The sequence below is a fragment of the Arthrobacter sp. PsM3 genome, from assembly GCF_030433895.1.
Lineage (GTDB): Bacteria > Actinomycetota > Actinomycetes > Actinomycetales > Micrococcaceae > Arthrobacter.
The window spans coordinates 1-114,260 of the sequence record NZ_JARUXE010000007.1; the positions used below are offsets into that span (position 1 = coordinate 1).

At 65.6% G+C, this 114,260-nt stretch carries 107 protein-coding genes, 1 tRNA gene, 2 pseudogenes and 1 riboswitch (1 of these 111 running past the window's edge); of the genes and pseudogenes, 51 read left to right on the forward strand and 59 right to left on the reverse strand.

All coding sequences use genetic code 11. The features are described from left to right. Positions 1-705, reverse strand: a 705-nt coding sequence (locus QCD75_RS04760; RefSeq protein WP_301226217.1) for a hypothetical protein, incomplete at its 3' end; no start/stop codon positions are given. Between the two features lie 314 nt (positions 706-1,019). On the opposite strand from QCD75_RS04760, the gene def reads away from it, so the two are divergent. The 12 genes from def to hisF all read left to right on the forward strand — a co-directional run bounded on the left by def (position 1,020) and on the right by hisF (position 11,505). After that, positions 1,020-1,616 (forward strand): peptide deformylase, encoded by a 597-nt coding sequence (gene def, locus QCD75_RS04765; protein WP_301226219.1) that lies wholly within the window; start codon positions 1,020-1,022, stop codon positions 1,614-1,616. Next, positions 1,613-2,533, forward strand: coding sequence for a methionyl-tRNA formyltransferase (fmt, locus tag QCD75_RS04770; RefSeq protein WP_301226222.1), 921 nt, complete (start codon positions 1,613-1,615; stop codon positions 2,531-2,533). Before def ends, fmt begins: the two co-directional genes overlap by 4 nt. Next, positions 2,530-4,143, forward strand: coding sequence for an RsmB/NOP family class I SAM-dependent RNA methyltransferase (locus QCD75_RS04775; protein ID WP_301226224.1), 1,614 nt, complete (start codon positions 2,530-2,532; stop codon positions 4,141-4,143). Before fmt ends, QCD75_RS04775 begins: the two co-directional genes overlap by 4 nt. 75 nt (positions 4,144-4,218) lie before the next feature. After that, entirely contained in the window at positions 4,219-4,875 is a 657-nt protein-coding gene (gene rpe / locus QCD75_RS04780; RefSeq protein WP_301226226.1) for a ribulose-phosphate 3-epimerase, read from the forward strand. Between the two features lie 109 nt (positions 4,876-4,984). Then, positions 4,985-5,135: riboswitch (FMN riboswitch) on the forward strand. A gap of 241 nt (positions 5,136-5,376) precedes the next feature. Then, positions 5,377-6,525: a bifunctional diaminohydroxyphosphoribosylaminopyrimidine deaminase/5-amino-6-(5-phosphoribosylamino)uracil reductase RibD gene (ribD, locus tag QCD75_RS04785; protein ID WP_301226484.1), complete on the forward strand. Its 1,149-nt coding sequence runs from the start codon at positions 5,377-5,379 to the stop codon at positions 6,523-6,525. After that, positions 6,525-7,181 (forward strand): riboflavin synthase, encoded by a 657-nt coding sequence (locus QCD75_RS04790; RefSeq protein ID WP_301226228.1) that lies wholly within the window; start codon positions 6,525-6,527, stop codon positions 7,179-7,181. Before ribD ends, QCD75_RS04790 begins: the two co-directional genes overlap by 1 nt. An 83-nt stretch (positions 7,182-7,264) precedes the next feature. After that, complete coding sequence (gene ribB, locus QCD75_RS04795; RefSeq protein WP_301226486.1) at positions 7,265-7,912, forward strand: 3,4-dihydroxy-2-butanone-4-phosphate synthase; 648 nt, start codon at positions 7,265-7,267, stop codon at positions 7,910-7,912. A 13-nt stretch (positions 7,913-7,925) separates the two neighbouring features. Beyond that, entirely contained in the window at positions 7,926-8,624 is a 699-nt protein-coding gene (gene ribA, locus QCD75_RS04800; RefSeq protein WP_301226230.1) for a GTP cyclohydrolase II, read from the forward strand. A gap of 169 nt (positions 8,625-8,793) precedes the next feature. Beyond that, entirely contained in the window at positions 8,794-9,279 is a 486-nt protein-coding gene (gene ribH / locus QCD75_RS04805; protein ID WP_301226232.1) for a 6,7-dimethyl-8-ribityllumazine synthase, read from the forward strand. 157 nt (positions 9,280-9,436) lie between these two features. After that, complete coding sequence (locus QCD75_RS04810) at positions 9,437-9,700, forward strand: phosphoribosyl-ATP diphosphatase (RefSeq protein WP_123254457.1); 264 nt, start codon at positions 9,437-9,439, stop codon at positions 9,698-9,700. Between the two features lie 141 nt (positions 9,701-9,841). Beyond that, positions 9,842-10,684 carry an ATP phosphoribosyltransferase gene (gene hisG / locus QCD75_RS04815; RefSeq protein WP_226760087.1) on the forward strand — a complete coding sequence of 281 codons (843 nt, stop codon included), beginning with the start codon at positions 9,842-9,844 and terminating at the stop codon, positions 10,682-10,684. 44 nt (positions 10,685-10,728) lie between these two features. After that, positions 10,729-11,505 (forward strand): imidazole glycerol phosphate synthase subunit HisF, encoded by a 777-nt coding sequence (hisF, locus tag QCD75_RS04820; RefSeq protein ID WP_301226239.1) that lies wholly within the window; start codon positions 10,729-10,731, stop codon positions 11,503-11,505. Positions 11,506-11,601: 96 nt separating this feature from the next. Here hisF and QCD75_RS04825 read toward each other — a convergent pair whose 3' ends face one another. Next, positions 11,602-12,246 (reverse strand): TIGR03085 family metal-binding protein, encoded by a 645-nt coding sequence (locus QCD75_RS04825; RefSeq protein WP_301226241.1) that lies wholly within the window; start codon positions 12,244-12,246, stop codon positions 11,602-11,604. 154 nt (positions 12,247-12,400) lie between these two features. Between QCD75_RS04825 and hisI the strand changes: the two genes are divergently transcribed. From hisI to pyk, 11 genes are all read left to right on the forward strand, one after another. Beyond that, positions 12,401-12,883, forward strand: coding sequence for a phosphoribosyl-AMP cyclohydrolase (hisI, locus tag QCD75_RS04830; RefSeq protein WP_301226243.1), 483 nt, complete (start codon positions 12,401-12,403; stop codon positions 12,881-12,883). Positions 12,884-12,988: 105 nt separating this feature from the next. Continuing rightward, a complete protein-coding gene (locus QCD75_RS04835; RefSeq protein WP_301226245.1) occupies positions 12,989-14,554 on the forward strand; it encodes an anthranilate synthase component I in 1,566 nt (521 codons plus the stop codon). Next, complete coding sequence (locus QCD75_RS04840; protein WP_301226247.1) at positions 14,551-15,186, forward strand: Trp biosynthesis-associated membrane protein; 636 nt, start codon at positions 14,551-14,553, stop codon at positions 15,184-15,186. The genes QCD75_RS04835 and QCD75_RS04840 overlap by 4 nt, the downstream gene beginning before the upstream one ends. A gap of 116 nt (positions 15,187-15,302) precedes the next feature. Next, the gene (locus QCD75_RS04845) at positions 15,303-15,593 is read left to right on the forward strand and encodes an HGxxPAAW family protein (protein ID WP_226758994.1); all 291 of its coding nucleotides are present in this window, start codon (positions 15,303-15,305) and stop codon (positions 15,591-15,593) included. A gap of 2 nt (positions 15,594-15,595) precedes the next feature. Continuing rightward, positions 15,596-16,414 (forward strand): indole-3-glycerol phosphate synthase TrpC, encoded by an 819-nt coding sequence (gene trpC / locus QCD75_RS04850; protein ID WP_301226250.1) that lies wholly within the window; start codon positions 15,596-15,598, stop codon positions 16,412-16,414. Positions 16,415-16,509: 95 nt separating this feature from the next. Then, positions 16,510-17,859 (forward strand): tryptophan synthase subunit beta, encoded by a 1,350-nt coding sequence (gene trpB, locus QCD75_RS04855; RefSeq protein WP_301226252.1) that lies wholly within the window; start codon positions 16,510-16,512, stop codon positions 17,857-17,859. Beyond that, positions 17,856-18,683 (forward strand): tryptophan synthase subunit alpha, encoded by an 828-nt coding sequence (gene trpA, locus QCD75_RS04860; protein ID WP_301226254.1) that lies wholly within the window; start codon positions 17,856-17,858, stop codon positions 18,681-18,683. Before trpB ends, trpA begins: the two co-directional genes overlap by 4 nt. A 5-nt stretch (positions 18,684-18,688) precedes the next feature. Next, positions 18,689-19,984, forward strand: coding sequence for a prolipoprotein diacylglyceryl transferase (lgt, locus tag QCD75_RS04865; protein ID WP_301226256.1), 1,296 nt, complete (start codon positions 18,689-18,691; stop codon positions 19,982-19,984). A 263-nt stretch (positions 19,985-20,247) separates the two neighbouring features. Beyond that, positions 20,248-24,858 carry a glutamate synthase large subunit gene (gene gltB / locus QCD75_RS04870; protein WP_301226258.1) on the forward strand — a complete coding sequence of 1,537 codons (4,611 nt, stop codon included), beginning with the start codon at positions 20,248-20,250 and terminating at the stop codon, positions 24,856-24,858. Beyond that, positions 24,851-26,308: a glutamate synthase subunit beta gene (locus QCD75_RS04875; RefSeq protein ID WP_301226260.1), complete on the forward strand. Its 1,458-nt coding sequence runs from the start codon at positions 24,851-24,853 to the stop codon at positions 26,306-26,308. Before gltB ends, QCD75_RS04875 begins: the two co-directional genes overlap by 8 nt. Before the next feature lie 83 nt (positions 26,309-26,391). Further along, complete coding sequence (gene pyk / locus QCD75_RS04880; protein ID WP_301226262.1) at positions 26,392-27,891, forward strand: pyruvate kinase; 1,500 nt, start codon at positions 26,392-26,394, stop codon at positions 27,889-27,891. 96 nt (positions 27,892-27,987) lie between these two features. Here the strand turns inward: pyk and QCD75_RS04885 are convergent, their stop codons facing one another. After that, on the reverse strand, positions 27,988-28,593 hold the full coding sequence (locus QCD75_RS04885) for an ANTAR domain-containing response regulator (protein ID WP_301226264.1): 606 nt from the start codon (positions 28,591-28,593) through the stop codon (positions 27,988-27,990). 205 nt (positions 28,594-28,798) lie between these two features. Here QCD75_RS04885 and QCD75_RS04890 point away from each other — a divergent pair. Then, positions 28,799-28,879 (forward strand) — tRNA-Leu (locus QCD75_RS04890). A 317-nt stretch (positions 28,880-29,196) separates the two neighbouring features. On the opposite strand, the gene QCD75_RS04895 is transcribed toward QCD75_RS04890, so the two are convergent. Beyond that, positions 29,197-29,559 carry a hypothetical protein gene (locus QCD75_RS04895; RefSeq protein WP_301226266.1) on the reverse strand — a complete coding sequence of 121 codons (363 nt, stop codon included), beginning with the start codon at positions 29,557-29,559 and terminating at the stop codon, positions 29,197-29,199. A 380-nt stretch (positions 29,560-29,939) separates the two neighbouring features. Then, on the reverse strand, positions 29,940-30,485 hold the full coding sequence (locus tag QCD75_RS04900) for an aldehyde dehydrogenase family protein (protein WP_301226488.1): 546 nt from the start codon (positions 30,483-30,485) through the stop codon (positions 29,940-29,942). Between the two features lie 84 nt (positions 30,486-30,569). Between QCD75_RS04900 and QCD75_RS04905 the strand changes: the two genes are divergently transcribed. Continuing rightward, a complete protein-coding gene (locus QCD75_RS04905) occupies positions 30,570-30,998 on the forward strand; it encodes a hypothetical protein (protein ID WP_301226268.1) in 429 nt (142 codons plus the stop codon). Between the two features lie 356 nt (positions 30,999-31,354). On the opposite strand, the pseudogene QCD75_RS04910 reads toward QCD75_RS04905, so the two are convergent. Both QCD75_RS04910 and QCD75_RS04915 read right to left on the reverse strand, forming a co-directional pair. Beyond that, positions 31,355-35,267, reverse strand: a pseudogene (locus QCD75_RS04910) (Pls/PosA family non-ribosomal peptide synthetase). Between the two features lie 492 nt (positions 35,268-35,759). Further along, a complete protein-coding gene (locus QCD75_RS04915; protein ID WP_301226270.1) occupies positions 35,760-36,242 on the reverse strand; it encodes an SRPBCC family protein in 483 nt (160 codons plus the stop codon). 1,307 nt (positions 36,243-37,549) lie between these two features. On the opposite strand from QCD75_RS04915, the gene QCD75_RS04920 reads away from it, so the two are divergent. Beyond that, positions 37,550-39,067, forward strand: a complete 1,518-nt coding sequence (locus QCD75_RS04920; RefSeq protein ID WP_301226272.1) for a CYTH and CHAD domain-containing protein — start codon at positions 37,550-37,552, stop codon at positions 39,065-39,067. 145 nt (positions 39,068-39,212) lie between these two features. Beyond that, positions 39,213-41,045, forward strand: a complete 1,833-nt coding sequence (locus QCD75_RS04925; RefSeq protein ID WP_301226274.1) for a pyruvate kinase — start codon at positions 39,213-39,215, stop codon at positions 41,043-41,045. A 43-nt stretch (positions 41,046-41,088) separates the two neighbouring features. Here the strand turns inward: QCD75_RS04925 and QCD75_RS04930 are convergent, their stop codons facing one another. After that, on the reverse strand, positions 41,089-41,313 hold the full coding sequence (locus QCD75_RS04930) for a three-helix bundle dimerization domain-containing protein (RefSeq protein WP_301226276.1): 225 nt from the start codon (positions 41,311-41,313) through the stop codon (positions 41,089-41,091). 172 nt (positions 41,314-41,485) lie between these two features. Between QCD75_RS04930 and glgX the strand changes: the two genes are divergently transcribed. Together glgX and QCD75_RS04940 are read left to right on the forward strand one after the other, a co-directional pair. Beyond that, positions 41,486-43,618: a glycogen debranching protein GlgX gene (glgX, locus tag QCD75_RS04935; RefSeq protein WP_301226278.1), complete on the forward strand. Its 2,133-nt coding sequence runs from the start codon at positions 41,486-41,488 to the stop codon at positions 43,616-43,618. A 148-nt stretch (positions 43,619-43,766) separates the two neighbouring features. Beyond that, a complete protein-coding gene (locus QCD75_RS04940; protein ID WP_301226280.1) occupies positions 43,767-44,039 on the forward strand; it encodes a hypothetical protein in 273 nt (90 codons plus the stop codon). 89 nt (positions 44,040-44,128) lie between these two features. Here the strand turns inward: QCD75_RS04940 and QCD75_RS04945 are convergent, their stop codons facing one another. After that, complete coding sequence (locus QCD75_RS04945; RefSeq protein WP_301226282.1) at positions 44,129-44,548, reverse strand: MarR family transcriptional regulator; 420 nt, start codon at positions 44,546-44,548, stop codon at positions 44,129-44,131. Positions 44,549-44,656: 108 nt separating this feature from the next. After that, complete coding sequence (locus QCD75_RS04950) at positions 44,657-45,535, reverse strand: amino acid-binding protein (protein WP_301226284.1); 879 nt, start codon at positions 45,533-45,535, stop codon at positions 44,657-44,659. Between the two features lie 483 nt (positions 45,536-46,018). On the opposite strand from QCD75_RS04950, the gene QCD75_RS04955 reads away from it, so the two are divergent. Next, entirely contained in the window at positions 46,019-46,486 is a 468-nt protein-coding gene (locus tag QCD75_RS04955) for a universal stress protein (RefSeq protein ID WP_301226286.1), read from the forward strand. A gap of 428 nt (positions 46,487-46,914) precedes the next feature. On the opposite strand, the gene QCD75_RS04960 is transcribed toward QCD75_RS04955, so the two are convergent. The 3 genes from QCD75_RS04960 to QCD75_RS04970 form a co-directional block, all read right to left on the reverse strand. Continuing rightward, entirely contained in the window at positions 46,915-47,148 is a 234-nt protein-coding gene (locus QCD75_RS04960; protein WP_301226288.1) for a hypothetical protein, read from the reverse strand. A gap of 10 nt (positions 47,149-47,158) precedes the next feature. Next, a complete protein-coding gene (locus tag QCD75_RS04965; RefSeq protein WP_301226290.1) occupies positions 47,159-48,997 on the reverse strand; it encodes a putative bifunctional diguanylate cyclase/phosphodiesterase in 1,839 nt (612 codons plus the stop codon). Between the two features lie 272 nt (positions 48,998-49,269). Then, positions 49,270-49,677, reverse strand: a complete 408-nt coding sequence (locus tag QCD75_RS04970) for an SRPBCC family protein (RefSeq protein ID WP_301226292.1) — start codon at positions 49,675-49,677, stop codon at positions 49,270-49,272. A 107-nt stretch (positions 49,678-49,784) separates the two neighbouring features. On the opposite strand from QCD75_RS04970, the gene QCD75_RS04975 reads away from it, so the two are divergent. Beyond that, positions 49,785-50,276 (forward strand): Chromate resistance protein ChrB, encoded by a 492-nt coding sequence (locus tag QCD75_RS04975; RefSeq protein WP_301226294.1) that lies wholly within the window; start codon positions 49,785-49,787, stop codon positions 50,274-50,276. Between the two features lie 206 nt (positions 50,277-50,482). Here QCD75_RS04975 and QCD75_RS04980 read toward each other — a convergent pair whose 3' ends face one another. From QCD75_RS04980 to QCD75_RS04990, 3 genes are all read right to left on the reverse strand, one after another. Continuing rightward, the gene (locus QCD75_RS04980) at positions 50,483-51,667 is read right to left on the reverse strand and encodes an alkaline phosphatase family protein (RefSeq protein WP_301226296.1); all 1,185 of its coding nucleotides are present in this window, start codon (positions 51,665-51,667) and stop codon (positions 50,483-50,485) included. Further along, positions 51,664-52,992 carry an alkaline phosphatase family protein gene (locus tag QCD75_RS04985; RefSeq protein WP_301226298.1) on the reverse strand — a complete coding sequence of 443 codons (1,329 nt, stop codon included), beginning with the start codon at positions 52,990-52,992 and terminating at the stop codon, positions 51,664-51,666. Before QCD75_RS04985 ends, QCD75_RS04980 begins: the two co-directional genes overlap by 4 nt. 449 nt (positions 52,993-53,441) lie before the next feature. Continuing rightward, entirely contained in the window at positions 53,442-54,356 is a 915-nt protein-coding gene (locus QCD75_RS04990; protein ID WP_301226300.1) for a polysaccharide deacetylase family protein, read from the reverse strand. Positions 54,357-54,761: 405 nt separating this feature from the next. Between QCD75_RS04990 and QCD75_RS04995 the strand changes: the two genes are divergently transcribed. Continuing rightward, complete coding sequence (locus tag QCD75_RS04995; protein WP_301226302.1) at positions 54,762-55,130, forward strand: hypothetical protein; 369 nt, start codon at positions 54,762-54,764, stop codon at positions 55,128-55,130. 28 nt (positions 55,131-55,158) lie between these two features. On the opposite strand, the gene QCD75_RS05000 is transcribed toward QCD75_RS04995, so the two are convergent. Further along, positions 55,159-55,350, reverse strand: a complete 192-nt coding sequence (locus QCD75_RS05000; protein WP_301226304.1) for a three-helix bundle dimerization domain-containing protein — start codon at positions 55,348-55,350, stop codon at positions 55,159-55,161. A 346-nt stretch (positions 55,351-55,696) separates the two neighbouring features. Here QCD75_RS05000 and QCD75_RS05005 point away from each other — a divergent pair, with 346 nt between their 5' ends. Together QCD75_RS05005 and QCD75_RS05010 are read left to right on the forward strand one after the other, a co-directional pair. Further along, positions 55,697-56,248, forward strand: coding sequence for a hypothetical protein (locus QCD75_RS05005; protein WP_301226306.1), 552 nt, complete (start codon positions 55,697-55,699; stop codon positions 56,246-56,248). Between the two features lie 182 nt (positions 56,249-56,430). Then, on the forward strand, positions 56,431-56,982 hold the full coding sequence (locus tag QCD75_RS05010) for a hypothetical protein (RefSeq protein ID WP_301226490.1): 552 nt from the start codon (positions 56,431-56,433) through the stop codon (positions 56,980-56,982). 714 nt (positions 56,983-57,696) lie between these two features. Here the strand turns inward: QCD75_RS05010 and QCD75_RS05015 are convergent. Next, on the reverse strand, positions 57,697-58,014 hold the full coding sequence (locus QCD75_RS05015; RefSeq protein WP_367400632.1) for an alpha/beta fold hydrolase: 318 nt from the start codon (positions 58,012-58,014) through the stop codon (positions 57,697-57,699). A 170-nt stretch (positions 58,015-58,184) separates the two neighbouring features. Between QCD75_RS05015 and QCD75_RS05020 the strand changes: the two genes are divergently transcribed. Further along, positions 58,185-58,796: a recombinase family protein gene (locus QCD75_RS05020; protein WP_301226308.1), complete on the forward strand. Its 612-nt coding sequence runs from the start codon at positions 58,185-58,187 to the stop codon at positions 58,794-58,796. 110 nt (positions 58,797-58,906) lie between these two features. On the opposite strand, the gene QCD75_RS05025 is transcribed toward QCD75_RS05020, so the two are convergent. The 11 genes and pseudogenes from QCD75_RS05025 to QCD75_RS05075 form a co-directional block, all read right to left on the reverse strand. Further along, entirely contained in the window at positions 58,907-59,479 is a 573-nt protein-coding gene (locus tag QCD75_RS05025) for a sulfocyanin-like copper-binding protein (protein WP_301226310.1), read from the reverse strand. Then, positions 59,476-59,733, reverse strand: coding sequence for an SHOCT domain-containing protein (locus tag QCD75_RS05030; RefSeq protein ID WP_301226312.1), 258 nt, complete (start codon positions 59,731-59,733; stop codon positions 59,476-59,478). The genes QCD75_RS05025 and QCD75_RS05030 overlap by 4 nt, the downstream gene beginning before the upstream one ends. Before the next feature lie 191 nt (positions 59,734-59,924). After that, on the reverse strand, positions 59,925-60,335 hold the full coding sequence (locus QCD75_RS05035) for a DUF302 domain-containing protein (protein ID WP_301226314.1): 411 nt from the start codon (positions 60,333-60,335) through the stop codon (positions 59,925-59,927). 211 nt (positions 60,336-60,546) lie between these two features. Beyond that, positions 60,547-60,816 (reverse strand): SHOCT domain-containing protein, encoded by a 270-nt coding sequence (locus QCD75_RS05040; protein ID WP_301226316.1) that lies wholly within the window; start codon positions 60,814-60,816, stop codon positions 60,547-60,549. Positions 60,817-60,995: 179 nt separating this feature from the next. Beyond that, positions 60,996-61,460 (reverse strand): hypothetical protein, encoded by a 465-nt coding sequence (locus QCD75_RS05045; RefSeq protein WP_301226318.1) that lies wholly within the window; start codon positions 61,458-61,460, stop codon positions 60,996-60,998. Positions 61,461-61,467: 7 nt separating this feature from the next. Further along, positions 61,468-62,346, reverse strand: coding sequence for a F510_1955 family glycosylhydrolase (locus QCD75_RS05050; protein WP_301226320.1), 879 nt, complete (start codon positions 62,344-62,346; stop codon positions 61,468-61,470). A 79-nt stretch (positions 62,347-62,425) separates the two neighbouring features. Next, positions 62,426-63,037, reverse strand: coding sequence for a DUF305 domain-containing protein (locus QCD75_RS05055; protein WP_301226322.1), 612 nt, complete (start codon positions 63,035-63,037; stop codon positions 62,426-62,428). A 139-nt stretch (positions 63,038-63,176) separates the two neighbouring features. Then, complete coding sequence (locus QCD75_RS05060) at positions 63,177-63,644, reverse strand: hypothetical protein (RefSeq protein WP_301226324.1); 468 nt, start codon at positions 63,642-63,644, stop codon at positions 63,177-63,179. Positions 63,645-63,706: 62 nt separating this feature from the next. Continuing rightward, positions 63,707-63,970 (reverse strand): annotated as a pseudogene (locus tag QCD75_RS05065) (heavy metal translocating P-type ATPase); the annotation flags it as partial. A gap of 155 nt (positions 63,971-64,125) precedes the next feature. Continuing rightward, on the reverse strand, positions 64,126-64,479 hold the full coding sequence (locus tag QCD75_RS05070; protein ID WP_301226326.1) for an ArsR/SmtB family transcription factor: 354 nt from the start codon (positions 64,477-64,479) through the stop codon (positions 64,126-64,128). A gap of 7 nt (positions 64,480-64,486) precedes the next feature. Continuing rightward, on the reverse strand, positions 64,487-65,767 hold the full coding sequence (locus QCD75_RS05075; RefSeq protein WP_301226328.1) for an MFS transporter: 1,281 nt from the start codon (positions 65,765-65,767) through the stop codon (positions 64,487-64,489). A gap of 149 nt (positions 65,768-65,916) precedes the next feature. Here QCD75_RS05075 and QCD75_RS05080 point away from each other — a divergent pair, with 149 nt between their 5' ends. The 3 genes from QCD75_RS05080 to QCD75_RS05090 all read left to right on the forward strand — a co-directional run bounded on the left by QCD75_RS05080 (position 65,917) and on the right by QCD75_RS05090 (position 68,728). Continuing rightward, a complete protein-coding gene (locus QCD75_RS05080) occupies positions 65,917-66,312 on the forward strand; it encodes an ArsR/SmtB family transcription factor (protein ID WP_301226330.1) in 396 nt (131 codons plus the stop codon). Next, entirely contained in the window at positions 66,309-68,225 is a 1,917-nt protein-coding gene (locus QCD75_RS05085; RefSeq protein WP_301226332.1) for a heavy metal translocating P-type ATPase, read from the forward strand. The genes QCD75_RS05080 and QCD75_RS05085 overlap by 4 nt, the downstream gene beginning before the upstream one ends. 68 nt (positions 68,226-68,293) lie before the next feature. Then, on the forward strand, positions 68,294-68,728 hold the full coding sequence (locus QCD75_RS05090) for a peptidase (protein ID WP_301226334.1): 435 nt from the start codon (positions 68,294-68,296) through the stop codon (positions 68,726-68,728). A gap of 255 nt (positions 68,729-68,983) precedes the next feature. Here QCD75_RS05090 and QCD75_RS05095 read toward each other — a convergent pair whose 3' ends face one another. The 4 genes from QCD75_RS05095 to QCD75_RS05110 all read right to left on the reverse strand — a co-directional run bounded on the left by QCD75_RS05095 (position 68,984) and on the right by QCD75_RS05110 (position 73,149). Further along, entirely contained in the window at positions 68,984-69,673 is a 690-nt protein-coding gene (locus tag QCD75_RS05095) for a DsbA family protein (RefSeq protein ID WP_301226337.1), read from the reverse strand. Next, the gene (locus QCD75_RS05100; RefSeq protein WP_301226339.1) at positions 69,673-70,590 is read right to left on the reverse strand and encodes a cation diffusion facilitator family transporter; all 918 of its coding nucleotides are present in this window, start codon (positions 70,588-70,590) and stop codon (positions 69,673-69,675) included. The genes QCD75_RS05095 and QCD75_RS05100 overlap by 1 nt, the downstream gene beginning before the upstream one ends. Continuing rightward, entirely contained in the window at positions 70,587-70,964 is a 378-nt protein-coding gene (locus QCD75_RS05105) for an ArsR/SmtB family transcription factor (RefSeq protein WP_301226341.1), read from the reverse strand. Before QCD75_RS05105 ends, QCD75_RS05100 begins: the two co-directional genes overlap by 4 nt. Before the next feature lie 91 nt (positions 70,965-71,055). After that, entirely contained in the window at positions 71,056-73,149 is a 2,094-nt protein-coding gene (locus tag QCD75_RS05110) for a cytochrome c oxidase assembly protein (protein ID WP_301226343.1), read from the reverse strand. Between the two features lie 180 nt (positions 73,150-73,329). On the opposite strand from QCD75_RS05110, the gene QCD75_RS05115 reads away from it, so the two are divergent. Further along, positions 73,330-73,749, forward strand: a complete 420-nt coding sequence (locus QCD75_RS05115) for an ArsR/SmtB family transcription factor (RefSeq protein WP_301226345.1) — start codon at positions 73,330-73,332, stop codon at positions 73,747-73,749. A gap of 31 nt (positions 73,750-73,780) precedes the next feature. Next, complete coding sequence (locus QCD75_RS05120; RefSeq protein WP_301226494.1) at positions 73,781-74,749, forward strand: cytochrome c oxidase assembly protein; 969 nt, start codon at positions 73,781-73,783, stop codon at positions 74,747-74,749. 147 nt (positions 74,750-74,896) lie between these two features. On the opposite strand, the gene QCD75_RS05125 is transcribed toward QCD75_RS05120, so the two are convergent. The 4 genes from QCD75_RS05125 to QCD75_RS05140 form a co-directional block, all read right to left on the reverse strand. Beyond that, positions 74,897-77,452 (reverse strand): heavy metal translocating P-type ATPase, encoded by a 2,556-nt coding sequence (locus tag QCD75_RS05125; RefSeq protein ID WP_301226347.1) that lies wholly within the window; start codon positions 77,450-77,452, stop codon positions 74,897-74,899. A gap of 65 nt (positions 77,453-77,517) precedes the next feature. Next, positions 77,518-77,832 (reverse strand): zf-TFIIB domain-containing protein, encoded by a 315-nt coding sequence (locus QCD75_RS05130; protein ID WP_301226349.1) that lies wholly within the window; start codon positions 77,830-77,832, stop codon positions 77,518-77,520. Next, positions 77,829-78,284: an ArsR/SmtB family transcription factor gene (locus QCD75_RS05135; RefSeq protein ID WP_367400630.1), complete on the reverse strand. Its 456-nt coding sequence runs from the start codon at positions 78,282-78,284 to the stop codon at positions 77,829-77,831. Before QCD75_RS05135 ends, QCD75_RS05130 begins: the two co-directional genes overlap by 4 nt. A gap of 139 nt (positions 78,285-78,423) precedes the next feature. Continuing rightward, positions 78,424-79,158: a ZIP family metal transporter gene (locus QCD75_RS05140; RefSeq protein ID WP_301226353.1), complete on the reverse strand. Its 735-nt coding sequence runs from the start codon at positions 79,156-79,158 to the stop codon at positions 78,424-78,426. Positions 79,159-80,256: 1,098 nt separating this feature from the next. Here QCD75_RS05140 and QCD75_RS05145 point away from each other — a divergent pair. From QCD75_RS05145 to QCD75_RS05155, 3 genes are read left to right on the forward strand one after another with little or no spacing between them, the layout of a single operon-like run. After that, positions 80,257-81,021, forward strand: a complete 765-nt coding sequence (locus QCD75_RS05145; protein ID WP_301226355.1) for a M23 family metallopeptidase — start codon at positions 80,257-80,259, stop codon at positions 81,019-81,021. After that, on the forward strand, positions 81,018-81,707 hold the full coding sequence (locus QCD75_RS05150) for a DUF305 domain-containing protein (RefSeq protein ID WP_301226357.1): 690 nt from the start codon (positions 81,018-81,020) through the stop codon (positions 81,705-81,707). Before QCD75_RS05145 ends, QCD75_RS05150 begins: the two co-directional genes overlap by 4 nt. 31 nt (positions 81,708-81,738) lie before the next feature. Then, complete coding sequence (locus QCD75_RS05155; RefSeq protein WP_301226359.1) at positions 81,739-82,374, forward strand: DUF3105 domain-containing protein; 636 nt, start codon at positions 81,739-81,741, stop codon at positions 82,372-82,374. A 184-nt stretch (positions 82,375-82,558) separates the two neighbouring features. Here QCD75_RS05155 and QCD75_RS05160 read toward each other — a convergent pair whose 3' ends face one another. The 11 genes from QCD75_RS05160 to QCD75_RS05210 are packed head-to-tail and all read right to left on the reverse strand — an operon-like array spanning position 82,559 to position 93,969. Beyond that, the gene (locus tag QCD75_RS05160; protein WP_301226361.1) at positions 82,559-82,999 is read right to left on the reverse strand and encodes a DUF4913 domain-containing protein; all 441 of its coding nucleotides are present in this window, start codon (positions 82,997-82,999) and stop codon (positions 82,559-82,561) included. A 14-nt stretch (positions 83,000-83,013) separates the two neighbouring features. Then, positions 83,014-84,786 (reverse strand): type IV secretory system conjugative DNA transfer family protein, encoded by a 1,773-nt coding sequence (locus QCD75_RS05165; protein ID WP_301226363.1) that lies wholly within the window; start codon positions 84,784-84,786, stop codon positions 83,014-83,016. Then, positions 84,783-86,381, reverse strand: coding sequence for an ATP/GTP-binding protein (locus tag QCD75_RS05170; protein ID WP_301226365.1), 1,599 nt, complete (start codon positions 86,379-86,381; stop codon positions 84,783-84,785). Before QCD75_RS05170 ends, QCD75_RS05165 begins: the two co-directional genes overlap by 4 nt. Then, positions 86,381-87,889 (reverse strand): SCO6880 family protein, encoded by a 1,509-nt coding sequence (locus QCD75_RS05175; RefSeq protein WP_301226367.1) that lies wholly within the window; start codon positions 87,887-87,889, stop codon positions 86,381-86,383. The genes QCD75_RS05170 and QCD75_RS05175 overlap by 1 nt, the downstream gene beginning before the upstream one ends. Continuing rightward, positions 87,876-89,153, reverse strand: coding sequence for a hypothetical protein (locus QCD75_RS05180; RefSeq protein WP_441005438.1), 1,278 nt, complete (start codon positions 89,151-89,153; stop codon positions 87,876-87,878). The genes QCD75_RS05175 and QCD75_RS05180 overlap by 14 nt, the downstream gene beginning before the upstream one ends. Before the next feature lies 1 nt (position 89,154). After that, positions 89,155-89,913: a hypothetical protein gene (locus QCD75_RS05185; protein WP_301226371.1), complete on the reverse strand. Its 759-nt coding sequence runs from the start codon at positions 89,911-89,913 to the stop codon at positions 89,155-89,157. A 29-nt stretch (positions 89,914-89,942) separates the two neighbouring features. Further along, complete coding sequence (locus tag QCD75_RS05190; protein WP_123256201.1) at positions 89,943-90,212, reverse strand: hypothetical protein; 270 nt, start codon at positions 90,210-90,212, stop codon at positions 89,943-89,945. 11 nt (positions 90,213-90,223) lie between these two features. Further along, complete coding sequence (locus QCD75_RS05195; RefSeq protein WP_301226374.1) at positions 90,224-90,838, reverse strand: DUF6668 family protein; 615 nt, start codon at positions 90,836-90,838, stop codon at positions 90,224-90,226. A gap of 40 nt (positions 90,839-90,878) precedes the next feature. Continuing rightward, positions 90,879-92,336 (reverse strand): chromosome partitioning protein ParA, encoded by a 1,458-nt coding sequence (locus tag QCD75_RS05200; RefSeq protein ID WP_301226376.1) that lies wholly within the window; start codon positions 92,334-92,336, stop codon positions 90,879-90,881. Between the two features lie 41 nt (positions 92,337-92,377). After that, entirely contained in the window at positions 92,378-92,893 is a 516-nt protein-coding gene (locus tag QCD75_RS05205; RefSeq protein ID WP_301226378.1) for a hypothetical protein, read from the reverse strand. Next, complete coding sequence (locus QCD75_RS05210; protein WP_301226380.1) at positions 92,890-93,969, reverse strand: CHAP domain-containing protein; 1,080 nt, start codon at positions 93,967-93,969, stop codon at positions 92,890-92,892. The genes QCD75_RS05205 and QCD75_RS05210 overlap by 4 nt, the downstream gene beginning before the upstream one ends. A 390-nt stretch (positions 93,970-94,359) precedes the next feature. Between QCD75_RS05210 and QCD75_RS05215 the strand changes: the two genes are divergently transcribed. Both QCD75_RS05215 and QCD75_RS05220 read left to right on the forward strand, forming a co-directional pair. After that, on the forward strand, positions 94,360-94,695 hold the full coding sequence (locus QCD75_RS05215; RefSeq protein ID WP_301226382.1) for a winged helix-turn-helix domain-containing protein: 336 nt from the start codon (positions 94,360-94,362) through the stop codon (positions 94,693-94,695). A 191-nt stretch (positions 94,696-94,886) separates the two neighbouring features. Further along, the gene (locus tag QCD75_RS05220; protein ID WP_301226384.1) at positions 94,887-96,038 is read left to right on the forward strand and encodes an alpha/beta hydrolase family protein; all 1,152 of its coding nucleotides are present in this window, start codon (positions 94,887-94,889) and stop codon (positions 96,036-96,038) included. Here the strand turns inward: QCD75_RS05220 and QCD75_RS05225 are convergent. Genes QCD75_RS05225 through QCD75_RS05235 form a run of 3 tightly spaced genes read right to left on the reverse strand, consistent with a single transcriptional unit; the run spans position 96,035 to position 97,863 of the window. Then, complete coding sequence (locus QCD75_RS05225; protein WP_301226386.1) at positions 96,035-96,943, reverse strand: hypothetical protein; 909 nt, start codon at positions 96,941-96,943, stop codon at positions 96,035-96,037. The two genes, QCD75_RS05220 and QCD75_RS05225, sit on opposite strands and share 4 nt — an antisense overlap. 6 nt (positions 96,944-96,949) lie before the next feature. Then, the gene (locus tag QCD75_RS05230; RefSeq protein ID WP_301226388.1) at positions 96,950-97,396 is read right to left on the reverse strand and encodes a hypothetical protein; all 447 of its coding nucleotides are present in this window, start codon (positions 97,394-97,396) and stop codon (positions 96,950-96,952) included. Further along, complete coding sequence (locus QCD75_RS05235) at positions 97,393-97,863, reverse strand: hypothetical protein (RefSeq protein WP_301226389.1); 471 nt, start codon at positions 97,861-97,863, stop codon at positions 97,393-97,395. The genes QCD75_RS05230 and QCD75_RS05235 overlap by 4 nt, the downstream gene beginning before the upstream one ends. A gap of 480 nt (positions 97,864-98,343) precedes the next feature. Between QCD75_RS05235 and QCD75_RS05240 the strand changes: the two genes are divergently transcribed. The 3 genes from QCD75_RS05240 to QCD75_RS05250 all read left to right on the forward strand — a co-directional run bounded on the left by QCD75_RS05240 (position 98,344) and on the right by QCD75_RS05250 (position 101,081). After that, positions 98,344-98,547 carry a hypothetical protein gene (locus tag QCD75_RS05240; protein ID WP_301226390.1) on the forward strand — a complete coding sequence of 68 codons (204 nt, stop codon included), beginning with the start codon at positions 98,344-98,346 and terminating at the stop codon, positions 98,545-98,547. A gap of 250 nt (positions 98,548-98,797) precedes the next feature. Beyond that, entirely contained in the window at positions 98,798-99,034 is a 237-nt protein-coding gene (locus QCD75_RS05245; protein WP_223987982.1) for a hypothetical protein, read from the forward strand. 223 nt (positions 99,035-99,257) lie between these two features. Continuing rightward, positions 99,258-101,081 carry a MarR family transcriptional regulator gene (locus QCD75_RS05250; protein ID WP_441005439.1) on the forward strand — a complete coding sequence of 608 codons (1,824 nt, stop codon included), beginning with the start codon at positions 99,258-99,260 and terminating at the stop codon, positions 101,079-101,081. Between the two features lie 128 nt (positions 101,082-101,209). On the opposite strand, the gene QCD75_RS05255 is transcribed toward QCD75_RS05250, so the two are convergent. Next, positions 101,210-101,941, reverse strand: coding sequence for a hypothetical protein (locus tag QCD75_RS05255; protein WP_301226396.1), 732 nt, complete (start codon positions 101,939-101,941; stop codon positions 101,210-101,212). Next, positions 101,938-102,879 carry a ParA family protein gene (locus tag QCD75_RS05260; protein ID WP_301226398.1) on the reverse strand — a complete coding sequence of 314 codons (942 nt, stop codon included), beginning with the start codon at positions 102,877-102,879 and terminating at the stop codon, positions 101,938-101,940. The genes QCD75_RS05255 and QCD75_RS05260 overlap by 4 nt, the downstream gene beginning before the upstream one ends. 1,891 nt (positions 102,880-104,770) lie before the next feature. Here QCD75_RS05260 and istA (QCD75_RS05265) point away from each other — a divergent pair. Both istA (QCD75_RS05265) and istB read left to right on the forward strand, forming a co-directional pair. Next, positions 104,771-106,462, forward strand: coding sequence for an IS21 family transposase (istA, locus tag QCD75_RS05265; protein ID WP_301226496.1), 1,692 nt, complete (start codon positions 104,771-104,773; stop codon positions 106,460-106,462). Beyond that, positions 106,459-107,274 carry an IS21-like element helper ATPase IstB gene (gene istB, locus QCD75_RS05270; RefSeq protein ID WP_301226400.1) on the forward strand — a complete coding sequence of 272 codons (816 nt, stop codon included), beginning with the start codon at positions 106,459-106,461 and terminating at the stop codon, positions 107,272-107,274. Before istA (QCD75_RS05265) ends, istB begins: the two co-directional genes overlap by 4 nt. 212 nt (positions 107,275-107,486) lie before the next feature. Here istB and QCD75_RS05275 read toward each other — a convergent pair whose 3' ends face one another. From QCD75_RS05275 to QCD75_RS05290, 5 genes are all read right to left on the reverse strand, one after another. After that, on the reverse strand, positions 107,487-108,020 hold the full coding sequence (locus QCD75_RS05275; RefSeq protein ID WP_301226402.1) for an RNA polymerase sigma factor: 534 nt from the start codon (positions 108,018-108,020) through the stop codon (positions 107,487-107,489). A gap of 703 nt (positions 108,021-108,723) precedes the next feature. Continuing rightward, positions 108,724-109,491: a hypothetical protein gene (locus QCD75_RS05280; RefSeq protein ID WP_301226404.1), complete on the reverse strand. Its 768-nt coding sequence runs from the start codon at positions 109,489-109,491 to the stop codon at positions 108,724-108,726. Positions 109,492-109,845: 354 nt separating this feature from the next. Continuing rightward, positions 109,846-110,442 carry a thioredoxin family protein gene (locus QCD75_RS05285; RefSeq protein WP_301226406.1) on the reverse strand — a complete coding sequence of 199 codons (597 nt, stop codon included), beginning with the start codon at positions 110,440-110,442 and terminating at the stop codon, positions 109,846-109,848. Further along, positions 110,439-111,002 (reverse strand): MauE/DoxX family redox-associated membrane protein, encoded by a 564-nt coding sequence (locus QCD75_RS22175; RefSeq protein ID WP_367400631.1) that lies wholly within the window; start codon positions 111,000-111,002, stop codon positions 110,439-110,441. The genes QCD75_RS05285 and QCD75_RS22175 overlap by 4 nt, the downstream gene beginning before the upstream one ends. Next, positions 110,999-111,466 (reverse strand): hypothetical protein, encoded by a 468-nt coding sequence (locus tag QCD75_RS05290; RefSeq protein WP_301226408.1) that lies wholly within the window; start codon positions 111,464-111,466, stop codon positions 110,999-111,001. Before QCD75_RS05290 ends, QCD75_RS22175 begins: the two co-directional genes overlap by 4 nt. A 549-nt stretch (positions 111,467-112,015) precedes the next feature. On the opposite strand from QCD75_RS05290, the gene QCD75_RS05295 reads away from it, so the two are divergent. Further along, complete coding sequence (locus tag QCD75_RS05295) at positions 112,016-112,372, forward strand: DUF6221 family protein (RefSeq protein WP_301226410.1); 357 nt, start codon at positions 112,016-112,018, stop codon at positions 112,370-112,372. A gap of 338 nt (positions 112,373-112,710) precedes the next feature. On the opposite strand, the gene istA (QCD75_RS05300) is transcribed toward QCD75_RS05295, so the two are convergent. After that, a protein-coding gene (gene istA / locus QCD75_RS05300) for an IS21 family transposase (RefSeq protein WP_301226412.1) crosses the window boundary here: on the reverse strand, positions 112,711-114,260 show its 3' portion. 157 nt of this gene lie beyond the right edge of the window; the window shows 1,550 of its 1,707 coding nt (coding positions 158-1,707); its start codon lies off the right edge, out of view; its stop codon occupies positions 112,711-112,713.

The window sequence follows — 114,260 nt, forward strand, 5'->3', positions numbered from 1 at the left end:
GCCTGAGGCACACATCGCGTCGTCCACCGCTGTCGAACTGACATCCTGCAGCCCGTCCCGGGCCTCATCCACCCCGGACGCCCCGCATACTCCGGATTCCCGGGGCTGTCCGGGCCGGGCGGTACCGCAGCCCGTGCCGCGTTCCACGCCGCGGTCCGTGTCCTGCAAATCCATGAAATCCCTGACGGCTTCCATGGAACCACTCTGCCAGAGGCCTCCGACAGGATTAGCCGGGCCGGACACCGGCCGCAGGGTCGCGGCCGGTGCTCCGCCTGAGGCACACACCGCGTCGTCCACCGCTGTCGAACTGTCATCCTGCAGCCCGTCGCGGGCCTCATCCGCCGCGGACGCCCCGGGCACCCTGGGCTGCGCAGGCCGGGCGGCGCCGCGTTCCGTGCCGCGTCCCGTGCCGCGGTCCGTGCCCTGCAAATCCATGAAATCCCTGACGGCTTCCATGGAATCACTCTGCCAGAGGGCTCCGACATTATTGGCCAGGCCGGACACCGGCCGCAGGGCGGCGGCCGGTGCTCCGCCTGAGGCACACACCGCGTCGTCCACTGCTGTCGATCTGACATCCTGCAGCACGTACAGGGCTTCATCCACCGCGGCCACCCCGGACACCCCGGGTTGCGCACCCCGCTCCGTGCCGCGGTCCGTGCCGCGTTCCGGGCCCGGCAAATCAATGAAATCCCTGACGGCTTCCATGGAATCACTCTGCCCGGGGGCTCGGACATTATTAGCCGGGCCGGACACCGGCCGCAGGGCCGAGATTGTCGGCCAATATTCTTTCTGAGGCACTCGCTGCATTGTTTCTGGGTCCGCGCCGCGCCTGCTCCAGGCCGGTGCTGAGGCCTACTCCACGCTCGCGCCGCACCCGCGGTCCAGCCAGGCCGCACGGCACCCGGGCAGCCGCGCACCCCCGCTCAAGCCGAATGATCGGAACTGTCCGGGACTAGGTCCGGAGTGCAACTAAACTGGACTGAATCCCGTCGTCGCCCACTGATAAGGACAGATTGCACATGGCCATTTTGAATATCCGCATCATCGGGGATCCTGTGCTGCGCACAGTCGCCGATCCCGTGACGGAATTCGGGCCTGAGCTGGCGAAGCTTGTTGCGGACATGACCGAAACCATGGAGGACGTGGACGGGGCAGGCCTGGCCGCACCCCAGATCGGCGTCAGCCAACGGGTTTTCACCTATCGCATCCGCGGCGTCGAGGGACACATCATCAACCCTGTGCTGGAAAACAGTGAGGACTTCCAGCCCGACGAAGTCGAGGGTTGCCTCTCCATCCCCGGCCTCAGCTTCCCGGTCCGCCGGCACCGGCACACCCGCGTCACCGGCGTCGACCTGCACGGCAACCCCGTCATGGTGGAGGGCGAAGGCATGCTGGCGCGGGCTTTCCAGCACGAGACCGACCACCTTAACGGCATCCTCTTCACCGACCGGCTGGAAGGCGAAGACCGGAAGGTCGCGCTGCGCGCCATCCGGAACGCCAACTACGATTCCATTACCGAGCAGACGACGGCGAAGCGCGCCAGGACCGTCGGCTCCAGCTTCGGTTCCGGCACCGCGGGTTCCGGAAGCTTCGGCGCCTTCGGCAATTCCCAGTGAGGGTTCTCTTCGCGGGGACTCCGGCGGTGGCCGTGCCTTCCCTGGACGCGCTCGTCGGGGCAGGATTCGACGTCGTTGCCGTCCTCACCCGCCCGGACGCGCCGCTCGGACGCAAACGCGTGCTGACGCCGTCGCCCGTTGCCGCCCGCGCCGCCGCACTGGGCATCCAGATCATCCACGCCGCCAAGGTGGACAGCGCGGTGACCGCGCGGATCGCTGCTGCAGCCCCCGACGTCGCCGCCATCGTGGCCTACGGCGGGCTCATCCCGCGGGCCGCCCTGGACGTTCCCCGGCATGGCTGGATCAACCTGCACTTCTCCCTGCTGCCGGCCTGGCGCGGCGCGGCCCCCGTGCAGCGGTCCCTGATCGCCGGCGACGACGTCACAGGCGCTGTCACCTTCCTGCTGGAGGAAGGGCTGGACACCGGCCCGGTGTTCGGCACTCTGACAGAATCGGTCCGGCCTGACGACACCGCCGGGACCCTGCTCGAGCGGCTGTCCCACAGCGGCGCCATCCTGCTGACCCAAACGCTCTCAGCGGTCGACGGCGGCCAGGCCGCCGCGGTGCCGCAGCAGGGTGACGTCAGCCTGGCACCCAAACTCGCCCTTGAGGACGGCCGGCTCGACTGGCACCAGCCCGCCCTGGCGATCGGACGGCGGGCCCGCGGGGTCACCCCTGAGCCCGGCGCCTGGACCACCCTTGACGGCCAGCGGATCAAACTGGAACCGGTAAGAATGCGGCCTGAGGCTCCTGCCCTGAAACCGGGACAGCTGGCGCTGGAGGGCAAGGGTGTGCTGGTGGGCACCGGCTCGCACCCGGTGGAACTCACCCGGGTCCAGCCGTCGGGCAAGAAAATGATGACCGCCGCTGATTGGGCGCGCGGACAGGCAACACTTGAAAGCGTGGTATTCGAATGAGCGAGTCCGGGACGAGCGGCAGCGGCCGAGGCCCCCAGCGCGGCGGATCAGGCGGCCAGCGCGGCGCTGGCCAGGGTGCCGGGTCCAGTGGCGGCCAGGGTGGCCGCGGCCGTGACGGCAGCCAGCGGAACGCGCAGGGCCGGGAACGCAACCGCGGTCCGCAGCGCGGCTTCACCGAGAACGCGCCTTCCCAGCGCACGCGCCGGGCGGACCCGGCCCGGCTCGTTGCCTTCGAGGTCCTGCGCGCCGTCGCCGCCGAGGACGCCTACGCCAACCTCGTCCTGCCCGCCCGAATCCGGCACCATAACCTGGACAAGCGCGACGCCGGTTTCGCCACGGAGCTGAGCTACGGTGCGCTGCGCGGCCAGGGCACCTACGACGCGATCCTGGCCCGCTGTGTGGACCGGCCGCTGGACCAGCTCGACCCGGCCATCCTCGACGCCCTCCGGATCGGCGCCCACCAGCTGCTGGCCATGCGCGTTCCCGCCCACGCCGCCCTGGACCAGACCGTGGGCCTGGCCCGCGCCGTCATTGGCGCCGGGCCGTCGGCGCTTATTAACGCCGTGCTGCGCAAGGTCTCCGCCCACACCCTTGAGGAGTGGCTGGATCTCCTGCTCAGCGATGAGACGGACGAAACCAAGAAGGCCGCCATCCGGTACGCCCACCCGGAGTGGATTGTCCGGGCCCTCCGGCAGTCCCTTGTGGCCCACGGGCGGCCGGTCAGCGAAATCAGTGACCTCCTGGAGGCGGATAACGCCGCGCCGGTGGTCAACCTCGTGGCCCTGCCCGGGCTCGGCAGCCTGGACGAGGCCCTCGAAAGCGGCGCCACGCCCGGCGAACTCGTCGAAGGCTCTGCCCTCTCCAGCGGTGGTGACCTCGGCCGGCTAGCCTCGGTCCGCGAAGGCACCACACGTGTCCAGGACGTCGGATCGCAGCTGGTGGCCCGCGCCATGGCCGCCGTCGACCTTGGCGATCGCACCGCCGGCGGCAGCCCCGGCGCGGAGAAGGCCGCTGAACGGTGGCTGGACATGTGCGCCGGCCCGGGAGGCAAAGCCGCCCTGCTCGGCGCCCTGGCCCGGGAACAAGGTGCCACGCTGCTGGCCAACGAGCCCGCCCCGCACCGCGCCAAACTGGTCCGGCAGGCCCTCGCGGCGGTTCCCCATGAGGTCTGGCATGTGCGGACCGGCGACGGCCGCGACGTCGGCACGGAGATGCCGGAGAGCTTTGACCGCGTGCTCGTGGACGCGCCGTGCACAGGGCTCGGCGCCCTGCGCCGCCGCCCGGAATCCCGCTGGCGCCGGACCCCCAAGGACCTGACGGACCTTGGCCCGCTGCAGCGCGAGCTGCTCAGGTCCGCGCTGGCGGCCGTCAAGCCCGGCGGCGTGGTGGCCTACGTGACGTGCTCGCCGCACCCGGCGGAGACGACCGCCGTCGTGAGCGATGTGCTGCGCAAGCGCGACGACCTCGAACTGCTCGACGCCGGAGCGGCGCTGGACAGTGTCAGCCTCACGGGCCACCTCGACGCCGGACACGAGCTCACCGCCCAGCTGTGGCCGCATGTGCACCGCACGGACGCCATGTTCCTGGCCCTCATCCACAAAAAGGCCTGATCAGCAGGGAATACTGGGACACCAGAAGCCCACGCCTTCAACAGGACCTCTCAGCAGAACGACAAGGAATTCCACATGGCCAAGTGCTGTATCAACCCGAGCATTCTCTCCGCCGACTTTGCCAACCTCGAAACGGAACTGCGCAAAATCAGAAATGCCGATGCGGTGCACGTCGATGTCATGGACAACCACTTCGTCCCCAACCTCTCGCTGGGGTTGCCGGTCGTTGCACGCCTGCAGGAGATCAGCCCGGTGCCGCTGGATGCCCATCTGATGATCGAGCACGCGGATCGCTGGGCCCCGGCCTACGCCGACGCGGGTGTCGCCTCGGTGACGTTCCACGCCGAGGCGTCGATTGCGCCGATCAAGCTCGCCCGCGAGCTCCGGGCCCGCGGGGCCAAGGCAGGCCTGGCGCTCCGGCCGGGCAGCGGCATTGAGCCCTTCCTGGACCTGCTCGGTGAGATCGACGTGCTGCTGATCATGACGGTGGAGCCCGGCTTTGGCGGCCAGGAATTCCTTGACCTGACGCTCCCCAAGATCCGCCGGGCCCGCGCGGCGATCGACGCGTCCGGGCTGGATGTGGCGCTGCAGGTCGACGGCGGCATCACCGAGGACACCATTTGGCGTGCCGCGGACGCCGGCGCGAACGTCTTCGTGGCCGGCTCCGCCGTCTACGGTGCCGAGGATCCGGCCGAGGCCATCGAACGGCTCCGCGCCGCCGGCCAACGCTAGGAGACCTGGCCGTCCGGCGGGGAGCGGGCTGAAAATGACGTACGCCGTAACATCCAGCCGGCGGGAATAGCCAAAGCTACCCGGCGGTTGTGCCAGAATAGCAACACACATACGTGCTCCGGGGTCGGTGTAAGTCCGAACCGGCGGTTATAGTCCGCGACCCGCGAGCCGGCGCTTCCCCTGGGAAGAATGCCGGCAGACGGTTGAACCGGTGGAACTCCGGTACCGACAGTTAAAGTCTGGATGAGAGAAGCACGTACAGCTGTTACTGCGGAGCCCTGTGGCGCCGCGGAAGTTCGCTGTCGTATACCCCCGGAGCCATCGCGGCTTTTGAGGGAAGGAACGACACACTATGTACTCTTCGCGATGGCTCTTCACCCACACTGCGGTTTTCGAAGGCCCGGTGGCAGGTTGATGAGCGTCAAACACTCCACACACGAGGCGGCCGGCGTCGCCGCTGCCCTGGCCGTTCCCGGGTTCAGCACAGCCGAGGTCGCCGCCATGGATGCCGCCCTCGCGGCAGCCCTGCAGGGGCCGCGCGGCGCGAACCCGCTGGTCGGCGCCGTCGTGATCGCCGCTGACGGAACCCGGCTGGCTACGGGGTATCACTGCGGCGCCGGCACTGCCCACGCGGAGGCCGATGCGATTGACCAGGCGAAGGCCGCCGGCCTCGGACTCAGCGGCACCACCATGGTGGTCACGCTGGAGCCGTGCAATCATTGCGGACGCACGGGGCCCTGCGCCCAGGCGATCATCGAGGCCGGGATTTCGGACGTCGTCTACGCGATCGATGATCCGCACGACCCCGCTGCCGGCGGCGCGGCCACACTGCGCGCCGCGGGAGTCCGCGTCCGCTCCGGACTTGGCGCGCAGGCCGCGCTGGAGCTGAACCGGCGCTGGTTCGACGCCGTTGCGGCCCAGCGGCCCTTCGTCACCCTGCACATCGCGCAGACCCTCGACAGCCGCATCGCCGCCAGCGACGGAACCAGCCAGTGGATCTCCAGCCCGGAATCCCTCGCCGACAACCACGCCCTGCGGGGCAGGATCGACGCGATCCTGGTCGGAACCCAGACGGTCCTGGTGGACAACCCGCGTCTCACCGCCCGCGGCGCCGACGGGGAACCGGCCGGCCGGCAGCCACTGCGCGTCGTGATGGGCTTTCGGGGGATCCCCGAGGGCGCCGCGATCAACGGCGACGACGGGAAGGTCCTCCACCTGCCCACCCGTGATCCGCGGGAGGCGCTGGACGAGCTGTTCACCGCCGGAGTCCGGCATCTCATGGTGGAGGGCGGGTCCCGGATCCTCAGCGCCTTCCTCGCGGCCGGGCTTGTGGACGAACTCATCGTCTACCTTGCCCCGACGCTCCTTGGCTCCGGAACCCCGGCACTCGAGGACCTCGGCATCACCACCCTGGCCGATGCCCAGCAGTGGGAATGGGACCCCGCGTCCGGCGGCGCGGTCCGGCTGCTCGGCCGCGACCTGCGGCTGCACTTGCGGCCCGTCCAAACCGAACCCGCCCCGACGGAGCATGTCCAGACACGGCCTGCCCCGACAGACGGCTCTCCGACACCACCGGCCTCCGCGGCCAACACCTCATCCGATTCAACCCCGCTCCGCACCGTTGCGGACCCCGCCTCAGGAGGCAATTGATGTTCACCGGAATAATCGCCGAGCAGGGGAAGGTGTTGTCCGTTGAGCGCAACGGCGACATCAGCGCCACCGTCCGGCTCCACGCGCCCGGAAGCACCGAAGGCCTGGCCCTTGGCGGCTCCATCGCCGTCAACGGCGTCTGCCTCACGGCGACGGAGATCGACGGCAAGGACTTCAGCGTCGACGTGATGGGCGAGACCCTCACCCGCAGCACCATCGGCGAACTCGCCGCCGGAGACGCGGTCAACCTGGAGCGCTGCGTACCGGCTGGCGGCCGGCTCGACGGCCACGTCGTCCAGGGCCACGTCGACGGCGTCGGGCAGCTGCTCGAGCGCGAGGCGCTGGGCAACTGGGACCGGCTCCGCTTCGGCGTCCCCGCCGGTCTCGCGCGCTATATTGCCGAAAAGGGCTCCATCGCCGTCGACGGCATTTCGCTGACCGTGACCGCGGTGAGCCCCGCTGCTGAACCTGCGCCGTGGTTCGAAGTGGGGCTGATCCCCACCACACTCGCTGACACCGGACTGGGCGCGAAAGCCATCGGCAGCCACGTCAACCTCGAAGTGGACGTCCTGGCGAAGTACACTGAGCGCCTGCTCGCATTTTCAGGCACAGCAGCCGGAGGAGCAGCAGCACGCGCGGAGGGGGCAACAGCGTGAACAACGTCAAGGACATCCCTGCCCAGCAGCCCCTTCTCGCTGACCCCGCCCAGGCCGCGCTTCCCGCCGAGCTTGCGCCGGTCATCCCGCCGGCGGGCCTCGACCTGATCGAGGACGCTGTCCGCGCCATCGCCGCCGGACGTCCCGTCCTGGTGGTCGACAACGAGGACCGCGAAAACGAAGGCGACATCATCTTCGCGGCGCAGCACGCAACCCCGGCCCTGATGGGCTGGACCATCCGGTACAGCTCCGGCGTGATCTGCGTACCGCTCGACGGCGGCCGGGCCGACGCCCTCGCGCTGCCGCCGATGGTCGAAATCAACGAGGACGCCAAGGGCACTGCCTACACGGTGTCCTGTGACGCCGCGCTGGGTATCAGCACCGGAATTTCGGCCACGGACCGGGCCCTGACAGCCCGGATCCTGGCCGATCCCGGCAGCGAGCCGGCCGGGCTGACCCGCCCCGGGCATGTTTTTCCGCTCCGGGCCGTTAAGGGGGGAGTGCGGGAACGTCCCGGCCACACCGAAGCAGCCGTGGAGCTGTGCCAGTTGGCCGGACTCGAGCCCGTGGGTGTGATCGCAGAAGTGGTTTACGACAACGGAGAAATGATGCGGCTGGACGGACTCCGCGGCTTCGCGCTCGAGCACGGCTGCCCGCTGATCTCGATTGCGGATCTGGTGGCTTACCTTGAGGCCGGGCAGCCTGCCGGCCCCGCAACTGACCCCGTGTGATGGAGGAGAAACGATGACGACGTCGGAAGCACAAGAACAGCGGGCGGCCGGACGCCAGCCCCACCCGGTCAGCGCCGGCCCGATCGTCCAGCTGCCCACCGCCTTCGGTGATTTCGTGGCGCAGGCCTGGACGGATCTGGCCACCGGTGCCGAGCACCTGGCCGTCAGCTCCCCGCTGCCGCCGGTCGATGGCACAGCGCCGCTGGTCCGCCTGCATTCGGAATGCCTCACCGGAGACGTCTTCGGCTCCTACCGCTGTGACTGCGGTGAGCAGCTGGCCTACGCCCTGGAGATGATCAACGAGTTCGGCGGGACGCTGCTGTACCTGCGCGGCCAGGAGGGCCGGGGGATCGGCCTGGCGAACAAGATGAAGGCCTACGCCCTGCAGGAAGCGGGCTTCGACACGGTGGAGGCCAACGAACAGCTGGGCCTCCCCGTGGATGCCCGCTGCTACAAGGCAGCGGCCCAGATCCTCGCGGACATGGGCCTGCACGAGGTCCGCCTGCTGAGCAACAACCCGGACAAGCAGGACCGGCTGGCCCAGGCCGGCGTCCGCGTCGTGGAGATGGTGCCCACCGAGGTCCCCTCCCGCGAACAGAACATCCGGTACCTGCAGACCAAAAAGGACCGGATGGACCACCGGCTGGTCCTGGACATGGAGCCGGCAGCGCCGGCTGCCGGTCCGCGCGGGTTCGAGCACGGACAGGACTGACCCGAACAAAGAATTCCAGCCGGCCCCGCGCGGGGCCGGCCCGGCGTTTCGGCACACACGCGCTTCGACGCACACCACGCGTTTCGGCACGCACCCCTACGACACGCACCCTTTCGACACGCACCCTTTCGACACGCACCCTACGACTGAGCAGGACAAGGATTCCCAGATGAGCGGACACGGCGCACCACAGATTGACCTCAGCACCTTCAAGCCGGAGGAAACCTCCCAGCTGAAACTGGCCATTGTGGCCGCCAGCTGGCACACCCAGATCATGGACGGGCTGCTGGACGGCGCCCTGCGCGCGGCGAAGGACGCTGGCATCTGCGAACCGACCGTGCTGCGCGTCCCCGGCACCTTTGAACTCCCTGTTGCCGCCGCCCGGCTGGCGCCGCACTTCGACGCCGTCGTGGCGCTCGGCGTCGTCATCCGCGGCGGCACCCCGCACTTCGAGTACGTCTGCGAGGCGGCCACCCTGGGCCTGACCGAGGTCTCGGTGCGCACCGGGGTCCCGGTCGGCTTCGGCGTGCTCACCTGCGACACGGAACAGCAGGGCATCGACCGGGCCGGGCTGCCGGGCTCCACCGAGGACAAGGGCCACGAGGCCGTCACCGCCGCCCTCGCCACCGCCGTGACGCTCAAGCAGTACAGCTAAACAGCTCGCGCAGGGTGCTAGAGAGCTGGCGCCGCGTCCGGCCGAACCCCGGACGGGGCACGGCCGGACCCTGCGGACTGTGTAATCGCTCACATCCCCGTCGTCATTGAAGCGCCCGGCGGGCGTCCTCCGCCCGCGAGCAAGTAGGCTGGAGGGTGTGAAGAATTTCGAATCGCTGTTCGCAGAACTGAGTGAGAAGGCAGCCGCCCGCCCGGAAGGCTCCCGCACCGTCGCCGAACTGGATTCCGGAGTCCACGGCATCGGCAAGAAAGTCGTGGAGGAAGCAGCCGAGGTCTGGATGGCTGCCGAGTATGAATCCGATGAAGCCGCCGCCGAAGAAATCTCGCAGCTGCTCTACCACCTGCAGGTTCTGATGCTCGCCAAAGGACTCAGCCTGGAAGACGTCTACAAGCATCTCTAGCCACGTCCGCGCCGGACCCTGCCAGGCCGTGGCCCTGGCCTGATGACCCGGTGCATCGCGTGGCCCGCTGTGCCTGAACCGACTGATCTTGGACGGACTGTTCCTCAACGGACTTCGTCCCGACCCAGAAAGACCTCCCCAATGCTGAGAGTTGCCGTCCCGAACAAGGGATCCCTGTCCGAAGCCGCCTCCGCCATGCTCGCCGAGGCCGGCTACCGCCAGCGCCGCGACACCCGCGAGCTGGTCATGGTGGACCCGGACAACGACATCGAATTCTTCTTCCTCCGGCCCCGCGACATCGCCGTCTACGTCGGCCAGGGCACGCTCGACGTCGGCATCACCGGCCGCGACCTGCTCCTGGACGCCGAGGTTGAAGCCGAGGAACTCCTCCCGCTGGGCTTCGCCGCCTCCACCTTCCGCTTCGCCGGCCCGGTCGGCGACTTCAGCACCGTCGAGCAGCTCGACGGCAAGCGCCTCGCCACCAGCTACGACGGCCTGCTCCGCGGCTACCTCGCCGAGCGCGGCATCAAGGCCAAGGTTGTCCGCCTCGACGGCGCCGTCGAATCCTCCGTGCGCCTCGGCGTGGCCGACGCGATCGCCGACGTCGTCGAAACCGGCAACACCCTCAAGGCTGCCGGCATGGAGATCTTCGGCCAGCCCATCCTGCACTCCGAAGCCGTCCTGATCGGCCGCAAGGGTGAGCAGAACCCGGCCGCCGAGGTGCTGATCCGCCGCCTGCAGGGCGTCCTCGTGGCGCACCAGTACGTGATGATGGACTACGACATCCGCAAGGAACTCGTGGAGGAAGCCGCCGCACTCACCCCCGGACTGGAATCGCCCACGGTCTCGCCGCTGCGCGACTCGGACTGGGTCGCAGTCCGTTCGATGGTGCCGAAGAAGCAGACCAACCGGATCATGGACGAGCTGTACGACCTGGGCGCCCGCGCCATCCTGGTCAGCACGATCCACGCCTGCCGCATCTGACCCGGCGTGCCTGTTCCTTCCGTAAATGAATACCAGGAGAAGTCATGGCAGTAGCCGTCCGCGTTATCCCGTGCCTGGACGTTGATGCCGGCCGCGTGGTCAAGGGCATCAACTTCGAAGGACTCCGCGACGCCGGAGACCCCGTCGAACTGGCGCACCGCTACGACAACGGCGGCGCCGACGAACTGACCTTCCTCGACGTCACGGCGTCCTCGGGCAACCGGGAAACCACCTTCGACGTCGTCCGGCGCACCGCCGAGGAAGTCTTCATCCCGCTGACCGTCGGCGGCGGCGTCCGCGGCGTGGCCGAGGTGGACAAGCTCCTGCGTTTCGGGGCGGACAAGGCCGCGATCAACACCGCCGCCGTCGCCCGTCCCGACGTGATCGATGAGATCACCCGGCACTTCGGGTCCCAGGTCCTCGTGCTGTCCCTCGACGCGCGCCGCACCCGTCCCGGATCACAGCCCACCCCCTCCGGCTTCGAGGTCACCACCCACGGCGGACGCCAGGGGACCGGGATCGACGCAATCGCCTGGGCCCGGGAAGCGGCCGACCGCGGTGTGGGTGAAATCCTGCTCAACTCGATCGACGCCGACGGCACCAAGGACGGCTTCGACCTGGAACTGATCCGGTTCGCGCGGGCCGCCGTCAAGGTCCCCCTCATCGCATCCGGCGGTGCCGGCAAGCCGGAGCACTTCCCGCCGGCCGTCGCGGCCGGAGCCGACGCGGTCCTCGCCGCGTCCGTCTTCCACTTCGGCCCGCTGGACATGATCGCCCAGGTCAAGGCCGCCATCCGGGCAGCAGGCTTCGAAGTCCGCTAACCACCCACCGCTTAAACCAACGCGGGGTCACATCGCGCCCGTCCCGGAGGGGATTATGGGCGCTAAGTGACCCCGCGTTGCTGTGTGGGGTGGGGGTTAGAGTCCGACTTCGGCGGACTGCAGGAGCGCGACGGCGTCCGGCTGGCCTTCGAAGGTCACGAGGGCGTGGCGGGTCCGGCCGTGGGCGTGCATGAGGAGTTCGCCCGGTTCGCCGACGATCGCCACCGAGACCGGGGCGCGCTTGGCGACGTGCCGGGGGCCGGAGGGACGCACCAGCACGATGCCGAGGTCCACGCCACGGTAGAGAATCGCCGCGCGCTTCACCAGCTCATCCCAGAGGGCGTCGGAGTACGCCTCGTCGAGGGCGCGGGGCGCCCAGCGGTCCACGGCCCGGCGGATGTCCTCGGTGTGGACGAAGTATTCGATCAGGTTGGCGCTTTCGTCCAGGGCCTTGATCTTCATCGGGGAAAACGCGGACGGCCCGGCGCGGAAGGAGTTGACTAACTTGTTGTAGTCCTCCGGCGTCGTGAGCTTGGCGGCCAGCGCGGCTGTGGCTTGGTCCGACGCTTTGGACAGACGCTTGATCAACAGTCCCAGGCCGACGGCGGCTTTGCGCTCTCGCAGGTACAGGTGGGCAGCAAGGTCCCTGGTCAGCCAGCCCTTACAGAGCGTGGGGGAGTCAGGACCGGCCGCCAGTAAGGTTTCGGCCAGAACTTCTCGGGACGGATCGACGAAATGCATCACTTGTGAAACTAGCACGAGAGTGCCCCGGGTGGGCACGTGAACCGCCGTCGTTTTGGCCACTGGGAGCCGACTCACATCCGCGTGACGCCGATGTTAAGGGGGTGCCGGGCGGCTGGGCGGCACCGTGCACGGAGGCACTAGACTGGATCTGATGTCTGAGCAGCCCGCCCCCGCCCCCGTCAGTGGAAGAACTGTCAACGGAATCACCGACAGCGTACGTTCCGTCAGCGGAAGTCCAGTCGCGGAAAACACCGGTCCCGGATCGGCTGCGCCCGCGGACACCCTCCCTGCCGGCCTTGCTGCAGCCCTGAAGCGGGACAGCGCCGGCCTGGTCGCCGCGATCGTGCAGCAGTTCGACACCAACGAGGTGCTGATGCTCGGCTGGATGGATGACGAGGCCCTGCGCCGCACCATGACCAGCGGGCGGGTGACGTTCTACTCGCGCTCCCGCCAGGAATACTGGCGCAAGGGGGACACCTCCGGCCACGTGCAGTGGGTCAAGTCGCTCGCCATGGACTGCGACGGCGACGCGCTGCTGGTCCGTGTGGACCAGGTCGGCGCGGCCTGCCACACCGGAACCCGGACGTGCTTCGACGGCCGCGGACTCGACGTCGTCACCGGCCACGCCGACTGACCCGGCGGTTGACTGCGGCCCAGCCGCAGCAAGCAACCCCGGCGGGGCCAGGCCCCGCACACTCAACCTTCAGGACCACTGAAAGAACAGGCGGAAACCACAGCCATGCAGGACCTTGGAATCATCAGCCCAAGCCTGGAGGAGTTCCGTGAACTCGCAGGCCACAGCCGTGTTATCCCCGTCCGGCTGAAGGTGCTGGCTGACGCCGAAACGCCGATCGGGCTGTACCGCAGACTTGCCCAGGGCCAGCCCGGCACGTTCCTGATGGAATCCGCCGCCGTCGGAGGCTCCTGGTCGCGCTACTCCTTCATCGGCGCGCGGTCCAGGGCGACCCTGACCACCAAGGACGGCCAGGCATACTGGCTCGGCGAGCCGCCCGTCGGGGTGCCGCTGGGCGGCAGCCCGGTGGACGCGATCCGCGACACCATCGAGGCCCTCCGCACCGACCGCTTCGACGGCCTGCCGCCCTTCACCTCCGGCCTGGTGGGCTTCCTCGGCTGGGAAACCGTCCGCCACTGGGAGAAACTGACCAGCCCGCCGGAGGATGACCTGCAACTGCCCGAGATGGCACTCAACCTCGTCACGGACATGGCGGTGCACGACAACATGGACGGCACCGTGCTGCTGATCGCCAATGCGATCAACTTCGACAACAGCTCCGACCGGGTCGACGAAGCCTGGCACGACGCCGTCGCCCGGGTCAAGGCGCTGCTGGCCCAGGTCAGCACTCCCGTGAAGCAGCCGGTTTCCGTGCTCGACCCCGCCGCCCTGGACTTCGCCTCCAGCGTGCAGGAACGCTGGAATGAGGCGGACTACCTCGCCGCCCTGGACCGCAGCAAAGAGGCGATCGTCGACGGCGAGGTCTTCCAGGTGGTCATCTCGCGCCGCTTCGAAATGGAATGCGGCGCGGACCCGCTGGACGTCTACCGGGTACTCCGGAACACCAACCCCAGCCCCTACATGTACATCTTCAGCCTCGAGGACGCCGACGGCCGGCAATATTCGATCGTCGGGTCCTCCCCGGAGGCGCTGGTGACCGTGACGGGCGAGGAAGTCATCACCCACCCCATCGCCGGCTCCCGGCCGCGCGGCAAGACCGTGGAGGCGGACAAGGCCCTGGCCGAGGAGCTCCTCGCAGACGAGAAGGAACGCGCCGAACACCTGATGCTGGTGGACCTGTCCCGCAACGACCTCTCCAAGGTCTGCGTCGCCGGCTCCGTCGACGTCACCCAGTTCATGGAAGTCGAACGCTTCAGCCACATCATGCACCTGGTCTCCACCGTCGTCGGCAAACTGGCGCCCACCGCGAAGGCCTACGACGTGCTGAAGGCGACGTTCCCGGCCGGGACGCTGTCCGGCGCCCCCAAGCCCCGCGCGCTCCGCCTGCTCGATGAGCTGGAACCGCACCGCCGCGGAATCTACGGGGGAGTGGTCGGCTATCTCGACTTCGCCGGCGACATGGACATGGCCATCGCCATCCGCTCTGCGCTGCTCCGGGAAGGACGCGCCTACGTGCAGGCAGGCGGCGGCATCGTGGCCGACTCGGTGAACGCCACCGAGGCCCTCGAAACCGTCAACAAAGCCGCCGCCCCGATGCGGGCCGTCCACACGGCCCGGTCGCTGCGCAATATCACCGCCGAGTCCATTTCCGACGCCGGGACGCAGTCATGAGCGGCACCACCGTCAAGAGCACCAGCCCTGTGATTCCCCGTTGGGCGCGGAAATCCACCCTGGTGCTTGCCATCGTCGCCCTGGCATTGGCCGTCTTCGGCACCACGACGCAGACCTGGCTCACCGTCCACCTCGATCCCGCCCAGCTCGGCCAGGCCGTCAGCAGCCAGGACGGCCTGCACGTGCAGGGCAGCAAAGCCGCGACGACCGTGACGGCCCTTGCGCTGGTGGCCCTCGCCGGCGGACTGGCGGCGTCGATCGCCGGCCGGATCGCCCGCTGGATCATCACGGCGCTCATCCTGCTGGCCGCCGCAGGCATCGTCAGCGCCGCCGCAATCGTGATTACGGACCCGCTGGCCGCCGCCCAGGGCTCCATCGCCGCCGCCACCGGGATCACCGGCAGCGACGTATCGGTGGACGTCACGGCGTTCCCGGCCCTCGCCGTCGTGGCCGGCGCCCTGCTGGGGCTCAGCGCGCTGCTGATCATCCCTGCGGGCCGCTTCTGGAAGTCGCGCACCAAATACGACACCGCAGCCACGGGGGCCGCCGCCGGCGGATCCGCGGCGCCGGCCGGACCGCCGGACGACATCGACAGCTGGGACCGTTTGTCACGAGGTGACGATCCCACCTGAGCCGGTGCCGCGTGTGCGCCCGGTAACGCGCCCCAGTGAGGCGGCCCGGTAACGCGGCGAACAACACTGCCAAAAAATGGCAGAATGTAAGCAGTATTCACCCTGAGGAGATTCCCATGAGCAAAGCCCCTGTTTCCGCCCCCAAGCCCGCTGCCGGAACCGGCTACTCCTACGACGACATCGATCACCAAGAACCGACCGGCCACGGCAACAGCCCGGCAGCCTGGACCACCGTTTTTGTTATGCTCGTCGGTGCCCTCATCATGTCCATCGCCTTTGTCATCGCCAACACCACGATCTTCATCGCGGGCGGCGTCGTCATGGCCGTCGGCCTGGTCGTCGGCTTTGCCATGCGCAAGGCCGGCTACGGTGTGGGCGGCAGCAAGCTGAAGAACTCCGGCCACTAAGGGTGAGCGTTCTCGATGACATCAACGCCGGTGTCAGGGAGGATATGGAGGCCCGTCAGCGGCTCACCACGCTCGCCGAGCTGAAGGAGCGCGCCGCCGCGGCCGCACCGGCGCGCGACGCGTGGACCGCCCTGGGCGGCGCCTCGGCAACGCGCGACCAGCTGAAGGTCATTGCCGAAATCAAGCGCCGCAGCCCCTCCAAGGGCGATCTCGCCAGCATTGCGGACCCCGCCTCGCTCGCCGTGCAGTACGCCGGAGGCGGCGCCGCCGCGATCAGCGTCCTGACCGAACAGCGCCGTTTCAACGGCTCGCTCGCTGACTTCGACGCCGTCCGGGCAGCCGTGGACATTCCGCTGCTGCGCAAGGACTTCATGATCGACGAGTACCAGATCTGGGAGGCCCGGGTACACGGGGCCGACCTGATCCTGCTGATCGTGGCGTCCCTGTCCGACGCGCAGCTGCGCGAGTTCAGCGCCCTCAGCCGCGAACTCGGCATGAATGTGCTCGTCGAGACGCACACCGCCGGGGAAATCGAGCGGGCGGTCGCCGCAGGGGCGCGAATCATCGGCGTCAACGTGCGCAACCTCAAGACGCTCGACGTCGACCGTTCCGTCTTCGCCGGACTCGCCGGAGGCATTCCCGCCGGCGCGCTCGTCATCGCGGAATCGGGCGTGCGCGGTGTCAACGATGTCCGGCACTACGCCGCGAACGGCGCCAACGCGGTGCTCGTGGGCGAAGCCCTGGTCAGTGACGCGACCCCGCGGGAGCGGATCGCGGAGTTTATGGCCGCCGGAGCCGAAGAAATCGCCGCACGTTCCTGAACGGCGCTCCGGCCGGGCAATGCCTGGCCGGACGGCGGCAGCGCAGCCGTGCGGACCCCAGATCTAATTAGCAGTGGAACAGGATGGTGAGACTGATGGTCGATGCGCCAGCAGCCGGCTCAGACGAAAGCGCCGTGGACGCGTTCCTGCAGGGTGGAGAATCCCTGCGGCACGCCCCCGGCCCGTACTTCGGCTCCTACGGCGGCCGATGGATGCCCGAGTCACTCATCGCAGCCCTGGATGAGCTTGAGGACACCTTCGAGAAGGCCAAGGCCGATCCGGAGTTCACCGCGCAGATCGCGGAGCTGAACAAGAACTACTCGGGCCGGCCCTCGCTGCTGACCGAGGCCAAGCGCTTCGCCGAACACGCCGGGGGAGTCCGGATCTTCCTCAAGCGCGAGGACCTCAACCACACCGGTTCCCACAAGATCAACAACGTGCTGGGCCAGGCGCTCCTGGCCAAGCGCATGGGCAAGACCCGTGTCATCGCCGAGACCGGCGCCGGACAGCACGGCGTCGCCAGCGCCACCGCCGCAGCCCTGATGGGCCTGGAATGCGTCGTGTACATGGGTGCCGAGGACTGCCGCCGGCAGTCCCTGAACGTGGCCCGGATGGAGCTCCTCGGAGCCACCGTCATCCCGGTGACCAACGGTTCCCAGACCCTGAAGGACGCCATCAACGAGGCGCTCCGCGACTGGGTCGCCAACGTGGACAACACCCACTACCTGCTGGGCACCGCCGCCGGGGCGCACCCGTTCCCGGCCATGGTCCGCTACTTCCACGAGGTCATCGGCGAGGAAGCCCGGGCCCAGATCCTGGAGCAGGCCGGCCGCCTGCCCGACGCCGTCTGCGCCTGCATCGGTGGCGGCTCGAACGCCATCGGCATCTTCCACGGCTTCCTGGACGATCCCTCGGTCAAGATCTACGGCTTCGAGGCCGGCGGCGAGGGCGTCGAAACCGGCCGCCACGCCGCCACCATCACCCTCGGAAAGCCCGGCGTGCTGCACGGCGCCCGCTCCTACCTGATGCAGGACGACGACGGCCAGACCATCGAATCGCACTCCATTTCGGCGGGCCTGGACTACCCCGGCGTCGGCCCCGAGCATTCGTACCTCGCGGACATCGGGCGCGTCAGCTACGAGCCCATCACCGACAGCGAGGCGATGGACGCGTTCCGGCTGCTCTGCCGCACCGAGGGCATCATCCCAGCCATCGAGTCCGCGCACGCCCTAGCCGGTGCGATGAAGGTCGGCCAGCGGATCGCCGCCGAATGTGCCGCCGACGAAGCCGCCGGCAAATCAACCGTCAAAGCGTCGGAAAAGATCGTGATCGTGAACCTGTCCGGCCGCGGCGACAAGGACGTGGCCACCGCCGCCGAATGGTTCGACCTGCTGGAGAAGGATTCACCCGAGCACGAGATCGCCAAAGAGGGGGAGCAGCTGTGAGCACCGTCCAGGAACCGGGCGCCGCCCGGACCGCCAGCAAGTCCGCCGCCGCCATTGACTGCGCCAAAGCCCAGGGCCGCGCCGCCCTCATCGGCTACCTGCCCGCCGGGTACCCCAGCGTCGAGGACACCATCGCGGCCGGCATCGCCCTCGCGGAAAACGGCGCCGACCTGATCGAAATCGGGATCCCGTACTCGGACCCGGTCATGGACGGCCTGGTCATCCAGGCAGCCACCACCGAGGCCCTCAACAAGGGCTTCCACGTCAGGCAGGTCTTCGACGTCGTCCGCGGCATCACCAGCAAGACCGACGCCGCCGTGCTGGTCATGACCTACTGGAACCCGGTGGTCCGGATGGGCGTGGAGGAATTTTCCCGACAGCTGGCCGACGCCGGGGGAGCCGGGCTCATCACCCCGGACCTGATCCCCGACGAAGCCTCCGAATGGATGGCCGCCTCGGACAAGTACGGTCTGGACCGGGTGTTCCTGGTGGCGCCGTCGTCGTCGCCGGAGCGCATGAAGCGCACCGTCGACGCGAGCCGGGGCTTCGTTTACGCTGTTTCGATCATGGGCGTCACCGGTGCCCGCACCTCGGTCAGCTCCGCGGCCAGGGACGTTGTGGCCGCGGCGCGCGCTGCCGGCGCAGAACGCGTCTGTGTCGGGCTGGGCGTGTCCAACGCGGACCAGGTCCGTGAGATCGCAGCCTACGCGGATGGCGTGATCGTTGGCACCGCGCTCGTCGTGGCCATCGGCGACGGCGGCGTGGATGCGGTAGCGTCCTTGACGAAAGACCTCAGCACCGGCCTCACCAGGGAAGAAGCTTAAAGCACATGCAGTCAGTTCTCCACGCGGCAGCGATGATCCCCGCGAGCATTCCGAGCCCGGACTGGTCCGGCTTCGACATCCCGCTGCCGTGGGGGACGCTGCGCATCCACGCCTACGCCCTGTGCATCCTGCTCGGCATCGTTGCCGGCCTGTGGCTCACCTCGGTGCGCTGGGCCAAGCGCGGCGCCCCGGAGGGCAGCGTCTGGGACATCGCCATCTGGGCCATCCCCTTCGGCATCATCGGCGGCAGGCTCTACCACGTGGTGTCCTCACCGGATGCGTACTTCGGCCCCGGCTTTAACGGCACCGGTGACCTGTCCCTGATCCCGCAGCTCCAGCGCGGCGGACTGGGGATCTGGGGTGCGGTACTGCTGGGCTCCCTGGGTGCGTGGATCGGCTGCCGCAGGGCCGGGGTCAAGCTGAGCGCATTCCTCGACGCCGCCGCGCCCGGACTGCTGCTGGCCCAGGCAATCGGCCGCTGGGGCAACTACTTCAACCAGGAACTCTTCGGCGGCCCCACCACGCTCCCGTGGGGGCTGCAGATCGACGCCAACAACCCCAACTTCCCGCCCGGCATGGCCGCCGGCACCCTCTTCCACCCGACGTTCCTCTACGAATCCCTCTGGAACCTCGCCGGCGTCGGCATCCTGTTGCTGCTGGACCGGAAGTTCCGCTTCCGCCGCGGCCGGCTGTTTTGCCTCTACGCGGTCTACTACACGCTGGGCCGGGTCTGGATCGAAGCGATGCGGATCGACGACGCCGAGCAGATCAACCTCTTTGGCATCACTACCCGGCTGAACGTGTGGACCAGCATCTTCGTCCTGCTGGGCGCGCTGGCCGCATTCATCCTCCTGGGCCTGCGCAAGCGCACGGAGCCCGACACGGTCTACCTGCCGGGCCGCGAACCGGCCGGTACGGCCGCGGATGCCGACACCGACCATGACGCGGCCAACGACCCGGATGCCGACACCGACCATGACGCGGCCAACGACCCGGATGACGACACCGGAACGGCCGGCGCCGAAGCCCGAAACGACGCGGCAATCAAGGAGCCGGCCACCGTTCCGGCCGCTGTTCCTGCCCACAGCGGGGATGTCCACCATTCGGATTCTGCTGTCTCAAATAGTGGTTTGCGTGGTAATCTCCCTGATAACCAGAGCGGTCCAGGCCACGCTTCCGCCCCAGCTGAAGCGTCAAAGGAATCCACGGGCGGCACCAAGCCCGCCACGGGAGCGCCGGCGGCCGGAGCATCCGGCCACCAGGCCAGCGGAACCGCGCCGGAAGCTGAGGCCACCACGTAGCTCAGCCCCGGCAAACCGGGCCGCGGAGCTACCCCTCGCAGGGCCCGTTTCCACAACGGCGTGGCAGCAAGGAAAGCAGCGGACAGCAGAGACTTGTTGTTCGCGCAATTCCGGGCAGGCGGTTGCGTAACTGTTAGTGCAGGACGCGGCGCTGACCTACAATTCGAATAAGAAAAAACTTTGTTGTGCCCATCACACCGGCGCACCGATGCGGGCCAATGTTGTCCCTCCCATACGCACGATCAGGAGGAAGGACGTCTCCCATGACCCAAACCCTGCACAGCCCCAGTTGGTCCGAGCCTCAGCAGGCCGCGATGTCACCTTTCAAGCGCTTCGCGGCGCTTCCCGAAGCGGCCGGGCTCTACAACCCCGAGCAGGAGAAGGACGCCTGCGGACTCGCCATCATCGCCACGCTGCGGGGGGAGCCGGGTTACGACATCGTTGACGCCGCCCTGACGGCCCTGCGCAACCTCGAGCACCGCGGTGCGGTGGGCGCCGACGAGGGCACCGGAGACGGCGCCGGACTGCTGATGCAGGTCCCGGACGAATTCTTCCGCGCAGTGACCGACTTCGAACTTCCGGCACCCGGACAGTTCGCGGTGGGCACGGCGTTCCTCCCGGCCGAGAAGCGCGAATCCGACGCCGCGAAGGCCGGAATCGAAGGCCTCGCCGCCGACGAGGGCCTCACCGTCCTCGGCTGGCGCGAAGTGCCGATCGTGGCCGACCTCGTCGGGGCGATGGCCCGGGCGTGCATGCCCTACTTCTCCCAGCCGTTCTTTGCCTCCAGCGCCGGGGAAGTGCTGGAGCGCAACGAGCTCGACTCGCGTGCCTGGCGCATCCGGAAGCGGGCGCAGAACAAATTCGGCGTGTACTTCCCGTCGCTGTCCTGCCGGACCATCGTCTACAAGGGCATGCTCACCACGGCCCAGCTTGAGCCGTTCTACCCGGACCTCTCGGACAAGCGCTTCAAGACCAAGCTTGCGATCGTCCACTCGCGCTTCTCCACCAACACCTTCCCGTCCTGGCCGCTGGCCCAGCCGTTCCGGACCATCGCCCACAACGGCGAAATCAACACGGTCAAGGGAAACCGCAACTGGATGCGTGCCCGCCAGTCGCAGCTGGCCAACCCGCTGCTGGGGGATTCACCGGAGGAGCTGTACCCGATCTGCACCCCGGGCGCTTCCGACTCGGCCTCCTTCGACGAGGTCGCGGAACTGCTCTGGCTCTCCGGCCGGCCGATCACGCACTCGATCATGATGATGATCCCGGAGGCCTGGGAAAACCACGCCACGATGGATCCGGCCCGCCGCGCCTTCTACGAGTACCACTCCATGCTTATGGAACCGTGGGACGGCCCCGCCGCGGTGTCCTTCACCGACGGCAACCTCGTCGGCGCCACCCTGGACCGCAACGGGCTGCGCCCCGGCCGGTTCTGGATCACCGAGGACGGCCTGATCATCTTCGCCTCCGAGGTTGGCGTGATCGACGTCGAACCATCCAAGGTGGTCAAGAAGGGCCGCGTCTCACCCGGCAAGATGTTCCTCGTGGACACCGACGCCGGCCGGATCATCAGCGACGCCGAGGTCAAAGCCGAGGTGGCCGCAGCCAACCCCTGGGCCGACTGGGTCAAGGAAAACCTGATCGACCTGAAGGACCTGCCCGAGCGCGAGCACGTGGTGCACACCGCGGCCTCGGTCAACATCCGCCAGCGCACCTTCGGCTACACCACCGAGGAACTGAAGATCCTGCTCGGCCCGATGTCCCGCACCGGTGCCGAGCCGCTCGGAGCCATGGGCTCGGACACCCCCGTGGCCGTGCTGTCCAAGCGGCCCCGGCTGCTCTTCGACTACTTCGTGCAGTCCTTCGCGCAGGTCACCAACCCGCCGCTGGACGCCATCCGCGAGGAACTCGTCACCTCGCTGACGTGCGCGATCGGCCCCAACGGCAACCTGCTGGACACCAAGCAGGTCCGCCAGCCGCAGGTTGCGCTGCCGTTCCCGGTGATCAACAATGACCAGCTCGCCAAGATCGCGAACATCGAGAACGCCGACGGCGACAAGGTCGCCATGAAGGTCCGCGGCCTCTACCGCCCCGAAGGCGGCGAAAATGCGCTGCGCGCCCGGCTGACCGAAATCTGCGAGCAGGTCTCCGGCGCCATCAACCGCGGTGTGCAGTACGTCGTGCTCTCGGACCGTGACTCCAATGCCCAGTGGGCACCCATTCCGTCCCTGCTGCTGGTCAGCGCCGTGCACCACCACCTGCTGCGCAGCGCCAACCGCACCAAGACCGCCCTCGTGGTGGAGGCCGGCGACGTCCGCGAGACCCACCACGTGGCCGTGCTGATCGGCTACGGAGCCTCCGCCGTGAACCCGTACCTGGCGATGGAATCGGTGGAGCAGCTGATCACCACCGGGGACGTCGTCGGGGTCACCGCGCAGGACGGCGTCTACAACCTGATCAAGGGCCTCGGCAAGGGCGTCCTGAAGATCATGTCCAAGATGGGCATCTCCACCGTGGCCTCCTACACCGGGGCCCAGACCTTCGAGGCCCTGGGCCTCGGCCAGGACCTGGTGGACGAGTACTTCTCCGGCACGCACTCCCAGCTCGGCGGCGTCGGCCTCGACGTCATCGCGGCCGAGGTCGCGGCACGCCACCGGATGGCGTACCCCGAGAACGGCATCGAGCAGCCCCACCAGGCGCTGCTTGGCGGCGGGGAGTACCAGTGGCGCCGCGACGGTGAGCCCCACCTGTTCAACCCGGAGACCGTGTTCCGGCTGCAGCACGCCACGCGTGAGCGCCGCTACGACATCTTCAAGGCTTACACCCGCGGCGTGGACGACCAGTCCGAGAACCTGATGACCCTGCGCGGGCTCCTGAAGTTCAAGGCCGGGCTGCGCCCCGCGGTCCCGCTCGAGGAAGTGGAGTCCGTCTCCAGCATCGTCAAGCGGTTCTCCACCGGCGCGATGAGCTACGGCTCCATCTCCCAGGAGGCCCACGAAACCCTCGCGATCGCCATGAACCGGCTGGGCGGCAAGTCCAACACCGGCGAAGGCGGCGAGGACGTCGACCGGCTGCTGGACCCGACGCGCCGCTCCGCGGTCAAGCAGATCGCCTCCGGCCGCTTCGGCGTGACCAGCCTCTACCTGACCAACGCCGACGACATCCAGATCAAGATGGCCCAGGGCGCCAAGCCCGGCGAAGGCGGCCAGCTGATGGCGCAGAAGGTCTACCCCTGGGTGGCCCGGACACGGCACTCGACGCCCGGCGTCGGGCTTATCTCCCCGCCCCCGCACCACGACATTTATTCGATCGAGGACCTCGCCCAGCTGATCTACGACGCGAAGCGGGCCAACCCTTCGGCCCGGGTACACGTCAAGTTGGTCTCGGAGGTCGGGATCGGCACGGTCGCCGCCGGCGTCACGAAGGCCAAGGCCGACGTCGTACTGGTTTCCGGGCACGACGGCGGTACCGGCGCCTCGCCGCTGAACTCGCTCAAGCATGCCGGGGTGCCGTGGGAACTCGGTCTCGCCGAGACCCAGCAGACACTGATGCTCAACGGCCTGCGCGACCGCGTGGTGGTGCAGGTGGACGGCCAGCTCAAGACCGGCCGCGACGTCGTGATCGCCGCGCTGCTCGGCGGCGAGGAGTTCGGTTTCGCCACCGCACCGCTGGTGGTTTCCGGCTGCATCATGATGCGCGTCTGCCACCTGGACACCTGCCCGGTGGGCGTCGCGACACAGAACCCGGAGCTTCGCTCCCGCTTCACCGGCAAGCCGGAATTCGTGGTCAACTTCTTCGAATTCCTCGCCGAGGAAGTCCGCGAGATCCTGGCCGAGCTGGGCTTCCGGAGCATCCAGGAAGCGATCGGCCACGCCGAAATGCTCGACACCCGTGAGGCGATCAACCACTGGAAAGCCGAAGGGCTGGACCTGGACCCGATCCTGCACGGACTCGAATTCGACGACGACGCACCCCTGCGGAACCTCACCGGCCAGAACCACGAGCTGGACAAGCACTTCGACCAGCGCCTGATCGTGATGGCCGCTGAGGCCCTGAGCGACCGCACCCCGGTCAAGATCGCCGTCGACGTGATCAACACGGACCGCTCCGTCGGCACGATGCTGGGCCACGTGGTGACCAAGACCTTCAGCACGGACGTGCTGGCCACCGACACTATCGACATCACGCTGACCGGCACTGCCGGCCAGTCGCTAGGTGCGTTCCTGCCGGCCGGCATCACGCTGCGGATGTTTGGTGACTCGAACGACTACGTTGGCAAGGGGCTTTCCGGCGGGCGCATCATCGTCCGGCCGGACCGCACCAATGTGTTCCCGGCCGAACGCAACGTGATTGCCGGAAACGTGATCGGCTACGGCGCCACGAGCGGCGAGATGTACCTCCGCGGCCAGGTCGGCGAACGCTTTATGGTCCGCAACTCCGGCGCCACCGCGGTGGTCGAGGGAATCGGCGACCACGGCTGCGAGTACATGACTGGCGGTCAGACGCTGATCATCGGCCGCACCGGCCGCAACTTCGGTGCCGGCATGTCCGGCGGCACGGCCTACGTGCTGGACCTGCAGGCCGAACGCGTGAACAAGCAGGCCCTGGAGTCAGGCGAGCTGCAGCTTCGCGAGCTCGACGCCGAGGACCGCGAGATTGTCCATGGACTGCTCCGGAAGCACTTCGAGGAGACCGAGTCGCTGCTCGCGGCCCGGCTGCTGGAGAACTTCGACGACACCGCAGCCCGCACAACCAAGGTGCTGCCGCGCGACTATGCGGCCGTACTGCAAACCCGTCTTGACGCCATCGAAGAGGGCCTTGACCCCGATGGCGAAGAAGTTTGGTCTCGAATCCTGGAGGTGACCGGTGGCTGATCCACGCGGATTTCTGAAAGTACGTCAGCGCGAAACCCAGCCCCGCCGTCCCGTTCCGGTCCGCATCATGGACTGGAAGGAAGTCTATGAGGCGCAGGAGAAGGGCGTCCTGAAGGCCCAGGCCGGCCGCTGCATGGACTGCGGCGTGCCGTTCTGCCATCAGGGCTGCCCGCTGGGGAACCTCATTCCGGAGTGGAATGACCTCATCTGGCGGGACAAGGGCGAGGAAGCGATGGAGCGGCTGCACGCCACCAATAACTTCCCCGAATTCACCGGGCGGCTCTGCCCGGCCCCCTGCGAGGCGTCCTGCGTGCTGGGCATCAACCAGCCCGCTGTGACCATCAAGCAGGTCGAGGTCTCCATCGTGGACCAGGCCTTCGAGAACGGCTGGGTCAACCCGCTGCCGCCGGCCCGCCTCAGCGGCAAGACTGTCGCCGTCGTCGGCTCCGGCCCGGCCGGGCTGGCCGTCGCGCAGCAGCTGACCCGCGTGGGCCACACCGTCGCCGTCTACGAGCGCGACGACAAAATCGGTGGCCTGCTGCGGTACGGCATTCCGGACTTCAAGATGGAAAAAGAGCACGTCGACCGCCGTCTGGAGCAGATGAAGGCCGAAGGCACCCGCTTCCGGACCGGCGTCGCCGTCGGCACCGACGTGACCTGGGAGCAGCTGCGCCGCCGGTACGACGCCGTCGTTATCGCCACGGGCGCCACCGTCCCGCGTGACCTGCCGATCCCTGGCCGCGAGCTCGAGGGCGTGCACTTCGCGATGGACTACCTTGTCCCTGCCAACCGTGTGGTGGCGGGGGAGACGGTGGAGGACCAGATCAGCGCCGCCGGTAAGCACGTGGTCATCCTCGGCGGCGGCGACACCGGCGCGGACTGCCTCGGCACCGCGCACCGGCACCAGGCCGCGTCCGTCACCACCCTGGCGATCGGCAAGCAGCCGCCGGCGGAGCGCGCCGGCCACCAGCCGTGGCCGACGTTCCCCACCCTGTTCGAGGTCGCCAGCGCCCACGAGGAAGGCGGCGAACGCACCTACCTCGCCTCCACCGTGGAGTTCGTCGGCGAGAACGGCAAACTCACCGGTGTGAAGGTGGCCGAGACCGAATTCGTCGACGGCAGGCGCCTCCCGAAGGCCGGCACCGAGCGGATCATCCCGGCCGATCTGGTGTTCCTCTCGCTGGGGTTCACCGGCCCGGAGCCGGCAGGGATCAACGAGCAGGTCAGCGCCGAGTTCGACGGCCGCGGCAACGTGGCCCGCGACGGGTACTACATGACCAACACGGAAGGCATCTTCGTCGCCGGAGACGCCGGACGCGGCCAGTCCCTCATCGTCTGGGCCATCGCGGAGGGGCGCGCCTGCGCCGCCGCGGTGGACAGGTTCCTGATGGGCAGCACCATCCTTCCGGCTCCCGTGGCCCCGACCGACCGGGCCATGGCCGTCCTCTAGGCCGCAGTTGCTCCACCGGCGGCTGGCTACGGTCACATTCCGCCAACAACTTCATCCATGCAATCGACTACTAGGGTAGGTATATGAGACGCGCTAAAATAGTGGCCACGTTCGGACCGGCAATCGCGAGTTTTGAGAACACTCTCGCCGTGCTGGAAGCCGGCGTCGACGTGGCCCGCATGAACATGAGCCACGGCGACTACGCCGTCCACGACACCACGTATGAGAACGTCCGCAAGGCAGCCGGGCAGCTCCACAAGGCCGTTGCCATCATGGCCGACCTCCAGGGGCCGAAGATCCGCCTCGGCCGGTTCGTGGACGGGCCGCACCTGCTGGCCGTCGGTGACACGTTCACCATCACCACCGAGGACGTCCCGGGCACCAAGGACATCTGCTCCACGACGCTCAAGAGCCTCACCGAGGACGTCAACCCCGGCGACGCCCTGCTGATCGATGACGGCAAGGTCGCGCTCCGCGCGATCGACGTCGACGCGGTCAAGGTCGTTGCCCAGGTCATTGTCGGAGGGTGGGTCTCGAACAACAAGGGCATCAACCTGCCCGGCGTTGCCGTCAACGTTCCCGCGCTGAGCGAAAAGGACGAGGACGATCTGCGCTGGGCCATGCGCCGCGGTGTGGACATGGTGGCACTGTCCTTCGTCCGCGACGCCTCGGACATCAAGCGCGTCCACGAGATCATGGACGAAGAAGGCCGCCGCGTGCCGGTGATCGCCAAGATCGAGAAGCCGCAGGCCGTCGAGCAGCTGCCCGAGATCATCGACGCGTTCGATGCCATCATGGTGGCCCGTGGCGACCTCGGCGTGGAACTTCCCCTCGAGGAAGTGCCGATCGTGCAGAAGCGCGCCGTCGAACTGGCACGCCGCTGGGCCAAGCCCGTCATTGTGGCAACCCAGGTACTTGAGTCCATGATCGACAACCCGCGTCCGACCCGCGCCGAGGCCTCCGACTGCGCCAACGCCGTGCTCGACGGCGCCGATGCGGTCATGCTCTCCGGCGAGACCAGCGTGGGCAAGTTCCCGATCGAAACCGTCAAGACCATGGCCCGGATCATCGAATCCACCGAGGTCCACGGCCTGGAGCGCGTCCCCCCGCTGGGCACCAAGCCCAAGACCCGGGGCGGCGCCATCACCCGTGCCGCCGTCGAAATCGCCGACCAGCTGGATGCCAAGTACATTTGTGCCTTTACCCAGTCCGGCGACTCCGCACGGCGCCTGTCGCGGCTGCGTCCGACCCGGCCGGTCTTCGCCTTCACCCCCGTGGAGCATGTCTGGAACCAGCTCGCGCTGACCTGGGGCATCCAGCCGGTCCTGGTCCCGATGGTGGGCCACACCGACGCGATGACCGCGCAGGTTGACCGCAGCCTGCTGAACATGGACCTCGTCGAGGACGGCGACATGGTGGTCATCGCCGCCGGTTCGCCTCCCGGAAAAGCCGGTTCCACGAACATGCTGAAGGTCCACCGCGTGGGCGACCTTGCCGACGCCGGCAGCCACGGCGAAGTCGAAGTCACCAAGGACAAGCTCGGCCCGTGGCCGGAAAAGAAGAAGCGGAACGGCAAAGTCTAGTCCCGCAGCTTCACCCAAAACGGCGGTGCCCCGCCAATTGGGGGGGACCCTCCCTTTTGGTCTGTGTTGCTGGGTTGCCGTGTTACCGGAGCCCGGCTAGTTGACCTGGTTGATGATGGTCTCGGCAACCTCGCGCATGCTCAGGCGGCGGTCCATGGAGGTCTTCTGGATCCAGCGGAACGCCTCCGGCTCGGTCAGCCCCATCTTGGTGGTCAGCAGGCTCTTGGCGCGCTCCACGAGCTTGCGGGTGGCGAACTGCTCCTGCAGGTCGGTCACTTCGCTTTCGAGGGCCTTGATTTCCTCATGGCGGGACAGGGCGATCTCCAGGGCGGGGATCAGGTCCGCCGGGGTGAAGGGCTTGACCACGTAGGCCATGGCGCCGGCGTCGCGGGCGCGTTCTACGAGTTCCTTCTGGCTGAATGCGGTCAGCAGGACCACGGGGGCTATCCGGGCCTTGACGATCTTTTCGGCGGCGGTGATGCCGTCCATGACGGGCATTTTGACGTCCATCAGGACGAGGTCCGGCTTCAGTTCTTCGGCGAGCTGCACGGCCTTCTCGCCGTTGTCTGCTTCGCCGACGACGTCGTAGCCTTCGCCCCGGAGGATCTCGATGATGTCGAGCCGGATGAGGGTCTCATCCTCGGCCACGACCACGCGGCGCGCCGGCTTGGACGTGGGGTTTGACTCCGTCTGTTCTGACACGGGAACTCCTTGGAAAGGTACGGCGGGACTACACCATCTTAGGTTGTCACCGCTGGTGTACTGGGACCGGGTTGGGTTCGATGCGGCGTCACTGGCGCGATTCTGGAATTCAGCCTATCTGCATGTAGAGTAATTTCGCGCACTGGAAGCGATCGCGTTGCTCACAGCACTGTGGCCGGGCGATTGTGACACCGGTGTACTCCGCGCCCGAGTGGCGGAATGGCAGACGCGCCGCACTCAAAATGCGGTATCGAAAGGTGTGTGGGTTCGAGTCCCACCTCGGGCACAGTGTTTCCGCAGGTCAGGGGCCTTTTTCGGTGTTTTTCGTGTGCACATTGTGCACACTCTTACCTCTGATCTGATTGCTCCGGGTGTTTGGGGTCCCGGAAAGACTATTTGGTTGTCTGGGGGAGCGGCTGCCTACGGCGGACCGGGTACCGCCCCGCGGGGTCTCTGCTGGGAGTTCATCCTCGTTCGTCCTTTCGTTGGGTTTTGCGTTCAGTACTTCATGGTGGCTAGGGCCGCCTGCAACATGATTTGCTGACTATTTCTTTGATCGACCTTGGGTTGTGGCTGGTCCGGAATTTCTGCTCTGATACCTGTTCATGCAGGAATGCGGAGGGAACGGCATGACATGGCGACCGATCCGGAGCCGATCATGAGCTCGCTGAGCCGGGCCAGTTCGTCATCGCCACGGAATAGGGCGTTGATCATGCTTACTAGACGCTTGGTTCCGTTCCCGGCGCGGTAGAGCGCCGCGGAAGGCTGACCCAAACGGTCGCTCACGGCCCAGGAGAAAGCATTGCTCATCTGTCTTTCGGCGTTCTTCACAACTGGCATACTCTTCCAGGCCTCGCCGAAGACGGCACCATCGATAGCTCTCACCGGAATGCATGGGTGCGAGGCGCCCAGCTCGCCTTCTCCGACGCCAAGCGCGCTGCGATCGGCGATGAGCAGATCGGCCAAATCCTCGCGTCAAGTCCCATCGGCACCGCCGGCGTTTGGCCCGCTTAATCGGTCTGAGAGTTCATCGAGAACATTGAGTCGCCCCCACCGCCCCCGCACTTCCGCATGATTCAGCGCGGACGACTTCGGAAACTGACAGTCGGGCCCGCCATGCAGGCTATGGCTGCAAGGGTCAGGATCTGGAGCGGTGTCGAAGCGCGTAGGGTCCCACTCGGTGTTCTGGTTACGGGACAGAAGCACCGAGAGGGTGGCGAAGCCATCTTGGCCCTGCCACCCTTCTGGGCGTGTCCACGTCGCAATCAAACTCAGGCTGTTTTGCAGGGTGCTACCGGCAGTGGGCGCGAGTACCGCCATCTGCCCTTGAGTTGGTGCTCTGCTTGTTAGTAGCTTCCTCCAGCGGTAAGGGATACGGCCCCGACAGGGTGCCAGATGGTCTTGATTTCCATGAACGCGCGGATTCGGGCAGTTCCCGGCGCCGCCCGGAGGTTGGGTTCGCCCCGTGGGGAGTAGACCCTCTTGACGGTTCCCGAAGCGGCTTCTGTCAGAGAAATGCGGAGTTCCTGGCTGGCCGCGGATAGGTCGAGGGCGTTGACGTCGGCGTGCGAGGCCAAGTACGGCATGATTTCCGCGGCTTGTCCTGTGAGAATGTTGACCACGCCGTTTGGCAGGTCGCTGGTTGCCAGGGTTTCGGCGAAGAGAATGGCGATGTTGGGCGTGTCTTTGTCGGCGACCAGAACGACCGAGTTACCGCTGCAGATGATGGGGGCGATGGCTGCCACGAGTCCGAGCAGAGGGGAGTCAGCGGGCGCGATAGCGGCTACTACCCCTGTTGGCTCGGGGGCTGAGTATGAAAAGTAGGGGCCCGATACTGGGTTTGCGCCGCCGAATACCGCCGCGAGCTTGTCAGTCCATCCCGAGTAGTGAATTTCTTTCGCTCAACCCTGAAACAGGCCTTGGCAAACCCGTCACGGGTGTCCCATTGACCGTCGCGTCCGCGGGGGAGTAAAACCATGATGGACCGGGAGGATGTGGCGCCGATGGGGTCGCAGAACAACGCCGGACGGGAGCGTTGGGAGCGCCGGCTTTCGGACGCAGAAGCTCAGAGACGCAGGGACTCCGAACTGGCCCGCTACCTTGAGAAGACAAGTCTGCTCGTGCCGGGGGCACTCAGAAAATGGTGCGACCAGATGGGCATCCTGGAGCTCCCCGAGGTCACGGTCAGGAATCTGGAGTGCACCCTGGAAGGCTTCACCCGGCGGGCCAAATACCAGATCGACTTCACGGTGAACGGGCTGCAGTTCAGAGGCAAGGTCGTGTACACCGATGACAGATGCCAGTACAAGGTGCGTCTGGTCTGGCCGAACGGCGCCCAGGGACCGACGATCACCAGCGTCGAGGCGCTGACGGCTGCACTTGCCGGTGCCGATGCCCCGGGCTAATCACCAATCAACGCTCCGTCTCCGGGACTGGACCGGGTGGGACGATCCGGCCCGAAAATTCCGGCCGTTGGTGGAGGCTGACGGCGCGGATCCTTCCTGACCACAGTCCGCGGGTACCCACCATGTGCGGAGGTTTCAGCGGATATTGGCACTCAGCTCCACGCACCTGCCTTCTCGGACCCCCAAAATCGTCTTCATCTTCCAATAGAAACTCAGAACGTCGTAAGAGACGGTGAGTCCGTGGGGCCGGGTCAAGCCGCCACACCGGTCCCGGACCAAACGGCCATATTCAAGAATGGCCAGCTTTGAGCCTGATCGCCCAAGCTGGACCGCCCCGATCTGGTCAGCATTCACCCTCACACAAGTTCGGGCTGGGCTCCGCGGGGGTCGGTCCAGGGGCTGACGGGGTTACCGATCCAGTAACTGCCCGCGGGGACGGTCTCCCCGCGCATGACCAGGGACGCAGGCCCGACGGTGCCGCCGGCCCCGATCCGGGCAGCTGGGAGGATGACGCCATGCGGACCCATGGTCGCCCCGGCATCGAGGGTGACAGTGTCGATGCTCATTACCCGGTCATGGAAGAGATGAGTCTGGACCACGCAGCCGCGGTTGACGGTTGAATTCGGGCCTAAAGTGACGAGGTCCGCTTCCGGGAGCCAGTAGCTTTCGCACCAGGTCCCGGCGCCGATGTGGGCGCCGAGTGCCCGCAGCCACCACACCAGGGCCGGGGTACCGGCCGCGGCTCGGGCGAACCAGGGAGCTGTGACCATTTCGATGAAGGTGTCCACGACCTCGTTGCGCCAGATGAATGAACTCCACAGCGGGTGTTCCCCGGCGCGGATCCGTCCCACCAGCAACCATTTTGCCGCAACGGAGCTTCCGGCGGCCACGGCCCCGGCGCCCAGGACCACTACGGTTCCCAGCAGTGCCGCGACGAGGTAGCCGGCGCGCGTGGCCAGGAGATCCAGGACGGCCAGCACGCCCGCGGCGATGGCGGCCGTGAGGATGACCGGAATGCCCCGGCCGAGCTCCCAGCAGGACCTGTACACCTTCAGCCGCAGCGGCGGGTCGAATGTCAGGCTCTGGTCCATGTCCATTCGTGCCCGGCGCAGCCGGACCGGGGGGCTGCCCAGCCAGGATGTCCCGGACTTGGCCTTCGCCGGTGTCGCGGACAGGACCGCGACGAGCGAGTTTTTCGGGACGCTGCGCCCGGCCCCGGTCATGCCGGAATTGCCTAGGAACGCCCGTTTTCCGATCTTGGCCGGCCCGATCTTCATCCAGCCGCCGCCGAGTTCGTACGAGGCGATCATGGTGTCATCGGCAAGAAACGCCCCGTCTCCGACAGTTGTCATCGACGGCAGCAATAGTACGGTGGACGCTTCCACGTTGTTGCCCACGGTGGCGCCAAGGAGCCGCAGCCAGACCGGGGTGAAGAGGCTGGCGTAAAGCGGAAAGAGAAGGTCCCGGGCGATGTCCAGCACGCGTTCGGTGGCCCAGACCCGCCAGCCGATGAGGCTGCGGACCCGGTAGTGGCCCGGGCTCAGGCCAAGGCCCAGCAGCCTGACGATGGCGGCGATCAGGATCATGTTGGAGAGGAACCAGGTGACCGCCGCTGCCGGGACCGCCCAGAGCAGCACTGGCCACGAGGATGAGAGTGAGTCCTGACCGCGGATGGCCCAGACCACCACCAGGGCTCCTGCAGCCGCCGATACATAGGGGATGGTGGCCAGCAGCGCGGAGGCCAGGGCATAGCCGGGAAACCACATCCACGCGCCGGGTTTCGCCGGCGGCGCGGCGGGCCAGTCCTGCTTTGCTTTGCCGAGTCGTTGTGCCGGCGAGCCGGCGAACCGCTGGTTGGCTTTGACTTTCCCCAGGACCGCCGAGCCCGGGGCGATTTCGGCTCCTGCGCCGATCCTCGTGCCGGGCATCAGGGTGCTGCGTGAACCCACGGTGGCGCCGGGTCCGACCCGGATGTGTCCGATGTGTACCAGATCGCCGTCGATCCACCATCCGGACAGGTCCACTTCGGGTTCGATGGAGCATCCGGGGCCCAGGCTCAGCATTCCTGTGACGGGCGGGACGGAATGCAGGTCCACGTCCTTGCCGATCCTCGCCCCAAGGGCACGCGCGTAGTAGGGGATCCAGGGCGCCCCGGCCAGGCTGACGGCGCCCGAGAGGTCGGAGATCTGTTCGGCGAGCCACAGACGCAGGTGCACCTTCCCGGAGCGCGGGTAGCTGCCCGGGGTGACGCCGCGCAGCAGCAGCCGGGCCGCTGCCGCGGAGACAGCCATCCTTCCCCACGGGCTAACGAACACAGCCCAGGAGGCCAGTACCCACCACCAGGACACGGTCGGGGCTCCGCGGAGAACGCCTGCGGTGGCAACGATGTTGTTCAAGGCCATCAGGTAGGTTAGCCACCGCATGGACACCAGCAGCTGCAACGGGATCCCTGCCAGGAGCTGGAAGGTTTGGGACTTCAGGGCGGTCGGCTTCACCGCGCGTTCTGTCGCGGCGGCTGCCTCGCTGCCGCCGTCCGGGGCGGACAGGCGCGCCAGTTCCACGAGTGCCCCGAGCCGCGGGCGGGCGTAGACGTCCGCGACGGTGATCGTCGGGTAGCACGCGCAGGGCGGAGACCAGACGGGCGGCGGCCAGGCTGCCGCCGCCGTGGGCGAAGAAGTCCGCGTCCAGGCCTTCCGGGGCAGCCCCCAGGACAGCGGCCCATTGCTCCACGATCCACCTGGACCTGTCGTCCAGGTCCATTTCGAGGCCCGGGCCAGGCACCCCGGTCGGTACGGCGGCAATTGGCCAGGGCAGGGCATTCCGGTCGACCTTGCCGCTGGTCTTGACCGGCAGGGAATCAACGGTGGTCAGCATAAGGACCAGGGCCGCGGGCAGCCGGGCGGACAGCAGGCCGCGGGCGGCGGATAGGTCCGGTGCCGTATTGGGTGCGGGCACGAGGTAGCCGACGAGGATTTGGTTGCCTGCGGCCGTGGTTTGGACGGCAGCGGCCGCTCCGTGGATGCCCGGCAGGGACTGGAGGGCGGCGTCGATTTCGCCCAGTTCGATGCGGCGGCCGCCGAGTTTGACCTGTTCATCAGCGCGACCGACAAAGATCAGGCCTTCGCTTTCGAAGCGGACCAGGTCGCCGCTGCGATAGGCCCGTTCCCAGCCGAGCGTGTCCATGGGCGCGTACTTCTCCGCGTCCTTTGAGGGGTCCAGGTATTTTGCCAGGCCCACACCACCGATAATGAGTTCGCCGATCACGCCCTCCGCCACGGGGATCCCCGCCGGGTCAACGACGGCCAGGTCCCAGCCATCCAGGGGCAGGCCGATCCGCACGGGGCCCTTGCCGTCCATGCGTGCAGCGCAGGCCACTACGGTGGCCTCTGTAGGCCCATAGGTATTCCAGAGCTCACGGTCATCCACGGCGAGCCGAGCGGCGAGTTCCGCCGGGCAGGCCTCGCCGCCGAAGATCAGCAACCGGACGGCTTCAAGGGACTCGGCCGGCCAGAGCCCCGCGAGTGTGGGGACGGTGGAGACCACAGTGATGCCATTGGTGATCAGCCACGGACCCAAATCCATTCCGGTCCGGACCAGAGACCGCGGCGCCGGGACCAGGCAGGCTCCGTTGCGCCAGGCCAGCCACATTTCCTCACACGAAGCATCGAACGCCACGGACAGCCCTGCCAGGACCCGGTCCGAGGTATTCAACGGCTCTGCCGACAGGAACATGCGCGCTTCGGCGTCCACGAACGCTGCAGCGGAGCGATGCGTGACTGCCACACCTTTCGGGGTGCCGGTGGATCCAGAGGTGAATATCACCCACGCGTCATCGGCCGGTGTCGCCTCACGCGGAGCTTGGAAGGGCCGCATCCGGTCCGGGGAGGTGATGATTTCATCGGCACGCAGGATCCCGGCGACCCCGGCCTCAGCAAAGACCAAGCGTGCCCGCTCGTCAGGGTCATCGGCGTCGACCGGAACATAAGCGGCGCCCACATGCAGGATGGCCAGGATCGCAACGTAGAGCTCGTTTGTACCGGAGGGGATCCGCACGCCGACCTTGTCGCCCGCGCCGATCCCGGCCTGATGGAGGTCCCGGCCATAGGCCTTCACTTCAAGGAGAAGCTCGGCATAACTGAGAGAGGTCCGCCCGTCATCGAGCGCCGACGCGTCAGGAAACCGGTGGGCTGTTTCCTGGAGAATTTGAATCAAGGTGCGCGGCGGGGCGGCGGCAGCAGCGCGGGCCAGTTGCGGGCGGTGAGTTGTCACAAGACCAGTGTGGCCAAGAATCGGGTTTATCGGGTGGCTGTCCAGTGAAGCGCCCGCCAAAGTTACGGAACCGCCACAGGACCTGAGGGGCCGGTCCTGGCCGGAAACCCCCGACGCAGACTGTCCGGGAGGCGCTCCCAACTTTTGGAGCTTCAGCAGCTCGATCTGCAGCAGACGCTGTTCCAGCTCGTACTGCTCGCGGGTCATTCATATCTCATAGGCGTAGCCTCCGCCAGGTGTCGACTGGCGTCCCGTGGGGGCGATAGCAGAGGGTCGTCGTAATCGTCGTCCAGAACGGTGAAACCGTGTCGGACCAAGGCATAATATTTCATCGGCTGGACTTACTGTGCTGCCATGAACATTCAACAAACACGCTGAGTGCGACGCAAGGGGGAAGACCCCGGCAGATGCCGCTGGGTGGGACTACCCGCTGTGCTGACGGTTCCGAGTTGGCCAGACCGGGGTCCAGGCGAATTTGGGGGCCTCAGGTCCTCAGGTCCCGTCACTCGGAGGGGCGGCCTTCGGCGGGCCGGGAAGGACTCCGCCTTCGAAGTGAAAACTGAGCAGTTCGGCCCGGAATTTGACCGCGTCCAGAAACTCGGTCAGGGCAACGTGGTTACCGGGCATAGTTTTTCCGACCAGGCCACTGAGCGGGCCGCTGGCCGTATCGGAAACCCTCAGAAGGGTCATCCCGGTGTAGTCCGTAAGCGTGAAGGTGCGCACGACCTTGAGCAGTCCCGCCGGCAGGCCGCCTGACAAACTCATGCATTTGCCGGGAACCAGAGAGATCCGCAGATGGAATGTGCGCTTGCCGCCGGCCCGCATCCGAACCTTTACCCGTTCGCCGTGGCTCAACTCGCCCTTGATTTCGGTGATCCCGGAAGCCCAGACAGCGTAGTTTCCCGCGTCAGTGATTATGCCCCACACCGTGCCGGCCCCCGCAAGAATCAGGGTCTCCACCTCGAACGATTTCATGTACCAAGGCTATCGGCCAGCTTCATTCGCGGCGGTCGCCTGCAAAGAAGGTGACCTCCGTGACATGAAGGGCGCTGGCACCAGGATTCCGAGGAAGGAGATGCTGGTACCCCCGCACTCATGAGCGGCTCGTAAACGGAACCGTCACGATTTGCTCCGCAGGGACCAAACCCGGCAAGCCGATGACCCCCTTCCCAGTTGGCTCGGTGGCAGAATCTGTTGCCGGGGGAACATCCCAAATTCGTCGCCCACGACGTGCGGCGGCAGCTGCACAGGGCGGAGGCCTCACCGCACGGCGCTTCACCCAGCCCCGCCACAGCCTTTGCGCCACTTTTCCCTAGGATGATTGAGCGTCTGCGCTGATTCCCTTCGGGCTCACACCCGGGTTTGCTTGAGTTCCCCCAACGTTCTCATTGCGTTCAGCTCTATTGGCTACGCTGGCCGCATGCCAGCGTTCACACTCGACGGCGGGTTATACCAGTACCTCAGGTCGGCGGCAGAACTGTGGACGTGCACGCTCTGGAGGCGCCGTGGAACTCAAATCCGTTCTACGTCTTCGTGGCTTGGACCGATGCTGACATGAGTGCACTGGGTACGGATCCTGACCGGAAGCTTGGAGCGCCTCAACGCGCCTGATTGGGATGTGGAACATGAGGAGCCGTGCCCGGAGGACCGGCTGACGCCGGAGCGGTATGTGATACATCTTGCGGATTTGCGCAAATCTCCGAATGGTCTGTCGAGTCAAGAAAATGGAAGCGAACAAACATGGGGTCCAGGGTTTTTTCATGTTTTATCTCGGACTGCATTGCCGCAGACGTCGAGGGGGACCGCGGGCTGACGGAAGATGCGATGTATGGGGTATATGTCAGTTGGTGCGTCCTTCACTATCTGCGTCCCAAGCCCTCCGAGGAATTCTGGGCGGCGATGTCCGCTTTGGGTCTTGACGAACGGCGTTGCATCGACTGTCGCTACGTTCGGCCCGGACTGCGGATGACCGGGCGTGCGGCGGTGGACTTCATCCTTTCGAGCCGTCCGAGTCTCGCCTGACCGGGTAGCGACCGGACCGTCCAGAATGGTTAGAGGGAAAAGCGTGGAAGACCCCGGCCGGTCATCTGAGAACCTCGTATGGTGGGGACTCCACCACGAGTTGCCCGGTTCGGGGTCTGGCCGCTTCGATGGGGTACGGGCATACTCGATGGTGCTGAGTGTGCGGACACAGGATGCCCCGCGGGCGGCTTCGATCGTGTTTGACGGGACTTTAGGCACGGACCGAGGGAACCTGCCCGCCCTAGGATTAAGGCATGGCCGTGACTGAGAAGTTGGAAGTGGAACGAAAATTCGACGTCGGCGAATCGGACGAGTTGCCGGCTTTCACTTCCATCGTCGGGGTGGACAGCGTCGGGACGACTGTGGATCAAAAACTTGATGCCGTGTACTTCGACACGTCGGCGTTGGCGCTGGCGTCCCGGCGGGTCACGTTGCGCCGGCGCACCGGGGGTAAGGACGCCGGGTGGCATCTGAAGCTGCCTGGGGCCGAGGGCGAACGGCGCGAAATCACGGAGCCGTTGAACGAGGACCCGGACACTGTGCCGCCCCGGCTGAAGGCGTTGGTGCTGGTTCATGTCAGGGACCAGGAGCTGATGCCGGTCGCGCACCTGAAAACCCGTCGCACAGCGATTCCCCTGATCGCAGCCGACGGAACTGTTCTGGCGGAATTCAGTGATGACCGGGTGGAGTCCCGGATGCTGCTGGAACCGGCCGAAAGTGCTGCCTGGCGGGAGTGGGAGGTCGAACTGGTCGACGGTCACCGGGAGGTCCTGGATGCCGCCGAAACCGTGTTTGCCTTGTTGGGTCACCGGCCGGCGGTGCTTCCGTCCAAGCTGGCCCGCGCCCTTGGCACCAGGTATCCGGCTGCCACGCCCCCAATGCCTCGCCCGCGGCGTAAGGGGCCGGCCTCAGCGGTGTTTCTTTCCTATCTTCACGAGCAGGTCGAGGCCCTGAAAATCCATGACCCCGGGGTCCGGGAGGGAGCCCCGGATGCGGTCCACCAGCTCCGGGTAGCCGCACGCCGGATGCGGTCCGTGCTGGCAAGCTTCCGCCCATTGACCGACAAGGGGACCGCCCAGCTCCTGCGGGAAGAACTTCAATGGCTCGCAGGGACAGTCGGTACGGCCCGGGACCTTGAGGTCATGCGGACCCAGCTGAATGAGCTGATTGGCGCCGAACCCCCGGAGCTGGTCATGGGGCCGGTGAAAGAGCGCGTCGAGGACCAGCTCGGGGCCGCCTATGAGGCTGCCCTCGCCGACGGATTGGCTGCCATGGGAAGCGAGCGGTATTTCCGGCTTCTGGATGAACTCGATGGCTTCGTGGCGGCCCCTCCGCTGGCCGGACCGGCCCACAAGAAGGCCGAGGGGACGGTGGGCCGGCTGGTCAATGCCGAACGGAAGCGCCTGAAGGGGGCGGTGAGGAACCTCGAGGGCGTCTCCGATGATGATTCTGCCAATGCCACGCTGCACGAGATCCGGAAGAGCGCAAAACGTCTTCGGTACGCGGCTGAGGCGGCCGTCCCGATTTTTGGAAAGCAGGCCGCCAGGCTGGCGCGCACCGCGGAAGAAGTTCAGACCATTCTGGGCGATCATCAGGACAGTGTCGTGATCAGGGAAAAATTGCGGTCGCTCGCCACAGGGCCCGGGGAGGGCGGTGGGGGAACCGGATTCACCTTCGGGCGGCTCCACGCACTGGAGCAGCACCGCGGAGCCGAGGCCCGCGCCCGGTTCGTGACCCTATGGCAGGAATCACCGCCCAGGCCGCTCCGGCGGAAATAGTCACCGGGTGCTTGTCCCGGATTCACCAGAGGGACATTCGGGCCAGGTATCGTCGCCGGGGCGGGATCGTGCCCGGCGGCGGGCCGTGCCACCAGGGTTTGTTCCGCTCTTACTGTGCCCGAAACCGGGGCTGGAGAGGACCATCGTGACGGAAGCTGAGATCCAGGAGCTGCGTGCCCTGCTGGAGGACGTGAACCGGCTCCGGCGCGCGCTCCGGTACGCCGAAACACGGCACGGTGCCAGGATCGAGGCCGTGCTGCCCCGCCACCGGGACAGCGCCCGGAACCTCATCCACTACACGGAGCTGCGCCGCCACGACATCCGTGAGCTCCAGTCCGGACTGGCGAAGCACGGGCTCTCCTCGCTCGGCCGCACCGAATCGAGGGTACTGCCCAGTGTTGACACCGTGGCCCGGACGTTGGCACGGCTGGTCTCGGCGGACGGGCCGCAGGACCCGGCGGCGGACCCTGTCGACGGTGAAGAACTGCTCGCCCGGAACGCAGTGAACCTGCTCGGTCCCGAGCCGGAGGAACGCAGCACGAGGATCATGGTCACGCTGCCCGGCGAAGCCGCCACGGACCCCGGCATTGTCCGCGGCATGATCGAAAAAGGCATGGACCTTGCCCGCATCAACTGCGCGCACGATACCCCTGGGACCTGGCGGCAGATGATCGGCAACATCCGCGCCGCAGAAGATTCCACCGGCAGGCGCTGCCTGGTCTCCATGGATCTGGGCGGGCCCAAGCTGCGCACGGGCCCCATCCGCCCGGGCCCCCGCGTCCTGAAGGTCAGGCCGGTCCGGAACGAAACCGGCACAGTGACCGCCCCGGCCCGCGTGTGGCTGGGAAACCCGCCCGAGACGGGCCCTGCCCTTCCTGTGATTCCCGTCCAGGACGAGAACTGGGCGGCAGCCCTGCGGGAGGGCCAGAGTGTCAGCTTCGAAGACGCCCGCGGAGCCCGCCGCACCCTCGCCGTCGAGCATGCAGGCCCGGACGGGTGCCTGGCGGTTCTTCACGACACCAGTTACGTGATCCCGGGAACGAGGCTGACGGCCGCCCCTGCAGCCCCGCCCGGAAAGAAACCCCACCGCCACACAGGGCCATTCACCCTTGTGGGCGAGCTTCCTGCTCTGGAACAGAGCCTGATGATCCGGCGCGGGGACACCATCATCCTCAGCAGTGACCTCGCTCCCGCAGACAGCCATACCGTGGGCACCCACCGGATCGGCTGCACCCTCCCCGGCGTCTTCACGGACGTGAAGCCCGGGGAAAGGATCTGGTTCGACGACGGCAAGATCGGCGGGGTCATCACCGGGGTCGGGGCCGGAGAACTGAGCGCTGAGATTGTCTCCGCCGCCCCCAACGGCTCACGGCTGAGGTCCGAAAAAGGCATCAACCTCCCCGACACCCGGCTCAGGGTCCCGGCACTGACGGATCAGGACCTCGCCGACCTCGAACACGTCAAGGTCCTGGCCGACATCGTCAGCATGTCCTTTGTCCGCAGCGAGTCCGACGTCCGCGACCTCCTGGCCCACCTGGACGCCGAGCAGGACCGGAACCTTGACATCATGCTCAAGATCGAGACCGTGGCCGCGTTTGAAGCGCTGCCCGAAATCCTCCTGGAACTGATGAAGTGGGCCGACGTGGGCGTCATGATCGCCCGCGGTGACCTCGCCGTGGAGGCCGGCTTCGAACGGCTGGCGGAAGTCCAGGAGGAAATTCTCTGGCTCTGCGAAGCCGCGCACGTCCCGGTCATCTGGGCCACCCAGGTCCTGGACACCCTGGCGCGGACCGGTTTCCCGTCCCGGGCGGAGGTGACCGACGCCGCGATGGCCCAGCGCGCCGAATGCGTCATGCTCAACAAGGGCCCGTTCATCAATGAAGCCATCAGCATGCTCGCGGACATTCTGGGCCGGATGAAGGACCACACGCAGAAGAAGCGCAGCCTGCTGCGCCGTCTCAGGGCCTGGGACCGCTGAACCCCGGTCTTCAGCCCCTGCCGGGCCGAGGCGGGCCCGCGGCCTAGGAGTGGCTGTTGGAGGGCTCGAAGGTGTATTCGCGTTGGAGCCGGGACCTCGCTTCGTGCTCAACCAGGGTGGGTATGAAGCTCCTGATGCGTCCGTCAGCCAGGGAGTCGTATTCTTCGCCGACGATACCGGCGATGTGCGGTTGGGGGGCCTCCGGAAAACGGGCTGACAGCCGGTCGACTACGGCGCGGACAGTGGTTTCTTTTTCAGCTTCGCTCACCGTTCCAGTGTCGCCCGGTCGTGAACCGGCGTCAACAAATTCCGCGGACACAGGGTCATAACCGGGACACTCTGCTGCCCTTGGCGACAGGGGATTTGATGTTAGCCCCATACGCCCCCAAGCCCGGGCTGTAGCACCCCTGTCGTTTACCTTCGATGAGTATCATGGCGCCGTGGAAGCCCTCCCGGATATTCAACGCCCCACCGCTGCCCTGGGCGCGACATTGACGGTAGAGGGCGCGGACTTCGCACTGTTCTCCACCTCGGCGGCCTCGGTGGACTTGTGCCTGGTGGATGACTTCGGTGTCGAGACCCGCCACCCGATGTCCGTACAGGACGGGCTTTGGACTGCGTATATGCCGGGGGTCGTTGCGGGCCAGCGTTACGGCTACCGCGTCGAGGGGACCTGGGACCCGGCCCGGGGACTGCGCCACAATCCGCAGAAGTTCCTGTTGGACCCTTACGCCAGGGCCATCGACGGCCGGCTCTGCTGGGGTCCCGAGCTGTATGCCTTCGACCCCAATGACCCGTCCCAGCCGGACCGGGCGGACAACCGGGACCATACCTTCGTGTCCGTTGTTGTCGACCCCGCCTACGACTGGGGGACGGACACCCGGCCCGCTACTGCCCTGAACCGGACGGTCATCTACGAGGCCCACGTCAAGGGCATGACCAGGCTGCACCCGGACGTTCCCGCCGCCGAGCGCGGAACCTATGCCGGGTTGGCGCATCCGTCCGTCATCGCGCACCTCAAACGGATCGGCGTGACCGCGGTGGAACTCCTTCCGGTCCAACAGTTCATCACCGAGGAACCCCGCGAAGGCCGGTCCAACTACTGGGGCTACAACCCCATCGGATACTTTGCACCCCACAACGCCTACTCTGCGGCATCCGGGAAGGATGGGACGGTCCGTGGTGCAGGGTCCAAGCTGATGCCCGGCGGGCAGGTTACCGAGTTCAAAGACATGGTCAAGGCCCTCCATCAGGCCGGCATCGAGGTGATCCTCGACGTCGTCTACAACCACTCCGGCGAAGGCGGAGCCGACGGACCCAACCTGTGCTTCCGCGGAATCGACAACGCCGCCTACTACCACCTGGTCCCCGGCGACGAGGCCCACTACCAGGACTACACGGGCACCGGCAACACCCTGAACGTAGGATCGCCCACGGTCCTGCGCCTGGTGATGGATTCGCTGCACTATTGGGTGGAGGAGATGCACGTCGACGGTTTCCGCTTCGATCTCGCCCCTGCGCTGGCCCGTGCCTCGGACCGGGTTGACATGCTCTCCGCGTTCTTCGGGATGATTGACTCCGACCCGGTGCTTGACGGGGTGAAGCTCATCGCCGAACCGTGGGACCTCGGCCCCGAAGGCTACCAGCTCGGCAACTTCCCCCCGCGGTGGGCGGAGTGGAACGGCAAATTCCGGGACGTCGTCCGCGACTTCTGGCGCGGCCAACCGGGCCTCACGGCCGAGCTGGCAAAGCGGCTCACCGGCTCCGCCGACCTTTACCAGGACGACGGCCGCCAACCGAGCGCGTCCGTGAACTTTGTGACCGTCCACGACGGCTTCACGCTGCGGGACCTCGTCTCCTACGACCACAAGCACAACACGGCCAACGGCGAGAACGACCGCGACGGCGAGTCCAACAACCGTTCCTGGAACTGCGGCATCGAGGGGCCCACCACGGACCCGGACGTCACTGCCCTCCGCGCACGCCAGATGCGCAACCTCATGATCACCTGCATCCTCGCCCAGGGGGTCCCGATGCTGCGCCACGGCGACGAACTGGGCCACACCCAGGCAGGGAACAACAACGCCTACTGCCAGGACAACGAGATCTCGTGGATCGACTGGGCTTCCGCCGACGAGGACATGATTGCCTTCACCTCCAAGGTCGCCGGGCTGCGCCGGGACTACCCCGTGTTCCGGCGCCGCACCTACTTCGACGGCAGGCCGGTGGCCCCGGCAGAGGGCCTCCCGCTGCCTGACATTTTGTGGCTCAACGCCGACGGAACACCCCGGACGGGACAGCAGTGGGACCAGTCCTGGGGAAAGTCCCTCGCCTGCTACCTGAACGGCAAGGGCGCGCGGACCCGCCGGAATGAACCAGAAAACGACTTCCTCATCGTCTTGAACGCCTCCTCCCATGACGTAGTGCACCAAACGCCGAGGGAGCATTTTCCCGCGGAGTGGGAGGTCGCCCTGACAAGCTGGGACGGTCCCGCGCCGGCAACAATTCTGGCGGGCGCCGTCTACAACGTACCTGGGCGCAGCACCTGGGTTCTCCGCTCCGTCGAGCAATAGCGCAGCGCCCCGCCCCGGGTCGCGGGCGGTGGGGCAGCGAACCGGCGATCCCTCAGGGACGGTGCCTTTCAGCCATCAGGTATCCGTCCTGCTGGCTGAGCGCCAGGGAAACGCTGGTCACCGGAGGTTTACCGGGAGCACCTATCCTGTGGAGGATCTGTTCCGTTTATGGGAAGGCGCCGCCATGAACTTCGAAGGTAAGTCTGGCAGGAATGTTCACGGGAGTGACCTGAAGCGTGGGCAGGCGGTCCGTGTTCGGGATGGTGACGAGGACCTGGGCATCGGCGTCGTTGATGAATTGGCCACCGATGGGGCCAACGCCGTTTGGATCTTCTTCTCAGGTAACGCGCCGCGCAGGCTCCCCACCGACAAGGATTCGATCGAATTTACCGTGCTGGAGTCCGAAGCCCGGTGCGCATAGGTGCTCTGTATTTCCGGGAGTGAGCCTTCCGGGTATCAAAACCGAGAGCGTTCCGACCGGGCTGCCGGGGCATAGGCCCGGTATCCTGCTTAGCCGGCGGTAAGCCGGTCTGCATTGTTATTCATGCGCTCGAGGACGCTGAGAGCGATCGCGTACTCATCCGCACCGATTCCCGCCGTCAGCTCACGTCGGCTGGCTTCCATCAGCAGTGCGGCCTCGGCGTGCAGGGCGGATCCAGCCCCGGTCAGCGCGAGGCGGCCATCGAGCAGGAACACGAGCCTTCTGCGAACGAGCGCGGCCATGTCCCGTTCCCGGGTGTTGCCGCCGTCCGCTGAGGTGTACGGGCGCAAGACATCTCCTACTTCAGTCGGCGTGAGGGGGGCCGGGCGAAGCGCATTAAGCAGCTGCCACTGCCTTCTGGTCAGGGACAGTTGGGAGAGCGTGGAGTCGAGTAGGGTCTCCAGTGACGCATCCAGCCGTTTGACCCAGTATCCGATGGGCTTGTTCACGATGCCATCGTTGCAGTACTGGCTGCCTGGAACCAGCAGCCGTTAGTGCGCACAACGAAGTATCCCAGGTTACTCAACAACGCCGCGCGACTCTCGACCGTTCTGGTTCTACTGCAGGGCACGGATGGTGTGTTTGCGTGAAAGTTCGGTGAGTTCGGCGAGTTCTGCCAGCCGGTGCGCGCGGGCGGATTCGGCCGGCGTGAACGGTGCATGGGGGCGTGAAAATCGCAAGGGTTCGTGCAAGGGTGACGGGATCTTCAGCAGGGTCCCGTCACAGTCCGGTCCGCCGTCATGGGCTCTGGTGCAGTCCTCGACGGGGTTGATGGGACGATCGGGATTCGCGACCGGTTCAGCGTCCAGCAGTTCGGCGACCGCTAGTTGAAGTTCGTCCGGGTCTTCCGCGACCCTCAGGGCCAGGGCCAGAGCCTTCGTCTGGCCGTCGGCCACGGCCAGGGCTGTTGCCGGCCACGCGCGAACATCACGGCCCCCGCCCTCCCCAGCCGCGGCGAGCAGGTCGGTGTCGGTGACATCGTCCGGCGCGGCTACTACCAGTTCGTCCAGAACCCCTCCGGGGACGTGGTGGCGCCGGCGTACGAGGATGTCGGCTCCGACGCCGGAGACGCCCCGGGCAAGCTTTTCCTGCCCTTCCGGATCGTCATCAATCAGGGTGCGGACGCGCCACAGGGCTCCGGACTCGTGCAGCCGGCGCCGGTGGCGCAGGGCTGGTGCGTGCAGCCAACCCCGCAAAGCGTGACGGACCGAGGGCTCGGCCACCCAGATCACCAGAGTGGTGGCCGTCAAAGTCAGGACCAGTACCTTCAGCAGGTAAGGCATCTCCGTGTCGACCACGGCGGCGTGCACTACAAGTTCTATCGGCAGCATGGCTGCGACGTTGGCAAGGGTGAGCCGCGCCTTTGCCGGGTGGGGTAACTGACCGCACGAGTCGCAGGCCAACGCGTGGGCGGTGTCTCTGTTCTGCGTTGTCATGGTTCCACTTTGCTGGCCTCGGCGTCGGGCCTCAACGACCGGCGCATGAACAATCGGCGAAGGCGCATGGCCGCGGACATCACCGCAGGCAGGCGCCCTTGCGTGATCACCCCAGCCGGGTTCGTCAAGATGCCCGGCTGCGAACAAACCCCTCTGTTAGGGCGCTCATCGCGTTGCCGGCGGGCAGCCGGAGCCCAGCGGTCCCTGGGAACAGATCCCGACCGACCTACAACTGTCGGAGCCATCCACCCCCGTAAAGACTGACCGGGCGGCCGGTGGACGATGCGGATTCTTGCCAGGCGGCCCCGCCGCGGGGAATCCAGTGGCTATCCTGACGGTTATGGACGTCTTCCCGCCTGCCCCGCCGCCACCGCACGGATCGGCACATGACATGAAGCCGCCAACCCCCCGCCGGTTCGAACGGACGGTGACCCGCACGCCGCTCGTCCGATTCCCTGCCTATCGGCCCGAGGGAGGCTGAAAATGTGGGCCGGAGGTCCGGTGGTGCTGGGCGTCCCCTGGCAGCCGACTGACCTGCTGATCCGGGCCGGTGAAGACCTGGCCGCGATCCTGGGCGTGCACCTTATCTGCGCATTTGTGGATCCGGCGAGCTACCTGACCGAGTGGGAGCCAACCACCTCACGGGTGGGAGCCTCGCTCGATCCGGCGCCTAACCGGGAAACGGAGTTCCCGGCCTCGGAAATCCTGGACAGACTCCGGAACATTCTGGGCCCTCCCGGACAGGAATGGACTTTCAGGGTGCTCAACGGAGAAGTCTCCCAAGCGCTGACCCGGCTGGCTGAAAGCACGGACGCTTCGATGCTGATCGTCGGCGGCCAGCGGCCCGGTAACCTGGCCGGAATGACGCGGTTGCTGGAAGGTTCTGTCAGTATCTCCCTCACACGCTCGCAGCCCAGACCCGTCATGGTCATCCCGCACCTGGGCCCATAACGGGCGTCCAAGCAGGGATCTCCTAGCGATGGCTTCGAAGTTGCCAGCAGCAGGGGAGTGCCCTGAACCGGGGATGCCGGCCGAGCAGTCCGGCACGTCTTTGAATGCGCTCACAAGATTGTCAAGGTCCTCGGAACTGTGCTGAAGGGGCAACGGATGATGCCACCGAGCGGGCCCCGGGTGCCGGGTGGTCGAAGGTCAGTGACCATGATGCCGGCCCTGGCGTACCGGATGCCCTCACCGGTGCGGGGCAGGAGTGCGTGCGCTGCCTCAGGTTGCTGGACGCTGATTCCTTGGATGTTGTTCCGCTGGATGCGGCGTCCGGTCTGCCATCAGCGCCGCCGAGGGCGGGAGGGGCGGCCCTGGGCGCTGAAGTGTGCACGGTCCGGGTCGGCACCTACCGGGCAGGTGGCCCGGTGGCGGCCTGGCTAGTGGGCGGGCCGGATGTCCACCGGGTCGGTGTGCAGGAGCATCCGGCGCGGGGCGATTCCGGGCAGGCGTACCCAGAGGATCGACGCGTCGGAGGTTACACCGTCGATGGTGCCGGTGCAGGCCGCCTGCCCATGTTCGGCCACCGTCACCGTCTGACCGGAACGCAGGCGGGTCCAGTCCGATACGGGAGCGGCGGGGAGGGAGTCGACGCTTTCCAGGAAATCCTTCATGCCGCTGAGCCTACGGACTGGCTGTGAACGGTGTATGAACAGGGTCGGGGCGGGTTTGGGGCGCCCGGGGGATGGTCCACCCGGGTGGACCATAGCCGGCAGCCGCTGTTCGGGTGTTCTGGGTCAGGTCGATTTCCTGTGCGGGGAGCGGGACGGAGATGAGGTAGCCCTGGGCGTTGTCGCAGCCCAGTTGACGCAGCACGGCGAGCTGGGCGTCTCTTTCCACGCCTTCGGCTGTCATGGTGAGGCTCATGGCCTTGGCCGTGGTGATGATGCCGGCGACGAGGATGGCGGAGGTGGGGTCGGTGTCGATCAAGTCGATAAAGGACTTGTCGAGCTTCAGTCCGGTCAGGGGCAGGTCGCGCAGCATGGCTAGGGAGGAATAGGCCGTGCCGTAGTCATCGAGGGCGACGCCGATGCCGGCGTCGATGAGTGCCTGTAGCTGTGCCGCGGCGGACGGGAGATCCGTAATGGCGGCGGTCTCGGTGATCTCGATGTTCACCAGGGACGCCGGTACTCCGTGCCGGCGCAGGGCGGCCTGGAGATCGTGGACCAGGTTTCCGGCGGCGAGCTGGACCGGGGAAATGTTCACGGAAATCGCACGGGGGCTACCGGCGTCGGCCCAGCGCCGGGCCTGGGCGCAGGCGGTATCAATGACCCACCGGCCGATGGCGTGGATGTCCCCGGTGTGTTCGGCGACGTGGATGAACTCAACGGGGGAGACTTTGCCGAGCTCCTGGTCCTCCCAGCGCAGCAGTGCCTCCACGGCAGTGCAGGAGCCGGTGGAGATGTTCATGAAGGGCTGGTAGTGGAGGCTGAAGCCTGCGTTGGCCAGGGCGTGGGGCAGCCGGCGGCGGATTAGCGCCTGGCGGGCGAAGCGGGCGGCGGGCCGGCAGGGGTCGATGCGGCCCAGCCGGCGTTTGCCGTCGTGTTTTGCCTGAAGCATGGCGGTGTCGGCGAGGCGGAGGAGGTCCTCCAGGCGTGCGGCCGGGGTCCCGTCGTCGATGTCGGTGGACATGGCCAGGCCCAGGGTGGCGGTGAGCCTGAGGTCGTGCCCGTCATGGGTCAGGGGTTCAGCAAGCGATGCCAGGATCCGTTGCGCGATGGAGCGTGCTGTGGCCTCATCCACGTCCACGAGCAGCACGGCGAATTCGTCCCCGCCCAGCCGGGTCACCAGATCCGCTGGCCTCGTGCACGCCCGGAGCCGTGCGGAAAACTCGGCCAGCACGGCATCGCCGGTCCGGTGTCCGAAGGTGTCGTTGGTGATCTTGAAATCATCCAGATCCACATACAGGATTGCCGTCGGGGACGAATCGGAGTCGGTGGCGCCCACCAGCGGCGGACCTTGCTCTTCAAGGTGCCTTCTGTTGGCCAGGCCGGTCAGAGGGTCGTGCAGCGCTGCCTGCCGGAACAGGACCGAGAGACCTTCGAAGATTTCGGACACCGGAACGATGCGCGGTCCATCCGCCGCGAGCACTAGCAAATCTTCATACCGGTGCTGTTCCTGCCTGGCCAGGACCACAGCGGCAGCGGCCCGAAGGTCCAGGGACGGCGGGAGTAAGGTGCCGGGGGGCGGGAGGAGATCCGTTGCCTCGACCCTGGCGTTGAGTGCCCGCCCGTAGCCCAGACGCCCCGTCATCCGGTGGTCCAGTTGGGCCCGCGTCAACAGGGACGGTATTCCGGCATCGTTGATGACCACAGCCCGAAGCGCACGGTCGGCCCGGAACAGTGCCTCGATCTCACCGGAGGGTGTATCACCGGGGAGGACCAGGGCCCCGCAGCCGAGGTCGCCAATCACGGGTTCCGCCGGGCGCGGGGCCCGGACGTGCATATCGGGCTCATTAGTCACTGACCCTTATTACCCGATGAAAGCGAACAGAAAACATACACCATGCCAATAATCCGGATTTAACCCATTGCAGCAGATCGCACGGCGAACCCGGCCGGGCCGCGGTCCAACAATGCGCCGGCCGTCAGCATCTCCCGCAGGGCCCTGCGCCGCCTTCGGACATTCCCCAGGGTCCGGAAGCCGTTGGTCCGGCGACACGTCAGGACATTCGTCGTGGTCCCTCAATCGGCCGGACCAGGCCTGGCAAACAGTGGGGCCGGGGCGGCCCGGGTTCAATTGAGGATTTCCGCGCGTTGTTTGGCTGCCGCGGTGAAGCCGGTCAGAATTTCCGTCGTGACGGCCCAGGGTGAGCCGACGAGTCGGCCCAGGGGTCCAAGTTCGTCTTTGACCGTCAGGCGGGTCATTCCGGCTTCCGGCGTCAGGATGAAGGTGCGAACAAACGAGTACCACGGCGGTGCTCCGCTGGTCCAGGTCATCACTTTTCCGGGAACTTGTTCAACCCGCAGGCGGGTCCGGCCCCGCGCACGGGTGCGGATCTTGATGGTGCCACCATTTCGTACTTCCCCGCTGATGGCGATGATCCCGGAATCCCAGACCGGGAAGTTTCCGCTGTCGGTGAGGATCTCCCAGACGGCGGAGTTCCCGGCATCGATGAGTGTGTGTGCCTCAAGGCAGTCCATATCGGACAGGGTATCCCGGCCGGGAGGCGGAGGCGGTCCGCTAACGGTTTGGCATAGGCGCGTGACGGCACGCAGAATCCTGGGGTGTTGGCGGATACGGTCGTGGCATGACGTGGCTGATTCTGATCGTACGGCTGGGCCGGGCCGCACCCCGGCATCGGCGCCGCGTCTACGCAGAGCTCAGTGATGGCGGTGCCGTGCGTGTTTCCGACGGGGTGTGGGGCATTCCTGACACCGGATTCCACCGTGCAGCGGTAAATAAGGCCGAACGCAGCGCGGCAGCAGCCGGCGGAGACCTCCTCATCCTGGCGACCACCCCGGAAAATGCGTCCAGCCACGCGGTCCTCGAAGCGAAACTGGCCGAACGCCTCAAGGCTGAGGCCGCCGCAATACATCAACGGTGCGACGCGTTCGCCGTGGGGCGGCCCGGGGCCCCGGCAATGCTTGAGCACGAGGACCGGGCGCAGGCATTTATGAAGCTTCAGCACGATGCGCACCGGCTCTCGGACCTGGACGTGATCGGGCTGGAAGCCGTCGTGTCCGCCACAACGCGGGTGGCGCAAACCGTCAGGCTCCGGGGGACCGCCGAGGCTGCCTGACACCACAGGAACCGGTGCCCCGGGGACATCGTCAGCACGGCCGTAATGCCTCGTTTGAATCTCATCACCGGCCGCGGGCATCCGGGAGGCCGTGATCCTGGGGATCGGGGATACCGCTGAATCCTGCCTGCCGGGGGCGGCAGGCAGGATTCAGCGTCAACACGGTGTTCCTCGAACCGGTCCTTTACGCCGGTCGTGTTCCGGCGTTAGACCTTGGCGTTATAGACGTCGAGTCCGAAGCGGTTCAGCCCCGGCGTCCCGGCATACCCAAGGTAGGGCAGGCCGAAGGTCTCTTCGATGCTGGCGAGCAGGCTGTAGTGGTTGTACGGGGTGGTGGACCAGGTGCCGCCTTTGGTGAACGGGGAGAGGACCAGCGCACCGACCCGGCCCCCGCCCATTCCGGTAATGCCCGGAAGCGGTGAGTTCGGCCCGGGGCCTTCCCCGCAGCAGGCGGCAGCATCGGACTGCGGGCCGTCGGATTCGTCGAACGTAATCACCAGGATGCCGTCCTGCTTGAATGCCGGGGACGAGGTGATGGCCGGGACCCACTGCTTGAGCCACTGGTCGGCGCTGGCCAGACCGCCCGGTTGCCCGTCGACACAGGGGGAGTCGTGCCCGTCGTGGCAGAGGTTCGGCGTGATCATCGACAGGTTCGGGGTGGTGGCAGCGGAGGTGAGGTCCGTCTTGAGGGCGGCGAGGTCGACGTCGTTCTTCGCGCACTCCGGTGAGCCGGTGATCCCGGCGAAGTAGACGAACGGATTGTGGCGCGCCGCGTACTGGTCCCCGACCTTGGCCTTCTGCGTGTCATCCACAGCGCCCAGTGCGGGGTGCCGGCAGGAAGTTCCCATGTCCTCCATATAGCCCTTCCACGTTTTGCCGGCTCCGGTCAGCTGGCCGGCCACGGTGGGGACGCCGACCGGGAAGACACAGCCGTCGCCGACGGCCTGGCCGGGACTGGCCGTGCCGGTGCCGACGAACGGTGTGTAGCTCTGGCAGTCGGCCTGCATCTGCGGGTTCGGCCCCTGTCCGGAGATCTGTGCCACGTAGTTGGGCTGGGAGTTGTGCGCGGTGCCGAAGTACTGGTTCAGCAGCACCCCCTGGGCCCGGAGGGTCTGGGAGAGGTATGGGGCGGCCGACGCCGGACTCCAGGTCTCGTCGTAGCCCTTGTTCTCGAGGTTGATGACGAAGACGTGCTTGGCTCCGGGCAGATAGCTCTGGGCCTGCGTGGCCGTCGGAGCGCTTGCTGTGGCAGGCGGCTGGGCAGGTCCGGAGGCAATTGCCGCTGCGGCGAGCAGGACGGCGGCCGCGGCGGAGGCGCGCAGGGTCAGCCGGCGGCTGCGCTGGCGGGATCCTGCAGTCGGCGTCGTCGGGTGCTTTGTTTTGGGGCTCACGGGAGTGTCCATCCGTCGGCGAGTGCTTTCTCTTTCAGGCCGGACCATTCCTCGGCTGGCGGCGGCCCGACGGGGGTGCAGGCAGGTCCCGTCACGAACGGCGGGACAAGGTACCTGGGGGCGGCAAGGTTAGGGGCTGCACTGAAATCCAGCACCTCTGCAATGTTCCGGGCGGCTTTGTCCCGCGGCGTCAGCGGCGGCAGGCTCCACCGCCACTCGATGGCCTTCAGAACCGAGGTGTGGTCGTAGACGTCGTGGGCGACGTACCGTCGTCGGGCGCGCGGTGAGATCACTACGGAGGGCACCCGGAAGCCGCGCAGCGCCGTGTCCGGACTCGTGTCCGGGGCGCTGGCCGGCGGGACGTGGTCGTAGAAGCCGCCCCACTCGTCATAGTTGATCACCAGCATCGTGCTGGCCCAACCCGGGCCGGTGGTGACGGCGTTGTAAACCTCTGCCAGGAAGAGTTCGCCGGCGCGGATGTCCGCGTGCGGGTGGTCATCCCCCGAGGTGCCGGAGCCCTCATCGGTGAAGCGTGGGTCCACGAAAGACACTGCCGGGAGGCTGCCGGCGGCACAGTCCGTGAGGAATTCGGAGTAGTGGTGCGAGATTCCGAGGTACTTCGGACCCCAAAGAGCGGTGAAGGGGATATCGCCGTAGTAGTACTTGCCGGACACTCCGGGGGTGGACAGCCGGTCCCAGATGGTCGGGAGCGTGGACGTCACGGTGGAGTTATGAAGCCTGTCCGTTGCGGCAGCGTGCTGGTAGAACCTGTTCGGGTAGGTTTCGGCCATCGTGGCGGCAAAGTACCGGTCGCAGACCGTCCAGTCCGGTCCCGCCTGGCGCCAGAAATCCAGGTCGGCGCCCTCGTAGTAGCCGACGGCGAACTCGTCGTTCTCCCCTGCCCGGAGCCAGCCGTCGTTCTTGCCGTCGTTGTACTGGATCCGGCCGCCCTCGTAGGAGTGGTCCGGGTCCGGGTGGCCGCAACCCTGGAAATCCGCCAAGTGGTGGGTGGTGTGCGGGATGCCGTAGCGGTCCGTGTAACTCAGCCCGGCCTGTTTGCCGTCCGCACCGGGCATCCAGCCGAGGAAGTGGTCAAAGGAACGGTTCTCCATCATCACCACAATGATGTGGTCGATCCCGGAAGCCGCCGCGGCCGGCAGGGCAGGCGTGGCGGCCGTGGCCGCCCGCAGCGTGCTGCCGGTGGCTAAGGCGGTGGCGGCGGCAGTACCGGCCACACCCAGGAAATTACGTCTCGAAAAGTTCACGTCTGATTCCTTCATTGTCAGGTCCGGCTTCAGCGCCACCAGGGTGTCTGGGTTAGCCACACGGGTAATCGATCCCGGGGCCGGAAAGGTTACGCCTCGCCGTTCCGGCGGCCGCGGCAGTGGCGGCCATTTCCCGGTTGTTGCCCGGACTGCGGCTGCGCAGAGGACGGCGGCACCTGCCCTGCCGGCCGGCTGGCCGGTTGAAAGCAGGGCAAGGAAGTTACTGATGGGTAGAGTTCACGCCCCAAAGTAGATCACGGAACGGTTACAGTCCGGGCCGATAGCGGGTCCGTTCATACAGTGTTCACCGCACGTTCCCCCGAAATGCCGCGGTATTCAACCAACGGCAAGCCGCCGCTCGGACACGGGTATCCACGGCCCGTTGGGGCCCGGCGGGCAGATGCTGGCATTCGTGCGTTCGTGAATCCGGACGGGGTTTCACTTCCAGGCCGGGATGGCCGGATAGATGTCTAGGATGCTTGGGGCGTAGGACCGAACCGCCAGAGTGTTCAGATGCTGCTGGTTTGGGGGAGCGGGAGGAAGGTTTCGCCGCGGTCCTTCATGAGCGCCAGGGCACGCGCGAGCCCGGGGGCCGTGCCGCCGGCGGGGTGGTTGCCGTGGGCGATGACGATGTCAGTTGCCCGTGCCCGGGTGATCTCGCGGGTAACCGTCGCGGCGGGGAACGTGGCGCCGGCGTCGCCGTTGATGGTGAATCCGACCGGGATCAGGCCCAGGGAACGGACGATGTCGGCGGAGACTTCATCCATGTACGCGGTACCTGCTCTGAAGTAGCGGGGCCGGACTCCGGTGAGGTCGGTGAGGCGTTCGTTGTTGGTCATGATCTCGTCGTAGACCTCGCCGGGGTTCCCGGTGCCGGGGATTCCGTAGGCGCACTTGCCGGTGACGGAGAGGGGGTGGTGGGAGGTTCCATGGTTGCCGAGTTCGAAGAGCGGGTCACCGGCAAGGTCTTTGGCTAGGGCCTGGTTTGCAGTGATCCATCGGGAATTCAGGAACAAGGTGGCCGGGATGTGCTGCTGCCGCAGCAGGGCTAGGAGCGCCAGGTCGGCGCCGTTGCCGCTGGTCCCGCCGCAAAAATCAAAAGTGAGTGCCACCCCCGCATTCGTGGAGGGCAGCCGGGTCAGCACCCCGGGTGCCTCCAGTCCCCAGTACGTCGCAGCGTGTCCGGCAAAGGTCCTGGTCACCTCGTCCCGGGTCAGCACTCTCACTGGCTCACCGACGACGTCCGAGGACAGAGGGGCCGCTGCCGGTGCCGGAGAGGGGGCCGCGATTCCGGCCGCCGCATTAATTGCGGAAGCATCTTGCCCGGTTCCGGCAGTCCCGGTTTCCGGGCGGTAGGGAGCGCAGCCGGCCAGTGCCATGGTGGCCGCCAGAAGAAATGACCTGCGGTCCGGGGTCCATGCCACGGCGGATGTTCCGATCTCTTCAGAGTGAATTACAGGAGGAGCAACCCGGTCCCTGGTGGTGGGCCGGGGCTGCAGTCCCCGATGGCTGGGCGCCAGGGCAGAGCAGTGGTGACGTTGCTGGTGCGAAGCCCACGCGGGCCCAGTGGACCCCCGTCTGTCGCCCTGCCAATCTTAGGCTGAGGCGGGACCCCGGCCGCCCACCGTGGCGCTGCGGAACCCCACGTCAGGGCCTGGAATTCTGAACTTTCATTCCCACGTAACGCTTTGTTCGTGCGGCGTTCTTTTGGCTCACAGGCTTTCGCCGGATGATGCGATAGTCCGGTCAGCAGTGCCGGCCGCCCGGTGGCAGGAAGCCATGGCGGACAGCAGCCTCACTGTGGGGTTCCGGAGACCTATTCGGGGGCCTTGATGATTGAAGACCGTGAACGGGCAATCGCCTACATCACCGGACGAATCTGCACGCACTCCAACGCCCGGCTCATCAGGGATGTGGAAACCGGACAACTCATCATGATGAGCGGGGAAGTGACCGAGGACCGCGTCCACGTCTATGACCTCCAGACCCGCGGCTACGTCGCGGGAAGCCGGACAGCGGGCAGGTGGAACCTGTTCCACACCAGCGACAACGCCACGATCGTGCTCATCCAGACCGAACCCGGGCGGTTCGCGGGCCTGGACCAGTCTTCCGGACAATGGTTCACCGTCATGGTGACCGGCCGGATCTCCCTGGTGAGGGACTTCGTCCCCGGACGGTCCCGGCGCTACTCACTCTGAACGGACCACCCTGCCGCCCGGGGCAGGCTCACCGGGACAGACGCGCCCTGGCTGCATGCTCCACCAGGACCGGCACATAGTCCCGGACCCGGCCACCCTCCAACGCCCTATGTTCCTCCCGCACCGCCTCTTCAATGCTGGAGCGGGAAATGTCCGGAAAACGTTCCGCGAGCCGGTCTACCACATTCCCAACGGCCCGCAATTCCTCGTCTGTGTTCACTCCCCAAGTCTCGCGCCCGCCGCCCGGACAGGTCAAGGAAAACCCGGCTGCCGCGCGCCAACCACCGGGCCGTCCCTGCCGGCGGCCGCCAGGCCCTAACTGCGTGGCGGCCATGTCCAGGGACGCAGACACTCCAGAGGCCCGGGAGCCGGCCCCTGCAGAGGAAGCTGATGCTGCCTCCGGAGATCGGCATCCCCGGAGGCAGGAGGTGAACAGGAACTGAAAGAACGACCGAAGGAGCTGCGCAGGGGTGATTCCGGGGAGGGACTGTGCCCGGGTTAGTTCCGGGCGTCCAGGATCTGAGGGACCCGGTGAGGCGGCCGCACCCCGGTCCGAGAAGAATCCCATGAGCAATCACGACGAGAATTCCGGGGTCTCCATGCCTATTCTGACAACCCTTGCCACGAGCAAATTCCTGATCACATCGATCACAGCAGGCGCCATCGCCCTTGGCGGCGGCGCCGCAGCATTTGCCACCACCACCACCCTTCCCGGCAGCCGCGACACCCCGGCCGTCACGGCCAGCCCTGCGGCGCCGGGCCCGGCAGACACATCCGCGCTCAGCCCGTCCGCCCCGGCAACGCCGGCCCCGGAGGCACCCGCACCCTCCACGCCTGCCACCGCGCAGACGCCGGCATCCGAGCCCCCTGCCGCAAGCGGAACACCCGTCGAGGACGCGGCCGGTCCACCGGAAACGCCGGTACAGGAAGAGACTGCTGTGCCGGCAGAGAAGACCCGGTTCCATTCGCCCCGGCGACCGAGGAACCCAAAGCGACTCCCGTACCGTCACTTCAGGCCACGGGCACCACAGACCGTGAAGCCCCGGAAGCCGGCACCGCCCCGCACCGCGAAGGCGACGGCGTTTGCCTCCGGTGATGATGGGCATGAGGGCCGATGAGTTCGCGGGCGTCGATGAGGGTGCCCCCCGTTCAGGGAGCGGGCAGGCTCTTCCCATCATTGTTTCGCCTCTTTGGCCCCGGCTGTGGTGGATGGTCATCGTCGGGGGGCGGAGGGCACCGCCGGCGAGACAGGTTCCGGCCGCCTGACGATTTGGGTTGAGTGTGGAATCCTTGGCTTGTGATGGCTTTGAGTTGGCAACTGATGACGCCGGGTGTTTTCGAAAACGGCGGCAGGTCGGCCGGCCCTGCGGCAGAGCTCTGGCAGATAGACCCGCGCACCCTTCGCGAGGTTGTTGTAGATCGGGCGGCGATGAAAGCCCGGCTGGGGGAGTACCCCAGCGTGGAGCGCGTCTGGGCGCTGTCCCTGCTGGGCCGCAGCGACCAGGCTGCCGTCGAGGGCCAGGAACTGCTGGACGGAGCGAGGGACAGGTTCCGGCCCCTCCTAGTGCTCGCCCATGCCCGCTGGTATCAGTACCAGTGGCACGAGGCGGCCCTCCTCCAGGAGGAAGCCCTACAGCTCGCGCGGACCCCGACCATGGAGGCGCTGGTCCGGTACGAGATCGGCCGGCGTTTTCTGGACGAAGGCAGGTACCGGGACGCGGCCGTGGAGCTGGACTGGGCGTACGATCTGTACCGCACAGCCGGACAAGAACGCCTGGCACGGGTCTGCCGGCAAGGACTGGAACGCACCCGAAGAGTCCTCGCTGCTTCAGGAATTACCGAAACGGGCTGACGGGCCCAGGTGCCGCGATGGCCGTGGCCGATGATGACATTCCGGCCTTCCGTGGCGCCGTCAGTGAAGTTCTTCGGGGCATGCCAGCGCGGCCCCGACTGCGAACCGGGCCCGGACCGGTGCCGCTAACTTGGCCGCAAGAGCGATCCAAATTCCGATCCGACCTTTTTTGGCCGTGCTCAGATGGGATCCATTGGCTCTGTGGCTTGTCCTGTTTTCCGTTGGCCCTTCATTCGATGCCCGTCTACCTGTGATCGTTTGCGAAGCGGCTGAAGTCTCTGGAGAGGTACAGGGTCAGCGCTGCCGAATTTGTTTGACCCTCGGGTCCGGAGGTTACAAGGGACCCGGCATTGACGGCATGGCCAGGGCCCTTGACGACGGTTGCGCCGGTCCAGCCGAGATTGCCACTGCTTGCCGCGCGGCTGTACCGGGTAAGCGTGCAGATGCACAGAAGAGAAGCAATCCCTGCCAGCGGGCTACGGCTCTGCGAACCGGAATCCTCAACTGGCTCTACGACCGGTACCTCGCGGGTGAGGAGGCTAAAGACTTTGCATCCTTCAAGGACTGAGTCGTACGGCCTTTGAGCTGGCCCGAATTCCGCAACTTTCCGCGATTTCCCAGTGCTCAACAGATTTCTCCCCGCTCATCCCGCTAACCCAGGCACCAGAACTTTCGCCGGGCCTGTGACCAGGAGGCCGGAAAGATCGTACGAGCTCAGTTTGCGGGTGTTCGCGCAAAAAATTCGATCACGGCCGGGGTGACCTGCTGTGCGAACTCCTCAAAGAATCCATGCCTGCCCCCGGGATGGACCTGCAGGCCCGCGCCGGGAATCCGGTCAGCGAGCAGACGGGCGTTCTGCACCGGCGTCATCAGATCATCCTCCCCGTGGAGGATGAGCGTCGGGGCAGTGATCGAGGGCAAGAGGTCCCAGGCGTCGTGATGCCTGCTGGCCTTGCGGTGCGCTGCCAGCTCCTGCGGAGTGGGAGGCTGCGCGGATGCCGCAGCGAAGAATCTGTTCGCCGGCTCCGGGATACCTTTGCAGGGCTTCGGATGACCCTCGGCTTCCTGTCACAAACAAAAGATCAGCCACCCTTTGCATGACTTAGAATAAATAACGGATTAAGTGACATCTACTGATTCCAGCCTGGTTTGGAATCTGGCTGTCACTTAAACGAACGTATAAATGACAGAGGAGAACTGCTGTGCTGGTCGGATATATGCGCGTCTCCAAGGCCGACGGATCCCAGACCACGGACCTTCAGCGCGATGCGCTCTTGGCCGCCGGCATCGCCCCCGACTCCCTCTACGAGGACAGGGCCTCCGGAAAGAAGGAAGACCGCCCAGAGCTGGCCGCCTGTCTCAAAGCCCTGCGCCACGGCGACACCCTGGTCGTCTGGAAGCTCGACCGGCTGGGCCGGGACCTGCGGCACCTGGTCAACATCGTCCACGACCTCACCGAACGCGGCATCGGGCTCAAAGTCCTCACCGGGCAGGGCGCCGCAATCGACACCACCACCGCCTCAGGCAAGCTCGTCTTCGGGATCTTCGCCGCCCTCGCCGAATTCGAACGCGAACTCATCTCCGAACGCACCCTCGCCGGACTCGCCTCCGCCCGGGCCCGCGGCCGCAACGGCGGCCGACCCTACAAGATGACGCCCGCCAAGGTCCGGCTCGCCATGGCATCCATGGGCAAACCCGGAACCAAAGTCAGCGACCTCTGCACCGAACTCGGCATCACCCGCCAGACCCTTTACCGGCACGTCTCACCGACCGGGGAACTGCGCCCCGACGGTGAAAAGCTCATCTCCCCATAAGGGTCGGTGAAGTTACCGGGCCACCACCGATGTCGGTGACAGAACCATCTGTCACCACTGCTGACTGTTTGCGGGCGTCAATGTCGCGAGGCGGAGACTTCCCGAAGGGACTAGGTGACCGTGAGTTGGGTGTACATGCCGGCGGCGTAGTGGCCGGGGAGGTTGCAGACCAGTTCGTAGCGCCCTGGCGGCAACGTGACGGTGACCCAGCCTGACGCGCCGGGAAGGATTCCTTGCCCGGTGCCTTCGGCGCAGGTGTTGGACGCTTCCCCGAGACTGCCCGCCTCATCGATTTTGGCGTCCGTGCCGATCGGGCGGGTGCCGGTTATTTGGCTCTCGGGAAGGGGAAGGATGACGATTTCGTGGCTGATGGTGCCCGCGTTGGTGACCAGGAAGGACACCGGGCCGTGCGCCACAGTGTTTCGGTCTGCCGTCATGCGCATGGCGCCGCCCATCATACCGTTGGGCCGGCTCATCATGGGTCCGCCCATGTTGGTCAGTGAAACGGAGACGACCGGTCCAGGAAGATTTGGTGCCACGCAGCGGGTCCGGGACAGAAAGCCGGTTCCCCCGGGGTTCACAAGACTGCCCACGACGCCGACAGCTACGAGGGAGAGTGCGGTCAGAAGAATCACGGCCGCTGTCCCGATAATGATCTGGCCGCGGCGGCTCAACGAGTTCAATCCTGGCGCCTGAGCGCCGTGCGCCGGGCAGTGAACTCCTGCTCGTCGATTTCCCCACGGGCGAAGCGCTCAGTAAGAATACGCTCAGCGTCGTGGTGCGGCGGCCGCTGTGCGGCCGGTCCCTCACCCGGATGGGGACGCCGGAGCAGGAGCACAACGACAGTGACGACTCCGCCCCAGAAAATCAGCATCAACAGGGCCATGGCTAGCCACGCGCCGATACCCCAGCCATTCCCGTCCCAGCCATACATCATGATCAGACCTCCTCTTGTGAAACTACGTTGGGCCCGCTTCCCGGAACAGTGCCCAAAGGCCCGGCGGGTGTATGGCGGGTGTATACAGTCTGCTTCAGGGCCGGCGGCGGCCGGCCTTGCTCCGGTGCGCGCGGGGACACAATGGTCTCTTTTTCGCGTCCCATGAGCCTCCGGTCCGGAGGCCAGGGGTCTCAGGCGGTTTGGAGCTCTTTCAATGCGGCCCGGAGCCGGTCGTCGGCTTCGCCGGCGACCAGGGCGACGGCCGGGGCGCCACTGAGCTTGACCATTGTCTGCGGGTCGATCGTCTGTATGACGGTCGCGTCGGCGTCGCTGCCGCGCCGGATGACGACGTTGCAGGGAAGGAGCAGTCCCATGTCCGGTTCCGCGGTGAGAGCGCGCTGGGCCAGGGCGGGGTTGCAGACGCCCAGGATGAGGTAGTCGCCCAGGGACTGTCCGCTCTCCTCCCCGAGCTTGGCCTCGAAGGTTGAGCGGACATCGATTTCGGAGAGGACTCCGAAGCCCTGTCCCAGGAGCGCCTCCCTGGTCCGGCGCACCGCTTCCTCGTACGGCAGGGCGACGGTGATGGTGTGTGCGTAGCTCATGGTTATGCTCCTCCATTGGGTTTCACTGTGAGTTAATGACGCCGCATCGCCGTATCACTGCTGCGGAGGACCTCGGGTTCACTGATGTCCCGTCAGCCGGACGGCTGGAACCCGGCGCCGGAGCCCCGCAACAGGTCAGCCGCGCCCGTCAGCGCGGCTGCGGTTCCGGCGCCCCCGAGGATGAGGGCAGTGCGTCGGCGGACAGGCCGCATCAGTTGTCGCCCTTGAGGGTCCTGAGTCGCTCGTGGTACTCCTCCGCTGTCAGCTCGCCTCTGGCAAAACGTTCATCCAGGATCTCTCTGGGTGTGTCTCCACTGCCCGCAAGCCCGGCGCCTCTGCCGTCCGGGGAGCCCGCGGATCCGCCGCGGCGCCTGCCGGCAGAGAACCATATCCCGAGACCGGCAAGCAGCAGGACCCCGACGATCAGCAGCAGCCAGAACATCCACGTCCAGCCCATGCCTGATCCGTATCCACCCATCATTTATCTGTCTCCTTATCCCGCGAAGTCGGTACTGACCGGCCTGCAGTGATATTTATGAGGCTACACCCTAATACCCGTAGGGGTATATGTTCGTGCGTTCTGGTGGACGATCTTGAAAATGTTCTCAATGCGGTCCCGCCGGCCTTCGCTCCTCAGGACTCGCACCGGGGCCACACAGGCTAGCGAAGTATCAATCTGGCCAGCACGGTGATTAGACCCAGAAGAAAGAGCAGAAGGCGGAGGAAGACGCCCGTGTATTCGGCGGCTTTGATCTGGGCAGGTTCCGCGGGCCTGGGAAGGCCGTAGAGTGCGGCGCCGAGCCACAGCTGGTACCGGCGGACTTCGTCACGGAAGATGGACCACGCGACGGCGAGGACCATCATAGCAAGCCCGAGCTCCACGGTGATGCCGCTACGGGCGGAGGATGATGTGCCGATCCCGTATGAGGCGGCAACATCCAGGCCGGCTGCGGCCAGCAGGACGCAGCCGGTCAATTCCCAGCGACGACGCACCGTACGCCTGGCGGGGGTCGTCTCCGAACGGGTCCGGGCGCCTTTCCGGCCAGGGCGGTTCAGGGCAATCCAGAGCGCGATGGCAGTGAAAACGATGAAGCCCCCGAACAGGACCATGAACGGGTCACGCATCGCGGGGTCAGGAGGCGTTGGCGGGACGGAACGTGTCGCCGGCGTCGGTGGAGACGACGAGCCCGCTGGCAGTGGCGGCCCAGATCACCAACTTTGCGTCCGGGCCCTTCACAGCCGCCACAGCCTGGACCGTGTCCTGGATTGTCCCCTTCCGGATCCAGGTCGCGCCGGCGTCCGTGGAGGTGTGGACGGTCCCATCCGGTTCGACTCCCACCGCCTCGGCGGGGCTGGCGAAGGCGGCGAACTGGACCACGGGTCCGGAGTCCACCATGGTCCAGGTTTGACCGCCGTCCGTTGAGCGGCGGATCCCTTGCGGGGTGGTGGCCAGGACCGTGTCGCTGGTGGGGTTACCGGCGAGGACGGCCGGGACAAAATCAGCGGCCACCGTGTTCCAGGTCTTCCCGTCCGGGCTGGTGCGCAGCGCGTCGTCGTAGCCGATGATCCCGGATTTGGTCGCGGTGAGCGCGTGGAAGTCGGATTCACCCTGGCGGGAGAGCTGTTCCCACGTTTTACCGGCGTCGGTGGATCTGATTAGCCCGATCGGGTTGGGAAGGCCGGAGCCTTCGCCGGGGTGTCCGGATGCGTAGAGGACGCCGTGGTCGGTGCCGGCGGTGAATCCCATCAGGTCGTTGGTGGCGCCGAGTTTGGCAGCTGGTTGTTTCGTGACGTCGAACAGGCCTTCGTGGGTGGCCAGGAGCACCTGGCCGGTTTCGCTGCTGACGCTCAGACCGTGAACATGGGCGTCAGGCATGGCGGTTCCGGTGCCGGCCGGTGAGGGTCCTGCCGTGCCGGAGGCGGGACTGCATGCCGAGAGGGCGAGGATGAGGCCGGTGCCGGCTGCCAGGATGGTTGCGGCGCGGCGGCGGGGACGGGAGGGACGGGGCATGGGGACTCCAGGGATTCAGGCGGGGCATGGCAAGGGCGATGGCGCCGGCCTGTGAAGGGCCGGCGCCGGAGGACACCGGTCAGAGGGTGGCCAGCAGGTCCTGCATTTCCTTGATTTCGGCTGTCTGGGAGGTCACGATTGCCTTGCTCAGCTGGATGGCGTCGGGGTTTTTGCCTTGGCTGATTTCAGTCTGGGCCATCGCCACGGCGCCCTGGTGGTGGGCGATCATCCCGGTCACGAACAGCTTGGCCGCTTCGCTACCCTGGGCGGTGTCGAGCCTCTTCAAGTCGTCATCGCCCATCATCCCGTCGCCCATGCCATGGCCGGACGCCATCTGGGCCGGTTCGTTCCAGGTCTTGAGCCAGCCCGTCATCTGCTCGATTTCGGGTGCCTGCGCGGCCTTGATCTTGGTCGCGAGCGCGGTGATCCGGGCGTCCATGCCCTGCTTTTTGAGCATCATGTCGCTCATTTCCACGGCCTGGGCGTGGTGCGGGATCATCCCTTGGGTGAACATGGTGTCCGCCGCGTTGTGGTCCGAGGCGGCCGGGGCGGAGCTGGAGGACATCCCCATCCCGGTTTGGCCCATGCCCGGCATGGAGCTGGCAGGTGTAGTTCCGGAGGTCCCGGCGCAGCCCGCGAGGGCTATGACGGAGGCAAGGCCAAGGGCAGAAAGGGTCAGAGTTTTCTTCATGGAGTTCAAGTCCTTTTAAATCATCAAATCGGCGTTGTCGCACGACTGCGGATATAGCGCCATAACCGGGCTGAACGGCCGGCAGGTGCGTATCGGGTAAGCGGGGCGCGCCGGGCAGGACACGGCGCAGCGTGGCCGTTTACGTCCGGCTGATGGAAAGTTGGCCCGGAGACGGACTTCGAGGAATGAACCCGTATCCGATGGCGGGGACGCCGGTGGGGGGCCCGCCGCCGGAAGTCAGGGGCGTGGTGCCCGGCGGCGGAGCTGCCAGTGTCGTGGTCCCGGGAGAAGGGACGCAGTCCCCGCCCATGGAGGACATCATCGTGCACCCACCGCTATCGCCGCACGATGGTCCTGGTGCGTGCGTGCTACCCGGAGCTGCGGAGGTCCCCTGGATCTTGGTGATGTCCGCGACGTGGCCGGGGTACTCAGGCGCCGGCATGGCATACGGCGCCCCGGTGTCATGACCGGCGGCCGCCGCCGGCATGGCGTGCGTGCCGGTCATGACGTGCATACCCAAAATGCCGGCGACGATCACCAGCAATCCCGCGAGAAGGGCACCCCGGAGGAGAAACGCCGTGGCGCGCCGGGCTGAGATGGCGGTCATGGTGTTCCTCCTTCCGTGCGGGCTGGATGGCTTCAAGAATACCGGCCCGGGAGGGCCCGGGTTCAGCGGACCTGGGCGGGATTGAGTTTCAGCCGGCGCAGCAGCTGCGCGTTCAGGGCCACGACGATGGTGGAGGCGGACAGCAGCACGGCCCCGGCGGCAGGCGAGAGGACGACCCCGGCGAAGGCAAGCACACCGGCGGCCAGCGGGACGGAAATGATGTTGTAGCCGGTGGCCCGGATGAGGTTCTGCCACATCTTGCGGTAGCTGGCCCGGGAAAGATCCAGCATCGACAGGACGGCCCGGGGGTCGTTGCCGGCCAGGACGCACCAAAGTGTCACCGCAGTGGAATGATTTGGCACACCTAGCCTCCGTACGCGGGTTTCGAATCGAAACACGCGCTTCCAACTCGATCATTTTGTTAGCCGGGGTGGCGGTGTTCAAACGGCGGCTTTGTAGCCCCGGGGCATCGGTTGGGGCCTCAGCCGTGGATTGGTTCGCCGGTCATCAGGTGGTCGGCGTGGTTGATGGTTTCGCGGATGAGTCGGACCAGGTGCCCGTCGTGGAGGTTATAGATGACGTGCCGGCCGTCCTTGCGGGTGTCCACGAGGCCGCTAAGACGCAGTTTGGCCAGGTGCTGGCTGACTACGGTCCGTGGCGCCCCGGACGCGTCGGCGAGTTCGGTGACGGTCTTGGGGCCGTTGGAGAGTTGCCAGAGCAGGTGCAGGCGAGTGGGTTCGGCGAGCATCCGCAGCGTCCCGGCAGCGGTGTCGAGCAGCTCCGGGCCCGGAGTGACCAGGTGAGTCAGGGACGGCTCCCCAGTGGCGGGGCTCAACGAGCTGCTAGGGCTCGGCGCGCTGCTGGGCCGGCTGATCAACGGGTTGCTCCTCATCGGCTGGTTCCTGGGATGTGGCGGCGGTGTGCGGTGGCCAGGACAGGAATGCACCTGCACTTCCTATTATCGCAACAATTGTCAAAGTCAGCCCGGCCCAGCCCAGTCCCGCGGCGGCTCCGACCCAGCCGGCCAGCGGGTAGGTCAGGATGTAGCAGGCGTGGGAGAGGGAGAACTGCGCGGTGAAGACGTACGGCCGGGTTTCCTCGGTGGAGGCATCACGCAGCAGCCGGGACGAGGGCGTGAGGATCGTGGAATTCGCCGCACCGAGCAGGAACCACAGCCCCAGCAGCGGCCACCACCCCGCGCCACCGACACCCAGGAAGGTCAGGAGCGTGGCGCCGGCCAGCACGGCAGGGATCACGGCGGCACCGGTGAGCATCACGGCCCGGTCCCCGAACCGGTCCAGGACCCGGGGTGCTGACAAAGCGACGATCATCGAACCGACCCCGAAGCAGGCCAGGGCCAGGGCCAGGTCCGTGTCTGGACGGCGTAGGACGTCGCGGACGTAGACCACGGTGTTGACCAGCACCAGAGCCGTCGGGGCTGCGACCACGAGGTTCAGCGCCAGCAGGGACCGCAGACGCCGGTTGCGCCAGAAGATCCGTGTACCCAGGGTGGTCCGGTGCCAAAGGGACGTCTGCGGCCCCGCCGGCGCTGAAAGCCGCGGCAGGACCGTGATGGTGACCATGAAGGCCGAGAACAGGAAACCGGCGACTGTGCCGATGAACAGGTTGTTGTAGCTGATCAGCGTCAGCAGCAAGGCCGCAAGGGCCGGACTGACCAGAGCTTCCATGTCATAGGCCAGCCTGGAAAGGGACAACGCGCGCGCGTAATCCCGTTCATCCTTCAGGATGGTCGGGATCAGCGACTGGAAGGCCGGGGTGAAGGTCGCGGAGGCGGACTGCAGCAGGAAGATCACCACGTAGATCTGCCAGGTCTCTGTAATGAACGGCAGAGACAGTGCCATCGCCGCCCGGATCAGGTCAGCCCCGATCAGCACCGGCTTTTTGGGCAACCGCGCCACCAGTGCGTTGATTACCGGGGCCAGGCCCACGTAGGCGAGCATCTTGATCGTCAGGGCCGTGCCCAGTACCGCGCCGGCGTTCCGGCCGGCCAGGTCGTAGGCCAGCAGTCCGAGGGCCACCGTGAGCAGGCCCGTGCCGATCAGGGCCACGATCTGGGCGGCGAACAGCCGCCGGTAGGTCACATTCCGCAGAACATCTAACATTCGTCCAACTCCTTTGGTGCATAGGTGCGCGTATATGCACTGATCATAGACAGCTTCGCCCCGCGTTGTCTCGTTCAGAAGCCGGCTCTCCCGGCGGCCGGTGTCCTGACCGGATTCGGATCAGGTCTGTTTTATGGAACAATCTTCATATGAGTGAAGATAAGAATCATTGCAGTCTTGATGCCGACAGTCAGTACGTCGAGCTCGCGGTCGAGGTGTTTGCGATGCTCGCGGACGCTACGCGGGTGCGGATCATCCTGGCACTGCGGGACGGGGAACTGTCCGTGAACCATCTCGCGGACATCATCGATAAGTCCCCGACTGCCGTGTCGCAGCATCTGGCGAAGCTGCGACTGGGCAGGATCGTAGCTGCCCGGCAGGACGGGACCCGGGTCTTTTACCGGCTTGCCAACGAGCACGCGCGTAAGCTTGTTGCCGACGCCGTGTTCCAGGCCGAGCATTCCCTCGGCGGTGAGCCGGCGCATCACCGCATCGACATGTCGCGCACGGGGGCGCCGGCCGCGGAAGGGGCGGTGCGCTCGTGAGCCAGACGCTGACCTCCCCGATCGGAGCTGCCACGGGCCGGTCCCTGCCCAAGCCTGCGTCGATTTTCCGTACCGGGGCCCGGCTGCCCGAAGTCCGGTGGGCCACGGTCGCTTTGGCGCTTTTCCTGGTCGGCGGGGCAGCGCAGCTGGCCGGGGCACCGCCGGTCGTGTGGTGGTCCTTCTATCTGGCCTGCTACGCGGCCGGCGGCTGGGAACCTGCGCTGTCGGGTTTGCGGGCGCTGCGCGAGAAGTCCCTGGACGTGGACCTGCTGATGATCGTCGCGGCGATCGCGGCCGCGGCCATCGGCCAGGTTTTCGACGGGGCCCTGCTGATCGTCATCTTCGCAACATCGGGTGCTCTGGAAGCCCTGGTCACCCAGCGGACAGCTGACTCCGTCAGTTCCCTGCTGGCCCTGGCGCCGGAACGCGCCACCCGTCTCATCGACGGGACCGGCCTCGAAGAGGAGGTCGACACCGCGGACCTGCAGGTCGGCGACGTGATTCTGGTGCGCCCGGGTGAACGGATCGGCGCCGACGGCACCGTCATCCGTGGAGTCAGCGAGGTCGACCAGGCCGCGATGACCGGGGAATCGGTTCCGGTCATCCGGCGCGAAAGCGACGAGGTGCTCTCCGGAACCGTCAACGGCAGCGGTATTCTCTCGGTGCGGGTAGCCAAGGCGGCCAAGGACTCGGTGGTCAGCCGCATCGTGACCCTCGTGGAGGAAGCCTCCGCCACCAAAGCGAAGACCCAGCTGTTCATTGAAAAAGTCGAACAGCGCTACTCCGTCGGTGTCATCGTGGCGACCTTGCTGGTGTTCTTCCTGCCCCTGGCCCTCGGCGAGAGCCTGGAGGCCGCCCTGCTGCGGGCCATCACCTTCATGATCGTTGCCTCCCCGTGCGCCGTCGTCCTGTCAACCATGCCGCCGCTGCTGGCCGCCATCGCCAACGCCGGACGGCACGGCGTCCTGGTGAAATCAGCCACCGTGATGGAGCAGGTCGGACGCACCAACGTCGTCGCCTTCGATAAGACCGGAACCCTCACCGAGGGAACCCCGAAAGTCACCTCCGTCGACTCCCTGGAGGCCACCCTCACCCCCGCACAGGTCCTGGGGCTGGCGGCCGCCGTCGAACAGTACAGCGAACACCCGCTCGGCCGGGCCATCCTCCGGGACGCACGGGAAAGAAGCCTCACCGTGGCGCCGGCAGCCGAATTCAAGGCCGTCCCCGGCCAGGGAGTATCAGGCATCGTCCACGGCCGGCAGGTCCGGGTGGAACGGCCCGCCGCGGAGGCCGATGACAACGTGCCCGGAACCGTCGTTTACGTCACCATCGACGGGAGCACGGCGGGGCGGATCACCCTGGCAGACCGGCTCCGCCCGACCGCGGCCGCCACAGTCGAACGGCTCCGTCAGATCACGGGAAATCCAGTTCATCTGCTCACCGGAGACAACCACCGCGCCGCAGCCCAGATCGCCGCCGAAACCGGCATTGACGACGTCCGCTCGCGCCTGCTGCCCGCTGACAAGGCGGCAGTGGTGCACAGGCTGGAACAGGACGGCCACCGGGTCCTGCTGATCGGCGATGGCGTCAACGACGCCCCCGCCCTCGCGGCAGCGACCACCGGCATCGCGATGGGACGGCACGGCTCCGACCTCGCCCTGGACACGGCCGATGCCATCATCGTCCGCGACGAACTCGAAGCCCTGCCGTCACTGATCGCGATCTCAAAGCGGGCACACCGGTTCGTCATCGCCAACCTCGCCATCGCAGCCACCTTCATCACAGTTCTCGTCACGTGGGACCTGATCTCCACCCTGCCGCTGCCGCTGGCCGTCGCCGGACACGAAGGCTCCACCGTCATCGTTGCCCTCAACGGCCTGCGGCTTCTACGCAGCCAGGCCTGGAAAACCTGACCGGCCGCCCTCCGGTGCCGGCGCCGGCGCCGGCCCCATTAGACAGAGCGAAACAGAAAGGACCACTAATGAACACCGGACCCGTGGACGGGCGGACGGTGGTGACGGTGCCCGGACACGGCCGCTTCCACGCCACCGCCGAAGCCCTGGAGATGATCGCCGTGTTCGGCGGCTCCCTGCACTGCTACCAGGGGTCGGGCGGCTGCCGCGTCCAGGGACTCTACTTCTCCCGGACACGGCCAAAAAAGTACATCGCCTGCGCACTGGACCCCCCTGCCGAGACGCGCGCGGAGCTGACAATCTCCGTCAGCCACGAACTTGCCCCCCGGCTCGACGGAGCGGTCCTGGACTTCGGCAACTACAACCGCCTGCAACGCTTCGTGTGGACCGCCATCCCGGCGGTCAAAGGCCCCCAATGCACCTGTCTGCGGGCCATGGGCAAACCCGCGGGCAAACGCTCACCCTGCCTAGACGACATCGGTGTGGGCATAACCGACCTCTGACCGCGGCGGTGCCGCTGCCATGACCCACGGATCTCGCGGAGCCGTTGGAATCGGAACACCCGAAGGGGACGCCGATGCCTACTTCAGGCTCCGAGAGGGCGCCCTCACCGTCGTACCGGGGTCAACATCGATTTGAAACACTCAACCTCAGGACGCACGTACCTTATACGGCTTAGTTGGCAACAGGGCGCCACCCGGAGTACCAGGCCCTTGGAACGCTAGCGTCGGATATTTCACAAATTCACAAGCCACCCCTTATTTGGCGGCGTCGGTGAGTTTCTGCCGGAAGTCCGCTTCGGTGTTGAGTGTCAGCTTTTGGCCGTTGAGGAAGAAGGTCGGGGTGCCGGTCACTCCCAGCGCCTTGCCGTCGGCGACGTCTTTGCGGATCCGGTCAATGGTTTTTTCGTCCGCTACGGCGGCGTCGTACTTGGCCAGGTCCAGGCCCAGTTCCTGCGCGTAGGTTCTGAACACGGGTGCCTGGGAGTCCTGTTTTTCGCCCCATTGCGGCTGGGTGTCGAACATTTTGGTGTACATCTGCTCGTACTTGCCCTGCTGCGCGGCGGCTTCCACGGCCAGGGCCGCGGTTCCGGAGTTCCGGTGCCCCGGCAGCGGGAAGTAGCGGTTGACGAAGGTGATCCGGTCACCGAATTCCTGCTTCAGTTCCTCCACGAGCGGCTGCGCTGCCCGGCAGGATTCACATTCGAAGTCCAGGAACTCCACCAGCTGGGCCTTCTCCGTGGCCGGTGTGGTGACCCGGTGGCTGTCCTCACGGACCAGCTGCGCGTCGGCCACCGGTGGGGGCGCGGGTTCGGCGGCTTTGGCGGTGGTGAAGACCGCGTACCAGATCACGCCGGCGGTGACGATGACGCCCAGGAGGATCCAGAGGACCAGACGGACCTTTTTTGCGGGGTCCGGTGGGGCGGGGGCTGCCGTGGTTTGTGTCATCAGTGGTGGATGCTTTCCTGGTCGCGGTGGGCGGCGGGTTCGATCTGGAAGGTGGAGTGTTCGACGCTGACGTCGAAGTGTTCGGCCACGCAAAGCTGCAGGTCAGCCAGGATGGCGGCGGCGTGTCCGTCGGTCATGCAGGTGTCTTCGACGGTGACGTGGGCGGAGAGGACGGCTGTGCCCGAGGCGACCAGGGATGCGTGCAGGTCATGGACGTCGATGACGTGCGGCACGGCAAGGACGTGCTCGCGGACCCCTGCCATGTCCAGGCCCTGCGGGGCGTTTTCCATCAGCACGTTCACGGTGTCCCGGAGCAGCTTCAGCGTGCGGGGAATGATCAGGACGCCGATCAGCAGGGACACGACGGCGTCGGCCTGGACCCAGCCGGTGACGGCGATGATGATGGCGGCCGCGATGACAGCCACGGAGCCGAGGGCGTCGTTGAGAACCTCCAGGAACGCGGCCTTCATGTTGAAGTTGTGGTTCCGTCCCGACGCCAGAACAATCAGCCCGACGGCGTTGCCGGCCAGGCCGATGATGCCGAACCACAGCATCGTTGAGCCGCCGATTTCGGGAGGCTCGATGAGGCGGCGGATGCCCTCGACGATGACGAAGCCGCCGACACCCAGCAGCAGGGCAGCCTGCCCGGCCGCGGCAAGGATCTCGGCGCGCTTGTACCCCCAGGTCCGTTTGGCCGTGGCCGGCTTCAGTGCCAGCGAGGCGGCGATCAGGGCGATGAGCAGCCCGGTCGAGTCGGTGAACATGTGGCCGGCATCGGCCAGGAGCGCCAGGCTGCCGGTGAGGAACGAGCCGATGATCTCCGCGATCATCACGGTGAAGGTGATGGCAAAGACGAGGATCAGTTTGCCCCGGTTACCCGCAGCGGCCGCACCGTGGTCGTGATCGTGCCCGCTCATGGGCCTACCTCCGTCATGCGTTCCTGGCCGGTCAGCGGGGACGGCTTGTCCTGGGGACAACCCGGCTCGGCACAGCTGCAGATCGGGTCGACGGTCAGGATCGTGCCGAGCAGGTCATCCAGGGCGTGCGCCAGCCGGGGGTCCGAGAGCCGGTATTGGACCCGTCGTCCTGCGGGGTCCCCGGCCACCAACCCGCAGTCGCGCAGACAGGCCAGGTGGTTGGAGAGGATCTGGCGGCTGACTCCGATCCGGTCGGCCAGTTCCGACGGGCACGCCGGGCCGGATTTGAGTTCGAGCAGGATGGCTGCCCGGGTCGGGTCGGCCAGTGCCTTGCCGAAGCGTGCCAGAACATCGGGCGTGGACAGTATGCGCATCTCCCGGATAATACAGTGATTCCTGGATTCAAAGCATTTCGTGTTCTGTCCGGCTGGCAGTTGGGTGCCGGGGCGGAGAGGCCGCAGTGCGCTAGTTGGCCCGGTCATGGGTCCGGTCCGTTGCGGTGCTGCGTTCCTCGAGGCGGGCGAGCATGGCGTTGTAGGCGGTGAGGTCGGCGTCGTTGTTCCGGGCTGCGGCACGGTCGGTGCGCCGGGTTTCGCGGGCATCGGAGCGTGACCACATGACCGCCACGCCGAGGGCAATCAGCACGGTGGGGATCTCGCCGATACCCCAAGTGATCGCGCCGGCCATCTGCTGGTCCTCCAGCGCCGGCAGCCCCCAGCCCCGCCCCAGACCGGTGAACCAGTCTGACTGGATCAGGGTGGTTGAGCCCATCAGGGTCACGCCGAAGAAGGCGTGGAAAGCCATGGTGGCCAGTAGCAGCAGCAGCCGCAGCGGGTAGGGCGCACGGCGCGGAACAGGGTCGGTGCCGATCATGGATAGAACAAAGAGGTAGCCGGTGATGACGAAATGGACCGTCATGAGTTCATGACCGACGTGTTCACGGAGGGCGAAGCCGAACGCGTCGGAGTAGTAAAAGAGCACGATGGATCCGGCGAAGTTGGCAGCAACGAACAAAGGGTGGGTCACGATGGCGGCCACCCGTGAATGGACCAGAACCATGATCCATTCCCTGGGGCCGCGGGAACCGTCATGCCGTGGGGCCAGTGTCCGAAGCGCGAGGGTGACCGGGGACCCGAGGACGAGGAACACCGGGACGATCATGGTTAGAGCCATGTGGTCCAGCATGTGGGCGCTGAACAGGACCCGGCCGTAGACAGACGGCCCCCCGGAGGTGAAGAACACCAGCGCGGCCAGGCCGGTCAGCCACAGCAGCGACCGGGCCCAGGGCCAGGTGTCGCCGCGGACCCGGAGGCGCCGGGCGGCCCGCAGATACAGGTAGGCGCCGGTCACCGCCACGGCGATCCAGAGCCAGTCCGGCCGCCAGACGGTGAACCACCGCTCTGCAGTCAGCTCCGGGGGCAGCAGGTAGCCGGTGAGGATTTCTGCCGGCGTCAGGGCCGGGCGGATGTCCTCTCCCCCGGGCGGAGGCGTCCGGCTCAGGGCCGCGGCCAGGCCGCTGGCGGCGCCCATGATCAGAAGCTCCACGACGATGAAGCGCCACAGCAACCGGGTGTGCGTCCCGGGTCCGGACTTCAGGGACAGTTGCGGGAGGATCCGTCGGCGGTGCAGTAAGCCGATGGCGCCCAGAACGAGGGCGGCAGCTGTTTTGCCCAGAAGGAGGACGCCGTAAGGCGAGGCCAGCCCCGCGGGGAGGTCGATGCGGATTGCGGCGTTGATGATGCCGGAAGCGACCACGAGGATGAAAGCGAAACCAGCCAGGGTAGAAAACCGTTCCAGGACCGCTGCGGTGTCCTTGCCAAAGGCGGTCCCTCCGACCGTCAGCGCAATCAGCCCGCCCAGCCAGAGGCACACCCCCACCAGATGAAGGCCCAGTGAGTTGATGGCCTGCTCGTGGTCAGCGCCGCCGGCAGCGTGGCCGATGAGGATCATGGGAAGGAGCCCGGCCAGGGAGAGCAGCGCCGCGGCGGCGAGTCCGCCGCGGGACCTTAGTCCAAACGTGAGCGTCGATACCGACGCGGAAATGATGACCACCCACAGCCACGCTGTCCCGGTGGGCAGCTCGGTGATGTAGGAGGCCAGCTGGGAGGCGTATTCGCTGCTGCCGGAGATGGGGATGCCGGTGATGTCGGAGAAACTGAAGACCAGGACGGCCATGGCGGCCAGCGTCCAGAGCACGCTGGCCGTGGACGCCAGCACCATGATGCGGGTGAACGCGGGGTGCTCCACCGCCGCAGAGACCGGTCCCCTTCGGCCGGGGTTCCCCCGCCCCGGACCCCGCAGCGCCGGCGGGATGATGCAGGCAGCGAAAACGAGGGCGCCGATCGTGGCTGCGGCGGCGGTGTTCTGGAGAGTCTGGGCGATCCCGTAGCCCCAGCGCACCAGAGATCCCGGGTCCCGGGTTTCCGGAGGCAGGGTTGCGCCGCCGTATGCACTGGCCGCCAGGACCGCCACCACCGCAATGACGCCGGCAACGGCGAGCCACACCAACCGCGGCGAAACCGTCGGCGTGTTGGCAGAGGCGGGGGCTTTCAACGCCACAATGCATCCTCAAAGTCGTGGGTCCGGACCCGCTGCCGTGTACAGCCGCAGGCGGTGCCGGCGCACTGCCGGTCTCAACCAGATTATCTGTAGAGTTGTTCACACGTTAAACGGACGCCCGGGGTGGTCCCCCGCCGCGGAGCAAATGCGAAGCATTAGCAGTAGAGGTAATCTTGACAAATGACCCCAAGCTCACGGCCCCCGGCACCTGCCGGCCAGGTCAGCGAATGCTCCCTCCGCCTGGTGGATGCCGACAAAGTGGAACAGGTCCGATCCCGGATGCCGGCGGAGGCCGAGGTCGCGGACCTTGCCGTCATCTTCGGCCTGCTCTCGGATCCGGGACGGGTCCGGATCCTCATCGCCCTCCTCGAAGGCGAAATGTGCGTCTGCGATCTGGCCGCCACCACGGGCCTGAGCGAATCCGGCGTCTCACATGCCCTGAGGCTGCTGCGCGGACCACGCGTGGTGACGGCCCGCCGCGCCGGCAGGATGGCCTATTACTCTCTGGCGGACGCCCACGTCCGCATGCTCCTGGACCTGGGCCTGACACATGTCGGGCACACCGGGCAGGACAGGCTGAAAATGGTCGCCGGACGCTAACGCACCCGGCACGCCGGATCCTGGCGGCATGATGTCCGAACCGGAAATTGTCGGGCCCGTCTGGATCCCGACGCTGCCCCCTTCGCTGGCCGAGTACCTCGCCCCCAACCTGCAGCCCGTCCCGCTGATACCGGTCCTGGCCGCGGTCGCGGCGCTGTTGTATCTCGCCGGTGCCGTCAGTCTCTGGCGGCAGGGGCGGCGCTGGTCGCCGGTGCGCACCGCCTCCTTCCTGGCCGGCTCCCTGGCCATCGTCGTGGTCATGGGCGCAGGGATCGAAGGCTACGGGCTGCGAATGTTCTCGATCTTCATGTTCCAGCAGCTGACGCTGATGATGGCCGTGCCGCCGCTGCTGGTGATCGGTTCCCCCGGGACGCTGCTGTTGCGGGCTACACCTCACCGGGGGCCGGGCCGGGCCGTCCTGCGCGCCGCGATCTGGGGTCTTCGCTCCCGCTGGGGCCGGGTGGCGATCCACCCGGCCTTCATGGTGCCGCTGTTTCTGCTCAGCTTCTACGGCGTGTACTTCTCCGGCATCGCAGATCTCCTCCTGCCCAGCTGGTACGGGCACGTCGGACTCGAGCTGCTGTTCCTGGCCGCCGGCATCCTCTTCACGATTCCACTGATTTCGGCGGATCCGCTGCCCACGCGCCAAAGCCATTTCGGCCGGATGATCGACATGTTCGCCGAAATGCCCCTGCACGCGTTCTTCGGCGTCGTCCTCATGATGGCCACCGCGCCGATGGTCGACTTCTTCTCCACATCTCCCCCGCAATGGAACATAGATCCGATCACAGACCAAGGTGTGGCCGGCGGCCTGGCCTGGTCCTACGGGGAACTTCCCGGGGTCCTGATGCTCATTTTCATCATGGTCCGCTGGCAGCGGGATGAGGCCAAAGGCTGGGTCCGCTCAGACCGGGCCGCCGCGACGGAGGGCACTCCGGAGCTGGACGCGTATAACGACTACCTTCAGCAGCTGGCCCGCCGGCCGGAACGCCAGCGGTGATCCTCACCGCCCCTGCCCCGGTCTTGCCGGTGCACCGGACGAGATGAGTGGTCTTTGGGCTTCCCGTGCGACTTATCCGGCCGCGTCCCCAGCCTGCCCGCAGGAATCCACTCGCCCGGGACGGGCAGGGCGCGGCGTTCTTCGTTCTTAGTCAGGACGCCGTGCCATCACCGGCTCTACGGGTGTGCCCGAGGGCCTGACGGATTCCTCCTCCGTTCCCGGTTCGCGGTAGGCGAGGAGGCGGAGGGCGTTGGCGACGACGAGCAGGGTGGATCCTTCGTGGATCAGGACGGCGAGACCAATGCCGATGGTCCCGGTGATGGTTGCCGGGATCAGGACAGCGACGACCCCCAGGCTTGCCCAGAGGTTCTGGCGGATGATCCGGCTGGACTGCCGGCTGAGTTTCACGGCGAAGGGGAGCCGCTCGAGGTCATCTCCCATGAGCGCGACGTCGGCGGTTTCCATGGCCACGTCTGAGCCGGCTGCGCCCATGGCGATCCCGACGGTGGCATTCGCCATCGCGGGTGCGTCGTTGACGCCGTCGCCGACCATGGCTACCTTGTGTTCCCTGGTGCGCAGCTCGATCACTGCCTTCACTTTGCCTTCAGGCATCAGGTCACCGCGGGCCTCGTCGAGTCCGAGTTGTCCGGCGACGGCGTCCGCTACGGTCTGGTTGTCCCCGGAGAGCATGATCATGTGGCGGATGCCGGCCTGGCGCAGCCGGGAAACGACCTGTTGCGCGGAGGCGCGGGGGGTGTCCATGAGGCCGAGGACGCCGAGGTACCGGGTCCCCCGGCGGACGACCATGGTGGTCCGCCCGGATGCCTCGAGCCGGGCTGTCGATTCTGCGATTTCCGCAGGCAACGGTGCGCCGCCGATTTCACTGAAGAGCTTTTGCTTGCCGATATGGATCTCTTCACCGTCGATCAGGGCGCTGACGCCGCGGCCGGTGATGCCGGCGACGGCGTCGGCCTTGAGCAGCGGCGTTCCGTCGAGCCGGGCGCGCGCGGCCTGCACGATGGCGGCGGCCAGAGGGTGATCGCTCTGTGATTCGACGGCGAGGGCGACGCTGAGCAGTTCGGATTCCGTGACCCCGTCGACGGGTTCGACGTCGGTCATTTCCGGTTTGCCCTCGGTGAGGGTTCCGGTTTTGTCGAAGGCTATCGCGCGCAGGGTACCGAGGTTCTCCAGCGCGCCGCCGCCCTTGATGAGCAGGCCGCCGCGCGCGGCCCGGGCGAGCCCGCTCAGGACAGCACTCGGGGTCGAGATTGCCAGAGCGCAGGGACTGGCGGCGACGAGAACCGCCATGGCCCGGTACAGGGTGGCGGAGAACGGTTCGTCAATGACGAAGCCGGCGAACAGCAGCACGACGACCAAGGTCAGGACCGCGGGTACGAACACCCGCTGGAACCGGTCGGTGAAGCGCTGGGTGGGTGAGGTCTGGGCCTGGGCTTCGCTGACCATCCGCACGACCCGGGCGAGCGTGGAATCCTTGGACAGCCGGGTGACCTCGATTTCCAGAACGCCCGGCCCGTTGACGGTGCCGGCGTAGATCCGGCTTTCCGCGGGGATATCCTGGCCGCTGCGGGGCGTTCCCCGGCTGATCGGGGCCTTGTCCACCGGGATGCTCTCGCCGGTCACGGCGGCCTGATCGACGCTGCTGTGGCCGACGGTGACGAAACCGTCGGAGGGGATGCGGGTGTTCGGTTTGATGATGACCGTGTCGCCGAGCCGGAGTTGCCCGACCGGGATTTCCTGTTCAGTCCCGTCGCGCTTCACGACCGCGGTGGCGGGGGCGAGGTCGGCCAGTGCCTGGATCGCTCGCCGTGCCCGGCCCATGGCATAGCTTTCCAGGGCATGTCCTATGCTGAACAAGGCCAGCAGCAGGGCGCCCTCGGCCAGGTCCCCGAGCACGGCCGCGCCGGCGGCTGCGACCAGCATCAAAAAGTCGATTTCGAACCGTTTGGCCATCACCGTCTGGATGGCTTCCTTGAGCGTGTAGTAGCCGCCAAAGAAATACGCCGCGATGTACAGGGCCGTCGAGACGGCGTCCGGCACCGCCGGGCTCAGCCCGAGGAAGAAGCCCGTCGCGAGCGTCAGGGCGCACAGCACGGCGAAGATCAGTTCGCTGCGCTCCCCGAAGATCCCGCCGTGCTTATGGTCATGATCTTCATGCTTTTCATGCGCTTGGGCCTCCGGAACGGCAGCTGCGGCGCCGCCGGGCTCAGCGGCCTCGGGGCCTTCTGCGGCGCGGGGCCGGCTGGTGCGCGGTGGTGTCCCGAAGCGCTCCAGCAGGTCCACGATCGCCGGATCCGAGGTTTGGTCGGCGAAGTATTCGACCGCGACGGAACCTGTCGGAGAGACGTGGGCTTCGGCGATCCCGGCAGTGTTGCGCAGCCGCTGTTCCAGCAGCTGGGCCCGGGCGGGCCGTGACACGCCGTCCACGTCGAGGCTGAGGTGTCCGAAGTCGCTGTCGACCCGGGCGCCCAGGGACAGGGCGAGTTCCCGGATGCGTTGCAGGCTGATGATGTCGGGTTCGAAATGCACGCACAGCTGCGCCGCGGCTTCCCCTTCTTTGACGTGGGCGCTGATGACGCCCTCACGGGCCTGCAGGCCGGCGGTGAGGCGCCGGACGCAGGCATCCTTTTCGTCCAGCGCCTCGGGAAGCACTGTGTTCAGGTCAAGTTGTGTGTCGGTGGCCATGGGTGCCGTTCTTGGATTCGGGACACGAGGTCCGCTGCGGATGGAAAACCGGGGCGTGACAGGTCTTACCCGAAGAGGTCCCCGAGGAATCCGCCGCGCTTGCGGCCATCGCGCCTGTCCCCGTGGCCGGAACCGCGGCCGTCGTGGCCACCGTGATGGCCCTCCCTGCGGTCAGAACCTTGCGGCTGGCCGAATCCCGGGCCGGGGACCGGTGGTGCGTAGAAGGAGCTTTCGGCATCTATCAGGGACTCCAGTTCGCCGCGGTCCAGGAAAATGCCGCGGCACCCGGTGCATTGATCGATGACGATGCCGTTGCGTTCGTAGGGGCGCATTTCTGCCCCGCATTTGGGGCAGGTCAGAGCGGCGGGTAAAACGTTCATGAGGGCTCCTGATGGATAGGGTGCATGGCTGGTTCGGAACCGGCCGGGACGGCTGCGCTGGTGGCCGGAGAGTGGCCGACGTGAGTGATGGCCAAATCAAGAAGCATCCTGACGTGGCTGTCATCGAGCCGGTAGAAAACGTGTCGGCCCGCGCGGCGGCCCGCAACGACGCGCTGCGCCCGCATGAGCCGAAGTGCCTGGCTCACCGAGGATTCACTGAGCCCGCTCACCGAAGCCAGATCATGGACACAGACCTCACCCGCTTCAAGCAAAGCGGCCAGAATCCGGATACGGCCGGGGTCGGCCATCAGCCGGAACACCTCTGAGAGGCGCACCACGTCGGCCGCGGACGGCAAGGAATTACGGAGGGCATCGACACGCGCCACTTCGCCGGCCAACCGGGGCCCGGACACCCCGCGGGGGCTTCGAAGAGGCCGAACATGAGTGTTCATATGAACACATTATCATTTGTTCAGATATTAGCCATGGGACAGGATCTATCAACGACCGGGTAAGAGTGGGGCGTGGCGGACCGGACGGTAGAAGGCCGCATCCTCCGGGGATGCAGAAATGCCCGGATCCCAAGGCAACCTAGAGGCCGGCCATGACATAGATGGTGAGGAAGCCGAGGAAAAACATGGCGCCCAGGAAGGCGGTTTCGGCGTGCTCGTGGGCCTCAGTCAGCAGTTCCTCGACTACCAGGTACAGGAGTGCGGCGGCACCGAAGGCAAGCACCAGAGCCAGGGTTTGGTTGCTGGCACCGCCGAGGGCAGCCGCTCCACCAACGGCTCCGACGCCCGTGAGCAGGCCCAGACTGCTGGTCGTGGCTACCGCCCGGGTCCGCGACAGGCCGTTCCGGGTCAGGTTGATCGTGACGGACAGGCCTATGAAGAGTATTTCGATGGTCAGAGCAATCGTCAGGATCAGGCCCTGTCGCGCACCGAGCGACGCCCCCAGGCCGACGAGGATGCCGTCCAGGAGCAGGTCGATTCCCACGGCCGCGAGCAAGCCCACCGGCAGCCCGGACCCGGGCGTTTCCTGCTTCTTCTCGAGCCGCCGGCCGAGCGCGCCAAGAGTCAGCATGACCGCCGTGCCAGCAACGAACCCGGCGATGGCCCAGGGCAGGCTTCCTTCGTTCCGCAGGTCCGGGAGCACCTCACCGGCCAGTGCTGCCATCACGACCCCCGCGGCGAAATGCTGGACAGCACTGGTGGTCTTCGGGCCCGGGGGACGCAGAACGGCGATGACCGAGCCGATGATGGCCGCCGCCACGGGGAAGGCCACAAAAACTGCAGCATCGGCAACAGCCGCTGATGTTCCCGTCATGATGTCATCTCCCGGAGCTTGTGCCCGGACGTGACCGAGGCGTGGGTTTGATGATGGAGTGGCCGACCCGAGAGGGCCTCCATCCGCGGTACGGCGCGCACGGTGGCATCACCACCAGCGAGACCAGTCCACCATGGCAGGGTACCTTCCCCTTTCGCCGGCAGGGGCCCATTCCGCGGTCTTTTGAGCAATATCGGACAATCATGATTTGGCTCGCCCCTCAGAGGGGTCGTCCAGGCTTCGGCTGCTGCGGTGATTGGCGCTTTCAGGGTGCTTTCGAGGAAATGCCCAGAATTCGGGCGCTGACCTGACCCTGCTTGTCCAAAACGCGGGTCGCAGGGACAGCCCGTGGGAGGACGAACCGGGTCATCGACGGCAGGATGCCGCCATCATTGTCATCAAAGCTGAGGGAAGCCCACGGAGAAGGTCCGTTCGAAGGCCACTGCGGTCGGGCGTCGTCGCGGGCATTGACCCCGTAGAACTGAACGCCCTCGTCTTTGGAATCCTTATGGATGCGGACAGGTCCGGCGGCTCGGCACGGCCGGGACTGCAGGCTACATGCCGGACGTTCAGCACAACGGCCTTGCCGGCCCGGGCCTCGGGGAGATTGCTTCCCGCTGAATAGCCGGCAGCCGAGGGAAATGTTGGCGCCCCGGGATTCCTGCGGGTATTCGCTGACGGAGCCGACTCCGGCGATGTACTTCTTGTTGTGACCCCGCCCGCGCCCGATCGGGAAGGTCATCCTGTGCTCCGCAGCCTGCCAGTGCGATTGCGGCTGCCCCGGCCCGGGGCCGGCCCTGCGGTGAGCAATTTGACCGGGTCAACTGATCGTATGAAGATATTCACAGTCCTTTAATTCTACCGGCCGTAGAACAACTCTCGCCAGCCCGGGTACGCACGGGGCCGGATAGTCACAGAATTGTAACGGAAGGCCTTTGGTTGTAACGTTGATTCAGAATTTCCTGTACTAAAACTTCCGATACCGCTTCCCGGGCGGGCCGCCTGCCACGGGTCACGCATGAGCGTGCGCGATTCGCCGGGCCTGGGGCAGCTTTACTTGCCGCGGCCGTCGATCGCAGGCGACCCGAAAGGATCCCCGTGCCAGTTCCTTCCCGCCGCGGACGCCGCATGGCGACACCGAACGACCGCCGGCGCCACCGGGCCGCCCCTGCCACGGCAGGACGCCACTTCACACGCGGCGCCGAAGCCAGGCCGGTTGGCCGCGGGTGGATCCCCGGCGCGTCGGCGTTGGCGGCAGCGGTGCTGCTCGCTACGGGCCTCCCTGCCGCCCACGCCCAGCTCGGACATGAAATATCCGGACCGGCAGCTGCGCAGGAGGCACCCGAGACAGCAGGCCCTGGCGTCGAAGCGTCCGCTGCGGCCACCCTCACCTTCCCCAGGACAGATGTCACCACCATCGCCGCGCCCGCCCAAGTAGCGGCAGTTGTGTCCTCGGCCCCGGCTTCCAAGGGCCTGGGCGCTCCCCTGGCCGCCATGTCGGTCACCTCTCCCTTCGGGCTCCGCACCAGCCCCATCACAGGCGGACCCGGGGAATTGCACACCGGCCTGGACCTGCAGGCAGCATGCCGGACGGCCGTCTTCGCCGCCGGAGCGGGCACTGTCGTGGAGGCCGGCTGGTCCCCCAACGGCGGCGGCAACCGGATCGTATTAGATCACGGCAACGGCATGAAAAGCACCTATAACCACCTCTCCTCCATCGAGACAACCATCGGGGCTGACGTGGCCCGGGGTCAGAGGCTCGCCGGAGCCGGAACGACAGGCAACTCCACCGGCTGCCACCTCCACTTCGAAGTCGTGCGCAACGGGCTCACCGTCGACCCCCGAGGCTGGATACAACCATGACCGACAATTGGTCCGAACCACGCGCCGGGACGCCGCGAAGACACCCGGCAGGAACATCGGAGCGTCTCCCCCAACGCCTCTGGATCATCTTCGTGGCCGTCACACTCCTCACCGCCGCAGCCTTCTTCGCCATCGGCCGGCTGTCCGCCGGACCCAAGGCCGTGCCGGACACCGGTGCGGACGCCGGGTTTGCCCGCGACATGCAGGCACACCACGCCCAGGCGGTGGAGATGGCGCTGTTGATCCGGGACAAATCGGGCAACGAGGAAATCCGGGCAATCGCCTACGATATCGCCACCACGCAGCAGCACCAGAACGGCCAAATGTTTGCCTGGCTCCAGGACTGGGGTCTGTCCCCGTCAGGACCGACCCCGCCGATGGCGTGGATGCGGGCAGGAGGCGGCACCCATCAGGGTGCCACGCACACCGGGCAGAGCGCCGCGGAAGGAACCATGGAAGGGATGGCCACGCCAGACCAGATGCAGACACTGCGCAACGCGGCCGGGCCCGAAGCCGACCGGCTCTTCGCGGACCTGATGATCCGGCACCATCAGGGCGGTATCGCCATGGCCAGGGCCGCCGTCGGACTCGCCGAGACCGCCCGGGTCAGGGACTTCGCCGCACGGATCCTGGAAGCCCAGACCGCGGAAATCACTGCCCTTCAAGAGCTGCGCGCCACACTGTAACCACTGACTCCGAAGAAAGCGAGAAAGCCCCATGGCTGCACCGAGGAAGGCGTCCGAGGAACGCACCGCGATTCTCAAGGCGCTGCAGGCCAAGCAGCGCGCTGCCCGGAGACGGCGGGCCTGGCTGATCTACGGCACCGGCGCGGTGCTGGTCGGCTCCATCATCGCGGCGGTGACCTTCGTGGTCGTCGGCGAGGTCCGGCAGCGCGAAGAGACCAAGGCAGCGGCTTCCCGTCCGGTGGAAGGCGAGCAGGACTACCCCGACCAGTCCAGGAACCACACCCGCGAACCCGTCAACTACCCGCGGACACCGGCCACGGGCGGGGACCACGCCCCGGTGTGGACGAACTGCGGCATCTACACAACCCCTGTTAAGCAGACCCAGGCCGTGCACTCCCTCGAGCACGGCGCCGTGTGGCTCTCCTACCGGCCGGATCTGGCAAAAGACCAGATCGCAGAGCTAACCGGCATCGCCGGCACGCAGGATTACCTCCTGCTTAGCCCGGTCATCGACCAGGCCTCCCCGGTGACCGCTACCGCCTGGGGAAAACAGCTCTCCGTCGACAACGCGGAAGACGAGCGTCTGGCGGCCTTCATCACGAAGTACCGACAAGGCCCTCAAACCCCTGAGCCCGGCGCCGTTTGCACCGGCGGCGTCCAGGGCTGACCCAAAACGCTTCACCCAGCTAACTGCGCCGTCGGGGAGAGCAGCCGCAACCAGAACCATCTACGGGCAGCGACCGCGCCGAGTCCCTATGACGGCGTAGTCGACGCCATTGCAGAGGAGATGGATGCCCGGAACCTCATCGCCGTCGTTGGCATGCTTATCGGCGCTGCGAATTGAGCGTGCCCTACGGGCCGGCGGACAACCGGACATCGGGGAACCAGCCCGCTGGTGCCATCTTTGGTTCCAGGTGGTCGGGGTCGCGGTGTTCTTTCATGTCGCAGTTGTAGAAGGGTCCCTGTGGGTCCAGGAGGACTCTCATGTGGTGGTCTGCGTGGTCGCGCCACCAGACGCTCATGCCGGTGGCAGCGTCGAGTCGCAGGTGCTCCCAGGAACGCCAGAGCGCCGCGACACGTGAGACAGCTTCGGGGTGGAAATACCACTCAATGCACCACTTCGCTGACTTCCCCGTCACGCTGCGGACGTACGTGGGCAGCAGCTGCTCGTGAAGGAACTCCTCGGCCGAGCCATAGACGAGCTCCGGTGCCTTCTCGGTCTTTTCGTCCTCGCTCTCGCCGGGACTGGGCGCGGGAGTGTCCGTGTCGAACAATCCGAAATCATCTGCCATGAGTGATTGCTTCCTTACCCAGTGACCCAGGGATTAGAGACCGGCGCAGTGGGCACCGGGACGGGCTCGGGTTCCTCCGGGCGGGGGCTGTACTTCTTGATGGAGGCTTCCACGGCGTCCTTGTGCCGGCCGGTGTACCAGGGCATGGTCCGGACCAGGGTGGCTGGTGCGCCGGAGGCGAGGACAACGGCGCGGCCGCGGTCCAGTTCCGCGAGGTTGGAGACGTCGAAGATGCGTTCCTTGCCCTCTTGCCGGGAACGGCTGGATCCGGATTTGCCGGACGAGACGGAGACGTTGGTGTAGCTGTAGTCACCGATCAGGTCCGAGAGTGCCCGGAGGAATCCTTCTTCAGCGACGCCGCCGCCGTAGACCTTGACGTTCGCGGCGGACCAGATTTTCCGCATGTTGGCCTCGCCCCAGAGTTCGACGCCCTGGGACCAGGATTGCAGGATGCCCATGACGATCAGGCCTTTGGAGCCGTAGTGGCTGAACTGATCGGGCAGTGCTGCCCAGCGGACGACGTTGGCCAACTCATCGAGGGCGAACAGTGCTGGTTTGGGCAGGCGGCCGCCGTTGCGTTCGGCGCGTTCCTCCATTGCCTCAGCGATCGCTACCGTCAATGCTGTGGTGAGCGGGGACGCGGAGCCGGCCCCTTCCTTGGAGAGGATGTAGATCGTTTCCTGTGAGGCAGCGAACGCGTGCGGGTTGAACTGCCGGCGGGCATCCGTGGCAACCGTCGCGCCACCCATCGGCGCGACCCAGCGCAGCGTGTTCCTGGACTTCAGGCACTGGATCATCTTCTCGGCGGTGCCGAAGATACCGTCGCGCTGCTTGTCCGCGAGTTCCAGCGTGGACTCCAGGCCCTTGTACTGCAGCTCGTAGTCATGCTCTTTCAGGATGTTGATCGGTTCCCGGTTCACCTGCTCCGTCACCCACAGGTAGACCTGCGTGATGGGAAGCTCCCCGAGCGCGGCCGCGAGGAAGTACGAGGAGAGAATGTCTTCGGCTTTGGGGTCGAAGTAGGCGTCCGGTTTGGATCCCGGGACCCGTGAACCGACCGAGAAGTGCTGGGTGAGCTTGTACGCCTTCTCTTCGTCGGTGACGTAGGAGAGCGGATTCCACCACCACTGCGCTTCCTCCTGGGCGATCTTCTGCGGATCGAACACCCATACCGGGGCCGTGAGCTCGCGGACGCCACGGGTGCCGTCCACCACGTCACGCTTGTTCGAGGTGGACACAACGGCGCCGGGTGCGTCCAGGATGGCGGGCATGACCCGGGAGGTGGACTTACCGGTCCGGGGGCCCCAGATATCGAGGCTGAGGTCTTCCCAGGACTGAATAAACGTCTGGCCGGTGGAGACGACCTTGCCGACGACGATGCCCGGAGTGTCCGTCACGCCCAGGCGCTCGGCCGTTGCCCTCGCGCCTTTCTCGGAGAACGCTGCCAGGGATTTGCCGCGGCCCAGATACCGGGCGGCCTTATCAACGCGGGCACGCTTGGACGCGCCCTTCCTCCACGCCACGAGCACGACGATGGCCAGGACCAGGAGAACGCCTACCATGAGGGCGGCCGCGACGGTGGACTGGACGGGCCACGGCACGCGGCCCTTGACCAGTCCGGCGATCAGGTCGATGGGATGTTTGGGGGGTGCGTCGATGCCGGCCATCCAGGATCCCAGGTGGACGGCCGCGTAGGTCCCGCCGCCGACGATGACGATGAAGCCGATGGCGAACCAGACCAGCAGGGCATCCCCGAGGCCCATTCCTTTACGGTTCGGTGCACTCACAGCGAACCTCCTTCAAGGGGCAGGTCAGGGGTCATGGGCTCGAGGAGCGTTTCCGGGGCCTCATGCCACTTTCCTTCGGTGTCGTTGACGCCGTCCGGGCCTTGTTCAAGGGACGTTAAGCCCACCAGGACGGGGATTCCGGGGCGGCCGCCGACCTTGATCAGGAATTTCCCGCGTCCGGGAGGTTCGACGTCGAGCCCGCGGGAGTCCCAGGCGGGCGGGTCCTGCCAGGAGATCAGCTTCTGCTGCTCTTGGCGGGACAACGGAATGGCTGAGGTCAGCAGTGGCATTTCGGAGGCGGGTAGGCCGCCGCAGATCACCATGCCGGAGCGTTCGACGAATCCGCGGGCTTTCATCCGGTCTTCTTCTGCCGGCAGCGCGAGCAGGTCGGACATGGTGTGGGAAATCATGATCTGCCCGACACCGACGGAGCGGTTCAACCGGGTCAGGGCGTCCACCCGGTCGACCATGCCTTTGCCGGCGCGCAGTGCCCGCCACAGTTCGTCCAGGACCACGAAGTAGTTCCGGCGCGGTTCCAGACCGGCGTCCGCGAGGGCGTTGGCGACGTTGACGGTGCCGAATCCGTAGGACCAGCACGCGAGCAGAATGGCAGCTTGGAGGTCGGTTTCGGTCTCGTCAATGCTGGAGACATCGAAGACCACGGCGCGGTCGCGCATCATGGGGTTGGTGGTGTGCCGGGAGAATATTTCTCCGAGCTTCCCGCCTCCGGTCAGCCCGAGCAGGGTTGCTTCCAGTGCCCGGGTTTCCTGCAGGTAGACGTTCATGTCGCCGCGGTCCAGTGCGACCTGCCGCAGCTCATCGGGGGCGGAGATGATCACGTCGAGCAGGTCTTTCAGGACCGGTACACCGTCGAACCGGTCATCGAGGACCCGCAGGGCACGGTCCAGGATCGTCTGTTCCTGATCGGTGGGCGGGTTGTTCCGGCTGATGGTGATCAGGGAGACAACCATGGTCAGGCGCCGGCCGTGCGCGTCGGCGCGGACCCGGGCGGCGTCCTCATGGTGGCCGCTGTCTTCGAGCAGCTGCGCCGCTTCGACGGCCTGGCCGGGATCGAGGATATTCAGGTAGCCAACGCCGCGACCGAGCTTGATGACCTGACCACCGAGGGCCTGGACCGCTTTGACGTGTTCGCCTTTGAGGTCCCCGAGGATCAGGGGGTGGACGCCCTGTGCGGAGAGTCCGATGAACATCCGGCGCACCACGGTGGACTTTCCCAGCCCCGGCTTGCCCAGGATGAACGCCGAGGGGTTGGAAATCAGGCGTGCCCGCTGGAACCAGCTGATCGGGTCGCAGCAGACCGTGGCCTGGGTTTCTTCGTGACGGCCGAGCGGGACGCCGATCATGGGCGAGGACGCCCCGGAGGAAAACGGCCAGAGCCCGCAGACCTGGACCGTGGTTCCCCGGTATTCCGTCACGGCTGGAACGAGCTGTGCCATCCCGCCGCCGCGTCCGGTCCAGCCCCGGGCAGAGGGCCCGGGCTGGCGCGGTTCCTTCTCAGCCTTCTTCTTCGGCGCAGCTTTGACCGGTGCTGCAGCTTTCCTGGCGGGGCGGGTGAAGAGTTTCATGCGGGCCATTACAGGGCGTCCTTGATTTCGGAGGGCAGGAGGCTGTGCTGGGGAAGGACCAGCCCGAGGGGCAGGGACGCGGCGAACGCGGTGTCCTGGGTGCCATAGGCACGGCGCAGCAGCACCCGGGCGGTGCCGGAGGTCTGTTCCACGGCGGCCACGGCATCGGCGAGGCGTTCCTTATCGGTCACGGTGGCGGTGACGACCATGCCGAAGTTCACCAGCCCGGCGCCCTGGGCTTCTTCCTGCGCGGTCTGCACGGCGGAGCGGGCATCGACCAGGGCACGGGCGGACGGGCGTCCCCCGGAGGTGATGCGGACGTTGGCGTTGTTCTGGTCCCGTTCGACCACGGCCGCGGCACGGGCCGAATCCATCGGGCGGTACAGCAACGAGATCCGCTTGCGGTCAATGTCCCCGTGCGGGGCCAGCAGCCGGGACAGGACCGAGGAGTTCACCGACCCGCGCGGGGCACCTGTCATGGTCCATGACACTGAGAACGCGCTGTCGTGCCGGTAGTCATCCCATCCCGCCTGCGTCGCGGAGGGTCCAACTTCGCCCCAGGTCAGGGACACCGGGGAGCCGGCGGCGTGCGCTTCGTCAATGATCAGGGCAGCGGGCGGATCGTAGGCGATCCGGACGACCTCGCAGAGCTCCTGCGCGGACATCGGACGGGCGATCCCGGCACCGGTGGACTGCAGCCGGGCCGACAGCCCGGGGATCCGGGACGCAAGGTCCCGGGCTACATCTTCAGGTGTGCGCTTCTTCGATCCGGCCCGCAGGGAGGCGTTGAAGGACAGGGAGACCCAGGCCCGGACCGTGGCCGAACCTTCCGGGTACGTGTCGACGACCTCGTTGAGCACGTTCTTGGCAAAATCCGGGGCGTTCGGGTCGATGTTCATGGTGACCTCGTTACGGAGCCGGTAGCCGGAATCCGGTGCGGTCTCGACCGTTACGGCGGCGGCGTCCAGGCCCGCTTCGTCTCCGAGGCCGGCGAGCCAGCCGCCCCAATTCGCGACCCACGCATCGACCTGCTCCGGGTCCACCAGGGACGCACCGTCGGGTTCGGTAGAGAAAATCACGGTGTAGTGGCTGGTGGACGGCACATGCAGCAGCGCGAACGGGCGCTTGTAGGAGTCGGTGAATTCATACAGGGTGGACTTCGCGGCGAGGCCGGGCAGCTGGTACATGCCCCACTCCGTCACGCCGAGGGGGCCGGAACGGTAGAGATTCGTTCCGGAGGACTTGGAGAGACGGAAGCTCATCCGTGTTCCGAAACGGTCAACAACGGACTGGCCGTGCTTGTCCTTGACCGTCAGCAACAGGGCGGCCGCCCCGGCCACGGCCAGGACTGCAAGGCCAGGGAACAGGCCCCAGATGGCGAAGCTGATGATGCCCAGCAACAATCCGGCCATGACAATGCCGGTGCCGATAGCGCCGAGGTTGCCCAGCCCGGCAGAGCGCGGGACGCGCCAGTTGCCGTAGGACGGTTCCTTGTATTCGGTATTAATTGCTGCCACTGGGGCCCTCCCCGGTTGAATCCTGCGCGGTCTGTTGTGCGGCCTGGGAAACCTTGGACGCTGCTTGTGCTCCTACGGCGACGGCCATGCCAGCGGGGCCTGCGGCCTTCGCCGCACCCGCCGCGGCACCGCCACCGGCAGCAGCTCCTGCCCCGGCTCCGGTAGTGCCTGCTGCGCCGGCCATGGCGCTGGTGGCCCCGCCCGGACCGGTAGCCCCGGGCGTCGGCTGGCCGCCATTTCCCTTCGGGCCAGGCGTTCCGTTGCTGCCCTTGGGAGATGCGCCTGACTGGTTGCTTTGTGTACTTGCCGGTGTTGGAGCGGCATTGCCCTTACCGCTCCCGCTGCGGCCCATTGATACGGCGCCTGTGGCCATGGCCCCAACGGCAGCTCCAGCTCCCGCTCCCCCGCCAGAGGCGACGGCCCCGACCATCGGCGTCACGAAACGCATCAGCGCCGGTAACGCGAACAGCGCGACGATCATCAACGTGAAGCCCGTGATGGAAGTGATCAATGAATCCTTCCCACTGTTGTTACCCATGAGGAGGAATGCGACCGAGTAAACGATGGCTGCCGCAGGTTTGTAGAGGATGAACGCGATAGTCCAGCCAACTGCTTTCTGGAACCACTGCCTCCCCATCTCGGTGTTGGTGAAGGCCGCGGTGGTGGGCAGGATGCCCGCCAGGATCACCAACATCCCGCTGCGGACCACCATCAAAACGACCTGAACGAGGGAGGCAATCAGACCGATCAGTCCCAGAACGATGAGGATGAACACGCCGATCCCGGTCTGGCCGGTCACGACCAGGAGGCTCATCGACTCGGCAAAACCCTTACCGTCCGTGGATCGGTCGATGATGGCAGCCGAGAAAGCATCCGCGGCGATCACCAGAATGGAGATGACCCCCAGACCAAGGCCCGAGACCAAGGCCAGGGTGATGAGGGACCGCAGCAGATCCTTTAGTGGTGCTCCGCGTTGTTCCCAGATCATTCGGATGCCACCGAGAATGACCGCGAGGACAGCCAGCGTCAGGGTCCAGAGCATCAGTTCACTGTTCACCATGGAGACGATGGGACTCGGCGTTGTGCGGTCGGAGCTGGCCAGGTTCACCGTGGGCATTGACACCCAGAAGGTAGACAGTGTCGTCACCATCTGGCTCATACCCTCCATGATGGCCTTGGCCATATTTCCCATAGCGTCGTTACTCAGGTCTTGGAGTGCGTTCCCGAATCCGCAACCTATGTCCCCCCACTTGCATTCGGCCATGTCAGATTCCGGACCAGAGGATAAAGCCGCTTAGATCCCTGAGCTGTGACACATTGCTGAAAGTCACGCCGTCATCGGTGGGCTTCACTTTCCAATCTCCGTCCATCCATCGCATGGACAAGGTTGAGTGTCCGAGGGCTCCGGTGTCTGTTTTGAAGGCCAGATCAACGCTGGCTTCCGACGGGGTGTAGGACTTGATGAGAAAACCTTGAACCTGGATGGTGGTCCCATTCCCGGAAGAACTGGCCCCTGCACTCGATTCCCGCAAGGCAACATCCCTTCCTGGGCCGGGCACGAGCAGCTTGTCAGCGAGCTTCACCTCAAGATCCGACGCTCCTGACGAGCCAAGTGCGGCGACATTCATTGCCGCATAAAGGGCACCCGTTGGGGAGTTAGCAAAGCAAGACCGGAAACCGCTCTCGTCAGTCAGCCCGGGTCCGAAGGTTTTGGGATCCGTTGGTGTGGCCATGCGACCCACCAACTCCCACCTGGATTTCGGGGCCGATCCCAACGTCGTTTCCGAGGACGCGGGCAGTCCGCAGATGCTCTTGCCAGCTGCGGCCGAGGCGGTGGGGGTGGCTGTGGCGGAGTTTGCCGGCGCTGCGGTGCCGGGGGCAGGCTGGGCGGTGTCCTGTCCTTTGGGGAGCAGGAAGATGACGACGGCTGCTGCAATCAGAGCGACCACCAGCGCGGCAGCAATGATGAAACCGGGCTTGGTGAACGGATTGCTTTCGGTGGTGCTCTCTGTTGATTGGCTCATGGTGAACCTCCCGTTTTGTTGGTGCTGGTTTAGACGAAGGCGCGGACGATGCCGGCGGCGCCGGTGATGATGATGCAGCCCATCAGGACCCAGCCGAGCTTGCCGATGGCTTGGGCTCCCTCGCCTCGCTGGAGCTGGATGACCATGCCGATGCCGACGATGATCACGCCCAGGACACCGAGGACCAGGCCGATGCCGGATGCCCAGTTCAGGATCGTGAGCAGGCCACCTGCCTGTTCCGGGACAACCGGGGTTGGGTTGGGGATGACGCTTGCTGCAAGTGCGGAGATGGAGTTCATGGTGAGACCTTTCAGATGGTGGTGCGGGGTGTGGTGTCGGTAGCCAGGGCGGCCAAGTCAGTGATGAAGCGTTGATATTCGCGGACCGTCGGCGTGGTGGTGGAGTCTCCGTGTCGCCAGGCTTCGACCCAGGGCAGGGTCCAGAACCGCGGGGCTCCCCCGCCGACGATGGCGGCGAAGTCACGAAGTGCCTTGGGAGTCTTCCCGGGTGCGTCCGCCAGGATGGCGAGGCCGAACAGATCAACCGCGGGTGCCGCGCCTGATGCCCACTGCGTCAGGGCGCCTTGTGCAGCTGTCAGGCCCCGGATGTCTGCGCGGCAGACCAGCAGCACCCGGGGCTTGCTGCCGTCCTGGAGGACGGGCCAGCAGTGACCGGTGACCCGTGCCCCGCCGATCAGGTCAGCGGTGCGGCTTTCACCGGATCCTCCATGGGCGCCGGTGATCCACAGCGAGGCAGAGCCGGAGACGGTGCGGCTGGCCAAACGGTCTGCGGCGTCGGGTTCGACCATTCCACGCAGGGGCGCACTGATCACGGCCGCCGGCGGCACGTGTGCCTCCGGAGCTGCCGTGTCCGCGCCGTCGGCGGTGGCCGGGCGGGTGATCCAGGGGTTCAGAGACTGATTCATGCATCATCCTTTCCGGGTGATGTCCGTTTGAAGGAAAGGATTAGAAGCCGGTAGCGACGGCAGCCGCGGCTGCCAGCCATGCCCGCTGGGTGGCGGGCTGGAGGGCTTCGTAGCGGATGGGGCCGTTGACCAGGGCCGGGTCGTAAGGAATCCGGACGACCGCACGGACGAAAGGTGCGAAGCCGTCAGCGATGCGCTGGGCCTCGTCCTTGGCCCGCTTCAGGGCCTCGCCGCTCATGCTGCGTTTGGCGTCGGTGGATTCGGAGACGATGACGACGGCGTTCCGTGCCAGTTCCGCGTCGTGCCCGCCCCGGGATTCCAGGGTCTGCAGCGTCAGCCGTGCGGCTTCTGCGCGGTCCTCGATGGCCGTGACCGGGACTACGAGTTGGTTGGTGTGGTCGATCATCCGCCGCCAGTTCGCGGCGCGGGCGGTGTTGCCGGAGTCCATGACCACGAGCCGGTAGTAGCGGGTGAGGACCTGGTGGGCGATGTCGACTTCCTCGGCGGTGACTTCGTGGTCGCCTTCCTCGTTTTCATCCGAGCGCAGGACATCGAACTTGTCCGCGGTCTGGTGGTGGACGAACTTGGCGATTTCGGCGGCGTTCGTGGACGGGGAGAGCAGTTCGGTGGAGGCGTCGATCAGGTCCAGGACGCTGCGGTCGTGGGAGCCCTTTTCCGTCCGCCACCCGAGCGTGCCCTGGGACTCGTTGTTGTCCCACGCGACCGTGGCCGCGCCGCTGTAGCGGGCGAGGATGGCCGAGAGCATGACCACGGTGGGGGTCTTGTTCGCCCCGCCCTTGCGGTTCACCACCGCAATGGTGCGGGGGCCGGGCCAGTGCTGGCTGACCGTACGGATGTCCTCGCGTTCGGTGAGTTCTTCCTCGGAAGGGTCCATCCGCAGTCCCAGGCGCGTGAGCGTTCCGCGCCAGCCCTGGGTGGCCGGTTCTAGCACCGGGGCGCTGACCAGGAACGAGGTCTCCTTCAGGCTGCGCCGCGTCGGCGCCGCTTCCTCTACAACGGCAGCTGTCTGCGGTTCCGGGGTGGCCGTCGCGGGGGCGGGCGGCCACGGCTGGGCGTCCACTGGCGCTGCAGGGGCAGGAGCTGGCGCTGACTCTGCAGGAGGGGCCGCGGGCTCCGGTGCGGGTGCGGGGACGGTATCAATGACGGCCGGCGCTACGGTCGCGGGGGTGGTTTCGGGGGCTTCTGCCCGGCGGCGGGCCGGAGCGGGATCGTAGGAGACGGATTCGATCTTGTTGTCCGGGTGCACGATGAGTTCGCCGTGGCCTTCGGGGTCCTCGATCTGGACCCGGACGGGGCGCTGCAGTGTCTGCGCTTCGACCACGACGAGGGACAGGGCATTGCTGCGGAGTTCCTGCACGGAGTCCCCGGCAGGAACGACGCGGGAGTTGCCCGCGACGACGACCTCGGCGGTGCCATTGTCGCGGACGATGGCCCTGATGTTGGGAAAGGCCATGACCTCGGTTGGTGTACTACCCATGAGCTTCTTCCTTACGTGTGTGGGATGGAGGGGTGCGGCGGTTAGGACGCGGGCGGGGTGAGCCGGTTGACCTTCCACGGGGCGGCCTTGCCGGTGCGGAGCAGCTGCACCGTGTAGGTCCCGGCGTTGGTGGGGACCGCTGCCATGACGCCGAAGCCGTTGGCTTCATCGACGCTCAGGGTGGCGGGGCCAGTGACGCGGGATGCCGGGATGTTGGCCGGGTCGACCGCCGAGTAGTCGGCGGTGGCCTGCGGGGTCAGCCACCTGGCCAGGTCATTGGCCCACAGCTTTTCCTCCACCGTGGGGCGGGCAAAGTCCGTCATCGCGTTCTCTGCGACGTCCACCGCCTGGTCCTTGCTGGCCTGATCCCAGGTGATGCCGATGGCGGCCGGGATGGTGCCCCCGGGCGCCTGGGGTCCGCTGTTGGCGCTCAGCGAGACGGGGGCGGACGCTGTGGGCTGGCTGGTTGCTGCCGCCGGTGCCGGCGTCGTGTTCGCGACCGGTGCGCAGGACACGCAGAGCAGCGCCACGGCCAGCAGGGACAAGGGCTTTTTCACTTCTTCTCCTCTTGGGTAGGCAGATACAGGAAAGCTGAGGGGACAGTGTTGGCCACCGTCCGGGTGTAGTAGCTGTGGTCTGCCGGGGCGGGGTTGCCGTTGTAGCCCTCTTCGACGTAGGTCCCGTTGTCCTTGACTTCCTTGACCACAGCGACGTGGCCGAAGCTGGGGTCCGCTCCCCCGGCACCGGGTGCGTACCAAACGACCGCCCCGACCCGGGGCGTGTTGCCGGTGGCCCAGCCCTTGGCATCCCAGCCGGCCTTCCAGGTCAGGGCCGATCCCAACCTCTGGCCGTCAGGGCGGAAGGTGCCGTTGAGGAACTTGAACGGTGCGCCGGTGGACCCCATCTGCTGGTTCACCCTCCATAGGGCGAAGTCCACGCACTCGCGGTAATACAGATTCAGTGGGGAAGTGCTGGCGTCATTAGCACCCACCTGCAGCCAGGTCGGTGAGTTCTTCCACGGGTAGTCATCCCCCGCGCCGGATTGTCCGGGGATGGCGCAGTCGCTGCCTTGCAGGGAGAACTTTGAGTTCGAGAGCACCTGGACGAGTTTGACGGCCTCGGGCCAGTACTTCTGGTAGTGGTAGGGGTCGGCGTTGCGCTGGACCTTGTTGCCGGCAATGGTCGGTTCCAACAGTTCCCAGCCGGCCACGCCTTTCAGGGCTTTGATGAAGTTGGTGGCGCTCGTGGTGGGGTCCATGCGGTCTGCATAGGAACCCCACGCGCCGTTGTCGCGCTGCTGAAACAGGCCGCGTGAGTCCGGGCCTGCACCGTCACCGGTATCCAGCACCCGCAGGCCCGACTCCCCCAGAGCCACCATGACGCTGATGATCTGCCCGTTGGCCGACAGATTCAGTGACCTGCCGGCACCCATGATGGCCGCGGCATTCTGCAACTGCTCCGACGTGTACCCGTCGACTTTCGTGTTCCCGTCCACTACGACCGAGACCGGGCCACAGTCAGCAGCAGCAGGCTTAGCCGGGGCCAACAAAAGGATCATGGAGAAGACCAGCCCGAAGAACAGGCTCGGGACCGCAACAAGGGCCACGAGACCCAAAGATTTGCGTTGGCTCATGAGGTGGCTCCAGCAAATGCGAGCACCCAGCAACGGAAGCCTCTACGAACTTGGTAAGCAGACCGACGCGGGCTGCCATCTTGCAGCCGGCGCGCTTCCAGCGGCCACTGTGTATCGAACGGCAGCTTGTTCTTCAAAAACTGTCCCTCCCCCTTGGGCATCGCTTCCCCGTCTACTGCCAGCACCCTCTCGTTCCCACCAAGCTGCTTGTCATGTCCACTCGCCCAGGAGTCGCATCTCTTCGGGCTGCAGGATCTCGTCCGAAAGTGACGCCGCACGTCCTTCTTTCGAAGGAGGCCCGCAATTTGACTGTAGCTCAAAGTTCATCACTTAGCGATACGCTTTGTTCTGCGACTCAGAGCTATCCGAATAATCGGGCAAGATGGACGCATGCCGCGCCTCATCCAGCCCAACCACCCGCAGGAGGTTGAGGCAGCCATCGAAGTTCTCGGAAACCGAGCCCACGCGGCCATCCTGCGTTACCTGCACCAGAACGGCCCCTGCACCACCGGCGAAATCCTCAGGGGAATAGTCCTGGACGGCAACAAGGCGCTGACCCGGCCCAGCCTCCAACACCACCTGGAAGCGCTCGAAGCTACCGGTGCTGTCGTGGCCGACTTCCCCGCGGGCCAACGGCACGGCAAGCGCGTTAAATACGAGGCCAATATTGACGCCGTGGAGTTCGAGATGCTTCCTGCCTATGTCAACTATCTCCGCGGCAGATGAGCCCCCGCTGTTCATAACAAGCTTGTCAAAGAGCAATACCTTCTTGTTTCCCTAAGCACGTTACATGCCTTCGGTGTACATGTGCAACGCATGTAGTGAGCATGGTTTATGCCTGTATCAGGCAATGATGGACGTTACGATGTCTGGGTTCCGTTGTTCTGCCTTGATCAGACCTGGAGGATGAAGACCTAATGCTGACGCCACGGCGCATCCTGGCCTGCGTGGCGTTCCTTGTGCCGGCGGCCGGGCTAGCGGGGTTCGCTGTCGTCATGGCCCGCAAGATCGTCAAGCGGGGCCCTAGGGACTATCGCCGGGCCGAGGTGCTGGAAGACGGACGAGGAATCCGCATCGATTTGGATGACTACACCAAAGCCCCGGGCGACTTCGGGGTGTTCGACCCCGTGACGGAGAAGTACACGCGAGTCGGCGAGGTCACGCTGATCAATGAGGATCAAAAGTACGTAGAACGGAGGATTGATCCGTGTGGCTCCGAGACGGGAGGTCTGGGGCCCATCGTCGATTGGACCCCGGATGTGTTCTTCGAACCCTCTGCTGTCAGTGGACGCTACGAGGAGGTGGACATCCCGACCGCCTATGGCGCGGCGCCTGCATGGCTATTTGAAGCTGATGACACGGACGTATGGGTGATCCATATCCATGGCAGTTGGACCGACCGATCGATCATGTTCCGAGATGTCCACGCCTTCAGTTCATTGGGATTCACGTCCTTGGTTCCCACATTTCGCAGCGACGCCGAGGTCAGCCCACCACAGGCGGAATCGAGTCACCTTGGGCAAACGGAATGGCGTGATGTGGATAGCGCTGTGTCCTATGCCGTCGCTCGTGGAGCCAGGCGCATCATCCTCTCCGGCTGGTCAATGGGTGGGACCATTGCCCTGCTCACAGCGGAGCGCAGCGCCCACCGGGACCGGATCGTAGGGCTTGTCCTGGTAGGTCCTGTCACGAGCTGGCGTAAAGCCATCTCCGCAGGGGCGGTGCGGGCCGGGGTGCCGGCGATTGGTGCCGGCCTTGTTATGCGTCTGTTGCAGGCTCCCTCATTCGCGAGGATGCTCGGGCTGGAGGAACCGATCGATTTCGATGCGCTTGACTGGGTGGACATACCTAACCGGGTGAAAGTCCCGACCTTGGTCTTGCACTCGACCGCAGACCTAGAGGTTCCGTGGGAGATCTCGGCCGCGTTCCAACGTGCGAATCCGGCCACCGTCACCTTGATTTCACTGCCCGAGGCTCACCACACCCAGGAGTGGAATGCCTCGCCTTCTACCTTCACCAGGGAACTTACGAGTTGGGTCAGCAGGACGATCTTGACTGAGCGGAGCTAGGTCTGCGTGTCTAGCTTGGCCTCAATGTGGCTGATCCTGCCCTGAACAGATTCCGGGAAGTCCATCAAGTTCACCCGCTCGTAGTTGTGCAACACAATGAGGCTTTTATAGACGCCATTTTCGAGCGTTTCATTGAATAGGTCCCATGCCGGACTGACTCGTGATCGATCTGCATTAACCCGCATCCTCAATGCGGTCAGCCACAGAGCATCGATCATCCAGAGACGCAACCTCGGGAGCTGCTTCGATAGGAAAAGAATCAGCCACCCTGCCGCCGTCACTGAGAGGCCTACATAGAAAAGGCGGTCAAACCAAGTTCCGATCGCTCGGGCGACCCAGGGCGAGAAGTGGAACAGCACCACGTATGTAATGTGGCATGAAACAGCCACCACAACCACCATCAGGCCGGCAGAGAATGTTGCGTACGGGCCCTTTGCCTTGTGCCGAAGCATGTAGATGATCCTGAGCACGGTGAACAACAACGCGATCATGTACGTGCCGCTGTACACGGCAGTTGCGAGCTGGTCCATGTGGGTATCAATGAAGCCAGCAGCCGTTGGAGCTTTGCCCTCAATCAGAGCGAAGCTGACAATCATGATGGGAATGCTCAGCAACGGCGCGTAGTAGGTCCATCTGACAATGGGCACGTTCGCTAAACGCCGCACGCTGTCGTTGAAGAAGAAGATCGCTAGTAGCGCGAAGATGGCTTGAAGCAGGTTAGTCACGTTGACGCCACCGAGGTAGCGGTCGATATCTTCTAGCGGTGTAACCGTTCCCAGGACATAGAGCGCCGCGAGGCCGAACATCGATGCCACCCACGAGGCCCGGGACTCCGCCACCTTGACCACCGATGGGATCCGAAGGAGGCATAAGGCACTGAGCAGCGCAAAGAGCAACAGTTTCATGGTCTATCAGAGAAAAGGATCAGGATCGGACGAGCTGCGTGAACGGGACTTCTTCGACATCTCGAAAGCGAAATCCTCCACCCACCGTTCGACAGGATGCTTCGGAACGGACCGGCAGGTGACACTAATTGCGTCCGCGGTTTCCCTCAGCATCTCTTCAGAGAGATCCGGCAGAGCCAGGGCAACCCGAATGCTCTCCAAGTAGATGTGTCCGAGCTCGTGGTAGATGCAGTGAAGTTTGTATTGCTGCGACTTCTGCGGGGGGAAATAGACGTTTATGCGATCTTCAAATTCGGCTTTGAAGGCCGTGAGCGCACCCCAGGACTCGTTGTACTCGATCAGATTGATCGGCTTCTCGCAGATCACGGTCAAGCGTTCGACGACTTCCTTCATCGACGTCGTGCCGTTACCGCACAACTCCCGAACCTTGTCCTGAACCGGTGGGAGAGTCATTCATCCTCACCGTTCATCGACGCATCGATAATCCTTGTGATCGTCCGCAGTGTTTCCGGCGAAGTCGCGCCCAAGTTTCTCGCGGCGAAGTTCTTCACCTTGAGCTTGCGCATCTGCACAAGGAACTCCATCCGCGCTTCTACCTCGGGAGGAGTCTCACTGTTGAGATCACAGAGATAACTGGCCGGTACGGCAAAAACGAACTCTGCGATGCCCTTCAGGAGTTCCTGGTCGGTCACCAGGCTGCCAGTGCCATTGATCAAGTATGACCACCGTGTTCGCGACAGCTGGATTCCGTGGGTCGAAAGTGCTTCTTCCACATGAGGGTAAGTGAGCGCCGCGTTGTTGTCCGACTCCCAGATATCCACCAGGATGCCCATGCGATCGGCTAGGCGCTCTTTCTTCTGTTGTTGCGTAAGGAACACGCTGCGGGCCCCATTTCCCATCGTTAAAGCTCCTTCAGCCAAGGTCAGCTGCTTATGGTGCGGCCACTACACAGAGCAGGCGGACAGCTGACACAAAATTTTACCTGATGACATTCATAGCGTATAGGCCATGAGTAACTACTGAGTTGTGCATGTGCGGAGCATGTCTGTAGGCTTTCGCTTACTTGAGTTCTTGGGGAATTCAAGTCGATGCCGCCGGCCAACACGTCCTGTATAGCTACAGTTCCCTGAAGCCGGGGGAAGGTGGTTCGCACACATGGAGGAATACCGCGTGCCCAAGCTTATTGGGAACAAGGCACCGCTGAACTGCCTTGTGTTGCCAGACCAGCATTACCGAGCCTGGCCGGCAACGCAGCGGTACAACATGTCCTTCGGTGAGTACGTTGGTGCTTTGATAGACCGCGCGGAAGGGCGTCCAACAAGCTTGATGGGATGCAACAGGGGGTATTGCCTATCGAAGAGACTTGGGACACCAAAAGCCAAAGAGCTGACTGTGTCAATGTGTCCGGCCGTGTCGTTATGGACCCGGTGGGCGACGGCGGTAATGTTTTCATCCCGGAAGGCTGGCGAAGCGTTCAGCTCGGCGGTGACCTGGGGGATCTCTTCGGCGGACACGTGGCCGGCGAAGCCGAACTCACCGAGGCGCTGGGCGACGAAGTTGGTGTTCGTGGTCGGGGCGCCTTTGTCGACGCGGTGTCGGGTTGATGTGTTCACGCCCGTTTGTATGCGGCGCAGCTCCAATGTCGTCGGCCCGACACTGGACTCAATCGTTTCAGAAAAACGCGACACGCGGCCGTTTTCTGAAAACAAATACCCGAACTTGTAATTCCGTGGTGGTAGCTTCAAGACAGCCGCATGAAGGATTCGTTTATATCCGGCAGCAGCTGCAGCACCAACGAACAATGAAGCACTACCGGCTCTACGGCTCCGGTATGAGATTCAAAGGACTAAGCACATGACGGCAGTAGCAGTTAATCGAGGCGGCGGGCGCCCCAGCAAGGGCCTGCGCAAATTTATTGGCTTCCGAAGCCCGGAATGCACCGCTGACGGCATTGCCAAGGTCGCAGCAGCCAAAGGCCTAACCGTATCCGAGTACGTCCTGTCGGCAGTGGAACCACAGCTGCAGTCTGACCTGGCGGCACTTGATCAGCACGAGTACCAGCAGGAGCTCCCCATCGCATTAGCCTCTTAAAAAGTTGAAGGCCCGCACTAGGCGGGCCTTCGAAGCTTCTGATTCACGAACTGGATTTGCTTGCCGGCGAGACAGTTCGTAAATCCTAGATGGACCTTCTCAGGTCCTTCAGTTTTGCTATGAAACCGATCTGGCAGGATCGGCCCTTTGCTATTCCCTGAACAGGAACAAAGTCATCGTACATGGACAATCGTGTGCGCCGCCAGCTATATCTGCCGCTGGCGTGTCGCGCAACTCTTACTCGGCATGCTCGCCCGCTGACGCGTGGGCCGCTTTGGCGCCTATCCTCGCAGGTCAGCCGCGTGTTCGGCTCTCCAGAGACGGTGGAAAGAACTACCCGCAGAAGCACGAGCGGGCTCTCACTGAGGCGCTGCCCACATTCCCTGCGGCCGTCAGGATATTCGGAAAAGACGGCACCTGCGCCGCGATCTTCCTCGACTTCGACTCCTCGGTAGCCGGCATCGACTGGGTTCTCGCCGACGTCCGGGCCGTCCAGAGGTGGCTGCACTCGGTCGGGGCCCGCTGGATTGAGGACTACTCCCCCAACGGCGGCCGCCACGTTTACATCCCGCTGGAACAGCGGGTCACCTTCGCTGAAGCGCGTGATCTTGTCGAGGCGCTGGGCACCCGGTACCGGACCCTGGACAAGACCCCGCACCAGAACCTTCTCCACGGCTGCATGCGCACACCCGGTTCCCCGCACAAGCGCGGCGGCCACCAAGAACTCGCGATGAGCCTGTCCATGGCCTACGACGTCGCCCGCCGGCCCAACTCCGCCGGCATCTGGGCGGCTATGAACGCTGACCTGGCGGGGGAGATCAACGCGGTCCGTGCGGTCCGCCTCGAGACGACCTTCACTCCCGTGGCCGAGGATGCGCCGGCCGTCACGCACCCGGCCCGCCGTATGTCCCGCGTCATGCAGCTGATGGCCCAGACCGGGCTCTACGACACGAACCGGTACGCCACCGATTCGGATGCCCGCCAGGCGATCGTCACCGGGGCCGCGGCCGCCGGCCTCCAGCTCCTGGATGTGGAGCGCCGCATGATGCAGGGGACCTGGCCAGGGCTCGCCTCCTTCTATGCCCGTTATGCCTCCCGCCACCGGGTCCCTGCACTGCGGAGGGACTGGATCAATGCGGTCAACTACCTGAGCAAAAACCCCTCAACCGGGGACGGGAATAACAATGTCCGCAGATCCCCCACAAGCCCACCAAATACACAGCGCCCAGCACTAAAGGGCTTGAACCAAAACTCGAACCCCGATGCTGAGCATCGGTTCATCAGGACCTGGCGGAATGCGCTACGAATCAGGGAGGTGAACTACACGGAATCCCGGATAGGAATGGCACGAAGAATGGTGCTGAGGTCACTGGGGGAGGCGGCCCACATGACAGCATCCCGGTTCATCGAATTCGGGGTTCGGTCCATTGCCGTGGCCACCGGCCTCGATCACACCACGGTGGCCCTGCACTTGAAGGCCCTCCGGGCGGAGAAGGACCCCCTCATCACCCTGGTCGAGGAAGCCCGCGGGACCAAGGGCGATCTGTACATGCTCACCGTCCCCGAAGAGCTGAAGACCGCGGCCGAGGACGCGTCCTGGCAGAAAGGCAAAATCCACGCCCTGCGCCCGGCATTCCGGGAATTGGGCCTGCCGGCCGCGTTCGTCTACGAAGCCCTGGAGCACTCCCCCGCACTGCCGATCACCGACCTCGTCCGGGTCACCCGGCTCTCCCGCTCAGCGGTCAACGAAGCCTTGGAAATACTCGCCGCTTGGAACCTGGTGACACGGAACGCCGGCAAGTCCTGGTCGGTGGTGGCAGCGACGTCGCTGAAGCAGCTCGCCGAACACCTTGGGGTTCTTGAAGCCGTCGCTGCGCAGCTGCAGCGTTACCGGATCGAGCGGATCATCTGGCGCGAATGGCTTGCCAGCAACGTCAACACCGTCGCCGAGCTCCTCTCTCCCGGGGAGGACTACCCATGGGAAGCCTTCGAGGGCCCGCCCGATGACTGGGCTCTCTCCGACATTGCGTTCAGCAGAGCCGGGTAGGGCCAACGCCGAAGGTCTGCGCTTCGGCAGCCACTCCCCCACCGCAGGACCGAATTCCTGCAGCGCACAGTTTCATGCCATAAGGACTATGGGAAGTGAGGCCGGAATTCACACTCGGGCGTGTAGCCTCACTCCCCCGCTGCTGGACCCGCTTGGGTGTGGAGTCTGAAGACGGCCGAGACGAGGCCGCTCCGTGACGGGGCACCGAATTCGGTGACCTTCCCATCCAGCCAGGCAACCTGCAGCCCGTCGAGTCGCAACTGTATCTGAATGCCTGCCTCTCCCCTCTTTCGGGGTGCGCGCCGGGGCATACCTGAGCTGGTCAGCTCTATATCAGCAGTGAACTCCCCCGCGATCTGCTCGTCGGTCAGAGTCTCAAAGGCATCAATGAGGAGGTCGGCATATGTGGTCCGGCCCTGGTAGACCGCATCCTTGACGTCCGCCAGCAGCTGCGGCGGCAGGTATACGCCGACGTTGCGCAGCGCGCCGGGTACCGTCTCGGATGCCTTCTGTACTGGTGCTGGTTTCTGTACTGCAGCGGCCTTCTTGGCTGCCGGCTGCCGCGGTGCGGCCTTCGGGGCGACGGCGGGCTCTGACGCCGGCTCCGGCTCATCCCCCTCCCCCACTTCAGGGGGAGCCAGCTCGACTGTAGGCGCCTGCATCCCCTCGGGCCTGGGTTCGACGGCGGGCGGTGCCTGCATCGGCTCCCGGATGGGGGTCTTCACGGACTCGTCGGGGGTTGTTGCTTCCGGCGCTTGGGTGCCCCTCCCCCGCTTCGGAGGCAGCAGCCCCTGCAGTGCTACCCCGCGGGCGGGTGCGACGGGCGCGAACGCCCCGGCAAGGCTCTGGCGACCGCTCATGCCTGGTTCCCGCTCTCGATCTCGTTCAATCGGGCCAGGATCTCCCCGGTCAGCTGCTCGTATTCTTCAGCCAGTCCCCCGGCGTTGCGCGAGAAGAACCCGTCAGTCGGCTTCTCCCCCGCCCGCAGTGCCTTCAGGCGCTTCTTCTGGGCGTCAGTGACTGCGCCCTCCAGCTCATGGAACAGCAGGCCCTTGCGGCGGGCGTCGGCGCTGGCGCTCTCCAGATTCCGGATCCGAGTCTCGAAGACCGGTGCGACGGTACCCAGCATCTCCTCGAGGGTGTCACGGACGCTGCGTTCCAGGCGAAGCGAACGCGGTCCGACGCCGAAGAGGACGATGCCGGCCAGCTGCAGGTTCGGGTTCCGGTCCCGGACGGCCATGAAGCGGCGTGCGATGCGCTCCACACCGTCGATACTCGCGTCGTCGGAGCGGGTGGGTATGACGACTGCACTGGAGATCGCGAAGGCACCCTCCACGAGGATCCGCTCCCCCGGCGGCGTGTCGATCAGGATCAGGTCGTAGTCGTCCGCCAGCGGCGCCAGAACGGCGTAGAGCATGTCCCCGAAGTCACCGGCATCGGAGCGGCTGGAGCGGGAAAGCATGATGCCCTGGATGTCCTCGAGGTCCTGCCCGCCGGGGATGACATCAAGGTTCTCGCGGACGTTCCGGAGGATCATCGGCGCGGTCCCGGCAATGAGTGCCTGGAACAGTTCCCGGCCGCCCTGACGTTCATAGCCGAGGTCCCGAGCCAGGTCACCCTGTGGGTCCAGGTCCACCATCAGGACGCGGGAGCCGGCCAGCGCGACGTACCCGCCAACGTTGGCTGCAGTCGTGGTCTTCCCCACTCCCCCTTTGCCGTTCGCCAGGGAAATGACCCGGTCAATTGCCCGTGTTTCGAGGGTTTTCGGGGTAACTGGGACTTGCAGTGATCGTGCCATCGGCCGGTGACTCTCCCTACGTGGTGGGTGGCTGGCTTTCCTGCCTTTAAGGCTATGTGCACTTCCGCGTGATTGATGGCAGTGACACGCATAAGAAGGCTCACGGTGCGTCCTGTCGGGCGGGTCATTGAAGGACACGCCGTACTCACCGTTGGACCTGATGCCTAACGCCAGGCTTCAGGTCGCGCATGGAGTCGTATGGGGACTCACGTTGCCTTTCGTGTTGTTCTCTCTGCTGGTTGTCATATAGGACGACATGCGGTATCTCAAGCTGTGTGTTCAACTGCACTTAAAACGTTATGACCCATTTGGTTTAACGCGTGGAGTGAGGCGGAGCGAACTATTGAACCGGCAGTGGGGATGCGCGTGGTATGTACTGCCAGCGCACATGCTGGTCGTCCAGTTGGAGATCCGGCCCGGAATCAGGCAGGCATATCCATTGGCCGCATTGCCTGACGGACTACTCGACATGCAGTAGATGGTCCTGCGTGACTTATGGCATGGCTTATGGCATGAAGTCCGATTGATCCAACGTAGGTGCCCACGCTAGCGCCTATAGGGGTTCCCGCCCGCCGGCGCGCCAGTGGGCACGCCCCATGCTATCGGCGAAGCGGTGCAGTGGCGCCGCGGCAAGGAGCGTCCCTAATTAACCCAGGCGTGCGGCCGCCTTGCTGATGGCGACGTTGATGTCGATGTCGACCCAGCGCTCCACGGGCAACTCGGGTGCCTCGATGCTTCCTCGGAGCCGCGCCCTGGAAGGATTGGACCTTGTGCCCAGGGGTTGGACCCAGTCGTCGGGGTCATTCTCGCTGGCGATGGTGTTACGGTCTGCGTCTACGGCTTCGACGAATGTGACCTCGGAACCGTCTCTGAGTTAGCTGAGGGTGGCGCCCTCACCTAGGGGGCACATCGAGTACCTGGATGGCGGCCGATGCCGTGACCACGTCAGAGATCCTTGAGGCGAGGTCGTCCCGCTGCGCGTCAAGGACTTCCTGCTGCCGCTGCCAGGTCAGCTACTGGTTGCGGTCGCAGCGATTGACCTCATCGCTGGGCGGCGGGGGAGAGGGCCACCACGGAGTCAGAATGGTCGGTGCAGGCGAACTGCCGCCTTCGGCTCAGCCGCGGTCGACGCGGCCCCGTGCCGAGCTCACCAGGACCCCTCGTCGAAGGTCTCGCCGATGATCGTGGTGACGTTCGTTTAGCCTTCGACCGGAAGGCGGGTGAAACGCTCACCGTGGTAATCGAGTCACCTTGACGGATGAGGGGCACACCGGCCGAGAGTCCTTCGGCGAAGCGGACAGCGGCCTGGGAGTAGGCGTACATGTCCCCCTGCGTGGCCCGTCCGCATTAGTCCAGGCCCGCTGGGCGATGGCGCCGTTGTGGGTCTGCATCTCCACGAGGCGGGTAGTCAAGTATCGCATGATGGGCCCAACCCGGTTTCCGTTTGTCTCGAAAACGATCGTATTTGAGATGCCTGGTGCTCACGCAATCGCCAGGCGGCAGTCGATTGCAGAAAAGCCATAACAGCCCAAGGCGACATTGACGCGGACTATTCAAGCGCCGGGCTTTCGTCCCACGACCAAAGCGTTCTCGAAGGTCTTTTGCTGGGTGTGGTTGTGTAACGGGTTGGGGGGTGACCCATCCGGGGTGGGGGTGTTCCCGAAGTACTCCTGACAGACCAAGCCGGACCCGTTACACAACCACACCACCCAGCGCCCAGGTTCTCCGTCGGGGCCAACGGGCAAGTGATTATGGCAGTTTGTTTTGGGACCGGGTTTGCAGTTTATTTGGGGCCCACTTCACGGCTCGCCGGTTGATGAATCGCAGTTTCAGTTGAGCCCACCCCACCGTTGGTTCCATCAGAGTGTTTTTCCGACAGTGGAAGGCAGTGATGGAGTTGAGAGTGGAGCTGTTCGCGAGGATCCGCCGCGATGCACGGGTTCGTGGGACGTCTATCCGTGCCTTGGCCCGTGAGTACAGGGTCTCGAGAAGGACGGTTCGGCAGGCTTTAGCGGCCGCGGAACCGCCCGAAAGGAAGCGTTCCTCTCGTCGGGCACCGAGGCTTGATCCTTTGAAGGCCGTCATTGATGCGATGTTGCTAGCCGATTTGGACGCTCCGCGGAAACAACGCCATACCGCGCAACGGGTTTTCGACCGTCTGGTTGATGAGCACCAGGCGGTCATTTCGTACTCATCGGTCCGGCAATACGTGAAAGCCCGAAGGGCCGAGCTCGCCATAGAGACCGGGAACGCACCGGTTGAAGCTTTCATCCCCCAGGAGCACGCCCCGGGCGCGGAGGCCGAGGTCGACTTCGGTGACGTATGGGTGGACCTGGACGGCGTGCGTACCCGTTGCTACATGTTCGCTTTCCGGCTTAGTCACTCTGGAAAGTCCGTCCATCGCATATACCCGACCTGCGCGCAGGAGGCCTTCCTGGAGGGCCATATCGAAGCGTTCCAGGTCTTGGATGGTGTCCCGACCAAACACATCCGCTACGACAACCTCACTTCAGCCGTGACTAAGGTTGTCTATGGTGCCGGGCGGCAGCGGGTGGAGAACGAGCGTTGGGCCCTGTTCAAATCGCACTTTGGCTTCGATGCCTTTTACTGCGAACCGGGAATCGCCGGCGCCCATGAAAAGGGCGGGATCGAAGGCGAAGTGGGCAGGTTTCGCAGGAATTTCCTGACCCCGGTGCCCGCAGTAAAGACACTCGCTGAGCTCAACGACAAACTCCGTATCTGGGATGAGGAAGAAGACGCCCGCAGGATCTTCCAACGGCTGCGAACGATCGGGCAGGACTTCGCAGCCGAACACCCCTTGCTCTCGCCTCTGCCGGCAGAGCCCTTCGACCCTGGCCTGGTGCTGACTCCTCGGGTCGATCGATCGTCGCTGGTCACGGTCCGTTCGATGAAGTACTCGGTTCCGGCGCGGTTTATCAATCGGAAAGTCCGGGTGTCCCTGCAGGCGATGCAGGTGAAGATCTTTGACGGCCGGACCCTGATCGCGACCCACCCACGGACCGTGGGCAGGGGACGACAATGCGTGCAGCTGGACCACTACCTTGAAGTACTCCGGATAAAGCCTGGCGCGCTTCCGGGCTCCACAGCATTGGCGCAGGCCCGTGAATCAGGAGTCTTCACTCCGGCTCATGACGCGTTCTGGGCTGCCGTCCGGAAAACCGACGGTGACACCAAAGCGATCCTGGAACTCATCGATGTGTTGCTCCTGCACAGGGCCCTGGACGCGTCCGATGTCATTGCCGGGATCGCCGCCGCCCTATCGGTGGGCGCGGTCAGCGCCGACGTCGTCGCCGTCGAGGCCAGGCGCGTAGCCGCCGAACGCAGCGCGCCTGGGTGGGTCCAGCACGATTGCGATTCCGGCGCCAACGAAGAAATCGTCGAGCACCGGATTGTCAGTCTCACCCAGCGCCGTCTTGCCGACCCGGCAGCTGTGATCGCTGGTCTGCCACCAGACACGCGCCCGGTCCCGACGGTTGCTGGCTATGACCAGCTACTCGCCAAACGTGCCACCCATGCCACCGAATCCGGCCCGGCAACCAATTCCAAGGAGCAGATCTCATGAGCCCAACCACGCCTGTTGTCGTGTCCCAGACCCTGCGGCGACGCCGTGGACTGACCGAGCAAGCCGCCGTCGCTGCGGTGGACCAGGCTTGCCGGAGGCTCCGGTTGCCCACGATCAGGGCGGTCCTGGACGAAGCACTCCATGTCGCTGGCAAGGAACAGCTCTCCTATCAGGGCTTCCTCGCGGAGCTACTTCTGGCGGAGTGTGATGACCGTGACCGCCGTTCCTCGATCCGAAGGGTCAAGTCAGCGGGATTCCCGCGGGATAAGTGGCTTGGGGATTTTGATTTTGAAGCGAACACGAACATCAACCCGGCAACAATCCACACCCTGGCCAGCGGAGACTGGATCCGCAAGGGGCAACCCCTATGCCTCATCGGTGACTCTGGAACCGGCAAATCCCACCTGCTCATTGGGCTCGGCACCGCGGCGGCCGAGAAGGGCTTCCGGGTTAAATACACCCTCGCCACGCGGCTCGTGAACGAGCTCGTCGAAGCCGAGAACGACAAGGCTCTGGCCAAAACCATCGCCCGCTACGGCCGCGTAGACCTTCTTTGCATCGACGAGCTTGGCTACATGGAACTGGACAAACGAGGGGCTGAACTCCTTTTTCAGGTCCTCACCGAACGTGAGGAAAAGGCGTCCGTTGCCATCGCCACCAACGAATCCTTCAGTGGGTGGACCAAAACCTTCACCGACCCACGCCTCTGCGCGGCCATCGTGGACCGGCTGACCTTCAACGGCACCATCATCGAAACCGGAACAGACTCCTACCGCCTCGCCCACACACTAGCCCAACAAGCCGCCGGGTAGACCGCGTTAGTTGAATTCCGAATTATTACATCCAAATTATGCCCGAAAGCCCGTTATCTGGAACGAGTGCCAACTCTCAACAGGGCAATGGGTAACTGAATGCGGCCGCTGCCAGCGGCTTTCCTCAGAGGTGCAGGCGCGCGAAGAGAGCGTCCCGGTTCCAAGAAAGTAGGACACCACGGCGGGCCACTCGGAACCCCGGCCAGTCGAACTCACGGATTGTGCCTCGGCAACCGCACCATTACGGGCGAATCGTCAGCAGAAAGAATCCCTAGCAATTCTGATCGAGCCCTGCTGATCCGCTTCCACATGGCCCTTTCACTAGAGCCAGCAAGCTCTGCTGCTTCAGATGCTGTCATTCCGCACCAGTACGTCAGCGTCAAGGCGGCACGTTCGTTTGATTCTAGACATGTGAGTGCGATAGCGATCTCTGCTGTTTCGGAGTCAGGAGCTGAGAAATGTTCAATGTCCGCAAGCTTAAGCATTAAGCCGTGTTCACGCAGTTGGCGGCGGTACTCGGTTCCGATGAGGTTCTTGGCGGCCGCGTACAGCCAGCCTGGGGAGTGTGCACATTCCCTGTCCAGGGCTTTCCAAGCGAGGAGGAAACACTCGGAGCAGATGTCTTCGGCGATGTGGCTGTCATTGACCCTGCGACGAATAAACGACAATAGTCGCGGGTAGTGCCGCGCGAAGAACTCGTTGTATTCATCCGTGTCATGACCCGTGTCGACCTTTGCGTCCCCCATGCGCTCGTCCGATTCCCTCTACAGGCCGGGGTCCCGGACGAGTTTTCTGAAAGCAAAGCGCCTGCAGATCATGGACACTTTCCCCCATACATGGGAACCGAGACCGTGGAAGACTTCCCGGTGGCAGGATCGGTGACTTTGATGACAACACAGGCTGGCCCCTGGACGAGGAGCATGCCGGGAAACTGGGTCACGTTCTCGGGGCAGGAATTGATGGTGTAGGAATGTGGCAGTTGAATCCGCCCCTCGCGTAGGGCTTGGTTGGACTCCCATTCCGATGCCGCGGCAACTACCAACTCCGCGTTAGAGGGACTGACTACTTCAATGGTTCGTTTCCCGAGGCCAGCATCGACCGTTATTGGCGCCTTCCAAGCACCACGTATCGAACCATCCGGTGCCCTATATGCTTGTCCTTTTGTCTCATTGTCGATGGGCCACGAGTAGCTGGGCGGGCTGCCCTGCCACGCCAGCGATGAAACGCCTTCCGCCCCAGGGGCCGCAGGATCATAGGTGGGGTTTCCTTCCCACGCATCTTCGCAGCCAAGTTCGGTCGGAAGGCTCGCCGCGAGCGGATCCCCGGGCGGCTCTGACGGGCCGGGTGTGGGGGAGGAACAACCATTGATGGTCAAAAGCACGATGGCTAAAAGAGCCAGCCTGGCTTGGAACGACCACATTTTCATTGCCCTCCCCCGATGAGCATTTGCTAAATGATGTGGATCAACAACAACACACCAGTAGCTACCCCGGCAAGACCCTCAACCCGTCCGAAGGGACGAATTCCTTCAATGACCTTGTCCGCCGCGCTTGTGCTGCAAGCAAATGAATCGTCGAACGAGGTGGCCACGGTCGTCACGATGCGTCCGGTGCCGAATGCCAAGAGCGTAAAGAGCGCCAGTGTTGTATCTCCTTGGGATGTGGCCCACAGAGCACAGACCACGAACAGCGGGGAAGCCAGAGTTGTCACGAAACCAAGCCCAAGGAAGTACCCGAAGACACCCATGTACCGGACTGTCCCCCAGCGTTCCCATTCGCGTCTGACTTTCCAACCACCTGGAGCGACAAGCGTCGGGCGCAGGATCCGGAAGGGTGCGGCCACCAGGAGCAACGCAGCAACGACCCAGAGCGGAATCTGAATGATCTGACCCAACCCAGTGAGAATCAATGCAGTCGTTGCCGCCCCGGCCAGTACTCCAACCGAGTGGACGGTGATCGTGGCTGTAGCCTGTCCGGGCTGGCCGGCCAGCCTGATTGCAGCATTCCAACCGCAGTTGGTTCTGGCACCTTGGATCCCAATGAGAAATGCCACGATCGCGAAACCTATCGCCGGGAGCCGGGTCCAGGAATCCAATTTCAGGACGCCATAGCCCGCGACTACCACGAGGACCAGTGAACCCATAACCAATGCAGCACCCAAGAGTACACGCCCGGTGCGAGTACCTTCACTGCTCTGCTTCAGTGCTATTTCAGTCATCGTAGTTTCCTTATCCGTAGCAAATGCAAGCCATCGAACCGGAGCCCCCGCCGTACCAGGAGCAATAGCAGTCACAGCACTTCCCTCCGCCCGAATACCAGCAATAGTTTCCAGCCGAGGAACAGCCCAGGTTGTACGGACTGCAGGAGTGATAGGTTCCGCTTGCGCAGTTGCTGCCACTGCAGAAGGCGCTGCTGGTACTGCGGCAATCAGGGAGGCCTTGGCAAGGGAACGCCGCGATGGCTGCTGTTTGGCCCAAGCTCACTCCGGCCACTGCCCCAAAGACACCGGCCAATGAGACCCTCAGCATCTTCCTGCGGTTAATTGCGCGGGTGAAATTAATGATGGGACTGCTCATGACGCCTCCTCGACGGAATGGCCCTTGTCCAGCTCTGCCACATCGAGGACCAGTTGTGGCTCTTCGGCCAGCTTCAGCGCCCAGTCGATTCCGGCCCTGCCATTTATGATGGATTTCCCTGCAACGGTGCCTTCGCCATCGACTACGATCGCGAACGGTGTCCCGTTGACCTCATACCGGGACGCCAGACTGGCCCGTTGGTCCCACACAACCTCAACGCGTCCGCTAAGCGGCCGCGACCAGGCCGTAACGTCGGCCTGGCGTCCGGAACATAGGACCAGCACCCGCGCCAAGGAGGTGGACAAGTCATAATGGGCAAGTTCATCGCGGATCTGCGCGCAGAGCTCGCAATCTGTATCGGCGAAAACCAGCACGGTGGGCTGCGCGTCGGGTAAATAGAGGTCCTTCCCCTCGACGCTCTTTCGGCCAAAGGACAGTACAGAGCTTCCCACCTCGGGACCCTGACCTGTCTTGTTCTCTGGCTTGTTCATGTAGAGCTGCCCAAAATGCCGATACAACGCCAGCACGGCAATTGCGATCATTATCAGCAGAATCCATGACGCGACGGCGCTGATTGTCAGAAGTAGAATCATGCTTCTTGTGTCCTCTCCGAAGATTCCCCGCGTGTTCCGGGTACCCAATTGAGCTCGGTCCGCAATCTGCGGCGATAGTCGCCCAGTCGCAGCACCCCGCTGGACATGGCGAATATTTGAATCCCGGTTACCGCAAGGAGCACACCAACGGTGGTTTCCATTGCAGACGGGAACTGCGTTGCTGGGGAGAACACGAGGATCAGCGAACTCGCGGCCACAGCTGCTGCACGAATGGTTCCCACAAGCGGCAATTGGTGGTCATCGATCTTCCCAAAGCACGCACAACTTGAACGTGAAGTACTCCACGAACGGAGCTGTACAAGGAGAAACAGCCCACCCGCGATGGTTGCAGCGATAGCCCCCGGTCGCTCCAACCCCGGAAGCAGCAAGCAAACAGCAATGCCCAACTCGACGGTCACGACCCCGACGAGACCCGCCGTCAGCGCCCTTGCCGATAATCCGGACTTCGCCAAAAAATCGGTGAACCGGACGGGCGCGCTCAATTTTCCGACCGCTGCCAACACAAAAATGGTCGCGACTGCGACTCGGAGCACAGTCATCTCAATGCCCTGATCAACGGAACCTCGCTGGCAGCATCCAGGAGGCCGGCTGCTCCCTGAATGTATGAGGGCGAACACCGGATTGCTAACGCACTGCCATCAGGGAGCTTGAACAATAGTGAATGCTGGGTGGAAGTGTCCCAGTGGACGGGACCCACGATAGTGTCCCATTGCCCTTCGCCCGGCCCCGGAACCCAGTGCCCGTCAAAGTAGTCGGCCTGGAGCCTTCCCAGCGCGAAGCGTCGCGGCTCTTTGGATTCCACAAATGCCAGAGCGGCACCGGCCGGGGAATAGCAGACGGAGAGCATCTTGGTCTGCTCGTAGCCGGTCCCGACTTTGTATCTGACAATGACTTGGCCAGGGTCGTCGTGGAACTCGATCCTCGGCTGCCCCTCTGCGATTCCGAAGTAGGAGTAGCCCCCTGGAGGCTTGCCCATCTTCAAGGAATCAGTTGATACCACCATTTCCGTCCTCCCCACCTGCTTGCGACGATGAGTAGCCGCGGTGTGCGGACGGACCGAGGGTCCGGTAAATTCCAGCAGGAGCGGCATTCTCTGGTGAACGTTAAGTTGCCGCTGAGCCGGTAATCCTGACATCGCGACTTCGACTTTTTGAGAATGGCTCCTTAGGACATATCAGCAGGAGCGTTCGTGCCCATCGCCCGTATCCGTTTGCACGCGTTCAGCCACAGCCGCGCAGCCAGGGTGCCAGTCGAATGGCTATCCCAGAAACCAAGGAAGTGAAACACCTTGATGGGAACGACCGCGCCAGTTATCCGTGCCCGGGGGTCTTCCACAGCGACCCCGGGTGGTCTCCGATAAGGCTGCGATCCCAGGGCGAAGTGGGCTCAAATTAGATTGACATTCTCAGGGCAAGAGTCTGTGCCCTCAGGAGACACCGCTGCTGACCTGCGCAAATCGCAATGAGAGGTACCGGTGGACGTCGAGCCCAACCCACCCCTGCACAGGAGCAGGAACCCATGGGGAATGAACGGCAGATGGAATGATGGGCCCATGGATATTGTCGGTTTTCTGGAAGCACGCATCGCCGAGCGGGAATCAGCCATCCGCGAGGGCTCTTTCGTCTTGCGGATCTTCGACGATCATGAAAACGGAAGCGAAGACAACTCCTCCCTGGGCAAGCGAATGCTGGCAGAGTGTGCCCAGAAGAGAGCCATCGTCGCCAGCTGGAAGGAAGCTGCCGACGCCGAAGGGATTAGCGACCCCAGCGAAGCCGAAGGGACAGTTGCCATTGCCCGCCGGGCCATGCTCACCATCCTCGCAGGCTCCTATCGGGAGCACCCGGACTACGAGCAATGCTGGTCATCCGGTCTGCCAACAGACATAGCCAGCGAATCCGCGAAAGAGTGAAGCGTACAGCCGAGTCGGGACGAACCCCCTTACGCCGGGATGTCGGCTTCTATGGCTACGACGGAGGCTGAGCGTCAGCACCACGGGACCGGGCACCTCGTGCCAGCGCACGGCGAGGTTTTTGTCCGGGCTTCCTGGGGCTCTGCCTGACCGGCAGCACTGGCCGGCGATGAAGGGGATGTCGTGGGTGGCTGCGAGTCCGCGCTCCGCGGACTCGGGTGAAGATGCACGTTCACGACACTACGGTCGCCCCCGTTCCGGTCCGCATGGGGGGCTCGGTGCATGTCATGCTGATGTCAGGGCCGCGGGGAGCTCGGTCAGCGCGGTGACTGTGACATTCAGGAGCCTGAAAGTAGCTGGGGTAGCTTCCCCCATCCCTGTTCAGTCATGCCGTGCGCAGACCCGCGAGGGCGGCGCCGTGGATGTCCCGTATCGGCGGGGTCCGCGTCTTCGACCGAGAGCAGCCACTGAAACTCGTCACGGATTCCGGCATCGCTGACCACGTTCTTGGCCTCGGAGAGGAACACGCTGGTGCCTAGGTGGGCGATAAGGTTCCGGTCCGCGGAGGGTTGGTGGTCGAAGTTGAACTCCTCCAGGTCCTTGTGCGCGGGAAACCTTGCGGCCTTGATCCGGGTCGCCGCTCCGGAAGCTTCGCGTTCGGAGACTTCACGGGAGAGAACGGCTGCCAGGTATTCCTCGTGGGACCCGCCGGCGTCCCTGGCCTGGTCCCCGAGGCGGCGGAACCCGTCGCTGATCCGGGGTGCGCGCAGGGCACGGGCGTAGTACTCGATCTGTGAGGGTGTCCCGGTCATGACGCCGTCTCCAGCAGCCCTGGCCGGGTCCTGGCCGAGGTCGATGCCGAAGATCTCGTCGTAGGCGGCGAGATCCCGGATTTGCACGGCTTCCTCGGGTTCGGGGCGGCGCACCCGCTGGGTCCGGAAGTCCCTGCGCATCTCTGCGGCCCGGGCGACATGGGCCGGATCGGTCACCACCAGATGCCGCGCCCAGGCCCGGACGTGGGTGGCGATGATGACGCCGTCATGGGTGACCCGGACGGTGTCCAGATCAGCGGTGACATCCACGATCCGTCCAATGAACGAGGGGTCCACGGAATAGTCGTTGGAGAACACCCGCACGTAGTAGTCCCGCGGGAGCCGCCCCGCGTTGCGGAAGACCGTGTCCGGGGTCACCGGCGGCAGTTCACGCATCCTTTCCCGGTCCAGGACGATCAGCTCGTCGGGGCGGCCGTGGCGGGACCGCGAGTAACGGTGGTTGGCCGTGGGCAGCCAGTCCTCCAGCTGGCCGTTGAAATCCCCTGGCGAGCGGAAGTCCCGGCCCGGCATAAAGCGTTGCCGGAAGAACCTGTTCATCCGCTCGACCATGCCCTTGGACTCCGGATCCCTGGGCGGGAGCAGCTTGACCTCCAGTCCCAAGGATCCGGCGAACGCGGCCACCGGCTCCGTGGGACGTCGCCGGCCGATGCCGGATTCGTTGTCCCACAGCAGCCGGGACGGGACGGCCTGCGCGTCCTGCAGCAGAGTCCACATTCCGCCCAGAAGGTCGGGCGTCGTCCGCGACGGCAGCATCCGTGCCTGGATGAATCCCGAGAACGCCGAGGTCATCACCAGCACAGGTGGCGTGTCAGTCTGGCCCTCACCGACGGGCAGCGGATCATGCGGGAACCACAGGTCGCACTGGACCTGGAATCCCGGCTCGTGGACCAGACGGTCGGCCGGGTCCGGCGGCGCGTATTCCGGCCGGATCGCGGCGACCTTCGCCCGGAACAGCGATGCGGAACCGGACCAGCCCACCCGCTCCGCGAGCGTTGCGGCTGGCATCGTCGGCGTCTTCACCAACAGCTCCCGCACCCTGGGCGCAAACGCATCAA

Bases quoted from the DNA above. Each gene is read 5' to 3' on its own strand.
- def (WP_301226219.1), top strand. From the start codon at position 1,020: ATGGCCATTTTGAATATCCGCATCATCGGGGATCCTGTGCTGCGCACA.
- QCD75_RS04775 (WP_301226224.1), top strand. From the start codon at position 2,530: ATGAGCGAGTCCGGGACGAGCGGCAGCGGCCGAGGCCCCCAGCGCGGC.
- rpe (WP_301226226.1), top strand. From the start codon at position 4,219: ATGGCCAAGTGCTGTATCAACCCGAGCATTCTCTCCGCCGACTTTGCC.
- ribD (WP_301226484.1), top strand. From the start codon at position 5,377: ATGGATGCCGCCCTCGCGGCAGCCCTGCAGGGGCCGCGCGGCGCGAAC.
- QCD75_RS04790 (WP_301226228.1), top strand. From the start codon at position 6,525: ATGTTCACCGGAATAATCGCCGAGCAGGGGAAGGTGTTGTCCGTTGAG.
- ribA (WP_301226230.1), top strand. From the start codon at position 7,926: ATGACGACGTCGGAAGCACAAGAACAGCGGGCGGCCGGACGCCAGCCC.
- ribH (WP_301226232.1), top strand. From the start codon at position 8,794: ATGAGCGGACACGGCGCACCACAGATTGACCTCAGCACCTTCAAGCCG.
- hisG (WP_226760087.1), top strand. From the start codon at position 9,842: ATGCTGAGAGTTGCCGTCCCGAACAAGGGATCCCTGTCCGAAGCCGCC.
- hisF (WP_301226239.1), top strand. From the start codon at position 10,729: ATGGCAGTAGCCGTCCGCGTTATCCCGTGCCTGGACGTTGATGCCGGC.
- QCD75_RS04825 (WP_301226241.1), bottom strand. From the start codon at position 12,246: ATGCATTTCGTCGATCCGTCCCGAGAAGTTCTGGCCGAAACCTTACTG.
- hisI (WP_301226243.1), top strand. From the start codon at position 12,401: ATGTCTGAGCAGCCCGCCCCCGCCCCCGTCAGTGGAAGAACTGTCAAC.
- QCD75_RS04835 (WP_301226245.1), top strand. From the start codon at position 12,989: ATGCAGGACCTTGGAATCATCAGCCCAAGCCTGGAGGAGTTCCGTGAA.
- QCD75_RS04840 (WP_301226247.1), top strand. From the start codon at position 14,551: ATGAGCGGCACCACCGTCAAGAGCACCAGCCCTGTGATTCCCCGTTGG.
- QCD75_RS04845 (WP_226758994.1), top strand. From the start codon at position 15,303: ATGAGCAAAGCCCCTGTTTCCGCCCCCAAGCCCGCTGCCGGAACCGGC.
- trpB (WP_301226252.1), top strand. From the start codon at position 16,510: ATGGTCGATGCGCCAGCAGCCGGCTCAGACGAAAGCGCCGTGGACGCG.
- lgt (WP_301226256.1), top strand. From the start codon at position 18,689: ATGCAGTCAGTTCTCCACGCGGCAGCGATGATCCCCGCGAGCATTCCG.
- gltB (WP_301226258.1), top strand. From the start codon at position 20,248: ATGACCCAAACCCTGCACAGCCCCAGTTGGTCCGAGCCTCAGCAGGCC.
- pyk (WP_301226262.1), top strand. From the start codon at position 26,392: ATGAGACGCGCTAAAATAGTGGCCACGTTCGGACCGGCAATCGCGAGT.
- QCD75_RS04905 (WP_301226268.1), top strand. From the start codon at position 30,570: ATGATGGACCGGGAGGATGTGGCGCCGATGGGGTCGCAGAACAACGCC.
- QCD75_RS04915 (WP_301226270.1), bottom strand. From the start codon at position 36,242: ATGAAATCGTTCGAGGTGGAGACCCTGATTCTTGCGGGGGCCGGCACG.
- QCD75_RS04950 (WP_301226284.1), bottom strand. From the start codon at position 45,535: ATGACAACGCAGAACAGAGACACCGCCCACGCGTTGGCCTGCGACTCG.
- QCD75_RS04955 (WP_301226286.1), top strand. From the start codon at position 46,019: ATGTGGGCCGGAGGTCCGGTGGTGCTGGGCGTCCCCTGGCAGCCGACT.
- QCD75_RS04960 (WP_301226288.1), bottom strand. From the start codon at position 47,148: ATGAAGGATTTCCTGGAAAGCGTCGACTCCCTCCCCGCCGCTCCCGTA.
- QCD75_RS04970 (WP_301226292.1), bottom strand. From the start codon at position 49,677: ATGGACTGCCTTGAGGCACACACACTCATCGATGCCGGGAACTCCGCC.
- QCD75_RS04975 (WP_301226294.1), top strand. From the start codon at position 49,785: ATGACGTGGCTGATTCTGATCGTACGGCTGGGCCGGGCCGCACCCCGG.
- QCD75_RS05005 (WP_301226306.1), top strand. From the start codon at position 55,697: ATGAGCAATCACGACGAGAATTCCGGGGTCTCCATGCCTATTCTGACA.
- QCD75_RS05010 (WP_301226490.1), top strand. From the start codon at position 56,431: ATGGCTTTGAGTTGGCAACTGATGACGCCGGGTGTTTTCGAAAACGGC.
- QCD75_RS05030 (WP_301226312.1), bottom strand. From the start codon at position 59,733: ATGATGTATGGCTGGGACGGGAATGGCTGGGGTATCGGCGCGTGGCTA.
- QCD75_RS05035 (WP_301226314.1), bottom strand. From the start codon at position 60,335: ATGAGCTACGCACACACCATCACCGTCGCCCTGCCGTACGAGGAAGCG.
- QCD75_RS05040 (WP_301226316.1), bottom strand. From the start codon at position 60,816: ATGATGGGTGGATACGGATCAGGCATGGGCTGGACGTGGATGTTCTGG.
- QCD75_RS05045 (WP_301226318.1), bottom strand. From the start codon at position 61,460: ATGCGTGACCCGTTCATGGTCCTGTTCGGGGGCTTCATCGTTTTCACT.
- QCD75_RS05050 (WP_301226320.1), bottom strand. From the start codon at position 62,346: ATGCCCCGTCCCTCCCGTCCCCGCCGCCGCGCCGCAACCATCCTGGCA.
- QCD75_RS05055 (WP_301226322.1), bottom strand. From the start codon at position 63,037: ATGAAGAAAACTCTGACCCTTTCTGCCCTTGGCCTTGCCTCCGTCATA.
- QCD75_RS05060 (WP_301226324.1), bottom strand. From the start codon at position 63,644: ATGACCGCCATCTCAGCCCGGCGCGCCACGGCGTTTCTCCTCCGGGGT.
- QCD75_RS05075 (WP_301226328.1), bottom strand. From the start codon at position 65,767: ATGTTAGATGTTCTGCGGAATGTGACCTACCGGCGGCTGTTCGCCGCC.
- QCD75_RS05080 (WP_301226330.1), top strand. From the start codon at position 65,917: ATGAGTGAAGATAAGAATCATTGCAGTCTTGATGCCGACAGTCAGTAC.
- QCD75_RS05090 (WP_301226334.1), top strand. From the start codon at position 68,294: ATGAACACCGGACCCGTGGACGGGCGGACGGTGGTGACGGTGCCCGGA.
- QCD75_RS05095 (WP_301226337.1), bottom strand. From the start codon at position 69,673: ATGACACAAACCACGGCAGCCCCCGCCCCACCGGACCCCGCAAAAAAG.
- QCD75_RS05100 (WP_301226339.1), bottom strand. From the start codon at position 70,590: ATGAGCGGGCACGATCACGACCACGGTGCGGCCGCTGCGGGTAACCGG.
- QCD75_RS05105 (WP_301226341.1), bottom strand. From the start codon at position 70,964: ATGCGCATACTGTCCACGCCCGATGTTCTGGCACGCTTCGGCAAGGCA.
- QCD75_RS05115 (WP_301226345.1), top strand. From the start codon at position 73,330: ATGACCCCAAGCTCACGGCCCCCGGCACCTGCCGGCCAGGTCAGCGAA.
- QCD75_RS05120 (WP_301226494.1), top strand. From the start codon at position 73,781: ATGTCCGAACCGGAAATTGTCGGGCCCGTCTGGATCCCGACGCTGCCC.
- QCD75_RS05125 (WP_301226347.1), bottom strand. From the start codon at position 77,452: ATGGCCACCGACACACAACTTGACCTGAACACAGTGCTTCCCGAGGCG.
- QCD75_RS05130 (WP_301226349.1), bottom strand. From the start codon at position 77,832: ATGAACGTTTTACCCGCCGCTCTGACCTGCCCCAAATGCGGGGCAGAA.
- QCD75_RS05135 (WP_367400630.1), bottom strand. From the start codon at position 78,284: ATGAACACTCATGTTCGGCCTCTTCGAAGCCCCCGCGGGGTGTCCGGG.
- QCD75_RS05140 (WP_301226353.1), bottom strand. From the start codon at position 79,158: ATGACGGGAACATCAGCGGCTGTTGCCGATGCTGCAGTTTTTGTGGCC.
- QCD75_RS05150 (WP_301226357.1), top strand. From the start codon at position 81,018: ATGACCGACAATTGGTCCGAACCACGCGCCGGGACGCCGCGAAGACAC.
- QCD75_RS05155 (WP_301226359.1), top strand. From the start codon at position 81,739: ATGGCTGCACCGAGGAAGGCGTCCGAGGAACGCACCGCGATTCTCAAG.
- QCD75_RS05160 (WP_301226361.1), bottom strand. From the start codon at position 82,999: ATGGCAGATGATTTCGGATTGTTCGACACGGACACTCCCGCGCCCAGT.
- QCD75_RS05170 (WP_301226365.1), bottom strand. From the start codon at position 86,381: ATGGCCCGCATGAAACTCTTCACCCGCCCCGCCAGGAAAGCTGCAGCA.
- QCD75_RS05180 (WP_441005438.1), bottom strand. From the start codon at position 89,153: ATGGCCGAATGCAAGTGGGGGGACATAGGTTGCGGATTCGGGAACGCA.
- QCD75_RS05185 (WP_301226371.1), bottom strand. From the start codon at position 89,913: ATGAGCCAATCAACAGAGAGCACCACCGAAAGCAATCCGTTCACCAAG.
- QCD75_RS05190 (WP_123256201.1), bottom strand. From the start codon at position 90,212: ATGAACTCCATCTCCGCACTTGCAGCAAGCGTCATCCCCAACCCAACC.
- QCD75_RS05195 (WP_301226374.1), bottom strand. From the start codon at position 90,838: ATGAATCAGTCTCTGAACCCCTGGATCACCCGCCCGGCCACCGCCGAC.
- QCD75_RS05200 (WP_301226376.1), bottom strand. From the start codon at position 92,336: ATGGGTAGTACACCAACCGAGGTCATGGCCTTTCCCAACATCAGGGCC.
- QCD75_RS05210 (WP_301226380.1), bottom strand. From the start codon at position 93,969: ATGAGCCAACGCAAATCTTTGGGTCTCGTGGCCCTTGTTGCGGTCCCG.
- QCD75_RS05215 (WP_301226382.1), top strand. From the start codon at position 94,360: ATGCCGCGCCTCATCCAGCCCAACCACCCGCAGGAGGTTGAGGCAGCC.
- QCD75_RS05220 (WP_301226384.1), top strand. From the start codon at position 94,887: ATGCTGACGCCACGGCGCATCCTGGCCTGCGTGGCGTTCCTTGTGCCG.
- QCD75_RS05225 (WP_301226386.1), bottom strand. From the start codon at position 96,943: ATGAAACTGTTGCTCTTTGCGCTGCTCAGTGCCTTATGCCTCCTTCGG.
- QCD75_RS05230 (WP_301226388.1), bottom strand. From the start codon at position 97,396: ATGACTCTCCCACCGGTTCAGGACAAGGTTCGGGAGTTGTGCGGTAAC.
- QCD75_RS05245 (WP_223987982.1), top strand. From the start codon at position 98,798: ATGACGGCAGTAGCAGTTAATCGAGGCGGCGGGCGCCCCAGCAAGGGC.
- QCD75_RS05255 (WP_301226396.1), bottom strand. From the start codon at position 101,941: ATGAGCGGTCGCCAGAGCCTTGCCGGGGCGTTCGCGCCCGTCGCACCC.
- QCD75_RS05260 (WP_301226398.1), bottom strand. From the start codon at position 102,879: ATGGCACGATCACTGCAAGTCCCAGTTACCCCGAAAACCCTCGAAACA.
- istA (WP_301226496.1), top strand. From the start codon at position 104,771: ATGGAGTTGAGAGTGGAGCTGTTCGCGAGGATCCGCCGCGATGCACGG.
- istB (WP_301226400.1), top strand. From the start codon at position 106,459: ATGAGCCCAACCACGCCTGTTGTCGTGTCCCAGACCCTGCGGCGACGC.
- QCD75_RS05275 (WP_301226402.1), bottom strand. From the start codon at position 108,020: ATGGGGGACGCAAAGGTCGACACGGGTCATGACACGGATGAATACAAC.
- QCD75_RS05280 (WP_301226404.1), bottom strand. From the start codon at position 109,491: ATGACTGAAATAGCACTGAAGCAGAGCAGTGAAGGTACTCGCACCGGG.
- QCD75_RS05285 (WP_301226406.1), bottom strand. From the start codon at position 110,442: ATGATTCTACTTCTGACAATCAGCGCCGTCGCGTCATGGATTCTGCTG.
- QCD75_RS22175 (WP_367400631.1), bottom strand. From the start codon at position 111,002: ATGACTGTGCTCCGAGTCGCAGTCGCGACCATTTTTGTGTTGGCAGCG.
- QCD75_RS05290 (WP_301226408.1), bottom strand. From the start codon at position 111,466: ATGGTGGTATCAACTGATTCCTTGAAGATGGGCAAGCCTCCAGGGGGC.
- QCD75_RS05295 (WP_301226410.1), top strand. From the start codon at position 112,016: ATGGATATTGTCGGTTTTCTGGAAGCACGCATCGCCGAGCGGGAATCA.